Source organism: Micromonospora sp. NPDC049139 (genome assembly GCF_055586845.1).
On the sequence record NZ_JBVJHK010000010.1, the window covers coordinates 112,640 to 224,316 of the forward strand.

The window sequence follows — 111,677 nt, forward strand, 5'->3', positions numbered from 1 at the left end:
GCCGCTGCGCGAGGGGGCGTACGCCCTCGGCGTGCCGAAGTGGAAGACCATCCTGCGGGTCGTGCTGCCCACCGCGCTGCCGGGCATCGTCACCGGCGTCATGCTCGCCATCGCCCGCGCGGCCGGCGAGACCGCTCCGGTGCTGCTCGTCGCCGGCGGCGGCGCGGCGATCAACTTCAACCCGTTCGAGAACAACCAGTCGTCGCTGGCCCTCTTCGTCTACCAGCAGGCGGGCGACGCGTCCCGGTACGCGCCGGCGCGGGCGTGGACGGCGGCACTCACCCTGGTCGCCCTCGTGCTGATCCTGACCGTCGCGGCGAAGCTGCTGGCCCGCCGCAACCGGCTCGGCCGATGAACCCCGGAGGTACCACCACCATGGCCAAGCGCATCGAAGCCTCGAACGTGACCGCCTACTACGGCGCCTTCAAGGCGATCGAGAACATCAACCTGACGGTCGAGCCGAAGACGGTGACCGCCCTGATCGGCCCGTCCGGCTGCGGCAAGTCCACCTTCCTCCGATCGATCAACCGGATGCACGAGGTGCTTCCCGGCGCCCGGGTCGAGGGCAGCCTCACCATCGACGACCAGGACATCTACGACCGGGACGTCGACGTCACCGCCGTCCGCCGCATGATCGGCATGGTCTTCCAGCGGCCGAACCCGTTCCCCACCATGAGCATCTTCGAGAACGTGGTGGCCGGCCTGCGGCTCAACGGGGTCCGCAAGAAGTCGATCCTGGACGAGGCGGCCGAGAAGGCGCTCCGCTCGGCCAACCTCTGGGACGAGGTGAAGGACCGGCTCGGCAAGCCCGGCGCCGGCCTCTCCGGCGGTCAGCAGCAGCGGCTCTGCATCGCCCGGACCATCGCGGTCGAGCCGCAGGTGGTGCTGATGGACGAGCCCTGCTCGGCGCTCGACCCGATCTCCACGCTGGCCATCGAGGACCTGATGTTCCAGCTCAAGGACAAGTTCACCATCATCATCGTCACGCACAACATGCAGCAGGCCGCCCGCGTCTCGGACCGGACCGCCTTCTTCTCCATCGAGAAGACCGGCGACCCGGGCCGCCTGATCGAGTACGACAACACGCAGAAGATCTTCAGCAACCCCGGGGTGAAGAAGACCGAGGACTACATCACCGGCCGCTTCGGCTGAGCCGGCCCCGTCCCCGCCCACCGGCGTCCCGTCCCCGTCCCGGGCGGGGCGCCGTCGGCGCCTGCGCCCCCGGCTCCCGACCCCGTCGGCCGTCGGCCGACCCCCCGTCCCGTCGGTCCGGGACCCGGGCGCACGGCAGTGCCGGCACACGGCGGCGCGGGTGCGGCGGTCAGGCCAGCACGAAGCGGGGTTCGCCGTCGTCGGGCACGTCGAGGCGCGGGGTGACCGGGGTGGCGGCGTCCCGGGTCGCCGCCGCCGCGGCGACGCCGGCCAGGTCGCCGCCGGCCGCCACCTGGGCCAGGGTCACCAGGGTCGGCGGCAGCATGGTCAGCTCGCCCGCCTCCGCCCGGGCCAGGGCGTCCGCCGGGCGGATCCACAGGGTGTGGTCGGCCTCGCCGGAGACGTCCCGGGTCCGCTGCCCCTCGGGCAGGAGGGCCACGAAGAAGTACGTGTCGAAGCGGCGCGGCTCGAACTCCGGCGTGATCCACCGGCTCCACGGCAGCAGCAGGTCCGATCGGAGGGTGAGCCCGCGCCGGGCGAGCAGGCCCGCGAAGCCGCCCCGGCGCTGCTCCAGCGCCACCCGGTCGGCCTCCCAGTCGTCGCCGCTCACGTCGCCCACCACGGCCCCGGCGTCGGGGCCGGCGAGCAGGACTCCGGCCTCCTCGAACACCTCGCGGGCGGCGGCGCAGACCACCGCCTGGGCGGCCGCCGGGGTCAGCCCCAGCCGCTCGGCCCAGCCGGCCGGCGTCGGGCCGGCCCAGTCCAGGTGTGCCTGCGAGTCCGAGGGGTCGACTCCGCCGCCGGGGAAGGCGTACATCCCGCCGAAGGCCATCGCGGCGACCCGTCGGATCAGGTACACCTCGAAGTCGTCGCCGGCCGGGCGGAGCAGCAGCACGGTGGCCGCGACCCGGGGCGCCGCCGGGGTGGCGCCCTCGGCGCGGAACCGGCGGGCGTGCTCCACCAGCGCCGGGGGTGCGGGGAAGCCGTCGGCGTGGATCGTCATGCGCCGAGCCTAGTTCCTGTCTCACGGCCGGCCGGGCGGTGCTGCCGGGAGCCGTGTAAGGAAGGGCCCCTTGTTAACGCTATAGCGTTAACAAGGGGCCCTTCCTTACACGTCAGCTGAAGAGCGGGCGGGCCAGGAAGTACATCAGGGCGCCGATCGAGCCGGCGGCCGGGAAGGTGAGGATCCACGCGCCGACGATGTTGCCGGCCACGCCCCACCGCACGGCGGAGAGCCGCTTGGTGGCGCCGACACCCATGATCGCCGAGGTGATCGTGTGGGTGGTCGAGATCGGGGCACCGAGGACCAGCGCGTTGAAGTAGAGCACCGAGCTGGCCACGGTCTCGGCCGCGAAACCCTCCGGCGGCTTCAGGTCGATGATCTTCCGGCCGAGCGTCCGGATGATCCGCCACCCACCGGCGTACGTGCCGGCGGCCAGCACGGCCGCCGAGGTCCAGAACGCCCACTCCGGGATGAAGCTCGGGTCCTTCTGGTAGCCGCCCACGTAGAGGGCGAGCACCACGATGCCGATGGTCTTGGCGGCGTCCTGCATGCCGTGGCCGACCGACATCGCGGCGGCCGACGCGGTCTGCGCCCAGCGGAAGCCTCGGTTGAGCTTGCCGGGGTGACCCTTCCGGAAGATCCACTGCACGGCGATCATGACGATGTAACCGAGCAGGAAGCCGACCATCGGCGAGAGGACCATCGGGATGATCACGCTCTCCCCGATGCCGCTCCAGAGCACGGTGCCGGACGCGGCGACGGTCGAGCCGACCAGTCCGCCGATCAGCGCGTGCGACGAGGACGACGGCAGGCCGAAGTACCAGGTGATCAGGTTCCACACGATCGCGCCGATCACGCCGGCGAAGACGATGCCGAGGCTGGCCTGCCCGGTGGGTAGTTTCACCAGGCCGCTGCCGACGGTCTTGGCCACCTCGGCGCCGAAGTGGGCGCCGATGAAGTTGCCGACCGCCGCCATGGCCAGGGCCACCCGGGGTGTGAGCGCCCGGGTGGAGATGCTGGTCGCGATCGCGTTGGCGGCGTCGTGGAAGCCGTTGGTGTAGTCGAACGCCAACGCCACCGCGATCACCGCCAGCACGGCGATGAGTTCGGGGCTCACAGGATCAGGACTCCTTGACCGCGATGGTCTCGACGGTGTTCGCCACGTGCTCGAAGGAGTCGCAGGCGGCCTCCAGCTCGTCGGCGACCTCCTTCATCTTCAGCACGGTCAGTGCGTCGTACTCGCCGGAGAAGAGGCGGACCAGCAGCATCCGGTACGCCTGGTCGCCGTCGTTCTCGAGCCGGTTGCACTCGATCCAGTAGTCCTCGAGGTCCTTCATCGACTTCAGCCGCGGCATGGCCTCTGCGGTCAGCTTCGCCTGCGCGTCGAGGACGTTGATCAGCTCGTGCATCTCCCGGGGCAGCGACGGGATCTTGGTGAGCCCGTAGAGGTAGAGCAGGTTGCCGACCGCCTCGAGGTGGTCCATCACGTCGTCCAGCAGCGAGCCGAGCCGGTAGATGTCCTCCCGGTCGAACGGCGTGATGAAGGTGGAGTTGATCTTCTTGTAGAGCTCGTGGGTGATCTGGTCGCTGTCGTGCTCCACCTCGGTGAGCCGCTCGCTGACCGACTGCACCTCCACACCGGGCAGGGCCAGCTCGTTGAGCAGTTCGGTGCCCTTCACCAGGTTCTGCGCGGCCCTGGTGAAGAGCTCGTAGAAGGCGCCCTCGTTCGGGCGGAAGGAAAACTTCACAGCACGGACCTCGTCGTGTCGGTGGAAGGGTACGGCCGCCCGGAGGGATGCCCGACTGGGAATGCTAGGAAACGACGGAAGCGGGAATTCCGCGGCCTCCCCCTGGTCGGGCCACATTCATCGGTCGTTCACCTGCCGTTCACCTGAGACGTTTCCCTCAGATCCCAGTAGCCGCTCCCGTTCCCGCCGGACGTCGAAACCGGCAGGCGGATACCCCAGATCGAGGGGTGCCGAACGTCTCCCTGAGCAGGTGCGCGACCGCCCGGTCGCGGTACCACTCGCGGTCCGCCGGCACCGCGTACCAGCCCCGCCCCGTCGAGGCGGGACGGTGGGTGGGCCGGGGTGGCGGGAGAATGGGGCGACGGATCGGTGCTGGGAGGTTCGGGTGCGGGATCTGGCGACGGAGTTCGAGGCCGAGCGGGGGCGGCTGCTGGCGGTCGCGTACCGGATGCTCGGCAGCCGCAGCGAGGCCGAGGACGCCGTGCAGGAGACCTGGCTGCGGTACGCCGCCGCGCTCGCCGACCCGGCGGCCCGCGCCGAGATCCGGCACCTCGGCGCCTGGCTGACCACCGCCTGCGCCCGGATCTGCCTGGACGTGCTGCGCTCGGCGCGGGTGCGGCGGGAGACGTACCCCGGCCAGTGGCTGCCGGAGCCCGTGGTGACCCCGCTCGACCAGGGCCCGCGCACCGACGGCTTCGCGCCCGACCCGGCGGAGCGCGCGGTCCGCACCGACCAGGTCGGCACGGCGCTCATGGTGGTGCTGGAACGGCTCACGCCGGAGCAGCGGGTCGCCTTCGTGCTGCACGACGTCTTCGCCGTGCCCTTCCCCCGGATCGCCGAGGCGCTCGGCACGACCGACGCCGCCGCCCGCCAGCTCGCCTCCCGGGCCCGCCGGGCGGTGCAGGCGCCCGACGCGCCCCGAGACACCGCCGACCCGGCCGAGCAGCGCCGGGTCGTCGCCGCGTTCGTCGCCGCCGTCGAGTCGGGCGACCTGGACGCGCTGGTGCGGGTGCTCGCCCCGGGCGTGGTCCTCATCGGCGACAGCGGCGGCCACTTCCCGGCGGCCCGCCGCCCGGTGGTCGGCGTCGACGCGGTGGCCCGGTTCGTCCTGGGCCTCTTCGGCCGGGCCGGCCGCTACAGCGCCACGGTGCGCGCCCGCCCGGTGCTCGTCGACGGCGTGCTGGGGATGCAGATGGAGACGGTGCACTCCGACGGCCGGCCACTGCGGCTGGTCGCCGCCCTGGCGGTGGACGGCGGCCGGGTGACCGGGATCTTCCACCAGCTCAACCCGGAGAAGCTGCGCGACGTGCCGCCGCTGGGGGCCGAAGACGGCTGGCCGCCACGCTGGTGACCCCGGCGCCGGGTCGGCGACATCCCGGCACCGCGTCACGGGCACCCGGACGCCGCGTGGGTGCCCCGTGGGCCGCCGTGTCGGTGGCGGCGCTCGGGCGCGCCCGGCCACGGCGACCGCGCCGGCTCAGACCACCAGGGCGAGCCACTTCCGGTACGACGTGGCGAACGGCTCGGTGCCGTCGCCGAGCGCGCCGAGGAGCCACCGGGCCGCCGCCTCGGCCTCCGCCACCACGTCGTCCGGATAGCCGAAGCGGGCCCGGTGCTCGGCGAACTCGTCCTCGTCGCGCAGCTCGACCGCGCCGGTGGCCCGGCGGCGCACCACGTCCAGGTCCAGGTCGATCAGGTGGACGGTGTGGTCGTCCTCCCAGCGGGCCGGGCTGGCGATGTCGCAGTAGACCTCGCTGGTGCGCGGCGGCGGGTTGAACATGCCGGTCCACCAGCCCTGGTGGGGCACCAGGAGCACGAACGGGATCTGCTCGACCGACGGCCGGCCGTGGTAGACCGACTTCGTGCCCTCGGTAACGCCGAGCCAGACGCCGAGGTCGTCCTCGGCCAGCCGGCGGGCCGGGTAGTCGCGGTGGGCGCTGCCGTCGTACTTGCGGTAGATCACGCGGACCACGTCGCTCGGCATGAGTCGCACCCTAGCCGATACCGCCCATCGGTCGCCGCACGGAAGTTACCGGACTCGGCCCGTGGGATTCCGTACCGTGACGACGCCACGCCCGGATCGGCACGGCCGGTGTCGGCGGCGGCGGGTACCGTCGCACGGTGACTCCGCGCCTCGCCACCGGTTCCACCGCCCCCTCGCCCCGCACCGGAGGCCGCCGGCGGGGCTCCCGGCCGAGCGGGGCCGAGCTGCTCGCCGCCGCGGTCGGCGCGGTGCCCGGCGGCGCCGCGCGCCCAGGTCAGCAGCAGATGGCCACCGCCATCGAGGAGTGCGTGCGGGCGCGCGAGCACCTGCTCGTGCAGGCTGGCACGGGCACCGGCAAGTCGCTGGCCTACCTCACCCCGGCGCTGACCGTGGACGGCCCGGTGGTGGTCTCCACGGCCACCCTGGCGTTGCAGTCCCAACTGGTCGACCACGACCTGCCCCGGCTCGCCGACGCCGTGGAGCCGGTGCTCGGCCGCCGGCCCACCTTCGCCGTGCTCAAGGGGCGGCACCACTACCTCTGCCTGGCCCGGCTGGACAACTCCACCGAGGACGAGCCGGAGGACACGCTCTTCGACGCCCCGGCGGCGCGCCCCACCGGCGGCACGAAGTGGCTCGGCGAGGCGGGGCGGCTCGGCAAGCAGATCCAGCGGCTGCGCGACTGGGCGGAGAAGACCGACACCGGCGACCGGGACGAGCTGGACCCGGGCGTCGACGACCAGGCGTGGCGGTTGGTCTCCATGCCGGCCCGGGAGTGCGTCGGCGCGGCCCGCTGCCCGTTCGGCGCGGAGTGCTTCGCCGAGGCCTCCCGCGCCCGGGCCCGCGAGGCCGACATCGTCGTCACCAACCACAGCCTGCTGGCCGTGGACATGCTCGCCGGCCGGCACATCGTGCCGCCGCACAAGCTGCTCATCGTGGACGAGGCGCACGAGCTGGCCGACCGCGTCTCCTCGGCCGCCCAGGCCGAGCTGGTGCCGGAGCTGATCGACCGCTCCGCGAAGCGGGCCCGCCCACTGCTGCGCCCGGAGACCGCCGAGTCGCTCACCGCGGCCGGCGACGCCCTGGCGGTCGGGCTGGCGGAGGCGCCGGCCGGGCGGATCACCTCCGGCTTGCCGGCCGCGCTGCGCGAGGCGTGCACCCTGCTCGACGCGGCCACCCGGGCGGCGCTCGACGGCATCGGCGAGATCAAGGCCGACGACCCCGATCCGGTGCGCAAGCAACAGGCCAAGGCGGTGCTCGACGAGCTCTCCGCCACCGCCCAGCGACTGTTGGAGGAGGCCGACCACGACGTGGCCTGGGTGGAGAAGAACGACAACACCGGCCGCCGGGCGCTGGTGGTCGCGCCGCTGTCGGTCGCCGGCACCCTCGCCACCCACCTGTACGACGAGCGCACGGTGGTCGCCACCTCGGCGACCCTGACGCTCGGCGGCCGGTTCGACACGGTGGCCCGGGCGCTCGGGCTGGAGGCGCCCCCGGCCGACCCGCCGTCACCGGCCGCCGCGGCCCTCGCCGCCCGCTCCGCCGGCCGCACCGACCCGGCGGGGCGCGCCGGGGTCACATCGGCCGCCGGGGCCGGCCCGGTCGGGGCCACGGGTGGCGGCGAGGCGACCGGACGCGCCGGGTCGGCGGGGAGCGAGCCGCCTGGTCCTGCGACCGGCACGCCCGGGCTGCCGGCGACGTCGGGGCCCGGGTGGCGCTCGCTCGACGTCGGCTCGCCGTTCGACTACGCGCGGCAGGGCATCCTCTACGTCGCCGCGCACCTGCCCCGGCCCAGCGTCTCCGGGCTGCCCGACGCGGCCGGCGAGGAACTGCTCGCGCTGGTCACCGCGCTCGGCGGGCGTACGCTCGGCCTCTTCTCCTCGCGACGGGCCGCGCAGCAGGCGGCGGAGCTGCTGCGCGCGCGGACCGACCTGCCCGTCCTGCTCCAGGGCGAGGAGGCGCTGCCGCTGCTGGTACGCCGGTTCCGGGAGGAGAAGGCGAGCTGCCTGTTCGGGGTGATGTCGCTGTGGCAGGGCGTCGACGTGCCCGGCGACTCCTGCCAACTGGTGGTCATCGACCGGCTGCCCTTCCCCCGGCCGGACGAGCCGCTCGCGGCGGCCCGGGCCGCCGCGGTCGACGCCAACGGCGGATCCGGTTTCGCCGCGGTGAGCGTGCCGATCGCCGCGGTCCGGCTGGCGCAGGGGGTGGGGCGGCTGATCCGGTCGACCGGCGACAAGGGCGTGGTCGCGGTGCTCGACTCGCGGCTGGAGACCGCGCGGGGCTACGGAGCCTTCCTGCGCCGCTCGCTGCCGCCGTTCTGGTACACCACCCGGCCGGAGGTCGCCCGCGGCGCCCTCGAACGCCTCGCCAAGGTCTGACCCGCCCAGGCGGGTCAGGGGGCCTTGGAGGCGACGACGACGGCGTCGGGCGGGGTGTCCGGGACGGTGCGGGCGGCGAGCCGGCGGACGGCCGTGTTCAGCACGGCGATCAGCGGCACCGAGACGAGCGCGCCGGTGATCCCGGCGAGCACCACGCCGGCCGCGATCCCGATGATCACCGCGAGCGGGTGGATGGCCACCGCGCGCCCCATGATCAACGGCTGGAGCACGTGCCCCTCCACCTGCTGCACCCCGATCACCACGCCGAGAATGATCAACGCGGTCACCAGGCCGCTGTCGACCAGCGCGACCAGGACCGCGACGACGCCCGACAGGGTCGCCCCGACGATCGGGATGAACGCCCCGAGGAAGACCAGCGCGGCGAGCGGGAAGGCGAACGGGATGTCGAAGACGACCAGGAAGATGCCGATGCCGACCGCGTCGATGAAGGCGACCAGCACGGTCGCGCGTACGTAGGCGACCAGGGTCGACCAGGAGGCCCGGCCGGCGTCGTCGACCTTCCAGCGGGCGGCCACCGGCAGCAGCCGGACCAGGAAGCGCCAGATCCGGCTGCCGTCACGCAGGAAGAAGAAGGTGGCGAAGAGCACCAACAGCGTGCCGGTCAGCACCTCGGCCAGCGTCGTGGCCGTGGAGAGGGCGCCGCTGGTGAGCTTCTCGGTGTTGTCGTTGACCCACTTCTGGCCCTCTTCGATGTAGCGGTCGAGCTGACCGTCGGAGAGGTGCAGCGGGCCCGTCTTGAGCCAGTCCTGGATCTGCCGGACGCCCTCCGACGACTTCTTGCTCAGCTCCGGCACGCCCTGGATGAACTCGTTCACCACCAGGGTCAGCGTGCCGATCACCGTGGCCAGGCCGCCGACCAGCACCACCGCGGTCGCCAGCGAGCGGGGGAAGCGCGCCCGCAGCAACCAGCCGACGGCCGGCGCGAGCAGCGCCGAGAGCAGCAGCGCGACCGCCAGCGGGATCACCACGATCTTGATGGTGCCGACGATCTTCAGCAGCGCCCAGGCGACGATGCCGATCACGATCAACCGCCACGACCAGGCGGCGGCGATCCGCAGCCCGCGCGGCACGTCGGCGTCGTCCCGGCTGGAGGTGGAGGTGTGCATCGCCGCGGGCGGCTCCGCCCCGACCACGGTCGCCGACGGCGCCGCCACCGGCCCGGGGGACGCCGGCGAGGCCACCCCGGCCGGCTCGGGAGCCTCGACCGGGTCCGTACGACGGGGGCGCACCGATTTCCGGCCCGACTCGTACGCGCGACGGAGCCGTCCGCGTACCCGCTCGAAGCGGCTCAAGCGCACCTCCTGGCTTCAGAACCTGGCCGTGCCCGCCCCGGTGGGCGGACAGGATACGTCCGACCACGCCACCGTAGGGCAGTTCCGCCACCCGGTGCCCCCCGCCCCCGGCGCGTAACCGCTCACGGCCGCCCGACCGGGACACGGTAGCGTTTCCGGCGTGACCGCCGACAAGAATCTCGACTCCGGCCTGCCGATCCGCCTGCTGCACGACCGCGTGCTGGTGCGGATGGAGGGGAGCGAGGGTGAGCGCCGCTCCACCGCCGGCATCGTGATCCCGGCGACCGCCGCCGTGGGCAAGCGGCTCGCCTGGGCCACCGCTGTCGGGGTGGGGCCGAACGTCCGCGCCATCGTCTCGGGCGACCGGGTCCTGTTCGACCCGGACGACCGCTCCGAGGTCGAGCTGCACGGTCGCGGGTACGTGCTGCTGCGCGAGCGCGACGTGCATGCCGTGGCCGCCGAGCGCGTGGAGAACGACTCCACCGGCCTCTACCTCTGAGCCCTCCCCGCCCGCCCCGCCGCGCGTGGCTGCGGGTGCCGGTGTCGTTTGCGGCGCTCCCGGCCGGGAAGCCAGCCGCACCACCGGCCCTGGGGAGGGACGATGCCGGTATTCGTGAAGAAGCTGCTGCTCTGGGGAAGCGTCGCGTTCCTGATCTACTTCATGGCGTTCCGGCCGGAGGGCGCGGCGGAGATGTTCAAGGCGATCGGGGCGGGGCTGATGGCGATGGCGCAGGGCCTCGGCGACTTCCTCACCAGCCTGATGACCTGACGACCCGGACCACCACGGGGCGACCCGGGGCGCCGCCTCAGCGGTGACCGCCGGCCGGGGACCGGGGCAGTGGTGGCCGGGCGGCCAGGGACCGGAGTCAGTGGTGGCCGGGCGGCCAGGGACCCGCGGGTCGCGCGCCGGGCCAGCCGGGCGGGCCGTAGCCGGGGGCCCCGTAGCCGGCGGGGAAGGCCGGGGGCGGCGGGGCGAGCACCACCGGGATCGGCACCACCGGCTCGTCCGGCGCCTCGACCGGCCGCTGCGAGCCGTCCGGGAACCGCAGGTGGTAGCGGTGCCCGTCCCAGATCCCGGCCGGCGCCTGCGGATCCCTCCCCACGAAGAACGACCGGTACGCGGCGATCGCCTCCAGCAGCTCCCGTTCCTCCCGCGCCGTCCGTTCCCGGTCCGCCGGCCTGCGGTCCAGGCCGCGCAGCGCGCCGTCGCGCAGCAGCGCCAGCCGGGTCGCCGCGAACTGGTAGCCGCGCATGGCCCGCACGCCGGCGTCCCCGGCCACCCGCTTGGCCCACACCCGGGCCGCGTGCCGTCGCCCCAGGCTGCTCAGCGCCGCCACCTCCGGCGGGGTCAGCCAGCCGGCCCGGACGTAGTCCGGCAGGGTGCGTTCGGTGAGCCGCCCCTCCCAGGCCCGCAGCCACACGGCCAGCCCGACCATGCCGAAGAAGATCGGCACCATCACGCCGATGAAGCCGTACAGCATGATCAGCGCCTCGCCGGTGGCCTGGGTGAGCGTGGGCAGCAGGTTCCACAGGCCGTGCAGCATCATCGCCAGCAGCAGGCCGGCGATCGGGGCGAGCACCCGGACGCGCCGGTCGGCGGTGCGGGCGGCGATGCCCAGCCCGACCCCGGTCATCGAGGTGAACAGCGGGTGGGCGAAGCCGAAGAGCAGGATCCGGACGATGAAGATCGCGATGACCTGCTGCGTGCCGGTCGCCGGGCCGTACCGCTCGACGCCGGTGGCGTAGCCGTAGCCGCCCAGGTAGAGGATGTTCTCCACCATGGCGAACCCGATCGCGGAGAGCCCGCAGTAGACCAGGGCGTCGGTGATCCCGGAGATCTCCCGGCGGCGGAAGATCAGCAGCAGGATCGGCCCGAGCGCCTTGGTGAGCTCCTCGATGAACGGCGCGACCAGCACCGCCGTCAGCGCGGTCGGCAGCCCCCAGTCGTCGAAGAGCCCGGACGAGAACTCGTTGACGGTCAGCGAGGCGGCGGTCGAGACGAACGCGCCCCAGGCGAAGCAGAAGATCAGGTATTTCAGCGGTTCCGGTTCGTACCGGTCGAGCCAGAGGAAACAGCCCACCAGCACCGGAACCGGGAGGATCGCCGCGACCAGGCCGATCAGCAGCGCCTGCACGCCGAGGCTCTCGCCGAGCGTGAAGACCATGAACACCGCGCAGGCGGCGATCAGCAGGACGACCCCGGCCAGCACCAGGGCCCGCCGCCAGCCCAGCCGGCGCAGCGGCATCCGGGGAGCGGCCGCGCCCGACGGCGGGACGGCGGGCACGGTCGGCGACGGCGGCAGGGGTGCGCCGGGCGGGGTGTCGGCCATGCGGTCAGCGTAGTCACCCCCGGCCGGCTGGACCGGGCGCATCCGCGCGCTATGCTGCTGGCAGGTCACGAGCGCCAGCGTCAAGCCCCGGCTTGCTGGCCGGCAACCCTCGTCGAGGTTCGCGGTGGGGTGCCCCGGGTGATGACCGGGCCCGGCCCGATTCGCGTGCCGGGCAAGCGCGGACCCCGCCCGGTGTGCCCACCCGGGGTCCCCGGACCCGGAGGTCGGCCGATGACCGTCACCCTCGTACCCCCGCCCGCGCCGCACCCGACGCGGACCGCGCCGCCGGCTGCGACCGCCGGGCCGCTCGACGTGCTCGGCGTGCCGGGCCAGGTCAACCTGGACTACGCGGCCACCGCGCCGTGCGCGCGGGCCGCCGCCGACGCGGTGGCCGAGCTGCTCCCCTGGTACGCCAGCGTGCATCGCGGCGCGGGGGCGCTGTCCCGGCGCTGCACCCTCGCCTACGAGCGCGCCCGGCAGACCGTCGGCGACTTCTTCGGCGCCCGCGCCGGCGACCACGTGCTCTTCACCCGCAACACCACGGACGCGCTGAACCTACTGGCCCGGGTGCTGCCCGCCGGCACCACGGTGGTGACCTTCGGCGGGGAGCACCACGCGAACCTGCTGCCCTGGCCGCGCGGATCGGTCCGGCTGCCGGTGCCGCGGGAGCCGGCCGAGGCGGTCCGGGCGCTGGACGCCGCCCTCACCGAGCTGCGCAGGCCGGGCGCGGGGGGCGGCCCCGGCGCCGACCGCCACCCGCCCGTGCTCGTCGCGGTGACCGGGGCGAGCAACGTGACCGGCGAGCGCTGGCCGGTGGCGGAGCTGGCCCGGGTGGCCCGGCGGCACGGGGCCCGGATCGCCGTGGACGCCGCGCAGCTCGCCCCGCACGCGCCGGTGGACATCGCCGCCCTCGACGTCGACTACCTCGCGGTCTCCGGCCACAAGCTGTACGCGCCGTTCGGCGCGGGCGTGCTCGTCGGGCGGGCGGACTGGCTGGACGCCGCGCCGCCGTACCTGGCCGGCGGGGGCGCCACCGGTCACGTCGGCGCGGCCACCCACGACGTACGCTGGGCGACCGGACCGGCCCGGCACGAGGCGGGCACGCCGAACCTGCTCGGCGCGGTCGCCCTCGCGGCGGTCTGCGGCGCCCTGGCCGGGGCCGACCGGGCGGCGCTGCACGACGCCGAGCAGGCCCTGCTGGCCCGGCTGCGCCGCGGCCTGGCGGCCCTGCCGCACGTGGTGGAGCTGCGCACCTTCGGGCCGGACGCGCCGCGGGTGGGCATCGTGTCGTTCGTGGTGGCCGGCCGGGACTCGGCGGACGTGGCGGCGGAGCTGGCCGGCAACCACGACATCGGGGTGCGCGACGGCCTCTTCTGCGCCCACCCGCTGGCCCGGCGACTGCTCGCCGAGGCGGCGGCGCGCAGCGGCCGGCGGGACCTGCCGCCGACCGCCCTGCGCGCGAGCGTCGGCCTGGGCAGCACGGCGGAACACGTGGACCGGCTGCTCGCCGCGCTCGCCGCGGCGGCCTGAACGACCGCCGCCGCACGGCTGACCCGCGGGGCGGCGGGTCAGCCGACCGGCGGGGCGGTGGGCGGCTTCGGGGCGGCGGCCGGCTCGGCCTGGCCGCTCGGGGTGTCCTGGTCGCCGAAGGACTTCCGGACCAGGCGGTTCGCCTCCTCCTGGCTGATCCCGGAGGCCACCAGCAGGTCGCTGGCCGTGGTGCGCACCTGCGCGATCACCACGCTGCCGGAGAAGCCCACCCCCTCGGCGTACGCCCGGCCGGCCTCGCTCACCGCGCGCAGCGCCCGCTCCCGTGCCTTCTCCGGCTCCTCGCCGACGGCGAACTCGTGCTTGAGCAGGCGTACCGACTCGGCGAGGTGGGCCGCCGCATCCGGCATCGGCTCCGGCACGGGCTCCTCGTCCTCGATCAGGGTGACCGCGCGCCGGATCAGCGTGCCGGCGTTGCGCATCGCCCGGTCGATCGGGTCGGCGGCCTCGGCGTAGTGGGTGAGTTCGTCCCGCCGGTGCCACCGGGCCGGCGAGAGGACGGCGGTCTCCTTCGCCCCCTCGATCGCCTCGGTGAAGGTGGACAGCTCCTCCTGGTTGTTGCGCAGCCGGTCCAGGGCTTGTTGGGCCTTGTCCCGGTCCCGTTGGCGGAGGGCGTCGGCGGCGCCGTCGAGCTGGGCGGCGAGCAGGTCGAGCGCCGGCCGGGCGGCCCGGTTGATCACCCGGAGCGGATTGAGCGGCAGCAGGACCGAGGTGACCAGCAACGCGATCCCGCCGCCGACGAACGCGTCGACGAACCGGGGGATCTCCAGGTTCGCGGTCTTCGGGCTCAGCGTGACGATCAGCACGGCCGTGGCCGCCGCCTGGATGACGATGGAGACGCTGGCGCCGGCGAAGATGGTCAGCACGATCGACCCGGTCACCACGAGGCCGAGCTGCCACGCCCCGGCGCCGACCAGGTAGATGAGGAAGTCGCCGACGGCAACGCCGACCGCGACCCCCACGATCAGCTCGACCGTGCGGCGGAGCCGCTGACCGACCGAGGCGGCGAGGGTGCCGACCGCGGAGATCGGCGCGAACACCGGCTCCGGGTTGCCCAGCAGATTGTGCGCCGCCCACCAGGACAGGCCGGCGGCGAGGCCGGCCTGCACGGCCAGGCCCCACGCCATCCGCACCCGGTGCAGCCGGTCGTGCAGGGTCGCCCTGCCGCGGTGCCGCAGCTTCTCCATCGCGTCGGCGATGCGGGCCGCGTCGATGTCCGTTCCGCCGTCGCGTCGGATGGCGCGCCGCACCAGCGAGAGTCGACGGTCCCGGGCCACGGCCATGGCGGGGACTACCCGTACCGGGGCGGGTGAATCCTCCGTGTCGGCGGCGGTGCGGCAGACTCGGCCGCATGGCCGACCTTCTCGACCGGTGGCGGGCGGCGGCCCGGGGCGCCGGGGCGACCGACCCGGCGCAGCGGGACCGCGCCGGGGCGGAGCTGCTGGGGCGCTGGCGGGAACCGCACCGGCACCACCACACGGTCGCCCACCTGACCGTCGTCCTCGACGTGGTCGACGCGCACGCGTCGTCCGCCGCGCGGCCGGACCTGGTGCGCCTCGCGGCCTGGTGCCACGACGCGGTCTACAACCCGCGCGCCGAGGGCGACGCCAACGAGCGGGACAGCGCGGCGCTCGCCGACGCCCTGCTCACCCGGTCGGGGCTGCCGGCCGACGCCGTGGCCGAGGTCCGCCGGCTGGTCCTGCTCACCGCCGGGCACGCCGTCGACCCGGGCGACGCCGACGGCGCGCTGCTCTGCGACGCCGACCTCGCCGTCCTGGCCGCACCACCCGGGGCGTACGACCACTACGCCGCCGCGATCCGCCGGGAGTACGCGCACGTGCCCGACCCGGCCTTCCGGGCCGGCCGCGCCCGGGTGCTCGCCGGGCTGCTCGCCCTGCCGGCCCTGTTCCGGCTGCCGCCGCTGGCCACCCGCTGGGAAGCCCGGGCCCGCGCCAACCTCGCCCGCGAACTGGCCACCCTCCACTGACTCCCGGCCCCCACCCCCGGCCCCCACCCTCGGCCTCCGCGATCTTGCAGTTTCGGCCCGGGCGAAAGCCGTGAATCACCGCATAGACAGGGCCGGAACTGCAAGATCGGCGGAGGGGTGGGCGGCGGGGGTGCGGGGGCGGGTCAGGTGCTTCGGTCGGCGCAGGCCGGCCTGCCGGAGCAGGCGCACGAGCTCCCGGCTCGGCACCACCCGGGCACCCAGCCAGACCGCCGCGGCGAACCGCTCGGCGGGAATGTCGTAGTGGTCCCGGTCGAAACCCCGGCGGGGCACCCCCAGCGCCTCGGCGAAGGCGTGCACCTCCGCGTGGGAGACGTCGCTGATCAGGTGGGACCAGAGCCGCCCCCGCCACGGCCAGGCGGGCCGGTCCAGGTAGAGCATGCCGGCCAAACTACCCGGTGCGAGGGCCGGTTGTCGGTCGCGTGCGGCCGACCGTAGCCTCGGCGGCATGGCCGGACCCCCTCTCCTCGACGACCTCCGGGCGGCGCTCGGCGACGACGCCGTGCTGACCGACCCGGACCTGCTCCGGATGCACGAACGGGACGAGGCGGATCTCTGCGCCGCCGGCACGCCCCTGGTGGTCGTCCGTCCCCGCAACACCGCCCAGGTCTCCGCCGTGCTGCGGGCGGCCGCCCGGCACGGCGTGCCGGTGGTCCCGCAGGGGGCGCGGACCGGGCTGGCCGGCGCGGCCAACGCGGTCGACGGCGCGGTGGTGCTCAGTACGGTCGCGATGGACGCCATCCTGGAGATCGACCCGGTGAGCCGGATCGCCGTGGTGCAGCCCGGCGTGGTGAACGCGACGCTCGCCGCCGCGGTGGCGAAGCAGGGGCTGTGGTACCCGCCCGACCCCGGCTCGTGGGAGTCCTCCACCATCGGCGGCAACGTCGCCACCAACGCGGGCGGCATGTGCTGCGTCAAGTACGGCGTCACCACCGAGTACGTCCTCGGCCTGGAGGTGGTGCTCGCCTCCGGCGAAGTGCTGCGCACCGGCCGGCGCACGGCCAAGGGCGTCGCTGGGTACGACCTCACCCGGCTCTTCGTCGGCTCCGAGGGCACCCTGGGCGTGATCACCGAGGTGACCGTCGCGCTGCGTCCCGCCCCGGCGGAGTCGCTGACCATGGTGGCGGTCTTCCCGTCCACCGCCGCGGCCGGCGCGGCCGTCGCCGAGATCGCCGCCCGGGGCCTCTCCCCCAGCCTGCTGGAATTGCTGGACCAGACCCACCTGCGGGCGATCGAGGCGTACCGGCCGATGGGCCTGCGGACGGACGCGCAGGCGCTGCTGCTGGCCGCCGCCGACACCGGCGCCCGGGCGGCCGACGACCTGGCCGGGCTGGCCGCGGTCTGCGAGGCAGCCGGCGCCGACGAGGTGTACGCGGCCACCGACGCCGTGGAGGCGGCCGCCCTGTTGCAGGCCCGCCGGCTCGCGCACCCGGCCATGGAGAAGTTCGCCGCGGACGCCTACCCGGGTGGCAACGGCGGCCTGGTCATCGACGACGTGGCGGTGCCCCGGGGCGCGCTGGCGGCGCTGCTGGACGGGGTGGCCCGGATCGCGGCGGAGTGCGACGTGCCGATCGGCGTCGTCGGTCACGCCGGCGACGGCAACATGCACCCGAACATCGTGGTGGACCGGGCCGACCCGGCGAGCCTGGAGCGCGGCCGGCGCGCCTTCGACGAGATCATGCGACTCGGCCTGGAGCTGGGCGGCACCTGCACCGGCGAGCACGGCGTGGGCCTGCTCAAGCGGGACTGGCTGGCCCGCGAGATCGGCCCGGTGGGCGTCGCCGTGCACCAGGCGATCAAGGCCGCGCTCGACCCGACCGGCCTGCTCAACCCCGGCAAGGTCCTCTGACGGTGAAGATGTGGGAGCGGGTCACCCCGCCGGTCTGACTCACCCTCTGACAGGCCCCTGCCGGGGCCGACGCGCGGCGGTAGCCGCCAGGCGTGGCGGGGCGCCGCGCGGGGCGGCGGGACACCGCGGTCGGCCGTCGAAGGTTGGGGTGGGGGAACGGTCAGCGGGACGACGACGGTAGTTCGACGGGATCGTCGTCCGAGCCGCGGTCGGCCGCGAAGCCCCGGACGTCGGGCGCGCCGAGCCGGGCGGCGTCCGCCGTGGCGTCGTCGGGCATCAGCTGGGACTGGCGTTCCGCCTCCACCCTGGCCCGGTAGTGCTCCACCTCACGGGCCCGGGTGGCCTCGTCCCAACCGAGCACCGCGCCCATCAGCTCGGCGGCGTGCCCGGCCGACTCCAGGCCGCGGTGCGCGGTCTCGATGGAGATCCGGGTCCGCCGGGTGAGCACGTCCTCCAGGTGCAGCGCCCCCTCCGCCCGGGCCGCGTACGTCACCTCGGCCGCGAGGTATTCCGGGGCACCGGCCAGCGGGGAGGCGAGCAGCGGGTCGGCGTCGACCAGCGCGAGCAGCTCCAGGGTGAGGGTGCCGTAGCGCTCCAGCAGGTGCTCGACCACCCCGACCGGCATCCCGTGCCGGCGGGCCAGGTCCGCCCGACCCCGCCACATCGCCGGGTAGCCGTCCGCACCCAGCAGCGGCAGGTCGGCGGTACGCGAGGGGCGTACGGCGCCGAGCCGGTGGGCGGCCCGGTCGACCACGTCCGAGGCCATCACCCGGTACGTCGTGTACTTGCCGCCGGCGACCAGCAGCAGCCCGAGCATCGGCTCGAAGACGGCGTGCTCGCGGGACAGTTTCGAGGTGGAGTCGGCCTCGCCGGCCAGCAGCGGCCGCAGCCCGGCGTAGACGCCCTCGATGTCGGCCGTGGTGAGCGGCCGGTCCAGCACGGTGTTGACCTGCTCCAGCAGGTATTCGATGTCCCGGGCGGAGGCGGCCGGGTGGGACCGGTCGAGCCGCCAGTCGGTGTCGGTGGTGCCGATGATCCAGTGCCCGCCCCACGGGATGACGAAGAGCACGCTGGTCGCCGTACGCAGGATCAGCCCTGCCTCGCCGGTGATCGCCGAACGGGGCACCACCAGGTGCACGCCCTTGGAGGCCCGGACGCGGATGCCGGGGCGCAGCCCGACGTCGTTCAGCATCCGGGACATGTCGTCGCTCCACACGCCGGTGGCGGCGATGACGGTGCGGGCGCGCACCTCGAACTCGGCGTCCGGGGAGCCGGCCGGCGCCTCCAGGTCGCGGACCCGGACGCCGGTGACCTCGCGGGCCTGCCGGATCAGCCCGACCGCCCGGGCGCTGGGCACCACGGTCGCGCCGAGGCTGGCCGCGGTGCGGGCCAGGGTCACCACCAGCCGGGCGTCGTCGACCTGCCCGTCGTAGTAGCGGATCGCGCCGGCCAGCGCGTCGGCCCGCAGGCTGGGGAAGACCCGGCGGGCGCCCTCGCGGGTCAGGTGGCGGTGCAGCGGCATGCCCCGGCCGCCGCCGAAGATCCCGGCGAAGGCGTCGTACGCCGCCACTCCGGCGCCGTAGTAGGAGCGGCGGAACAGCCGGCCGGGCAGGTCGCGCGCGCCGCGCCCGCCGGGCAGCGGGACCAGGATGGGCACCGGCCGCACCAGGTGCGGGGCGAGCCGGGTGGCGAGCAGGCCGCGCTCGGTGAGCGCCTCGTGCACCAGGTGGAACTCCAGCTGCTCCAGGTAGCGCAGGCCGCCGTGGATCAGCTTGCTGGAGCGGCTGGAGGTGCCGGCGGCGTAGTCGCGCGCCTCCACCAGGGCCACCTTCAGCCCCCGCGAGGCCGCGTCCAGGGCGGCGCCCGCCCCGGTCACCCCACCGCCGATGACCAGCACGTCGAAGCGTTCGGCCCGCAGGCGGCGCAGGTCGGCGGCCCGGCGCTCCGGGGAGAGCTGGCTGGCCTCGGTTCGGGACACGTTGGGGTCGCGCACCCGTCCACGGTAACCGTCACGGCCACACCGGCGGCACACACCGTCCGCGCCGTACTGTCTGAGGAATGGAGATCGGCCCCCCGTTCCCCGCTGGTCAGCCCGCCCCGCTCCCGACGGCCGCGCCGGCCCGGTCGAGCCCGTGGCCCGTGGTGGCGGCGGTGGTCGCCGGTTGCTGGACGGTCGGGTTCGTGGTGGTCAGCCAGCTCGGCGGGTGGCTGGCCGACCAGATCGTGCTGGCCTCCGGGCTGCACCGCGTGGTGTGGCTCTGGCCGGCGACCGTGCTGTTCACCGTGCTGCTGGTCGGCGCGCCCGCGCTTTCGCTCGCCCTGCTGCCCCGCTCGCCGGCGGTCCGCGCCACCGGCCGGGCCTGGCTGGCCGCGGCGCTCGTGCTCGGCGCGCTGGGGCTGCTCCGGGCGCTCCCGCCGGTGCACCACGAGGCGTACCTCGCGGCGCTGGCCGCCACAGCCGCCCTGGCCGCCCTCGTCCTGCGGGCGCTCGCCCGCCGCGCCGCCGCGCCGCACCGGCCCTCCGCCCCGACCGCCACCCTGCTCGGGGTGGCCGGCGGGCTGGCGTTGCTGCTGCCGTGGGTCTGGCTGGGGGCGCTCGGCGGGCTGCTGGAGACGGTGCTCGCCGGGCTCGCCGCCGCCGCCCTGGGCGTGCTGGCCGGGGCGCTGCTGGACGACGCCTTCTGGTCCCGCTTCGCCGTCGGCGAGCCGCCCCGGCCGGCCCGGCTGGTGCTGGTCGGCGGGCTGGTCGCCGGGGTCGCGCTGCTCGTCCTCGCCGCCGGGGTCGGGCAGTCCGGGGCGCAACTGCCCCCGCTGCTGACCCTGCCGCCGGCCGGCTTCGCGCTGGCCGCCCTGCACGCGGCGGCCCGCCGCCCGGCCGCCGCCACCCCGGCCGCGCCGCCGGACACGGCGCCGGCCGACCCGTCGGGCACCGCCCCGGCCGACCCGCCGGGCACCGCCCCGGCCGCCCCGCCGGGCACCGCCCCGGCCGCCCCGCCGGGCACCGCCCCGGCCGACCCGCCGGGCACCGCCGGAAGTGAGCCGGGCGGGCGGGCCGGGGTCCGCGCCGCCACCCGCTGGCTGGTCGGGCTCGCCGTGTTCGGCCCGCTGGCCTGCACCGATCCCGAGGAGATCACCCTCGTCCTGGCCAACACCCGCGACGTGCCGTTCTGGGTGGCGGCCGCCGCCGGCGCCGGGCTCGCCGTCGCGGCCGTGCTCGCCGTGGCGTACGGCGTGCTGCTGGCCCGGCCCCGCAGCCGGCGGCCGAGCCGGCGGGTGGCCGGGGTGACCGCCGCGGCCCTGCTGGTCGCTGTCGGCGCGGTGGCCGTCGGCGCGGGTCAGCCCGGCCTGCACGGCGAGCGGCTGTTCGTGGTGCTGCGCGAGCAGGCCGACCTGGACGGGGTGCCGGCGACGGCCGGGCGGGCCGGCCGGGACGCGCGGGCCGGCGAGGTCTACCGGCGGCTGGTCGACACCGCCGAGCGGACCCAGGCCGACCTGCGCCGGGACCTGCGCCGGCTGCGGCTGGACCACACCCCCTACTACCTCGTCAACGCGGTCGAGGTGGACGGCGGGCCGGCGGTGCGGGCCTGGCTGTCCCGCCGGCCGGAGGTGGCCCGGGTGCTGGTCAGCCAGCGGGTGCGGCCGCTGCCCGCGCCGGCCGGCCGCAGTCGGGGCACCGCGCCCGCGCCGGCCGGCCCGGAGTGGAACGTCCGGATGATCGGCGCGGACCGCGTCTGGTCGCAGCTCGGGGTGGACGGCTCCGGGATCGTGGTGGGCAGCTCCGACTCCGGGGTGGACGGCGGGCACCCGGCGCTGGCCGCCGGCTTCCGGGGCGGCGACGACTCCTGGTACGACCCGTGGGACGGCACCCGCTCCCCGACGGACCAGGGCGGGCACGGCACGCACACCGTGGGCAGCGCGGTGGGCCGAGGGGGGATCGGGGTGGCCCCGGGCGCGCAGTGGGTGGGCTGCGTCAACCTGGACCGGAACCTGGGCAACCCGGGGTACTACCTGGGCTGCCTCCAGTTCATGCTGGCGCCCTTCCCGCCCGGCGGGAACCCGTTCACGGACGGGCGCCCGGCGCGCGCCCCGGAGATCCTCACCAACTCGTGGGGCTGCCCGCCGATCGAGGGCTGCGACCCGCGGGCGCTCCGGCCGGCCACCGCCGCCCTGGAGGCCGCCGGCATCCTGGTCGTTGCCGCCGCCGGCAACACCGGCCCGTACTGCGGCTCGATCGACGACCCGCCCGCGCCGTACGCGGACGTGCTGACCGTCGGCGCGGTGGACCAGCGGCGCCGGGTCACCGACTTCTCGTCCCGTGGACCGGTGGCGGGGGCGGCGAAGCCGGACCTGGTCGCCCCCGGCGACGAGGTGCTGTCGGCGATGCCCGGCGGCGGGTACGCCGCCCTGAGCGGCACCTCGATGGCGACCCCGCAGGTGGCCGGCGTCGTGGCGCTGATGTGGTCGGCCAACCCGGCGCTGGTGGGCGACCTGCCGCGCACCCGGCAGATCCTGCGGGACACGGCGACCCCGGCCGACGCGACGTACGCCTCCCGGACGGAGACCTGCGGCGGCGACGCGAACATCACCGGCGCCGGCCTGGTCGACGCGTACGCGGCGGTGCGGGCGGCCCGCGGGTGAGCGGCCCCTGCCCTCCCCCGCACCCCGTGCTCTAGGGTCGGCGACCATGGATGCGGAGATCGTCGAGCTGACCGCCGACCGGGCGCCCGCCGTGGTGGAGCTGTGCCGCCGGGCGCTGGACCTGCCCGAGGACGCCGCCGAGGCGCCGGCCCTCGTGGCCGCGCTCTGGGCCCGGGCGGCCGCCGACCGGCCGGTCGTCGCGCTGGGCGCGTACCGGGGGGCGGAGCTGGTCGGGGCGCTGGTCTGCTCCCTGTCGGGGCGGGACGCCGGGCTCGGGCACGTGGACCTCGTGGTGGTGCACCCCGACCACCGGCGCCGGGGCGTGGGGCGGGCGCTACTGTCGTCCGCCGAGCGGACCCTGGCCGGTCTCGGCGCGGCCGAGGTGCTGCTGGCGGGGAACCCGCCGTACTACGCCTGGCCCGGGATCGACGTGCGCTACACCCCGGCGGTCTGCGCCGCGCTGGCGCTCGGCTACCGGCAGGACCGGACGGCGTGGAACATGACCGCCGACCTGTCGTACGACGACTCCCCCGCGTTGCGCTCCACGGAGGCGGCGGAGGCACGGCTGGCCGGCCGGGGCGTCTCGGTCCGCCGCGCCGAGCCGGCCGACCTGCCGGCGCTGGCGGAGTTCGCCCGCGCCACGTTCGGCGGCGCCTGGGACGCGGAGCTGGCCGGCTCGGTGGGCCGGGAAGGGGCGGGCTGCCACCTGGCCGAGCGCGACGGCGAGGTGCTCGGCTTCGCGGCGTACGGGTCGTCCCGGCCGAGCTGGTTCGGGCCGATGGGCACCGCCCCGGCGGCGGAGGGCTCGGGGATCGGCGGGGTGCTGCTGCGCCGCTGTCTGCGCGACCAGCGGGCGGCGGGCGTGACGGCGGCGCAGATCGGCTGGGTGGGGCCGGTGCCGTTCTACTCGGGCAGCGCGGGCGCCCGGATCGAGCGGGTCTTCTTCCTGTACCGCAGGACGCTCGGAGAGTGACGGAGGAGGGCGAAGGGGATATAGACGCCGATAACCCCATTCGCCCCCATCTTTGATCGACGCCCCCTACCGTTTCGGTAGAGGAGGCAGCCATGACCACGGACGACGAACGCCCCGGCCCGTTGCCGTTCGACCGGCTCGACTACGGCGACGCCGAGCAGCAGGCGGAGATGAGCGGCGCCGACGAGCCGACCGACGAGCCGGTGGCGCTGGTCGACGAGCCGGTCCAGATCCCGCAGCCGTACGGCCGGGCGCAGAAGAGACGCAACCAACGACCACTGCCGACCTGACGGCGGAAGGGGCGGACCGCTGACGCGGCCCGCCCCTTCCGGCGTACGTGGAGCTGGACTCAGAAGTCCATGTCCCCGCCGCCCGGACCAGCCGGGGCGGCCGGGGCCTTCTCCGGCTTGTCCGCCACGACGGCCTCGGTGGTGAGGAAGAGCGCCGCGATCGACGAGGCGTTCTGCAGCGCCGAACGGGTCACCTTGGCCGGGTCGATGATGCCCGCGGCCAGCAGGTCGACGTACTCGCCGTTGGCGGCGTTGAGGCCGTGACCCGGCTCGATGTTGCGGACGTGCTCGACGACCACGCCGCCCTCGAGGCCGGCGTTGACGGCGATCTGCCGCAGCGGGGCGTCCAGCGCGATCTTGACGATCTGCGCGCCGGTCGCCTCGTCGCCGGTCAGGTCCAGCTTGTCGAAGGCGGTCTTGCCGGCCTGCACCAGCGCGACGCCACCACCCGGGACGATGCCCTCCTCGACGGCGGCCTTCGCGTTGCGGACGGCGTCCTCGATGCGGTGCTTGCGCTCCTTCAGCTCGACCTCGGTGGCCGCGCCGACCTTGATCACCGCGACGCCGCCGGCCAGCTTGGCCAGCCGCTCCTGCAGCTTCTCGCGGTCGTAGTCGGAGTCGCTCTTGTCGATCTCGGCCCGGATCTGGTTGACCCGGCCCTGGATCTGCTCGGCGTCGCCGGCACCGTCGACGATGGTGGTCTCGTCCTTGGTCACCACGACCTTGCGGGCGCGGCCCAGCATGTCGAGGCCGACGGCGTCCAGCTTGAGGCCGACCTCCTCGCTGATGACCTGGCCACCGGTGAGGATGGCGATGTCGGCCAGCATGGCCTTGCGGCGGTCACCGAAGCCCGGCGCCTTGACGGCGACCGACTTGAAGGTGCCCCGGACCTTGTTGACGACCAGGGTGGCCAGGGCCTCGCCCTCGATGTCCTCGGCGATGATCAGCAGCGGCTTGCCCGACTGCATGACCTTCTCGAGGATCGGGAGCAGGTCCTTGACCGACGAGATCTTGCTGTTGACGATCAGGAGGTAGGGGTCGTCGAAGACGGCCTCCATGCGCTCCGGGTCGGTCATGAAGTAGGCCGAGATGTAGCCCTTGTCGAAGCGCATACCCTCGGTGAGCTCCAGCTCCAGGCCGAAGGTGTTGCTCTCCTCGACGGTGATGACGCCTTCCTTGCCGACCTTGTCCATCGCCTCGGCGATGATCTCGCCGACGGTGCTGTCACCGGCGGAGATGGAGGCGGTGGAGGCGATCTGCTCCTTGGTCTCGACGTCCTTGGCGAGCTTGGACAGCTCCTCCGAGACGCTGGCCACGGCGGCCTCGATGCCCCGCTTCAGGGCCATCGGGTTGGCACCGGCTGCCACGTTGCGCAGACCCTCGCGGACGAGGGCCTGGGCCAGGACGGTCGCCGTCGTCGTGCCGTCACCGGCAACGTCGTCGGTCTTCTTGGCGACCTCCTTGACCAGCTCGGCGCCGATCTTCTCGTAGGGGTCCTCGAGCTCGATCTCCTTGGCGATGCTCACACCATCGTTGGTGATGGTGGGGGCACCCCACTTCTTCTCGAGCACGACGTTGCGGCCCTTGGGGCCGAGGGTCACCTTCACGGCGTCGGCGAGCTGGTTCATGCCCCGCTCGAGGCCCCGGCGCGCCTCTTCGTCGAACGCGATCATCTTGGCCATACGGCGTTGTCCTCCTGGACACTCACGGGCCACCCGGAGGTTGTGTCCCGGATGGGCCGCCTGGTGTACGCACCTTGGGGACGTCGCCACCTGGCGACGACGACGTCTCCTCGGCCGGGCCGGATAGCCCGCGACGACCGGCCATGTGCCGCACCGACGTGTGGACGCCCGTGCGGCCGTGGCCCTACCGCCCCGACCATTGGCACTCACGGTATGCGAGTGCCAATGACTTGTTTAGCACTCTCCCCTGCCGAGTGCAAGCACGACCGCCCCGCTCAGCCGAGTTCACCGGCTAGCCGCGCGCTGTCCACCGGCCCCTCGTGGGCGCGCTGCTCGGCGTACGTGACGACCAGGCCGACCAGTTGGGCGAGGTGGGTGGGCAGGCCCAGCACCCCGCCGAGCACCGCCACCGCGATCGCGCCCACCGCAGTGCCCGGCGACTCCAGCGGGGTGACGCCGAACGGCAGCGAGCCGATGCCCTCCACCAGGCCGGCCGCCCCGCCCCCGACGATCACCGCCGCCGCAACGAGCGCCACCCGGCCGAGCAGCAGGCCCAGCCGGTCGTGGAACATCCGGTACGAGCGGCCGATCGGGTGCTGCCGTTCGAAGAGGTAGACCGGGCCGGCCATGCTCAGCGCGAAGGCGAAGTAGATGCCGGGGATGACGCAGAAGCACACCCCGAGCCCGATGATCACGCTCATCAGCAGGGTCCAGCCCCAGAGGCCCGGCGCCCGGCGCAGGCCGTAGCCCAGCGCGGCGCCGACGGTCACCGGCTGGCCGGCCGCCTGCCGGGCGACCACCCAGGTGCCGGCGGCCCAGCCGAGGCTCTGCACCAGGCCGAAGACCAGTGCGCCGCCGATCAGCACGGCCATCATGGTGCCCAGGTCGGCCAGGAAGGTGTCGGGCAGCGCGGCCGGGTCGTCGGCCATCGACTCGTCCCACCGGGCCGACGGGTCGACCACCAGCGCGAGCACCGACAGCACCACGGCCGGCAGCACCTGGGTGAGCAGCAGGATCGGCAGCAGCGTCCGCCAGCCCCGGCGCACCGCGCCGACGCACCGGTCGAACCAGCCACTCACGCCGCCGCCGGGCGGCGTGACCAGCGGGTCGGCCGGGTCGAGGCCGTGGCCGGGCGGGTACCACCCGTGGACCGGCTGCCCCGGGTACGCGACCGGCGCGCCCGGATACACGACCGGCGCGCCCGGATACCACGGCTGCCCGCCGTACGGGCCGGAGCCGGCCGGGAACCCGCCGGTGGGCGGGAAGACCCACCCCTGCGGCTGCGGCGCGCTCGCATCGCCGGCCGTGGCGGGGTCGGGATCCCCCGACGGCGGCGTGCCCTGGGGTGGCTGGTCGGACATGAACCCTCCTCAGCGACGGCTGAACCGGCTCACGATCTTCCCTGCCTGGCGTCCGTACCGCAGCCCGGGGTGCCACGCCACGAACCGGGGCCACGAACCACGACCAGGGACCATGGCCCGTCCCGGCCGCGGTGCCGCCCAACGATGCCGCAGGTCACACCCCGAACCCGGACCCCACCGGTGCCACCGCCCGGCCCCTGTCGAGCTGCCCTCACAGATGGGGCACACCACGCCTCGCAGGCGGCCGAGCCGGATGCGAGGCGTGGTGCTACAGAGACGGGTGGTCCTACAGACGGGGCAGCTCGACAGCGCCACCATCCGCCCGCCGAACCCATGTGCCGAAAGCGGTCACCCGACCGGCTCACCCGTCGGAGCTGATCGACGAATGTCGTTGGCGCCGCCGCGCGGGGCGGTCGGCGGCGGAAGGGCCCGGCCCGTGGCGGACGGGGGTCAGGCGATGACGCGTACGCGCTCGGCCTGGGGCCCCTTCTGGCCCTGGGCGATCTCGAACTCCACCCGCTGGCCGTCGTCCAGCGCCTTGTAGCCGTCCATCTCGATCGCGGAGAAGTGGACGAAGACGTCCTGCCCGCCGTCGACGGCGATGAAGCCGTAGCCCTTTTCGGCGTTGAACCACTTAACGGTGCCCTGTGCCACGGTCCACTTCCTCACTCTGCACGGCGTCTCACAACCCCGGAGGCCGGCGGACCGGCACCGGAGGACCACCGAACCGGCGGTCGGGGAGGCCGCTGCATTCGGTGACCGAAATCGCACGCTACACGAGGCGTGACGGCGGCGCACGACCCCAAATCGGGCATATTCCGATCGAGGGGCATCGTCATCCGTCGCTGTGGTAGGCATTCGGCATGACGAGGACGCCGGACGGGCCGGAGCGGGGGTCGGCGGTCACCCGGCACGCGGAGATCCGGCGGGTCCGGCCCCGGGACGCCGCCCGGATGCGGGCGCTGCGGCTGGAGATGCTCGCCGACGCGCCGCTGGCCTTCCTGGAGACCCTCGCCACCGCGGCGGCCCGGCCGCACGCCGACTACGCGGCCCGGATCGCGCACGTGTCGGCCGGCACGGACACCGCGCAGTTCGTCGCGGACCCGGGCGGCCGGCTGGTCGGGCACGCCGGGGGCACGGTGACCCCGGAGGAGCCCGGGCTGACCGTCGTCTACGCCGTCTACGTCACCCCGTCCTGGCGCGGCACCGGCCTGCTCGGCGAGCTGGTCGAGGCGGTGGCCGCCTGGTCCCGGAAGTGCGGCCGGCCCGAGCTGATGCTGGAGGTGGTGGTCGGCAACGACCGGGCCTACCGCGCCTACCGGCGGCTGGGCTTCGTCGACACCGGCGTACGCGTGCCGCACCCCACCGTGCCGGCGCTCACCGAACTCCAGATGCGCCGCTCCGCCTGACACGGGAGGGTTTCCGGGGCAGCCCACCCCGGAAACCCGACCGCGACTCAGGCGTGCCGACGGGACTGCACGATGCGGAACCGGTTGGCCACGTAGGCGCCGTCGGTGAGCGCGGAGTTGGCCGCCGCGTTCGCGCCGCTGCCGTGGAAGTCGGAGAAGGCCGCCGACTGGTTCACGAAGACCCCGCCGGTCAGGTTGCAGGACAGGTGCACCCCGACCTCGATCGCCGCCGCCTCGGCCGCGTCGAGGACCGCCTCGTCGGTGGAGTAGACCGCCGCGGTGAGCGCGCCCTTCTCGCCGACCGTCGACCGCAGGATCTCCAGACTGTGCGCCGTCGAGTCGGTCGCGATGGCGAACGAGATCGGCCCGAACCACTCCTTCGAGTAGGTCGCCGTGTCGCCGGCCGCCAGCTTGACCAGCGTCGGGGTGCGGACCACCGCGCCGGGGAAGGCCGGGTGCTCGACCGTACGCGACTCCAGCACCGTCTCGCCGACCTTGGTGACCTCGTCGAGGCGCTCCAGCACCCCGTCGTTGACGATCGCGCCGGTGAACTCCACCCCGCGCGCCGGGTCGGCGGTGAGCTTGCCGATCGCGGCGGCGATCCCGCCGGCCACCTCGTCGAAGCTCTTGTGTCCCTGGTCGGTGGCGATTCCCTCGGCGGGGATGAGGATGTTCTGCGAGGTGGTGCACATCTGGCCGCTGTAGAGGGTCAGCGTGAAGCCGAGGTTGCGGCACATCCCGGCGAAGTCGTCGGTGGAGTCGACCACCACCGTGTTCAGGCCGGCCTTCTCGGTGTAGACCGCCGCCTGCCGGGCGTTGGCCTCCAGCCAGTCGCCGTACTCGGTGGAACCCGTGAAGTCGACGATCTTCACGGCCGGGTGCAGGGCCAGCGTGGAGGCGAGCTTCTCGCCGGGGGCCTCAGGGGCGAGCAGCACCAGGTTCGGGTCGAAGCCGGCCTCGGCGAGCACCTCCCGGGCGTACCTGACGGTGATGGCCAGCGGCAGCACCGCGCGCGGGTGCGGCTTGACCACCACCGGGTTGCCGGTGACCAGCGAGGCGAACAGCCCCGGGTACGAGTTCCAGGTCGGGAAGGTGTTGCAGCCGATCACCAGCGCCACGCCGCGGGGCACCACGTGGAAGGTCTTGGTCATCCGCAGCGGGTCGCCCTTGCCGGCGGCCTTCTCCCAGCCCGCCGTCCCCGGGTGCCGGGTCATCTCCGCGTACGCGTAGGCGACCGCCTCCAGCGCGCGGTCCAGCGCGTGCGCGCCGCCGGCCTGGAAGGCCATCACGAACGCCTGGCCGCTGGTGAACTGCACCGCGTTGGCCAGCTCGAAGATGTGCTTGTGCAGCCGGTCGAGGATCTCCAGGCAGACGCCCACCCGGGTCTGCGGGCCGGCGTCGCGCCAGCTCGGCAGGGCGGCGGAGGCGGCGGCGACCAGCTCGTCGGCCCCGGCGTGCGGGTAGCGGACGCCCAGCTCGACGCCGAACGGGCTGGTCTCGGTGGCGACCCGGTCGCCGGCGCCCGGCTGGTCGAGGGGGAAGTCGCCGCCGAGGTACGCCTCGAAGGCGGCCTTGCCGTCGGCGGCGGCGGTCTCGCCGTAGACCCGTGGGCTGGGCGACTCGGGGTAGGCGGACCAGTACCCGCGCTCCGTGATCGCGGTCAGCGCACGGGTCAGGGTGTCGGCGTGCCTGTCGTACAGGGGGTGCGGGGTCTCCGTCATGCCCGCCATCATGCAACAGGAAGCCCCAGGATCAGTAGGGCCGTGTCACAACTCAGATCGTGAGCTGCCAGTCGGTCCAGCCGTCGACCCGGCGGAAGCCGAGCTGCTCGTTGATCGCGATCATGTAGCTGTTCTCGGCCGCGTTGAAGGTGTCGATCGCGCGCACGGCCGGCTCGTGGGCGAGCAGGTGCCGCAGGTTCTCGATCTTGACGAGCAGACCGAGCCGGTGCCCCCGGTGAGCGGGGTCGACGATGGTGATCTGCTGGAACGCGTGCCAGTCGGCGGAGGCGCCCACGTCGAGCAGCGTCCAGGCGGCCACCCGGCCGGACGCCTCGTGGCGCACCGCCGTGTGGTAGCGCCGCCGCCCCCGCGCCTCCAGCGCCCGCTCGATGCCACGGACCCGTTCGACGTCGATCCGCTCGGGCTCCCACTCCACGTCGCCGAGGGGCGCGTCGGCCATCAGCCGGCCGTCGAGGTAGGCGATGTCGGCGACGTACTCGTCGGGGGTGCGCCCCTGCCAGCGGAGGACGCGGTAGCCGTCGGCCCGGGTGCGGGCGTCGGCCAGCGCGGCGTCCAGCCCGTCGTGGTCGAGCCGGGTGGTGTCGAGCCGGCTGCGGATCTCGGCCAGCGCCGGCCGGGCGCCGGTCGACGCGGCGAAGGCGGCGCCGGCCCCGGACCGGGGCGGGCCGCCGGGCAGCGCGGCGACCGCCATCCCCAGCACCCGCTTGCGGCCCCGCTCGCGCAGCAGCCGCACGGCGTGCTCGTGCAGCGCCCGGCCCACCCCGCGGCGCCGGTGGGCCGGGTGCACGATCAGGTCGGCGCTGGCGTTCTCGGTGTTGTCGAGCTGCGGCAGGTCCAGCGCGAGGTAGCCGGCCGGTACGCCGTCGAGCCGGGCCAGCGCCCAGATCGCAGCGCTGCCGGGCATCGGGTGCCGGATCGCGGCCTCGAAGCGCCGCCGGCAGAAGGGTGGGAAGTCCGGCAGGTCGGCGTCGTTGGCCGCCGCCCCGATCCGGTAGGCCGCGTCGATCGCGGTCTGGTCGGCGGCGTCGATCGGCGCGATCGTGATGCTCATGCCCCGAGGGTGGCCCGGGAACGACGATCGGGCCAGCGATTTAACCGCTGGCCCGATCGGACGTTGGTCGGGAGGGACACTCGCACAACGCCTCCGGCGTTGGGTCGCAAGAACTAAAAGTCTCCGGCGAGACGCCCTCCCGCACGAAGCATCTTGCGCCGCCCGGTTCCTGCCGTCAAGTCCTTGTCGGCGCGTTTTCCGCACTCACAGCGAAAAGCCAGTTACCCGGCGGATCGACCCGATCCCCCGTCCGGGTGGGTCGCCCCTCCCCCGTTCCTCCCGGCCCCCCGTCCCGGGACGACAACGGGCGGCCGGCGCCCCGTGGGTGCCGGCCGCCCGTTCGCCGCGTCAGCCCGCCTTGCTGAACTCGATCGAGATCGACTCGACCGCCTTCTTGCGAGTCATCGACCGCTCCAGGCCCATCGCCTCCAGCGCGTCGTTGACGCTGTCCACGTACGCCGTCAGGCTCGGCGTGGCGGCGTAGTAGGTGCCGGTCGTGGTCTGGGTGGACGCGCACGTCGTGTCGGTGATCCCACACGCCATCGTGTAGTGCGTGGCGCTGGTCCACTGGGTCGAGGCGCCCTGCACGAACAGCCGGGTGTTCACCCGGCACGCCGCGAACAGGTACGGGTTGCGGACCGTGGTGGTGAACGTCGCGGTGTCGGTGCCGGGCCAGTAGCTCACGGTCGACTCCGCCACACAGCCGCCGTCGAAGCTGCTCGACGACTTGCTGACGGTGTACTTGTCCAGCGTCCCGGCCGCCGCCGGCGTGGCGCCGAGGGCCACCACACCGAGGGAGGCGGCCAGCATGGTGAAGGCGGTCACGGCCGCCCGGGTGACGCGGGCCGGTGCTGCGTTCATGGGAACCCCTCTCGTGCCGGCCGGGTGGTCGCGGCCGACCGCAATTCGTCGCCAATGTGACAGGCGGCGGTGGACCCCGGGAGATTCCGGGTGCCGCCACCTGCAGATTCTTCGGCCGGGTCGGGAGGGCTGTCCAAGACGCGACACCGATGGGCCATAGGACGGACCTATGAGTACTGGTAGATCTTCTGATCGTCGATGCCCGCGGGGGTCGGGCGAGGGGGATCGTCATGGTGGAACTACGTCAACTCCGGTACTTCCTCGCCGTCGCCGAGGAGCGGTCCTTCACCCGCGCCGCCGCGCTGCTGCACGTCAGTCAGCCGACGCTGAGCCAGCAGATCCGCGCCCTGGAGCGGTCGGTGCGCGCGCCGCTGTTCCACCGGGAGCCGGCGGGCGTCCGACTCACCGAGGCCGGATCCGCGCTGCTCGAACCGGCCCAGCGGGCCGTGGTCGGGGTCGCCGACGGCGTACGGGCGGCCCGGGACACCGTCGGCACCGGCGACGGCACGCTACGCGTCGGCTTCAGCACCGGCGGGGCGGGCGACCTCATCGCGTCGATCCTGCCCGCCTGGCAGCGGGCCGCTCCCGAGGTACGGCTGGTCCTGCGCGAACTGACCGTGGGCGGGCTGTACACCGCCCTGCTGGAGGACCAGATCGACGTGGCGCTCACCCGGCTGCCGCTGGACCCCGAACGGCACGACTGGACGGTGCTGTTCGCCGAGCCCCGCGTCCTCGCGCTCAGCGCCCGGCATCCCCTGGCCGACGCCGGCGCGGCGGTGTCGCTGGCGGACGTGCTCACGCTGGCCATGCCCCGGATCGAGGACGTGCCGACGATCCGCGACTACTGGCTGCTCAACGACTACCGCGACGGCTGCCCGCCGCAGCAGCGCGGGGTGACGGTCACCTCGCCGGCGGAGATGGCGTACCTGATCCTCCAGGACCCGGCGGTGGTGGCCGTGGGCCCCCGCACGGCACGCGGGCTCTCGCCCCTCGCGGAGCTGCGCTTCGTGGAGCTGTCCGAGGTCGCCCCGGTGCCCTTCGTCGCGGCCGCCCGGCGGCACGACCGCCGTGCCGCCGTGCTCGCCTTCCGTCAGGTCGCCGCGACGGTCGCGCGCCACCTGCACGGCGCGACGACGCCGGCCGGTGGCAGACCGGACCGGGTGGCCGGCGTCGGGGCGAGTCGCGCGACCGGTGCCGGGGCGGGCCGGGCCGGCGGCTGAGCCGCGAGCGGTCACCGGCCTCGGACCTCAGCCGAGGAGGCCGGCGTCGCGGGCGGCGCGCAGCGAGGGCCTGATGCGGTGGGTGGGGCCGGCCTGGGCGGCGATCGCGTCGAGGGTCTTGAGCCCCTCGCCGGTGTTGAAGACGACGGTCTCCGCGGTCGGGTCGAGCCGGCCGGACTCGACCAGCTTGCGCAGCACCGCCACCGTCACCCCGCCGGCGGTCTCGGCGAACACGCCGGTGGTGCGGGCCAGCAGCCGGATGCCGGCGCGGATCTCGTCGTCGTCGACGTACTCCATCCAGCCCCCGGTGCGGCGCACCGCCTCCAACGCGTAGAGGCCGGCGGCCGGATCGCCGATGTTCAGCGACTTGGCGATGCCCGTCGGCTTGACCGGGGTGATCGTGTCGGTGTCGGCGTGCAGGGCGGCGGCGATCGGGTTGCAGCCGGCCGACTGTGCGCCGAAGACCTTCCAGCCGCCGGCCGGCGCCTCGACCAGGCCGATCTCGACCAGCTCGGCGAACGCCTTGTCGATCTTGGTGAGCAGCTCCCCGGAGGCCATCGGGATGACCACCTGGGCCGGGATCCGCCAGCCGAGCTGCTCGGCCACCTCGTAGCCGAGCGTCTTCGACCCCTCGGCGTAGTAGGGGCGGACGTTGACGTTGACGAACGCGGTGTCCTCGAACTCGTCCGTCTCCACCAGCTCGCCGCAGAGCCGGTTCACGTCGTCGTACGAGCCGTCGACGGCGACCAGCTCGCCGCCGTAGACGGCGGTCGTGACGACCTTGCCCTGCTCCAGGTCGCCGGGGATGAAGACCACCGACGGCGCCCCGGCGCGGGCGGCGTGCGCGGCGACCGAGTTGGCCAGGTTGCCGGTGGAGGCGCAGGCGTAGCGGCTGAAGCCGAGCGCCCGGGCGGCGGTCAGCGCGACCGAGACCACCCGGTCCTTGAACGAGTGGGTCGGGTTGCCGCTGTCGTCCTTGACCCAGAGCGGGGCGGTGATGCCCAGCTCGGCCGCGAGGTGCGGGGCGGCGACCAGCGGGGTGAAGCCCGGGTCGAGGGTGACCCTGGTCGCCGGGTCCTGGCCGGCGGGCAGCAGCGCGGCGTACCGCCAGATGTTCTGCGGACCGGCCTCGATCTGCTCCCGGGTGACCGTCGCCAGCGCGGCGGCGTCGTAGTCGACCTCCAGCGGGCCGAAACACTCGTAGCAGGCGTGCTGGGCGGCGAGCGGGTAGCGGGCCGAACAGGCTCGGCAGACCAGGGCGCGGGCGGGGCTGGCGGTGGTGTCGATGCCGGAGACGGCGAACGTCGACGTCATGTCGAGGGGTCCTCTCATCTTTCCCCGCATCGCACCCTGCGGCGGGGACGGAATTGGCACCTGCCCCGTCGGTCGCTCAGCGGTGAGCGCGCGGGGTGGTTGCCGGGGCGTCGTCGGGCCGTATCCCTCAGCCCCTCTGGATGAGGTATGCAGTTGTACCTGCGAGTTTAAGCACCGACGCCGCCCGGATCGATGGCAGATCCCAGGATGTGAGCGATCCTGCAGTCGCCGCCGAGCCGCAGGGGCGGCCTCTCCTCGACGGTACGGATTCAGGCTGCCGCGGAGCGGGAACCGGCGGCGGGGCGCCGGGCGCGCAGCAGGGTGTCGCGCCCACCTGCCCGGACCGAACACGGCGACCAGCAGCGGTCGTGTGCCCCTGGCGCGCTCCCGTTACCTTGCAGGCACATTGACGGAAAGGAACGCGCGAATGCGTCGCAAGCTCGTCCCGGTGGTGGCGCTCTCCATGGCCTGCCTGCTGGCGGTGACCACCGCCTGCTCCGCGGGCAACCGGAAGAAGCGGGACCGGTCCGCCGACCGGCCCGCCAGCGCGAAGCGGGACGACGTCGACGCCGCCTGGGCGACCCCGACCCCCCGCCGCACCGGCGACCAGCTCACCTGCCTCGAACTGCGCAACACCCGGATCGGCAGCAGCCGGGTCCGCTACCGCGGGTACGCCGCCCCGATCCGCCTCGCCGCCGGTCGCTGGTCCGACCGGGACGGCACGACCGTGGAGTTGCAGCGGCCGTGCGCCATCGGCGACCTCGACGGCGACGGCGCGGGCGACGCGATCGGCGTGATCATGCTCGACGGCGGCGGCACCGGCCGCTTCTTCACTCTCGCCGCCTGGCGCAACGTCAAGGGCGAGCCGGACTACCAGGCCCAGGTCGACCTCGGCGACCGTACGCCGGTGGAGAGCATCAGCGTGCGCGACGGCAGGGCGACGGTGGTCTACCTGACCCGGCCCGCGGACGGCCCGACGGCCGAGCTGAGCATCCGGCGTACCGCCGTCTACCAGCTCAGGGGAACGACGCTGGCCGAGCTGAGCCACACCGACGCCCGGGTTGCCGACGCGTCCGACGACGGGGAAACCGTCGGCTCCGGCACCGCGCCAGACTCCCCCGACTCCCCCGACCGCAAGCGCAGGCCCCGTTCCCGCTGACGTCCCGCCGGGGGGTCGTACCGGGCCCAGGACCGCGCCGGCCGATCCGCCGGCGCGGGCTCCGGTCGTGCCGGGCGGGGGCCAGCTCAGCCTGGAACCGGCCGGTGGGCTGGTGGCCTCGGTAGCCGTATGGACCCGGTGGACGGGCAACCCTGCTGACTCACCGCGCCGAGGCAGCCCCACCCCGAGGCCGGGGGACGCTCGAAGTACTGGACGGGCTGCGACGGGATGGCCTCGGTGGTGAACGTGGCGGCGCCGCTCGGGATGCGTTGCTCGTGGGCACCGGTCGTGTCGGTGTAGGAGGCGACGATGTGCCACTCGCAGGTGTGGGTGGACACCTCCGGCTGGATGCGGAACGCCATGTTCGACTGACCGTTGCCCAGCTCGACGACGTTGCGGCGGAAGTACAGCTGACCCTCCTGCGGCTCGCCCTCGTCCAGGACGTACGGGCCGTGCGGCTTGTCCGTCGGCCCACCGGTCAGGTCCCACAGCAGCCCCTGCCGGGACTCCGCGCCCGCCGGCGGAAGGGTGACGACGGTCTGCGCCGTGGGTACGCGGCACGAGTCCTTGACGGCGGTCATGTTGTTGATCGTGAGTCCGGCGGCGCGATCGCTGTTCAGGTTCAGGTCGAACGTCTGGGCGTGACCGCGGTTCTCGTTGCCGTCCTCGAGCGGCGCCACATAGGACGCGTGCTCGACCACCCGGCCGCCGAGCGGCTTCAGGAACTCCCACACCTCTGACGCGTCGCCGTTCAGGGCGGTGAGGATGGCCTGCTCGCCTTCGGTCAGCGGCCGGTCGAGCAGCACACTGAAGGCCTCGGGCAGGTCCCGGTCGTAGTCGAGGGGAGTGACGGTGGACACGAACGCGGCCTGCTCACGGTCCACCGCCTTCTCAGCCTGCCTGTCCGAGCGGGCCCGCTCGGTGGCCGTCGACCGGTCCAGGAGGAAGTTCGCCTGGTAGGCGAACAGCACGCCGACCACGACGATGACGGCGGCGGCGGTCGCGTACACCGCGCGCTGCTTCGGCGAAAGCCCGCGAAACCCAGGCAGTCGCTCATCCGCCAGCACGGCCCAGGCTTTCGGCCCGGGCGCCCGCCCGGACGGCTGCTCCGGTGGCGGTGCGGACGGCGGCGCGGGCGACGGCGCAGCCGCCGGCACGGACGGCGGCGCGGGCGACGGCGCAGCCGCCGGCACGGACGGCGGCGCAGGTGGCGACACGGACGGCGGCGCAGGTGGCGACACGGAGCGGGACGTGGACGGCTCAGCCGGTGGCACGGGCGACGGCTCGGCGGGCGGCTCAGGCTGCGGCACGGCGGGCGAGGTGGGCATACCCGATTCTCACTCACCGGCGCCATGCCCTTACGGACCGCTCGGCGCCGCCTGGGTCCGCACACCGATCACCTCGCCCAAGTTGGGACGGGTGATGTCGTAGACGATTCAGCTCGACAGGCACCGCGCGGGTGGCCCGGTCCGGCCGGTCCCTCAGGTGGGGCAGCTCGACAGCACCGCCGGACCCTCCGCCGGCCGGGTGTCCGAGGCTCGGCGACGCACCGGTGCGATGATCAGGCGATGGCGACCCCCGCGCACCGACCCGTACCGTGCTCGCGCGGTGGAGTTCCAGGACCGGCACGGGCGCTCGGGGTCGCGATGGCCGGCCTCGTCCTGCTCGGCGCCTGCTCCCCGGCGACCGAACCGCCGTCGGCCGATCCGGCACCGAGCAGGATGCCGAGAGCGGGCGCGCCAACGCCGAATTCCGGGGGCGCCCCCGCCGCCGAGTGCCCGGAATCCGGCGTTCGGATCAGTTCGCCGGGCTCCAACGCCGCGATGGGTCTGCGGGCCTCGGGCTGGAGCTGGTCAACTGCGGCACGGAGCCCTACCCGTTGAACGGCTACCCGGCGCTGCGTCTGCACGACGGCGACGGCAACCCGATACCGGTCCGGGTGGTCAACGGGGCCAAGGAGATCACGCCGGGCTTCGACGCCCCGTCCCGACCGCTGACCCTGCGGCCCGGCGAACGGGCCGGGGCCGCCGTGCTCTGGCGCAACCTGGTCACCGACCCGACGGTCGTCGCCACCAACGGCGAGCGCCTGGAGGTCGCGCCCGCCGCCGGCCGGCCCGCGCAGGTCGTCGACCTGGACGGACCGATCGATCTCGGCAACACGGGCCGGATCGGGGTCAGCGCCTGGAAGAAGATGGCGACCGACCCGACGCCGACCCGGCCGGTGTCGGGCACCTCGGCGCCGAGCAGCTCCATGCCGCTGCCGTGAGTGTCCGGTGCCTCAGCTGGTGACGTCCTTGCGGGTGAAGCGCCAGAAGGCGAGGCCCCAGAACAGCGTCGCGTAGCTGATCGCGGAGATCGCGCCGCGTACCACGTCGTCGGTCTGCACCGGCGTCGACAGCAGCCCCAGCCAGGCGTTGGCGTAGTGGGTCGGCAGGAACGCGCGCAGCGCGCCGAGCGCGGTGATCTGGTCGAGGATGCTGGAGAGGATCCAGAGCAGCACCGCGCCGCCGACCGCGCCGAGCGCGGCGTCCGTGACCACCGACAGCAGGAACGCCAGGCCGGCCACCACCAGGAGTACGACGGCCAGGTAGCCGAGCACGCCCAGCAGCCGCAGCAGTCCCTCCCCCGGTTCGAGCTGGGCGGCGACGGTGCTGCGCAGCGGCTCCCACCCGTAGCGCAGCGTGCCGATCAGCAGGGCCGTGCCGGCGAGCAGCGCCAGCGCCAGCGCCGAGTAGACGAGCGCGACCAGCAGCTTCACCGTCAGCAGCCGGGCCCGGGGCACCGGCACCGCTAGCAGGTAGCGCAGGCTGCCCCAGCTCGCCTCGCTGGCCACCGTGTCGCCGCAGAACAGCGCCACCACCACGACCAGCAGGAACGACGCCGAGACGAAGATGGTGAACAGGGTGAAATTCAGCCCGCCCGAGGTGGCGAACTCGACCAGGCTGCCGAACTCCCCGCGCCCGTTGTCGTCGTCGTCGCCCGTGTCGAACTGGAAGGCGATCAGGATGATCAGCGGCAGCAGCACCATGAACCCGAGCGCGAGCTGCGTACGCCGCCGGGATGCCTGCCGCCGGAATTCGGCGCCGAACGGCAGGGTGGCCGACGGCCGGTAACCCGCCGCCGCGCCCACCGTGGGTGACGTCCCCGCCATCATCGGTCCCCGCTTCCCCGAGAGTTCTCACCGACCAGGGCGAGGAACGCGTCCTCCAGGCGGCGCCGCGGCACCACCCGGTCCACCCCGATGCCGGCCCGGACCAGCTCGGCGACCACCTCGCTGCGGGCGGTCCCGTTGGTGTCCACCACGAGCTGGCCCTCGCCGTCGGGAAGCACCCGCACCCCGTGCAGGCCGTCCAGCACCGCGCGGGCGGCCGCTGGGTCGGTCACGTCGAAGAGCACGCTGGGCGACTCGCCCACGATCTCCTCGACCGGGCCCGAGGCGACGATGCGGCCCTTGTTCACCACCACCGCGTGCGTGCAGGTCTGCTCCACCTCGGCGAGCAGGTGGCTGGAGACCAGCACCGCGCGGCCGTCGGTGGCGTAGCGCTGGAGCACCCGGCGCATCTCCGCGATCTGCGGCGGGTCGAGCCCGTCGGTCGGCTCGTCGAGCACCAGCAGCTCGGGCAGGCCCAGCATGGCCTGCGCGATGGCGAGGCGCTGCTTCATGCCGTGGCTGTAGTTCTTGATCCTGCGGTGCACGGAGTCGCCCAGGCCGGCGATCTCCAGGGCCTCGTCGAAGTGCGCGTCCTCGGCCGGCCGCCCGGTGGCCCGCCAGTACGCCCTCAGGTTCTCCAGGCCGGACAGGTGCGGCAGGAATCCCGGCCCCTCGACCAGCGCGCCGATCCTGGACAGCACCGGCGAGCCGGGTACCAGCCGGTGCCCGAAGACGTAGATCTCGCCGGCCGTGGGCTGGGTCAGCCCCATCAGCACCCGCAGCGTGGTGGTCTTGCCGGCGCCGTTGGGGCCGAGCAGGCCGACGACCTGGCCGGGGTGCACCTCGAAGTCCACGTTGGAGACGGCGACGAAGCCGTCCGCGTACTCCTTGCGGAGCTGCCGCACGGCGAGCGGGACGCCCGCGTACGCCGGGTGGACGGAGCTGTCCTGGCGGCGGTGTCGGCGCCGCGCCACGGTCACGACCGCGACGAGCCCGACCGCGATCGCGGCGACCAGCCCGACCAGCACCCACCGCCACACCGTGGCGGCGGTGGGGATCGGCTCGCCGGCGACGGTCGGCAGGCCGACCGCGCCGCCGGCCGCGACGGTGTGGACGGTGGGCTCGACCGGGGTGGCGTACGCCTGGTCGGAGGTCGCCACCACGACGCGCAGCCGGTGTCCCGCCTCGACGCGACGGACGATCGCCGGCAGCGTGACGGTGACCGGCTGCGCCGCCTCGATCTCGCGCGGCAGGCCGGTGAGCCGGACCGGGGCGACCAGGCCGTTGGGCAGGGTGGCCGCGCCGTTGGGTTCGACGTCGTAGAGCTTGACGAAGAGCACCGCCTCGCCGGTCGGCGACGCCGCCCGGATGTCCACGGTCGGCGCGCCCACCACGTCCACCGCCTCGGTCAGCGGCTCCGACTCGAACCGGGCGTGCTGGCCGGGGATGTCCCCGGCGACGCCGCCGAGCAGGGACGACAACTCGCCGGCGAAGGGCACCGAGGAGATGGCGGCGGGGTTACCGGCCGGCGGGTTGGCGACCGGCTGGGCCGGGCCGGCCACCGGAACGTCGCGGCGGGCCGTGCCGGCGACGCCCGGGTAGTCGGCGGTGCGGTAGCCGGTGGCCACCAGGCCCCGGTCGAGGGCGTCGAAGCCGGCGATGCGGGACCAGGTGAAGTCGGCCCCCGGGGCCTCGCCCTCACCCTTGACGTAGTGGTCGAGCCACTGCACGGTCAGGAACTTCACCCGGTCCGAGTCGGTCCGCGGGCCCTCGCCGCCGTCGTGCCCGCCGGTGAACCAGGCCACCCGCACGGGCGTGCCGGCGGCGGCGATGCCGCGCGCATTGGCGTCCGCCTCGCCGAGCGGGAAGAGGGTGTCCGCCGCGCCCTGCACCAGCAGGGTCGGCGCCTTGATGCGGTCCAGCACGCCGGCCGGGCTGGACCGGCGCAGCAGGTCCACGGCGGCCTGGTCGGCCCGGCCGGTGGTGGCGATCCGCAGGTACGCGGCGCAGATGTCGGCGGCGAACCGGCCGCACGACGGGTCGGCGGCCCGGGCCGGCGCCCGCCCCGGACCGGTTCCCGGGCCGGCGCCCGGCCCCGGGCTGGGCGGGCCGGCGGAGGCGGGCGCCCCCTCGGGCTCGGTGGCGCCGGCCCCGGAGAGCCCCGCCGGCCCGGAGCCGACGTTGCCGCCGCCGCCAAAGAAGAGGCCGGCCCAGCCGGACTTGAAGACGCCCTCGGTGGGCTGCTTGCCGGTGCTCTCGGGCAGGAAGGAGCGGGACAGGTCGTGCCAGGTGATCATCGGGACGATCGCGTCGACGCGCTGGTCCTGTGCCGCGAGGAGGAGCGCCAGGCCGCCGCCGTACGAGCCGCCGACCACGCCGACCTTCGGGTCGCCCGTGGCGTCGGTGCGGATCTCGGGGCGGGCGGCGAGCCAGTCCAGCAGGCGCTGGGCGTCCCGGACCTCGTAGTCCGGGTGGTCCAGGTGGATCTGCCCGCCGCTGCGGCCGAAGCCGCGCGCCGTCCAGGTGAGCACGGCGTAGCCGCGCCCGGCGAACTCCTCGGCGTCGGCGCGGACGGACTCCTTGGTGCCGCCGAAGCCGTGCGCCAGCAGCACCGCCGGCACCCGCCTCGCCGCCGAGGCGCCCTCCGGCAGGTAGAACGTGGTGTCCAGGTCGACGGGCTGGTCGCCGGCCGGTCCGGAGCGGACGGTCAGCATCGCCGACTCGGCGCGGACGTCCGGCCCCTGCGGGACCACCGCCCAGGTCACGGCGGCGGCGAGCAGCACCACGGCCGCCGCCGCGGCGACCGCGCGCCGGCGGGTGGGCAGGGCACGCCGGATCCACGCGGCCGACGACGGCGATCTCATGCGGCACACGGTACGGCCCGAACCCTGAGCGTTGGCTGAGATCCTCCGTACGGCCGTCCGGTTGGTCCGATCGGCGGCCGGACCGGTGCGACCGCCGCAGGTCCCCGACCCTCCCGGAGAGACGGATTCGGATCACGTGAATTCCGATTTTCGGTGAGAAATCCCCTCCGATCCATCCATGCCACTCTCCCGAACGGCACCCAGCGTGGCCGGTGTCGGGACGAACGGTCACCTGGCACCTCATGACGGAAAGCTGACCGTTCGACGGCCGGACCACCCCTCGCTGTTCGGTTAGTTTCCGGTCCGATGCACGGGACTCCACGGTCGATGCCCGATCGGGCCACCCGGGGAGGAAGACCGGGGTCGGCCGGGGGGGTTCGACCCGTTCACGTGAAGGGGGCGGTCGTGATGAGAGGTGGACTGGACGAGACACTGGCCCGGTTGGCCCGGCGCGAGGAGGCGCTGCGCCGGCGGGCCGCCGACCAGGGCGGGGCGGCGGACGGGGAGGCCGCCGCACCGCCGGCAGTGCCGGACGGGGTGGCCCGGGCCCGCGCCCGGGTCCGCACGTCGCACTCGGAGCAGCTCGCCGACGGCCGGGGCGAGACCCGCAACGCCGGGCCCGGCTGGGGCGACGCCCGGCGGGCCGGCGAGCCCCGCGACCCGGTGGCGGAGGTCGCCGACGCGGTCCGCCGGGTGGTGGTGGGCCACCCCGGCATGGCCGTCACCATTCGGGTCGAGCACGACCGGAAGGCGTACCCGCTGCGGATCGCCTGGACCGGCACGGGCGTGACGGTCGGCGCTGAGACGCCCGCCGTACCGCCGCCGCCAGCGGGGCCGACGTCGGGCAGGACGCCGCCGGCCTGGACGCCCGGCCGGGAGGGGCCGAGCGCCGACCCGGCGGCGCGGCTGACCGAACTGCTCCGCGGCGACCCGTCCCTGCTCGACGACGGTTCCGGCGGGTAGGCAGCGCGTCGTGTGGGGAGCGCGGTGCAGGGCTGCCTGGCTCGAAGCACGACGGGTGCCGGATGACATCGGGAGCTAGGGTCGGGCGGTGGCGGAACCCGACCTGACCCTGACCGCGAGCCTGCGGCCGGCCGCGCTGGACGCCCGACGGGGCATCGTCCGGCTACATCCGGAGGTGCTCACCGCGCTGGCGCTGCGCCCGGGCGACCCGGTGCGCCTGGCCGGCCGGCGGGTGACCGCCGGGATCGTCGCGGCCGATCCGACCGCGAGCACCGCCCTGCTCCACGCCGACGACCTGATGCTGGGCAACCTCGGCGTCCGCGACGGCGGCCAGGTGACCGTGAGCCCCCTCCCGGTCACCGCGGCCCGCCGCGTGGTCATCGCCGGGCCGGCGCCGGTCGCCGCCGTGGTCTCCCCCGAGATGCTCCGGCTGGCCCTGCTCGGCAAGGTGGTGACGACCGGGGACGACGTGTCGCTGCTGCCGCAGGACGTCCTGCCCGACGCCTCGGTACGCAGCCTGATGGAGGCCGCCCGACGCAGCCTCTCCAACAGCGTCGGCTACGCCTGGACCAGCACCCTGCTCACGGTGGTCGCCGCCGAGCCCGGCACCGGCTCCCTGGTCACCATGGACACCGTCGTCGGCTGGGAACACGGCCCGGCGACCCACGGCTCCGCCGGCACGGCGGGCTCGCCGGTCGCCCGGGCCGCCGGCACGGCGGGCGGGTCCGGTCAGGCCGCCGGCCTGGCGGGCTCCGGCCGGGCCGCCGGCGCCGGCAGCGCGCCGGGGGGCGGGCCCCGCCCGGCGCACGTCGGCGCGGCCGACCTGGACACCGGCGGCCCGGCCGCCGGCACGCACCGGGCCCGGCGTGAACCGGCGACCGCGGACGTCACGAGCCGGGCCGGCGCGGGCGACGGCGCCACGAAGACGGACGAGGAGGCCGTGCCGTCGGTGGACGAGCTGCCCGGGCTGCGGTCCCAGGCCGAGGAGTTGACCGAGCTGCTCGACCTCGGCTTCCACCACCGCGAGGTGCTCGGCCGGCTGGGCACCACCGTCTCGCTGGGCGTACTAGTCGCCGGGCCGGCCGGCTCCGGCAAGGCGGCGCTGGTGCGCGCGGTGGCCGCCCGGGTCGGGGCCCGGGTCTGCCCGCTCTGGGCACCCGAGTTGGCCGCGCTGACCAACCAGGCCGCCGCCGACCGGCTGCGCGCGGCCGCGGCCGAGACGCAGACGGGCGGCCCCGCGGTGCTGCTGGTCACCGACGTGGAGGCGCTCGCCCCGGCCGACGGGCCGGGACCGCTGGCCACCGTGTTCCGCCAGGTGGTCGCCGAGACCGTCCGGTCCGGCGCGGCGGTGGTCTGCACCACCGGCCGGCCCGAGGCCGTCGACCCGGCGCTGCGCGCCCCGGACCTGCTCTCGCTGCGGATCGGCGTCCCGCTGCCGGACCCGGCGCTGCGCCGGGAACAGTTGACCGTGCTGACCCGGCAGGTCCCGCTCGCCGAGGACGTGCGGCTCGACGAGGTCGCCGGGCGTACCCCCGGCTTCGTCGCCGCCGACCTGGCCGCGCTGGTGCGCGAGGCCGGGGTGCGCGCCGCGCTGCGGCAGAAGTCGGCCGAGACGCCGACGGTCGCGATGACCGACTTCACCGCCGCCCTGGAGGTGGTCCGGCCGACCTCCATGGCGGCGTCCACCCTGGAGCTGGCCTCGGTGACCCTCGACGACGTGGGCGACCTGACGGAGGTCAAGGAGACGCTGACCGAGTCGGTGCTCTGGCCGCTGACCTACCCGGACACCTTCGCCCGGCTCGGCGTGCAGCCACCACGCGGGGTGCTCCTCTACGGCCCCCCGGGCTGCGGCAAGACCTACCTGGTCACCGCGCTGGCCGGGTCGGGCCGGGCGAACGTGCTCTCGGTCAAGGGCGCGGAGCTGCTGTCGAAGTGGGTGGGCGAGAGCGAGCGCGCCGTCCGCGAGCTGTTCCGCCGGGCCCGCGAGGCCGCGCCCACGCTGGTCTTCCTCGACGAGGTGGACGCGCTCGCGCCGGTGCGCGGCCAGGCCAGCGACGGCGGTACGACCGACCGCGTGGTCGCCGCGCTGCTCACCGAGCTGGACGGGGTGGAGGCGCTGCGCAACGTGGTGGTGGTCGGCGCGACGAACCGGCCCGACCTGGTGGACCCGGCACTGCTGCGCCCCGGGCGGCTGGAACGGCTGGTCTACGTGCCGCCGCCGGACGGGCCGGCGCGGGCGGAGATCCTGCGCGCCGCGTCGCGGAACGTGCCGCTGGCGCCGGAGGTGGACCTGGCGGCGCTGGGCGCGGAGCTGGACGGCTTCTCGGCGGCGGACTGCGCCGCACTGGTACGGGAGGCGGCGTTGGCCGCCATGCGGGAGTCGCTGACCGCCTCCACGGTCACCGCCGCGCACGTGGCGGCGGCCCGCTCCCGGGTCCGCCCATCCCTGGACCCGGCCCAGGTCGCGTGGCTCGCGGCGTACGCCGAGAAGCGCGCCAGCTGACCACGGGCGCGGTCTTCCCGGGCCGGCCGCCGGTCAGTCGGTGGGCAGCAGGGGGCCGAGCGGGCCCAGGTCGAGGTTGAGGTCCTCGGGGGCCAGGCCGAAGTACTCGCGCAGCCCCGTCATCTGCTCCTCCAGCGCCATCAGCGTCGTGCCGATCCGCTCGACCTGCTCCTCGGTGAGGTCGCCGAGGTCGACGCGGCGCAGCGCCTGCCGCTCCATGAGCTGCCGCAGCAGCTCGATCACGGTGAGCACGAGGCTGGCCAGCCCCCGCTCGACGGAGTCCCGGTCGACCGCGAGCCGGCGGTCCAGCGGGGTCACCCGGGGCGGCTGCCACCGGGTGTCCCCGAGCGCGGCGGCCAGTTCGGCGGCCTCGTCCCGGCGGGTCCCGGCACCTGAGGCGGTGATGCCGCCCGGGGCGTTCGGGCCGCCGTCCGGGGCGGTCATGCCGGTGCCCCTGGTGACGAGGCGGCCCCGGGCACGGCAGCGTCCCGCAGCTCCGGCGGGGCGAGCGCGCCGACGGAGGCGACCAGGGCGCGCAGGGAGATCCGGACCAGGTCGACGTCGGCGATGGCGATGGTGATGTCGCCGCTGATCACCACGCCGGTGGCGAGGACCCGGTCCAGCAGGTCCACCAGCGCCACCGGCCGGTAGGCCAGCGGGTCGTCGGCGCTGCTCGGCGCGAGCGAGGTGGTCACCACGCCGGCCCCCGGGCGGTCGGCGCGTCGGCGCGGCGGGCGGTCAGCACGCCGGCTCCCGCACGGTCAGCGGGGGCTCGGGCGGTCGCTCCTCGGCGAAGGAGTACGGCGGCCACGGCCCGGTCAGCTCCAACCGGATCTCCGGGTGCCGCCCGGCGAGCGTGTCGACCAGCCGGCTGAAGGCGGCGAGCGCCTCCTGCCCGACCAGGTACGCCCCGTTGAGCACCATGGCGGTGGGCGCGCCGGAGAGCCGGCGGTCCTGCGGTGGGTGCCGCCGGGCGGCCACCGCGTGCCCGGCGAGGGCCGCGTGCACGGCGGCGGCGGCGTCGGCGGCGATCCGCTGCCCCTCCTCCCGGGCGGTGAGCTGGGCCCGGCGCCGCCGCAGGTACGCCGCCCCGGCCCCGCCCGACCCCCCGGGCTCCGCCGCCCGGGGCGTCGCGCCGGGCACGACGTAGCCCTTGACGCCCCACTCGTCCCGGCCGGCGAGCCGGTCGAGCAGGGCGGTCAGCTCGGTCCGCCGGGCGGCGAGCTGGCCCGCCACCCGGGCGTCGTCGTGGTGCACGGTGGCCAGCCGGGCGGGCACCACCGCGCCCGCCCGGGACAGCGCGGCCACCACCGCGTGGTGCGCCCGGGCGGCGCGCTCCAGCCAGGCCAGGTCCTCCAGGTTGCGGCGCAGCGCCTCCTCGCCGTACTCGGTCAGCGGCGCGGTGCTGACCACGGCGACCAGCCCGGCGGCCGGCACCGCGCGTACCGGCGCGCCGTCCATCCCGGCGGTCGCGGCGAGCAGGGCCCGGTCCGCCTCCCGCGTCACGCCGTGCAGCCACACCCCGGCGTCCAGGTGCGCCGCCGGGCCGGCGGACGCGAGGTCAGCCGTCGATCTCATCCCACTCCTCCCTCCGGGCGGCCCGCCGGGCGACCCGGGGGCGGCGCTCCGCCTCCACCTGCTCCGGGTCCCGCGGGCCGGGCTCGACCGGCGGCCTCGCCCGCGAGCTGAGCCACGGGTCGTGTTCCCACCAGTCGATGCCGATCTGCCGTGCCGTGTCGACGGAGGCGATGACCAGCCGGAGCTTGAGCGTCAGCAGCTCGATGTCGAGCAGGCTGACCCGGATGTCGCCGGCGATCACGATGCCCCGGTCGAGCACCCGTTCCAGGATGTCGCCGAGGTTGGCCGGCTCGTGCCCGGCCGGCAGGACCTGGCCGGAGTTCTGCACCACCGGTGGCGGTTGCACGGTCATCAGCCCACCTCGCCCTTCCCGCGCTGGTAGCGCCGCACCCGCCGGTAGCCGAGCAGGCCGCCCTCCAGGTCCAGCTCCACCTCGTAGAGGCCGAGCAGGTCGGTGGAGGCGGGGATCCGGCGGTCCTCGATCACCTCCACCCCGACCAGCCAGCCGTCCCGCACCGACTTCAGCGAGGTGGTCCCCACCGGGTCCCGGCCGGTCAGCTCGACGATCTGCCGCATCCCCTCGCGGGCGGCCTCGGCGGCCGAGATCGGTTCGAGGTACTCCTCCTCGTCGTCGTACCGGTCGTCGTACCGGTCGTCCGGCTCGTTCCTACGCGCCCGGCCGCCGTCGCCGCGGATCCGGTCCGCCATGCCGCTCACCTCCCTCGCCGCCGTCGCGCGGCACCCGCCGCGCCCGTTCCGCGCCGGCCCCCCGGCGGGGGCGGGTGCCGCCGGTCAGCCGCTCCAGCACCTGCTGCTGCCCCCGGTCCCGCTCCGCGGCGGTGATCTCCCCGGCGGCCTCCGCCGCGTCCAGCGCCTCCAGCTCGCGCCGGACGTCGACCGGGTTGCGCTGCCGCGACTCCGCCTCCCGGGCGATCACCTTGACCACGGCGGTCACCCCCCGCACCGGCGCGTACGGCAGGGTCAGCAGCGTCCAGAGAATGTCCACCGGTCACTCCACCAACTGGTGGGCGCTGACGAAGTCGTACGGGGCGAGCGGGCCGAGCAGGCGCGTGTGGAGCAACTCCCGGCGCTGCTCGGCGTACTCCTCGACGGCCGCGACGAACTCGTCCTCCCGGTCCCGTTCGACCAGGAAGGCGGCGTTCGCCGCGTCCAACTCGTTGCTCGGCGGTCGCGGCGCGCTCGCCACGACGAGCGGGCCGAGAGCGTCGACGAGCTGCCGGTTCTCCGCCTCGCGGCGCAGCTCCACCGCCTGGCTGATGATCTCGCCGAGCCGGATCCGCTGCGGCCGGGTGGCCGCCTCCGGCTGCCCGCGCACCTGGTCGGCCAGCTCGGCCGCGGCCGGGTTCTCCGCCAGGATCTCCGCGATCAGCTCCGGCTCGTGGTAGCGGCCGTGCACGACGTACTGGATCCGCCCCTCGAACTCGTCGAGGGCCGCGGCGAACCGTTCGTGGTGCGCCTCCAGCAGGTCGGCCACCGCGTCGGGGCCGGTGACGACCGTGCCGAAACGCACCGGCAGCACCGGGGCCACGGCCGCCGTGCCGTCCACGAGTTCCTGGTACGCGGTCAGGTCCGCCGGCCGGCCGATCGGCTCGGTCAGGCTCACCTCGCTGACCAGCGCGGCCAGCTCACCGTGCCGGATCGCGGCCACTTCCCCGGGCGGGTCGCCGATCCCGGGGGCGTCCGGGGTCGGCTCCACGTCGGAGGGCACGATGCCGTAGATGAACAGTCCGGTCTCCTCGGCCATCTCAACGCTCCTCGTCCCGGCGCCGCCGGGGTCGGTCGAGGTCGCGATCCCGGTCGCGGTCACGGTCGCGGTCGCGGTCGTCGGAGCCGAGTTCGCCGACGGCGTCCCGGACCGCACCGCCGATCGCGCCGACGGTCTTGCCGATCCCGGACGCCGCCTTGCGGGCGCCGACCGCCCCGGAAGCACCCTCGACCAGGTCGGGCAGCCCCTTCTGACCCTTCGGCGTGATGTCGAACCGGTCGACCGCCTCGGCGAAGCGCAGGTACGTCTCCACGCTGGCGATGACGATCCGGGCGTTGATCTCCAGCAACTGGATGCCGACCACGGCGACCGACACCTGCGCGTCGATCACCACGCCCTTGTCCAGGACCGTCTCGACGACGTCGGCCAGGCTGGAACCCGCTCCGCCGCGCTCCAGCGCGCCGCCGACCTGATCGTCACTCGTTGCGATCGTCACTCCCGCTCCTCCCGTCGACGGCGGACCACGGGCCGGCGGGGCGCCTCCGGGGCGCGTCGCGGCCGGGCCTCCTCGCGGGGCAGCGGCTCCTCGCGCGGCTGCGGGCGCCGGGCCCGCTCCGGGGCGCGGCGACGCGGCGGCGCCTGTTCCTCCTCCGGCTCCTCCTCGTACTCGCCGTAGTCGCCCTCGTCGTACTCGTCCTCGTACTCCTCCTCGGCGGGACGGCGCCGCAGCGGCGGCCGACGGCGGCCACGCTCGACGGGCCGGCGCTCCGCGCGCGGCTCCTCCTCGACCTCCTCCTCCGGCTCCGGTTCGGGCTCGCCCCGGCCGCGCTCGCGCTCCGGTCGCCGCCGCCCGCGCTCCTCCCGCTCGGCCTGTTCCCGCTCGGCCTGCTCCTGCCGGTCGCGCTCCTCGCGCAGGGCGGTCTCGTGGTCCGTGACCACCTGCCCGTCCTCGATCTCGCCCCGCCAGCCCTGCACGGAGTCCGGGTCGAGGACGGTCTGCGTCATCACGTGCCGGACGAAGTGCTTCAGCTCCAGCCGGACGCGGCGGCCCTGCGCGCGCCACAGGTTGCCGGTGTGCTCGAAGAGCCCCTGCGGGTGGTACTCCAGCACGACCAGGATGCGGGTCAGGTCGGACGACAGCTCGTGGAAGCTGACCGTGCCGTCGACCGAGCCCTTCTCGCCCTTCGAACGCCAGTGGATCAGCTTGTCGGGGATCTGCCGGACGATGGTCGACTCCCAGGTGCGGTGCGACCAGAAGACCTGCGCCTTCCAGGTCAGCTTCTCGTCCGCCTCGGTGTCGACGTTCTCGACCTTCTTCATGAAGCTCGGGAAGTCGCCGAACTGGGTCCACTGGTTGTACGCGACCCGGACGGGCACACCGACCTCGATCGCCTCCACGATGTTGGTGACCTTGAGCTTCTTCCCGCCGCCCTTGCCGCCCTTGCCGCCCTTGCCGAGCGCCGACATCACCTTCTCCTTACCGCCGGCCAGTCCGGCATGGACCAACGCCTTCACCGGCGACCCGCCCTCGGCGAGCTTCTGCGCGCCCGTCGCGGCGGCGATCAGGCCGGGGCCACCGCCCTGCTTCGCGTAGTCGCTGAGGCGTCCGGTCGCGCCGGTGATCCGCTCCGTCACCACCTGCACGGCGCGTTCGCCGATGGCGCTCGCCAGGTTCCGCGCCTCGCCGGCGAGCTGGCCCCGGACCTTGTCGCCGAGGGCGCCGGGATTCGTCGTGCCCACCATGGTCACCGCCCCCGCTGGTCGGCGTCGGTGTCCCGGTCCGGCCGGTCGTCGTCCGACCCGTCGTCGGGCGCGCCGGCGCCGCCCCTGCGGCGCAGCGCGTCGGCCGAGCCGCGCAGCTTGCCGCTGATCGCGTCGATGCCGCTGCCGGCCGCGGCGGTCGCAGCCGCCTTGGAGGCGGCGGCGAGCGGCCCGCCGAGGCGACCGAGGTTGGCCAGCTGGGGGGACGACTGCAGCAGGTTGCCGCCCGCCTTCAGCAGCCCGCCCGGCTCCCGGCTGGCGCGGCCGGCCGCGACCGCGGCGGCCAGGGTGAGGGCGGTACGCAACCTGCGCCGGCGGCCGAGCAGATAGCCGAAGCCCACCGCGAGCCCGATTCGTGCTCCGCTGTTCATCAGTTCTCCTTCGCTCCCCGGAGCGGCAGACACCTGACGGCAGCGGTCGAAAATGGCCGCCGGGGATCAGCACGTGCCGGACCGCAATCAGGTGTCCCGTTCAATCGGACCCGGCGGGCAGTACCCGATGGCCTATCGGCGAAACATTTCCGCCTTTTCTCGGAACCATTTCCGGAGCCCACGGCACGGCCCTCGTCAACCGCGCAAATCGGGCAGTCGAACCGCTACGAGCAGCGAGAACCTCAGAAAGGAAAGATCTGACGAATGGTCGTCACAAAGCGGGCGGCGTCGAATCGAGGCATATCTCGGCATGCACCTTGCCGTCACCCTCGCGCAATTTTGCCCCGCACTTGGAGAGCACCGACAACGCCCCGTGATTGTCGACGGTGGTCTCCGCGACCACGAGCCGCATTCCGGCCGCCGCCGCCTCGTTCAGCAGCTCACGCAAAGCGGCCGGGCCGATGCCCTGGCCCCGGGCGGACCGGCCGAGCCACATCCCGGTCTCGACGGCGCCCGGCTCGTCGCGGCGGCTCATCCGGATCATGCCGACCACCTCGCCGCCGGCGAGGATCGCGTACATCTGGGTCCCGGTGGGACCGCTCAGGCCGGCGAAGCTCGCCCGGTGGAACTCGCGGAACGCCTCCCGGCGGGCGTGCGACCAGCCCGCCGGAGCCTCCACCGGCGGCATCACATCGCCGGGCTCCGCCTCGGCAGCCGCTACGGAGAGCAACGGCTCCAGGTTCCGCTCGTCCACCGGCTCCAACCGGACCGTTCCCGCCACGTGCCGCAGTCTGCCGGCCCCACCGGCCCAAGTCCACCCCATCGAACTCCGACTGGCGGTCCGGCGGAAGGTATCGGCCGGTCGGACCGCATCGTGTTCCACCTCACGCTCCGCTGTCGGCGGGCGCCCACCGGCGCCCCGGCCGCCCGTCCCGCGCGGTCACGGAGCGTCGGCGTCGAACTCGCAGAGCACCACCGAGGCGTCGTCGGCCGGCTTGTGCCGGCGCAACCGGTCCGGGTGGTCGCGCTCCGCCGCGCGTACCCGGTCCACCAGCGCGCCCGGGCCGTCGGCGCTCACCACGTCCAGCAGCCCCGCCCAGTCGAGGAGACCGAACTGCTCCACCACGGCCGACGCGCCGTCGCTGAGCAGCGCCGCCCGACGTACGGCGCCCGGCCCGCGCAGCGGCAGCGTCCCGGTCACCGCGTGGAACGCCGCGTCCGGGTCGGCGGCTGCCACCCAGTAGCCGTGGGTCCGGTTCATCCGCTCCCGCTGCACGGCGACCGCCTGCCGGAGCCGGGTGGCCCGGTCGGCCGGGCCGGCCGGCACCGCCGCCGCCGTGTCCCGCAACTCCGCCATCGCGGCGTCCAGCCGGTCGTCGGTGACCACGCTCACCCGGCCGCCGGCCTCCAGCACCAGCGGGCTGTCGCAGAGCACCAGGTAGTCGAGGTGGTCGCCGCCGTCGCGCAGCAGGCAGACCGTGCTCGACGGGGTGCCCGGATGGCCCAGGTCGCACTCGTCGCCGTGGTCGGACCGGACGGCCAGGATCGCCGCCGCCAGGTTGCTCGTCAACGTCGCCGTCGGCCGGATCGCCTCGGCCAGCCCGAGCCGGGCCGCGAGGTGCCGGACGTACCAGGACGGCCCGTGCACGCAGCCGGTGTCGAAGCCCTCCGGCACGGTGGCGCCGTCCAGCACGCCGACCAGCGGCCCGAACCGGAAGACCAGGTCCTCGTTGACCGGCCGGCCGGGGGGCGGCGCGGACGCGGAACTCACCCGCATCGTCCGCGCCGCCCCGACCACCCGGGTCGCCTCAGCGGCGACGGAGGTCGTCGGCGGCCGCATGCGCCTGCCCCTGCACCTGGTGGGCGGCCGACCGGCCCTGCTCCCGTACGGCCGACGCGCCCCCGAGGGCCGTGGAGCCCACCGACTGCGCCGCCCGCTGCGCCGGCCCGCGCATGTTGTCACGCAGGTTGTCGCGCATCTGGTGGCCGACCTGGCTCGCCTGCTGGCGCAACTGCCCGGAGTGCTCGGTCACCTTGCCCCTGGCCTGCCCGGCCAACTGCCGTTCGGGCCGGCTGGGCGGGATCAGCGACGAGACCAGCAGTCCGGCGCCGAAGGCGATCAGGCCGGCGGCGAGGGGATTGCCCTGCGCCTGCTGGCGGGACTGCTGCCCCAGCGAACGGGCGTCGTCCCGCACCGACATGGCCGCGTGCGACATCTGCTCGCGGGACTGCTCCCCGAACGCCCGCGCCGACTCGGTCGCGTGCGACATGCGCTGACCGGCGCCGTGCCCGTCCGACTGCACGCCCATCACCTTCTCCCTGGCCCGGGTGAGCGCGCCACGGGCCTGCCCGACGCGCTCACCGGCGACCCGCCGCGGGTTGACCTTGTCGGCCAGCGCGTCGACGTCGCTGCTCAGTTCGTTCCGGGTGTTCTCGATCTCCCACCGGATCCGGTCCGGATCGTTGGACATGATCTGCTCCCTCCCGGCTGGTTCACCGGCCTCGCACCGCGTTCGGCATCTCCCGTGCGGTCTGTCTCGTCCTGGGCAGCACCGAGCGGAGCTGCGCCATCTTCGTTCGCGCGTTGGCGAGCAGGCCACCGGCGACCGCGGCCCAGATGACGGCCACGATCAGCGCGGCCCAGCCCTGGTCCATCACGTTCGACAGTCCCCACCACAGCGCGTACGACACGAACAGCACCGTCAGGAAGCCGGCCAGTGCGGCACCGCCGAACATCCCAGCGGCCTTGCCCGCCCGGGTCGCCTCCTCGCGCAGCTCGGCCTTGGCCAGTTCGATCTCCTTGCGGACCAGCGTGGAGACGTCCCGGGTCACGTCGCCGAGCAGGTCGCCGACCGACGCCTGGGTCCGCTCCTTCTCCGGGGCGCTCACGGCGCCACCCCGCCCGGGATGTCCGGCCCCGGCCGGCCGGGCGGCGAGGCGTTGCGCACCCGGGCCATCCCGGTGTACGCCTCCTCGCGCGGGTAGGCCTCGCTACGCGGGTACGCCTCCTCGGCGGTGTACGGCGCCTCGACCGCCCGCTCGTACGGCTGCGGCCCGCCAGTCCCGGGCTCGGCGCCCGGCTGCGGCGTCGACGGCTGGCCGGCGCCCCGCGCCCCGTCACCGGAGGCGGTGAGGTTCCGGGTGAGCCGCCCGACGAGCACCCCGGCCACGGCCGCGCCGGCCAGGAACGTCCCCGGGTGCCGGCGCGCGTACGACCGCACCTCGTCGACCACCGCCCCGGGCTCGCGTTCGTCGAGCCAGCCGGCCGCCTGCTGGGCGGCGTCCGCCGCACGGCGGACCATTTGGGCGGCCGTCCCGGAGTCCTCGCTCCGCTCCGCCATCGAGCCGAGTTCGCGCCCGATACCGCGCAGCCCGTCGGCGGCCCGCCGCTGCTGCGCCTGGGCCTGGTCGCGCAACTGCGTACCGGCCTCACCGGTCAGGTTCCGCGCCTGCCGCCGGGCCTCGGAGACGACCTGTCCGCCCTGTTCCGCGGCGGCGTGCGCGACCTGCCCGCCGGCCTGGGCCGCGTGGTGCCCGACCCGGGATGCCTGCTGCCGGGCCTGCTGCCCGGTGCCGGTCGCACCGTCCGGTGGCCGGCTCGGGTTGATTCCCGTCATCGCCCGCTCCCTCCGTCGGCCCCGGGCCGCAGGGTCACGACCCGGAACGTGAACCAGCCGCGGGACGCGGCGGGTTCGTCTGCCGCCTACCCGCGCGGCTCGTCGACATTCCGTCCCGCCGGTCCGGGCAGGACGGGAAACCGGACCGGAACGACCGACCCGTACGGAACCGGCCACAGGGCGCGGATGGCAGTGCCGAACACCGCCCAGGAGGCCAGGCATGGCGCTGCGGCGCGGCTCCGGGGCGGCGGGACGGCGGTCAGCGGCGGCGGTTACGGGCCCGGGAGGAGCGCAGCCGGCGCAGCCGGCCGACCAGCACCGGCTCGGCGGCCAGCGCGGCCGGGTTGTCCAGCAGCGCGTTCAGCAACTGGTAGTAGCGGGTGGCGGAGAGGCCGAAGGTGTCCCGGATGGCCTGTTCCTTGGCGCCGGCGTGCCGCCACCACTGCTGCTCGAAGGCGAGGATGCCCCGCTCCCGCTCCGTGAGCCCGCCGGCCGGCCGGCCGTCCGCCGGGGCGTCGGTCTCGCCGGGCGGCGTCCCGGCCGCGCCCGCGCCCGGCTCGGCCGCCGTGCGGGGCTGCGGCACGGCCGGCACCCCGGGGTCGGAGCCCGACCGGGGCTGGGGGACGAGGGCGCCCGCGTCGTGCGCCTCGCCGGTCGCGTCCGCCCGGTCCGCCGTGGACGGCTCGGTGGCGGCCGGGGCGGCGTCGGCGGGCTGCATGGCGCTCCTCATGGGCAGGCCGGCGGCACAACACGACGCCGACCGGGGGGACCTCAGCCTAACCAGGGCCCACCCGGTTCGCATCGGACGACAGTGCCGCAACGTGACCGGGCCGGTTCGCCCCGTGTCCGCCGGCCAACGGCACACACGCCGTCGGCGGCGGCGGTGTGCCGATCGTCACCGGGACGATCGGTGGCCCGGTGGAGGGCGCGGCGGGTCGTCGGGCGCCCGCCTGTCACGTCCCGCCCGGGGCGGTGCGACCGGGGGCCGGGGAGAGCCGCCGGTCGCACCGCCGGGATCAGGAGATGTCCCGCCGGCGCATCGCCCAGAGCGCCGCGCCGAGGATCACCGTCAACCCGACCGCCAGCAACACCGAGGAGTGCTGCCAGGTGATGTCCAGGGTCTCCGGCTTGCACTCGCCGAAGTAGGTGGCCTGGCAGGCGTTCCAGTCCTCCAGCGTCACCTTCTTCTGCATCCACGCCGCCGCGTAGGTGGGCAGCAGCCACGCCTCGGCGAACTGCACCCCGGCCATCTGCAACAGGATGCCGAGGCCGAACTGCCCGACGACCATCAGGCCGATCGCCCCGCCCAGCGCCATCGCGGTGTGCCGTCCCAGCGAAGCGAGCGCGAAGCCGATCGTCGCGGTGATCAGGGCGAGCACCACCCCGCGCAGCCCGGTGAGGGCGAAGGACTGCCAGACACCGGAGGTCATCTTCTCCGTGCTGCCGCGGAAGGTGGCGACCAGCCAGAAGCTGCCGAACCAGACCGCCGTCGTCGGCACCGCCAGGGCGAGCAGCCCGGTGAGCAGCGCCGCCAGCTTGGTCAGCAGTACGGTCAGCCGCTTCGGCCGCCACAGCAGCAGGTTCATCATGCCGCCGGTGTTCCACTCCGCCCCGACGAAGGAGGCGCCGACCACGAACCCGACCAGCGCCAGGATCGCCGCGAGCGGCAGCAGCGTGAAGCCGAAGTTCTCCCGGAAGTCGAAGGTGGAGGGCAGGAACCACCGCGACTCGACCGCCTCCCGGGGCGGCGGCTGGATCAGCGCGCAGTCATCCGGGAAGCCGCTGGCCTGGCTGTTTCCGGCGGCCTTCGCCCGCTCGCACTCGGCGCGGTACTCCTCGTTGCGGACCACGTCCTGCTGCCACTGCTGCTCGGCGGCGCGCTCGGCCTTCGCCAGCGCGGCGGCGTCGATTTTCTCGTTGGTGAGGAAGACCCCGACCACCACGGCCGCGAGCACCAGCAGGCCCAGCAGGCTCATCCAGCGGGTGAAGCGCCGCTTGGCCAGCCGGCGCAGCTCCGTACGGTAGAGGCTCACGCGCCCCACCCTCCTCCGGCGGCACCGGGTTGCCCCGCCCCGCCTACCTTCGTGGACTGGTCGACCTGCCGGTGCTGGCCGGGTACCGGCGCGGTGGCGGTCAGTTCGAGGAAGACGCTCTCCAGGTCGACGGCGACCGGGGCGAGCTCGCTGACGTAGAGGCCCTGCTCGGCGAGGAGCCGGGTCACGGTGGCCGGCTTGTCGACGCCGGCGAGCATCAGGTGGTCGGGCTGGCCGTCCACCCGGATCCCGGCGCGGGTCAGCGCCTCGGCGGCGATCGGCAGGTCGGTGACCGCCTCCAGCCGCACCCGGACGGCGCCGGACGAGTGCCGGGCGAGCACCTCCTCGACCGGGCCGAAGGCCACCCGTCGGCCCAGCGAGATGATGGTGACCGAGTCGCAGATCAGCTGGATCTCGCCGAGGATGTGGCTGGACAGCACCACGGTCATCCCCGACTCGGCGAGGGTGCGCATCAGCGTGCGCATCTCCCGGATGCCGCCCGGGTCCAGCCCGTTGGCCGGCTCGTCGAGGATCAGCAGCTTCGGGTTCTTCAGCAGGGCCGAGGCGACGGCGAGCCGCTGCTTCATGCCCAGCGAGTACGTCTTGACCCGCTCGCCGGCGCGGTCGCGCAGCCCGACCAGCTCCAGCACCTCGTCGATCCGTCGCGGCGGCACGTCACCCGCGCCGGCCAGCAGGGACAGCGTGTCCCGCGCGGAGAAGTGCGGGAAGAACTGCGGGCTCTCCACGATCGCGCCGACCTGGCCCGCGACGGCGGGCAGCGCCTCGGGCACCTCGTGGCCGAGGATGGCCATCCGGCCGCCGTCGGGCCGGATCAGACCGAGCAGCGTACGCAGCGTGGTGGTCTTGCCCGACCCGTTGGGGCCGAGGAAGCCGTGCACCTGCCCCACCTCGACCCGCATGTCGAAGCCGTCGAGCGCGTTGCGGGTGCCGCGCCGACGACTCTTGTACGTCTTGCGGAGACCTTCGATCTCCAGGACAGCTGGCAAGCTGCACCTCCCCCGATGGGCGTATGACACGCGACACCATACGCGGTATGCAGCGGAGTGCAATACCCGGTATGCATCGCCACGCCGATCGGATGAAAGGAAGGGCCCCTTCCTATGCACCAGACGTTAGGAAGGTGCCCTTCCTTTCACGTCAGGCGCAGATGACGGTGACGCCAGCGGCGCGGAACGCCGCGACCACGTCCGGGTTGGCGCCGGAGTCGGTGACCAGCGTCTCCACCCGGTCCACCGGGCAGATCCGGGCGAAGGCGTGACCGCCCAGCTTGGACGAGTCCGCGATGATCACCACCCGCTTGGCCCGGGCCACCATCAGGTTGTTCATCGCCGCCTCACCCTCGTGGTGGGCGGCGGCGCCGAGCTGGGGGTCGATCGCGTCGACGCCGAGCAGGGCGACGTCGAGGGTGACCTCGCGCAGCAGCGCCCCGCCCAGCGGGCCGACCAACTCGAACGACTTGGGGCGGACCACGCCGCCGGCCACCACGACCTTCATCCGGGAGCGGACGAGCAGCTCGTTCGCGATGTTCAGCGCGTTGGTGACCACGGTGAGCTGGGCACCCTCGGCGCTGGTGTTCAGGTCGGGCCGCACGGCGAGGGCCCGCGCGACCTCCGTGCTGGTGGTGCCGCCGTTGAGGCCCACCACGGTGCCCGGGGAGACCAGCGCCGCCGCGGCCGCGCCGATCCGCTGCTTCTCGGCCGAGTGCTTGGCGGTCTTGTAGCGCAGCGGCAGGTCGTACGAGACGCCGTTGGCGACCGCGCCACCCCGGGTCCGGGTGATCATCTGCTGCTGGGCGAGCTGGTCGAAGTCACGCCGGATGGTGGCCTGGGAGACGTCCAGCCGCTCGGCGGCCTCCTCGACGCTGACCCGGCCGCTGTCGGTCAGCATTTCGAGCAGGGCGTTCCATCTGGCGTACCGGTCCACCCCAGGGCCTCCACTTACTGCGCGGTCGGTGATTGATTGCGTGCACAGTAGTGCGCGAAACTACGAGGGCGCAAAACCACGTCCTGCTCGATGACGGGGCTGGTTGCCACGGCCAGCCGAGTTCGCGCAGAATAACGCGCGAAAGACGGCTTTAACGAGCCGTATTGCGCACCGCTCCCCTGCGTAGGAGTTCTCATGTCGTACGTCGACGCGGAGATCGCGAGCCAGCCCGACTGCTGGCGGGAGGCGGCGCGGGTCGCCGCCACCGCGGCCGACCACCTCCCCCGCCAGGGCGAGCGGGTCGCCGTCGTGGGCTGCGGCACGTCGTGGTTCATGGCGATGGCGTACGCGGCCCGCCGCGAGCAGGCCGGCCAGGGCGAGACCGACGCCTTCCAGGCCTCCGAGTTCCCCGCCGGGCGGCGCTACGACCGGCTCGTCGCGATCACCCGTTCCGGCACCACCACCGAGGTCACCGAGCTGCTCGCCGCGCTGCGCGGGCGGGTGCCGACGACCGTCCTGGTCGGCGACCCCGCCTCCCCCGCCGCCTCGCTGGCCGACGCGGCGGTGCCGATGCCGTTCGCCGACGAGCGCTCGGTGGTGCAGACCCGCTTCGCGACCACCGCGCTGGCCCTGCTCCGCGCCCACCTCGGCGACAACATCACCGCGCTCTCCGCCGACGCGGAGGTGGCGGTGCGCGCCCCGCTGCCGATCGAGCCGGCCCGGATCGAGCAGGCCACCTTCCTCGGTCGGGGTTGGACGGTCGGGCTGGCCCAGGAGGCGGCGCTGAAGTGCCGCGAGGCGGCCACCTTCTGGGCCGAGGCGTACCCGGCCATGGACTACCGGCACGGCCCGATCTCGATCGCCGCTCCCGGCCGGTTGGTCTGGGCGTTCGGCGAGCTGCCCGACGGGCTGCCCGAGGACGTGGCGGCGACCGGCGCGGCGTTCGTGCACAGCCGCACCCACGGCTGCCGCACGGTGCTCGGTAGCTGGGCCGCCGGTCGTACGCCGGTCGACCCGATGGCCGACCTGATCCTGGCGCAACGCTTCGCCGTCGCGCTCGCCACCAGCCGGGGCCTCGACCCCGACGCGCCCCGGCACCTGAGCCGGTCCGTGGTTCTCGCATGAGCGCAGGCGACGTCGTCGTCGCGCTGGACGTCGGCGGCACCGGGATGAAGTGCGCCCTGGTCCGGCCGGACGGCGCCGTGCTGCACGCCGAGCGGCACCCCACCGACGCCGGGCGCGGCCCGGACGCCGTGGTCGACACCGTCCTGGCGGTCGCCGAGGGGCTGGCCGGCAAGGCCCGCGCCGACGGGCTCACCCCGGTCGCGCTCGGCGTCGCCGTGCCCGGCGTGATCGACGAGGCGCGCGGGGTCGCGGTCTGGTCCGCGAACGTGGGCTTCCGGGACGTACCGCTGCGGAACCTGGCACGGGCGCGGCTCGGGCTGCCGACGGCGCTCGGCCACGACGTGCGCGCCGGCGGCCTGGCCGAGGCGCGGCTCGGCGCCGGCCGCGACTCCGCGCACGTCCTCTTCGTCGCGATCGGCACCGGGATCGCCGCGGCGCACGTGGTCGACGGCACGGCCGTCACCGGCGCGCACGGCGCCGCCGGGGAGATCGGCCACATCCAGGTACGCGCCGGCGGGCCGGCCTGCGGCTGCGGCCGTCCCGGCTGCCTGGAGGCGGTGGCGTCGGCGGCCGCGATCGGCCGGCGCTACACGGCCCTGGCCGGTGTCCCGGCGACCGCCGCCGACGTGGCCGACCGGGCCGCGGCCGGCGAGCCGCTGGCGGCGGACGTCTGGCGGGAGGCCGTCGAGGCGCTCGCCGACGGCCTCGCCACCGGCCAGGCCCTCTTCGACGTGGAGACCGTCGTGCTCGGCGGCGGCCTGGCGCAGGCCGGCGCGCTGCTGCTCGAACCGCTGCGGGCCGCGCTGCACGAGCGGATGACGTTCCACCGGGAGCCGCGCCTGGTCGCGGCGGCCCTCGGCGACGAGGCCGGCTGCCTCGGCGCCGCCCTGCTCGCCCTCGACAGTCTGGAGAAGTGATGGCCACGCGGGTGAACGGCAAGGTGGTGACCCCGACCGGCGTGATCCGGCAGGGCTGCGTGGAGCTGGACGGGGGCCGGATCACGGCGGTGGCCGAGTACCCGTCCGTGCGCGACGGGCACTGGATCGTGCCCGGCTTCGTCGACATGCACACGCACGGCGGCGGCGGGCACACCTTCACGACCGGCGACGCCGAGCAGGCCCGGCAGGCCGCCGACTTCCACCTGCGGCACGGCACGACGACCCTGCTGGCCAGCCTGGTCAGCTCGCCGTTCGAGCTGATGCGCGCGGCCACCGCGGCCTTCGCGCCGCTGGTCGGCGAGGGGGTGCTGGCCGGCATCCACTTCGAGGGGCCGTACCTCTCCTCGGCCCGCTGCGGCGCGCAGAACCCCGAGTTCCTCCGCGACCCGTCCCCGGACGAGCTGGCAGAGCTGATCGAGCTGGGCGACGGCGCCGTCCGGATGGTCACCCTCGCCCCCGAGCGGGACGGCGCGTTGGAGGCGGTCAAGCTGCTCGTCGCGCACCGGGTGGTCGCCGCCGTCGGCCACACCGACGCCACGTACGACGAGACCCGCGCCGCCGTCGCGGCGGGCGCGAGCGTCGGCACCCACCTGTTCAACGGGATGCGGCCGGTGCACCACCGCGAGCCCGGCCCGGTGGTGGCCCTGCTCGACGCCCCGAACGTGGTCTGCGAGCTGGTCGCCGACGGCGTCCACCTGCACGACGGGATGCTGACCTTCGCCACCTCGACGGCGGGCCCGGAGCGGGCCGCCCTGATCACCGACGCCATGGCCGCCGCCGGCATGCCCGACGGCGACTACGAGCTGGGCGGCCAGGCCGTCACGGTGGCGGGCGGGGTGGCCCGGCTGGCCCGCGACGGCGCGATCGCCGGCAGCACCCTGACCATGGACGAGGCGCTGCGGCACGCGGTGGCGGCCGGCATCCCGATCGCGGACGCCGTGCGGATGGCGGCCACCACGCCGGCCCGCGCGATCGGACTCGGCGACCGGCTGGGCGCGCTCCAGGTCGGGCTCCGGGCCGACCTGGTGGTGCTCGACGACGACCTGAACGTGGTCCGGGTGATGCGCGGCGGCTCCTGGGTGGAGTGACCGCCCGGCGCCGGCACGGCTCGGTGCCCGGACGGCCGCGCCGGCGGGTCAGCCGGCGGTGGGGACCTCGACGCCGAGCACGGCCTGCTCGTCGGGGCGGTGCACGAGCACGTCGGAGAGGTACGAGTGCACGGCCGGAGCCATGCCGACGTCCCGGCCGGCCTGCTCCGAGAGCAGCCACTTGTGCTCGATGATCTGGGCGAAGAGTTCCTGCGGCTCCAGCTTGCGGCGCAGGTGCGCCGGGACCGCCCGGACCACCGGCTCGAAGACCTCGGTCAGCCAGCGGTGCGCGGCCTGCTGCTCGTCGGTGAGGTCGCTCTCGGCCCGGTAGGCGTCCAGGTCGTTGAGCAGCCGCCGGGCCTGGTTCTCCTCGGCGTCCAGCCCGGTCAGGCGGAGCAGCCGCCGGGTGTGGTACCCGGCGTCGACCACCTTCGGCCGGACCAGGTAGCGCCCGTTGTCGATGGTCGACATGGCCACCTCGGCGACGTCGAAGCCCAGCTCGTTGAGGCGGCGGATCCGCCCCTCGATGTCGTGCCGGGCCTCCCGCTCGACCTGCTGCTCGTAGGTGATCTCGTGCCACAGCCGCTCGTAGCGCTGCACGACCTCCTCGCAGACCACCTCGGGGTCGATCGACTCGTGCAGCAGCCCGGCGGCCTGGAGGTCGAGCGCCTCGCCGAAGATGTTGACCCGGGCGATCTCCAGGTCCTCGCCGCGCTGACCGTTGGAGAGCGAGCGGTGCAGCGCCCCGGTCTCCGCGTCCACCAGGTAGGCGGCGAACGCGCCGGCGTCCCGGCGGAACAGCGTGTTCGACAGCGAGCAGTCGCCCCAGAAGAAGCCCGTGAGGTGCATCCGCACGATCAGGGCCGCCAGCGCGTCGAGCAGCCGACCCATCGTCTCCGGGCGCAGCGTGTGCGAGAAGAGCGCCCGGTAGGGCAGCGAGAACTGCAGGTGCCGGGTGATCAGCACCGGGTCGAGCGGCTCGCCGTCGTCGGTCTGCCGGTCGGCGACGATCGCCACCGCCTCCACGGAGGGGAAGTCGATCCGCTCCAGGGCGCGCAGCAGGTCGTACTCGCGCTCCGCGACCCGCTCGCCGGTTTCCTTGACGGCGTAGACGTAGCCGCCGAGCCGGACGAACCGGACGATGTGCCGCGAGATGCCCTGGGGCAGCGCCACCAGGTGCTGCGCAGGCCACTGCTCCAGCGGGGTCGACCAGGGAAGGTCGAGCAGCGCCGGGTCGACGAGGGCCGAGGTGATCCGCACGGCCCCAAGTCTGACGGTCGTCCGGGCCGAGCGCCTCCCTTCGTGGCTCGGCACACAGCCGCCCCGGGCCGCGCCGGCCGGCCGCCGCGCCGGGCCGGTAGCGTGGTCCGGGTGCGGGAGACCACGACGGTACGGCCCAGAGCACGGCTGAGGCCGGTCCGGCCGGCCGGCTGGTGGTTCGACGCGCTCCTGCTCGCCGCCCTGTTCGGGCTGACCGTGGCGCTCACCGCCGAACGGTTCTTCGGGATCGACCGCGCCATCGCCGACTGGTCGGAGGCGCACCGGCCCACCGCCGCCCGCGTGACGGCGGTGTTCCTCAACTACCTCGGTCAGGGCACCCCGCTGACGTTGATCGCACTCGGTCTCGGGGTGCTGCTCGCGGTCCGGCTGAGATCGTTGCGACCGGTGCTGCCGCCGGTGCTCGCCTTCGTCCTCAGCTACCTCACGATCGGGCCGCTCAAGGTGTGGACCGCCCGGCCCGCCCCCAGCGCGAGCGTCAAGGAGCCGTTCCTTCCGCCCGAGCAGACCCTCCCGCTGTTCCAGGACGAACTGCCGCTGCGGTTCGCCCAGTCCTACCCCTCCGGCCACGTCGCGAACGCGATCCTCTGGTACGGCGTCATCGCGCTGCTGCTCGCCCCGCTGCTGCGCACCTACGGCCGGACGGTGCCGCCCCGGCTGGTCACCGTGGTCCGGGTGGTGCCGCCGGTCGTGGTGCTGTGCACCACCACCTACCTGGGCTGGCACTGGCTGACCGACTCGGTGGCCGGGCTGCTGCTCGGGCTCGTCCTCGACCGGGTGCTGCACCGGGTGCCCTGGGACGACCTGCCGTTGCCCGGGGCGCCGCGCGACTGGGACCGGCCGTTCATCTCGACCCCCTAGGGTGCCCGCTGTGGATCAACTGGCGCGCCGGCTGGGCGTACCCGACGCGGTGGTCATCGGGCTGGGGTCGATGCTCGGCGCGGGCGTCTTCGTGGTCTTCGCGCCCGCCGCCGCGGCGGCCGGCGGGGCGGGCCTGCTGGCGGCGCTGGTGCTGGCCGGCTTCGTCGCCTTCTGCAACGCGACCAGTTCGGCCCGGCTCGCGGCCCGCCACCCCGAGTCCGGCGGCACCTACGTGTACGGCCGGGAACGGCTCGGCCCGTTCGCGGGTTTCCTGGCCGGCTGGGGCTTCGTGGTCGGCAAGACGGCAAGCTGCGCGGCGATGGCGCTGACCATCGGGGCGTACCTCTGGCCGGGGCAGGCCCGGCTCGTCGCCGTCGGCGCGGTGCTGGCGGTGACCGTCGTGAACCTGCGCGGCATCGGCAAGACCGCGACCGCGACGAAGGTGCTGGTCGGCGTGGTGCTGGCGGTGTTGGCCCTGGTCGCGGTGGCCGGGGCGGTCGGCGGCGACGTCTCGCTGGCCCGGCTCGGTGACCTCGACACTTCCGGGCGGGGCGTGCTCACCGCCGCCGGGCTGCTCTTCTTCGCCTTCGCCGGGTACGCGCGGGTCGCCACCCTCGGCGAGGAGGTACGCGACCCGGAGCGGACCATCCCCCGGGCGGTGCCGCTGGCGCTGGGCGTGGTGCTGGCGATCTACCTGGTGCTGGCGGTGGTCGCCGTCGGCGTGCTCGGGGCCGATCGGCTGGCCGCGTCCGCCGCGCCCCTGGCCGACGTGGTGACGGCCGCCGGGCTGCCCGGCCTCGCCTGGCTGGTCCGGGCCGGGGCGACCGTGGCGGTGACCGGCGTGCTGCTCTCCCTGCTCGCCGGGGTCGGGCGCACCGTGCTGGCGATGGCCCGCCGCCGTGACCTGCCCGGGGCCCTCGCCGCCGTCCACCCGGTGCACCGGGTGCCGCACCGCGCCGAACTGGCCGTCGCCGCCGTGGTGGTGCTGGTCGTGGCGCTCGGCGACGTCCGGGACGCCATCGGCTTCTCCAGTTGCACCGTGCTGGTCTACTACGCGATCACCAACGCGGCCGCGCTGACCCTGGGCCGCGACCCGGGGCGGCGGCTCCCGGTGCGGGCGCTCGCCGTGCTGGGGCTGGCCGGCTGCCTGCTGCTCGCCGTCAACCTGCCGCTGTCCAGCGTCCTCGCCGGCTTCGCCGTGCTCGCCGTCGGCGCCGCCTGGTACGCCCTGCGCCCCCGCCGGGCCTGACCCGCCGGGCCCGGAAGGCCGAACCGTCGGACGGACCGGAACCCGGACCGACGGGACGGGCCGTCACTCCTCCGGCTGCCGGGGCGCCGGCGCGGCGGGATCCTCCGGCGGGGGCGGCGCCGCCTCGCGGAGCAGGGCGTTCAGGCCGGCCCGGCGGGCCACCACCGTCAGCCGGTCCCCCGCGACGATCACCAGGCGCGGGTCGGGCGCCCAGTCGAGGCGTTGACCGGCCCGGGCGTGCGCGAGCAGGCGTACGCTCTCGGCCCGCCCGACCACGGCGAGCGGCCGCCCGTCCAGCGACGATCCGGCGGCGACGGAGACCTCGGTGACCAGCAGCGCGTGCCGGCCGACGGGGATGGTGGCGATCACCGCGCGGTCCAGCAGCGCGGCGGCGAACGACGGCGCGGCCAGGTACGACACGCTGCGCGAGACGCCGATGCCGAACGCCTGCTGGACGCGCTCGGCGAAGTGGCCGTCGAAGAGGCGCAGCACCACCTGGAGTTCGGGGTTGACCGCCCGGCCGTTCAGCGCCGCCTGGAGGTTCGTCTCGTCGTCGGTGGAGACCACCACCAGCGCCTGGCAGGTGCCCACGGACGCCGCCTGGAGGGTCTCCTCCAGCGCGGCGTCGCCAACGATCAGCGGCACGCCGAGCCGGCGGGCGAGCGCCGCACCGCGCGGCACGGGCAGCTTGTCGATCGCCACCACCTCGACGCCGAAGTCGCAGAGCTGGGCCATCACCCGGGTGCCGACGTTGCCGAGCCCGACCACGACCACGTGCCCGGACCGCTCCGGCTGGATCCGGCCGGAGTGCAAGGCCAGCCGGGCGTTGACGATCCCGTCCACCACCACGGCGGTGATCAGCGGGATCAGCGCCAGCCCGGCGAGGTTGAGCACCACCTGCATGACCTGCTGGGCGACCGGCTTGTTCGGATCCGGGTCCTGGCCGCTCAGCGCCGTCACGAGCGTGAGGTAGAGCGAGTCGCCCCAGTTGGCGTTCGTGGCGCTGCCGTTGAGCCAGCCGAGCACCCCGATCACCGCCAGCAGCGTGATCACCGCGATGCCGATCTTGCGGGTGGCGAAGCTGCGTACCGCGCGGAGCAGCACCGCCACCGGGCGGCGCCGCCGCCGGGCCCGCACCAGCCGGCGCGCGGCCAGCTCGGTGCCGGGCGGTGCCCCGGTCGCCTCGGCGAGCACCACGTCCGCGGCGGACTCCTCGGCGGGCAGCACCCGGACCTGCTGCGGGTCGTGGGTGTCGGCCACCCCGCAGACCACGTCGCCCGGGCGTACGTCGTCGCGGCGGGCCACGTAGAGGGTGCGCCCGCCATGCCGGAAATGGGTCGGGGCGACCTCGCCGAGCGCGGCGGCCACGAAGGCGGGGGCGGCCATCGACGCGTCGGAGAGCACCGCGGAGTCGGGGAAGATCTGCCGCACCCCGTTGGCGAGCCCGGTGTTGAACATCCGCACCACCAGCCGCAGCCGGGGCTCGACCTCCTGGGCACAGAGCGCGGCGTGCATGTTGCCGACGTCGTCCTGGTGCAGCAGGGCCAGCCCGTCGGCGCCGGCCAGCCCGGCCCGCTGGAAGGTGACCTCGTCCAGCCGGTCGGCCCGGACCACCTCGACGCCCTGGAGGTCCCGCCCGTCCGGCTCGTCGGAGCGCGGTCGTTCCGGCACCACCAGGGTGATCCGGACGCGGCCCGTCGCCTGCAACTCGGTGGCGAGCAGCGCGCGCACCACCCAGTAGGCGAGGGCGTCCCGCCCGCAGACCACGTAGTGCGCCCGCGCGTCCCCGTTGACCCGGAGCCGACGCCCCGCCCGCCGCGCACGATCCAGCAGGGGCTCCGCCATGCGCCGCATCGTAGTCAGCCGGTCGCGCCCCGCGCAGCCCCGCGATCATGAATCCTGGTCGTCGGGCAGGTCCCGCCGCGTCGGGCCGATTCCGCGGCCCCTCGGCGGGTAGACCAGCGGCATGCAGACGTTCCTGCCGTACCCGGACTTCCTGGCCAGCGCCCGGACGCTGGACCAGAGGCGGCTGGGCAAGCAGCGGGTGGAGACCATCCAGGTGCTGCGCGGGCTGACCCGCTCCACGTACGGCTGGCGCAACCACCCGGCGGTGAAGATGTGGGCCGGGTACGAGGAGGCCCTCACCCGGTACGGGCTGGACGTGTGCGCGGTCTGGTGCGAGCCCGGCCGGGCTGACACCTGCGCGACCACGATGACCACCGACCTCGCCGCCGCCTGCGGGCTGACCCGCGTCCGCACCCAGGCGGAGCTGGCCGAGGCCGGCGAGCTGCCGCCCTGGCTGGGCCGCGACGACCTGCACCTGAGCCACCGCTCGTCGCTGCTGCGCAAGGACCCCGGGCACTACGGCCCGATCTTCGGCGACGACGTCCCGCCCGACCTGGAGTACGTCTGGCCGGCCTCCGACCGCGAACGCCGCTGCCAATGAAAGGAAGGGCACCTTGTTAACGCCTGCGGTAGAGGAAGGGGCCCTTCCTAACGCCCGAACGGGGCAGACTGGAGGGTCCCCCGGGGCGGGAAGGTGCACATGGCGCTGTCGCAGGTGGTCGGTCGGCTCCTCGGCGTACGCCAGCACGAGGTGGACCCGGGCGGCGGTGGCGCCCCCCGCGTGCCGCGCCCGGTCGAGGTGGTGGTGGTCGGTGGCGGGATCGCCGGCATGTCGGCGGCGGTGGTGCTGGCCGAGCGGGGCGTGGCGGTGACCGTGCTGGAGGCCGCGACGACCCTCGGCGGCCGGCTCGGGGCCTGGCGGGAGACGCTGGTCGACGGCACGCGCCAGACGAACGAGCACGGCTTCCACGCGTTCTTCCGGCAGTACTACAACTGGCGGTCGATCCTGCGCCGCGCCGACCCGGGGCTCGGCTTCCTCCGGCCGGTCCCCGGCTACCCGATCCTGAGCGCCCGCTGGCCGACCGAGGAGTTCGGCCGGTTGCCGCCCGCTCCGCCGGCGAACCTGCTGGCCCTGCTGCTGCGCAGCCCGAGCCTGCGCCTCGGCGACCTGCGCGGCATGGACCGGGACGCGGCGCTGCCGCTGCTCACCTACGACCCGGTGCGCACCTACGCCGAGTTCGACGACACCACCGCCGACGAGCTGCTCACCTCGCTGCGGCTGCCGGACCGGGCCCGCGCGATGCTCTTCGAGGTCTTCTCCCACTCGTTCTTCAACCACGAGGCGGAGATGTCGGCGGCGGAGATGATCGCGCAGTTCCACTTCTACCTGCTGGGCAACCCCGAGGGGCTGGCCTTCGACTGCCCCGACGAGGACTACGCGACGGCGATCTGGGGGCCGCTGGCCCGGCATGTGGAGAGGCACGGCGGCCGGGTGCGCACCGGGACCTGCGCCACCGCGTTGACCCGCGACGGCGCCGGGTGGCGGGTGGCCACCGCCGACGGCACGTCGTACGCCGCCCAGCACGTGGTGCTCGCCGTCGACCCGCCCGCCCTGGCCGCCCTGGTCGCCGCCTCGCCCGGCCTGGTCGACCACGCGCCCGCGCTGGTGGAGCGGATGCCCGCGTTCGGCCGGCCCGGTCCGCCGTACGCGGTGGCGCGCTACTGGTGCGACGGGGACGTGGCCGCCGGGCGGGCGGTGTTCAGCGGGGTGTCCCGGCAGCCGACCCTGGACTCGGTGACCCTCTACCACCGGCTGGAGGACGAGCCCCGCCGCTGGGCCGCCCGCACCGGCGGCTCGGTGCTGGAGCTGCACGCGTACGCCTGCGAGCCGGGCGTGCCCGCGACGGAACTGGCCGAGCGGATGCGGGCCGAGCTGACCGCGCTCTGGCCGGAGGCGGCCGGGCTGCGGGTCCGGGAGGTACGCGCCCGGGTGGCGGCGCAGGCGCCGGCGTTCACCCCGGGCAGCCACGCCCGGCGGCCGGGGGTGCGCACCGACGCCGACGGGCTCTACCTGGCCGGCGACGGCATCCGGACCGACTTCCCGAGCGCGCTGATGGAACGCGCGGCGGCGACGGGGATCGTCGCGGCCAACCACGTCCTGCGGGCCGAGGGCGGCGCGGCCGAGCCGGTCCGCTCGATCCGGCCCCGGGGCCTGCTCGCCCGGCAACGGTGACGACCACGGCGACGGGCACCGGGTGGCGGGTTGCGGGTGGGGGTTGCGGGTTGCGGTGGGGGTTGCGGGTTGCGGGTGGGGGTTGCGGGCGGCGGGCGGCGGGCGGCGGGCGGCGAAGGTGACGAAAACGGGCAAACAGGTCGCTGGGCTCGCCTAGGCTGATCGCCTGGGGTGAGGCGGGAGGTCAGCGGGATGTCGCCGCGCGGGGACGACGGCCCGCTCGTCGCCGACGTACCGCGGGACGACGCGTACCCGCTGATCCGGGACGAGCGGGCCTGCATCGTGACCGCCCTGCGGCTCGGGTGGTGGATGGCGGACGCGTACCACCACGCCCAGACCGCCGAGCTGCTCGACGCCGGAGACGGCCGGCCGGCGGGCGCGCCGGCGAAGCTGTCCAACCTGACCGAGATGTCGGGGCGGCGGCGCATGCAGATGTACCTGGACGGGGTGGAGGTGGCGCTCGGCCAGATCGCCGAGCTGACCCGGCGCGACGCCCCCGCGCCGTCCACGGCCGGGGCGAGGGAGCGGGTGACGGGCGGAGCCGGGGAGGACCTGCTGCTCGCCCTCGACGACCTGAACGTGGACGTGCTGCGCTGGACGATGGCCACCAACCACCGGGTCGGGCTGGCGTACCGGCTGGGACGCTCGCTGGCCGACACGGTGCGGCACGGCGACGCCGACCAGGTGGCGGGGCGCTTCGGCGGCCGGCAGATCCAGCTCAGCCGCTGGCTGGACGAGTTGGCCACCGTGCTGCCGCCGTACTCGGCCGCGGTGGTCCGCCGGTCACTGTCGGCGTGGGCGTCGGCGGTCACCCGGGCCGGCGTCGGCGACCCGACCGAGGCGGGGCTGCCGGACCTGGCCCGCGAGCTGCGCAACCAGGGCGACCTGTGGCGGGGCGTGCTCACCGGCGGCCTGCACCCGAGGGACCTGCTGGACGAGGAGGACTACGCGGTCGTCGCCCGGAACCTGATCATCCGGGACCGCCGGCTGGTGGTGCAGGCCGCCCGGGGGATCTTCTGGCCGGTGCTCGTACCGCTGCTCGCGGTGCTGTTCGCCGTGGTGGGGGTGAGCGCGCTCGCGGCGGCCGGCTCGCCGGCGACCCGGGCCGCCGTGGCCCTGCTCGGGCTGGGCGCGGGAATGGCCGCGATCTGGCGCACGGTCTCCGGGCCGGCGCTCGCGGTCGCCGGGGAGGTCAACCGGCCGCTGCTGGAGAGCGAGCTGACGGTACGGATGGCGCTGCGGATCGACCGGCCGCTGGCCGCCGCGCGGGCCGCCGGCCGGGCCCGCCGGCAGCGGCGCCCCGACGAGACGGTCGCTCGATCGAAATCCGTTGCCCGTCTCTCGCCCGCCGACCTACCGTGATCCCGCAAGGTCAACCACCGCCGCGGGAGCCGTCCATGTCGATGTCGCACGTCACCTGTGTGCCGTCGTGGCTGCCCGGCCCGGCGCGCCCGGCGTCGTCGGCGGGTGGCGGCGGTTGCCGAGCCGAAGGCCCCGAGGGTGGCCGGCCCGGCTGACGCGTGCGCGCACGCCGTCGAGCCGCCCGTCCGCACCCGGACCGGGCGGCTCTTTCGCTGTCCGGCCCGTCCAGATCGTCACCGCCACGAAGGGAGACACCGGTGGACGCCGTCCTCGTCGTCAACGCCGACCTCGGCCCGCTGCACCGGGTCACCGTCCAGCACGCGATCCGGATGCTCTGCCGCCGGGTCGCCGAGATCCACGAGGCCGAACCGGACCGGGTGATCGGGGTCTTCCCGGTCCCCCGGGTGGTCCGCCTCGTCCGCTACGTGGTGACCCGCTGGCGGTTCAGCGCCGGGCCGGCGTGGTCGCGGGCCGGGGTGCTGCGCCGGGACGGGCGGTGCTGCGCGTACTGCGGCGGGCCGGCCGGCACCATCGACCACATCCTGCCCCGCTCGCGCGGCGGCCGGAACACGTGGCGGAACACGACCGCCGCCTGCTACGACTGCAACCAGCGCAAGGGCGACCGGACGCCGGCCGAGGCGGGCATGCCGCTGCGGCGCGAGCCGGCGACCCCGAGCTGGGCGGCGCTGGCCGGGCGGTGACGGACCGGCCGGCGGGAACGGGGGGCCGCGTCGGGGGTACGACCCCCGGCGCGGCGCCCGCCGGCCCCTCCCCGGGGCGCGGCCCCGCCGCCCCGGCTACCGGGACTCCCTGGTCCGGGGCTCCTTGGCCCGGGACTCCCTGGTCCGGGACTTCTTGGTCCGGGACTCCTTGACGCGGGGCACCGGGCGGCCGTCGGCGCAGCGCACGGTAATCACACTGCGGCGGTCGGCGGCGACCAACTCGACCCGCACCTCCCGCGCCGGGCCCGGCGCGTACTCCTCGACGTGGTGGCCGGCGGCGGGCGCCACGTCGACCACCTCGGCCAGTTTCCCGTCGCAGCGGACCGTCACCACCCCGCCGCGCGAGTTCACGTCCACCCCGGACGGCCGGCCAGGCGTGGGAGACGGCTCGGCGCTACCGGTCGGCGCCGGGGCGGTCGGGCTGGCTCCGGTGGGGGCGACCGGCCCGGGGCTGGACCGGCCCGCGGTGGCCGACCCGGCCGGCGGGCCCGCGCCGGGGGCGGCCGGCCGCTTCGGCGCGTCGGCGGTGACCGGCAGGGCGACGCTGGTGGAGCCCCCCGTGCCGATGCCTGTGCGGGGCTCGTGGGGCAGGCCGGGCCGCCGGACGGCGGGGTCGTCGAGCGTCGCGGCCACCGCCACCACGCCGACCACCGCCGCGCCCACCGCCACCAGCACCCACGAACCCCGCCTCGACCGCCAGCCCCGGTGCCCCGGGCGGGCGTCGCCCCCGACGGCCGGCGCGGTCCCGACCGGCGCCGGCTCGGCACGGTCACGCCCGCCGCCGGGCCCCGCCGGCACGCCCCGGTGTCCCGCCGGCACCTCGCGGCGACCCGCCGGCAGGTCCGCGCGGCCCGCCGGCACGTCCGCATGGCCCGTCGGCACGTCGCGGCGGCCCGCCGGCACGTCCGCATGGCCCGTCGGCACCTCGCGGCGGCCCGCCGGCACGTCCGCGTGCCCCGCCTCCGAATGCGGCATCCGGGCGAGCGCCCCGGCGAGGACGCGCGCCGCCTCGGCGGCCGACGGCCGGTCGCCCGGGTCCTTGGCCAGGCACCGCCGGTACAGCCGGCCGACCTCGGGGGGCACGCCGTCGACCTCCGGCAGCGGGCCCGGCTCGGCGTACGCGTGGGCGCGCAGCATCTCGGTCTGCGTCTCGCTGTGCCACGGCAGCCGGCCGGCGAGCGCCTGGTGCACGAGCAGGCCGAGCGCGTAGACGTCGGAGGCGGGCAGTACCTCGCCGGCGGCGAGCCGCTCGGGGGCCAGGTAGGCCGGGGTGCCGAGCAGCCGTCCCTCGAAGTCGATCTCGGGCGTGCCGGCGACGGCGGCGATCCCGAAGTCGACCACCTTCGCTCCCGTCGGGGTCAGCACGACGTTCTCGGGCTTGACGTCGCGGTGCACCAGCCCCTCGGCGTGGGCGGCGCCGAGACCGGCGGCGACCTCCGCGCAGACCCGCAGGGCGTCCCGGGGCGGCAGCGGCCCGGTGGCGAGCCGCTGCGCGAGCGTACGGCCGGAGAGCAGTTCCATGACCACGAAGGGCGCGTACCGGTCGAAGAGGAGGGACTCCCCGTAGTCGTGGACGGCGGTGACGTTCGGGTGCGAGAGCCTGGCCGCCGCCTTCGCCTCGGCCTGGATCCGCCGTCGGGCCGACGGGTCCGCCGCCACGAGCACCTTCACCGCGACGTCGCGCTCCAGCACCTCGTCGTGCGCCCGGTAGACCTCGGACATGCCGCCCCTGCCGAGACGCCCGCCCAGCCGGTAGCGGCCTGCGAGCAACTGATCACGCTGCACAGCGGACAGCCTGCCCCACCGCACCGCCCGGCACCACCCATGCGCGGACCGTGTCCGGCACGCGGCCCGGTCGGGCCGGTCGGCGGCGGTCAGTGCCGGGCCGGCGGTGTCCAGCCGAAGCGGGGCGGGCGACGCTCGTGGACGGCCGCGACGCCCTCGCGGGCCTCGCCGCTGGCCCGCACCTGCCCGTGCCACCAGGCGACCCGGTCCTCGTCCGCCCGACCGTCGATGATCTCCTTGGCGGCCGCCACGGTGAGCTGCGACCGGGCGACCACGGCGGCGGTGACCTCGTCCACCCGGGCGGCGAGCCGGTCGACCGGCAGCACCTCGTCGACCAGCCCGATCCGCAGCGCGCGGTCGGCGTCGATCAGCTCGGCGGTGAAGAGCAGGTGCTTGGCCGCGGCCGGCCCGACCAGCCGGGCCAGCCGGCGGGTGGTTGGCGCCGGATACACCAGGCCCAGCCGCGCCGGCGGCACGCCGAACCGCGCGTCGGTGGCGGCGATCCGCAGGTCGCAGGCGACCGCGAGCTGGCAGCCGCCGCCCACGCAGGCGCCCTGGACGGCGGCGACGGTCGGCTTGGCGAAGGCGGCCAGCCGTTGCTCGGCGGCCACCACCGTGTCGAGGTCGCCGTCGTCGAGCAGGTCGTCCAGTTCGGCCAGGTCCGCGCCCGCGCAGAAGGTGCCCTCGGCGCCGGTGAGCACCAGGACCCGGACGGCCGGGTCGGCCTCCAGCTCGTCGAGCAGCCCCGGCAGCCGCCGCCACATCCCGGCCGTCATCGCGTTGCGCCGCGCCGGGTTGTGGATCACCACCGTCGCCACCGCCCCGGTCACCTCGACGAGGAGTTCCGCGTCCGCCACCGTCACCACCCCTTCGCCTGTGCCGCCGGCTCGCCGCGACGCCGGCCGCCCTGGTCGGCGGCCCCGGTGCGGCGACCATAACGGCGGGAGCCCGGCGACCATCCGCGCGGGGTGGCAGGTCAGTAGAGCAGGCGGGTCCCCACGTCGTCTCCGCACGTGCGATCGGTAGGCGTGCTGCCGCAGCGCGCCCACCGATCGTGCCGGGCCGTCGCCAGTCAGCCCCGGGGGAACATCTGGCCGATGCGGATCTTGTTGCCGAACGGGTCGCGGATGCCGAAGTCGATCCCGTACGGGCGTTCCATCGGCTCGTCGGTGATGTCGACTCCCTTGGCGACCAGATCCTCGTACGTCTTGTGGGCGTCGTCGGTGGTCATGAAGAGGAACCCGCCCAGCGCCCCCTTGGTGAGCAGCTCGCGGACCTGCTCGGCGGTGGCCGGGTCGAGGGCCGGCGGGCCGGGCTTCTCCAGCAGGATCTCGCGCTCCGGGTCGCCGGGCAGGTTCACCGTCAGCCAGCGCATGAAGCCGAGGTCCTGGTCGGTGTTGACCTCCATGCCGAGCTTGCCGACGTAGAAGTCGAGGGCCTCGTCCTGGTCGAGGACGTAGATCTGGGAGCGGGAAATCGCGTTCATCGTCATGCCGAAGACGCTACGGGGCGACCCTGACCTGCTGCTTATCCAAAACTGCTGGGCCGGGTCCAGGCCTTGGTGAAGCAGCTCGGCACGACCGCGGCGACCGGGGCCCTGCGCCTGCGGTACTCCGACGGCGGTTCCCCGACGATCTGGCGGAACGTGCGGCTGAACGTGCCCAGGCTGGAGAAGCCGACCGCGTAGCAGATGTCGGTGACGTCCCGGTCGGAGTGCAGGAGCAGGTACATCGCCCGCTCCACCCGCCGCCGCTGGAGGTAGCGGTGCGGGGTCTCGCCGAAGGTGGCCCGGAAGGTGCGGATGAAGTGCGCCTCGGAGACGTACGCGATGCGGGCCAGCGCCGGAATGTCCAGCGGCTGGTCGTACGCCCGGTCCATGGCGTCCCGGGCGCGCAGCATGGCCCGGTTCGACTCCTCCGCCGCCCTGCTCACCGGCCCAGCATAGGCGCTGGTCACCGGGTGACCCGACCCTGCCGGCCCGGCGGACGGCGCCCGCGGCGGGCACGGCATCGACGGACGTGGAGCAGATTCGGGGGGCGCCGGCGCGGCGGAACCACGGTACGGGGACAGCCCGCCGCCTGAGCGCCCGTACGACGGGACGGCGGGAGCGACGGTGTCGGCGTACGATCCGCTCTCCCATACCGGACGACGAGGGTGGCCATGACGACCAGGGACGGGCGCGACGAGCGCACCCGACGGACCACCCTCGCGGCGGCGACGGCCGTCATCGCACTGGCGCTCGTCGGCGGTCTCCTTCTCCGGCACCGGGCCACCGACGAGGCAGCACCCGGGCCCACGGCCGAGGCGGCAGCGTCGCCCGACGGGTCGTCCCGGGTGCCGTGGTCGGCGGCGGTGGTCGGCCGCGACGACACCACGGTCACCGTCCACGTCGGCCCCGGCGACGCACGGTGCAGGGACCTCGTGCAGCCGCGGGCGACGATCACCGCGCGGGACGACGCCCAGGTGGTCGTCGCGGTCGAGGCCCGAATCGTGCCCGCCGCCGACTGCACCACCAGCGGCGCCCGGGTCCCCCTCGTCGTGTCCCTGGCGGAGCCGCTCGGCGACCGGGTGCTCCGCGACGCGGCCGGCACGCTGCCGCCGCCGACCTACTTCGAGCGCCATGTGCCGGACCTGCCCGCCGACAAGCGGTGGAGCCCCTTCTCGACCGGATGCGACGAGGGCTGGTGCCAGGGCTACAACGGCCCGGGCGGTGCGACGCTGCTCGTGACCGCGCGCCGCACCGCCGACGTGGCACGCCCTGCGCCTGTGGCGACCGTCCGCGTCGGCCCGCACCGGGGTGTCGTCACCGGCGCCCCGGAACGCTCGTGGACGGTGTGGTGGGAGGCCGGGGACGCGACCTACAGCCTGCGGCTGGCCCCCGCCGAGGGTGCCTCCTTCACCCTCGCCCAGTTCGAGCGGGAACTCGCCAGGCTGAGGTGGAGCTGACGACCCTCGCCGCAGGGCGCCCGGCGACGCGGGGTGGGCGACCGGTCGGAGTCGCACCCTCCCCGGCGGGCACAGCTCACGCCCGCGCCGGGCGCGGGACGGCCGACGGAATTGGAGCCCCCGGCCGGGATCGAACCGGCGACATCTCGCTTACGAGCTCTGTGCACCACGTCCGCGTTCGTTCGGGAACGTTCGCATGCTCGAACTGACGTCTCTCGCTGGGCTTGCCTGCGCGTCGCCGTCCTGGCCGGTTGCTGTCGGCGTTGCTGTCGAGCCGCCGCGAACGCATTCGGCGACCTGCCTGAAGCGATCAAAAGTAGCGTCACCACATGGCCATGGAGAGCAGGGCGGGTGAGCAGCCGGGGACGTACAAGCAGTCCCAGCGGGCCGGCTTCGTGGAGCTGCTGTTCGACGTGGTTTTCGTGTTCGCGTTCACCCGACTCTCCGACCGACTGGTCTCTGACCTCAGCTTGCGAAGTGGCTACGCCACATTCGTACTGACGCTGGCGCTGTGGTGGGTGTGGTACCGGCTGGTATGGGCGACCAACAGGTACGACTCGACCCGGCCAGCAATCCAGATACTGGTCATCGGCACCACGCTCGGCAGCCTGCTGATGGCCATCGCAGTGCCCGGGGCCTACGGCGACAGTGGTTTCCTCTTCGCGGGGGTCTACGTCACGATCCAGATCATCCGTCCGCTCTGGATCATTCTGATCGGCACGAACAAAGAGATACGCCTGGTCAGCGTCCGGAACCTCTTCTGGGCCCTCATCTCAGCGGTGCCGTGGATCGCCGGCGTTTTCACACAGAGCGGAGCGCGACTGGCCTGGTGGAGCGTGGCCGTCGCCCTGGACTACATCGCGGGCGTCCTCGACTACCCCACGCCGCGACTCGGCCGGGCCGGGTTCCGAGCCCATCCGATCCAAGAAGACCATCTCACAGAGCGCTACCGGCAGCTCCTCATCATCGCGTTGGGCGAGGCGATTCTGATCTCCGGCATCCAGATAAGCCCGTACGGCCTCGAGCGGGACCGAGCCGTAGCGCTGCTGGTGTCGTTCGCCACCACGGTTCTGCTGTGGCAGATCTACTTCTACCGGGCCGGCGAGTTGCTGGCCGTCGCGATCGCATCGGCACCGTCTCCGGCATACGTCGGCAGACTCGCGTCATACGCGCACCTCATCATGATCACCGGCGTCGGCCTCACCGCCGTCGGCGACGAACTGATCATCTCGCACCCGCTCGGTCACACCGAGCCGCCCTGGGTCCTGGTTATCCTCGGCGGTCCTGCGGTGTTCCTGTTCGGGCGGGCCCTGCTCGACTACGTGACCTTCAGCCACGTCTCCTGGTCCCGACCGATCGGACTGCTAACGCTTGCCGTACTGGCACCCGTGACGCTCCTGCTCCCCCCGGTCCTGGTCGCCGTCGCGGCCACCGCCGTACTCACCGGAGTCGCCATCTCCAACGTGATCTCATGGCGGCTGTTCCCGCGGGTACCCAAGCCAGCAGCACCCGGCCACATGTTCTCCTACCGACCGTGAACTGACTGCGGCGCGAGAACGTGAGGAGCTGGGCGTCCCGCCGCACGTCGTCCAAGCGATCGCCCGGCACGCCGACGTGAAGATCACCCTCAAGGTCTACGCCATGCCAACCTCGACGCGATGCGTCAGGCGCTCGGGAAGCTCGACGGGCGGCTGTCGTGACCCCGGCTGCTGTCAGCGTTGCTGTCAACCGGCCGGCTCACGACAGTGCCCGGCGAGGTATGCCTGATGAAATTGGAGCCCCCGGCCGGGATCGAACCGGCGACATCTCGCTTACAAGGCGAGTGCTCTGGCCAGCTGAGCTACAGGGGCGCGTGGTGTCGACGTCAGCATAGCGACTGACGTCCGGATTTCCCGCTCGGCAGGCCCTGCGAGCACCGGAAACGTCCACGCGTCGGCCCGACACTCGAAAGAGCGGGGGCGATTGATGTCCGCCCGTGCCCGAGTGCCCGGAATGTGTATGCCATCCGTCCCATCCGATGCTCCGCGCCTTGGCATGCCGGGGAAAGCCGTTTACCGTGCAGTGACACGGATGACACCTCGATCATCGGCGCGTCGCCCGTGGGCCGGTGCACACACGTGCCGGCCGCTCCTTCCACTCGGATCGTCCGGCACGTTCCTGCCGGTGAAAGGAAGCACCTGACCATGGCTACGGTCACCTACGCCAAGGCGTCCCGGATCTACGCGGGCACCGAGCGTCCCGCCGTCAACCAGCTCGACCTGGAGATCGGCGACGGCGAGTTCCTCGTCCTGGTCGGCCCCTCCGGTTGCGGCAAGTCCACCAGCCTGCGCATGCTCGCCGGCCTGGAGGACGTCGACCAGGGCTCGATCTACATCGACGACCGGGACGTCACCCACCTGCCGCCGAAGGCCCGCGACATCGCGATGGTCTTCCAGAACTACGCCCTCTACCCGCACATGACGGTGTACGAGAACATGGCGTTCGCGCTGAAGCTGCGCAAGACCTCCAAGGCCGAGATCGACCGGCGGGTCAAGGAGGCGGCGGGGCTGCTCCAGCTCGAGGATTTCCTGGGCCGCAAGCCGAAGGCCCTCTCCGGCGGTCAGCGCCAGCGGGTGGCCATGGGCCGGGCGATCGTCCGCGAACCGCAGGTCTTCCTCATGGACGAGCCGCTGTCGAACCTCGACGCGAAGCTGCGTGTGCAGACCCGTACGCAGATCGCGTCGCTGGTGGCGAAGCTGGGTGTCACCACCGTCTACGTCACCCACGACCAGGTCGAGGCCATGACCATGGGCCACCGGGTGGCGGTCATGCTCGACGGCGTCCTCCAGCAGGTGGACACCCCGCGGGCGCTCTACGACACCCCGGCCAACGTCTTCGTCGCTGGCTTCATGGGCTCCCCCGCCATGAACATCAAGACCGTGCCGCTGAGCGAGCGGGGTGCCTCGTTCGCCGACCTGACCATCCCGCTCACCCGTGAGCAGGTCGAGGCGGCCCGCGTCGACGGCGGCGAGGGCAAGGTGACCGTCGGCTTCCGGCCGGAGGACTGCGACCTGGTCAGCCCGACCGAGGGCGGCATGCCGGTCGTCGTCGAGCTGGTCGAGGATCTCGGCTCGGACGCCAACGTCTACGGCCACGCCGCGCTGGAGGGCAACAACGAGCGCTTCGTGGTGCGTAGCGACCGGCGCACCATGCCGAAGATGGGCGACACCGTGTTCGTCAAGCCGCGCGAGGGCCGCAGCCACGTGTTCAACGCGGCCACCGGCAACCGCATCTGACGTACGGCGCTGAGCTGACGTAAGCGAGAACGGGCGGCCCGCCACCGGCGGGCCGCCCGTTCCGTGTCTGCGGGCTCAGCCCTCGGCGGCCCGGCGGCGGGCCACCTCGGCGAGGGTGACCGCGGCGGCGACGCTGGCGTTGAGCGACTCGACGTCGGACACCATCGGGATGCTCACCGTGAGGTCGCAGGTCTCGCCGACCAGCCGGGACAGCCCCCGACCCTCGGAGCCGACCACGACCACCAGTGGGCCGACCGCGGCCTCCAGGTCGTAGAGGTCGGTCTCGCCGTCGGCGTCCAGGCCGACCACCACGAAGCCGGCGTCCTGGCAGGCCTTCAGTGACCGGGTCAGGTTGGTGACCTGGGCGACGGGCACCCGCGCGGCCGCGCCGGCGCTGGTCCGCCAGGCGGTCGCGGTGATCCCGGCCGCCCGCCGCTCCGGTACGAAGACACCCTGCGCGCCGAAGGCGGCTGCGGACCGGATCACCGCGCCGAGGTTGCGCGGGTCGGTCACGCCGTCCAGCGCCACCAGCAGCGGGGCGGTCTGCTCCAGCGCCGCCGCGACGAGGTCCTCGAAGGGCTCGTACGCGAACGGCGGCACCTGGAGCCCGATGCCCTGGTGCAGCACCCCGCCGGTCATCCGGTCCAGCTCGGCGCGGCTGATCTCCAGGATGGCGATGCCCCGGTCGGCGGCCGTCCGGACGATCTCGTTGACCCGGTCGTCCATGTCGATGCCCTGCGCGGTGTAGAGCGCGGTCGCCGGCACCTGGGCGCGCAGCGACTCCAGCACCGGGTTCCGCCCGACCAGCAGCTCCGGGGCGTCCTTGGCCGGGTTGGACTTGCGGCCCGGGGCCACCCGGGGACCGCCACGGCCGGCGGGGCGAGCGCCCCGGCCGGCGGTGCCGCGCCCGCCGCCGGCCGGCGTGCCACGACCGCCACCCTTGCCCCAGGTGGTGTCCTTGGTGCCGGGCTGGCCGATCTTGGGGGCGCGCCCCTCCTCGGCCGCCGCCCGGCGCTCCTTGTCCTGCTTCCAGGCGGTGCGCTGGGGCAGCTTCTCGGTGCCCGAGTAGGCCTTGTGCCAGGGCCGCTCGTCGGCGGGCAGGGTCCTGCCCCGCCCGGCGAGGGCGTCCTTGTTCTTGCCGCCGGAGCCCTTCGGGGCTCCCGCCTTCGGCGTCAGTCGCCGGCCACGGCGCTGCGAGTTGCCGGCCATCAGTCCTGCTCTCCAATAGTCCAACGGGGGCCCTGGGGGGTGTCCTCGACCACCACGCCGGCCTGCTTGAGCTGGTCGCGTACCGCGTCGGCGGCGGCCCAGTCCTTGCGGCCACGGGCCTGCGCGCGCTGCTCCAGGGCCAGCGCGATCAGGGAGTCCACCACGCCGCGCAGGTCGGCCGCGCGGCCGCCACCGGTCCACGCCGGGTCGAGGGGGTCGACCCCGAGGATATCCAGCATGGCGCGGGCGGCGGCCAGCGCCGTGCGGACGGTCACATCGTCGCCGCCGGTCAGCGCGGTGTTGCCGTCGCGGACCACCTCGTGCAGGACGGCGAGCGCGGCGGAGGTGTTCAGGTCGTCGTCCATCGCCGCCGCGAAGGCACCCGGCAGCTCGCCGAGCTGGCCGGCGCCGACGCGCTCGGCGGCCCGCTGCACGAAGCCCTCGATCCGGCGGTACGCGACGGCCGCCTCGCGCAGCGCGTCCTCCGAGTAGTCGATGCGGGAGCGGTAGTGCGCGGCGGCGTAGTAGTAGCGCAGCTCCACCGGGCGCACCCCGAGCGAGTCGACGTACGCCAGGTCGAGGGCGTTGCCGAGCGACTTGCCCATCTTGGCGCCGGCGATGCTGAGCAGCCCGTGGTGCACCCAGTAGCGGGCGAACGGCAGCCCGGCCGCCTGCGACTGGGCGATCTCGTTCTCGTGGTGCGGGAAGGTGAGGTCCAGCCCGCCGCCGTGGATGTCGAACTCGGCGCCGAGGTAGCGCCAGCACATCGCCGAGCACTCGATGTGCCAGCCCGGCCGGCCGCGCCCCCACGGCGACGGCCAGTAGGCGTCCGCCGGCTCGTCGGGCTTGGCGCCCTTCCAGAGCGCGAAGTCGCGCGGGTCCCGCTTGCCCCGCTCGGGAGCGTCCCCTGCCGACTGCATGTCGGCGGGTGACTGGTTGGACAGCGACCCGTACGCCGGCCAGGAGCAGACGTCGAAGTAGACGTCGCCGGAGCCGTCGGTGGCCGGGTAGGCGTGCCCGTCGGCGATCAGCTTGGCGATCAGCTCGTGCATCTCCGGGATGTGCCCGGTGGCCCGCGGCTCGTAGGTCGGGGGCAGCACGTTGAGCGCCCGGTAGGACTCGGTGAGGATCAGCTCGTTGGCGTACGCGATCGACCAGAACGGCCGCCCCCGCTCCACCGCCTTGACCAGGATCTTGTCGTCGATGTCGGTCAGGTTGCGGATGAAGGTGACCTCGTAGCCGGCGGCGAGCAGCCAGCGGCGCAGCACGTCGTAGTTGACACCGGAGCGAAGGTGGCCGATGTGCGGCGGGGCCTGGAGGGTGAGACCACACAGGTAGACCCCCACCTTGCCGGCTTCCCGCGGGACGAAGTCCCGCACCGATCGGGTGGCGGTGTCATACAGGCGTAGCGTCACCGTACAAGGGTAGCCGTCCACGCTTCCCGGGTCGTCCGGAGCCGGGTCGTACGCTGCTGGGCGTGGACACGACGGCGCGGGGCGGGGAGACGGCGCAGACGCTGGACCGGGGGCTGCGGCTGCTGCACCTGGTCGCCGACGCGCCGGGCGGGCTGACCGTCACCGAGGCGGCGAACCGGCTGGGCATCGGCCGGGCGGCGGTCTACCGGCTGGTGGGCGCGCTGACCGCGCACGGGATGCTGCGCCGCGACGGCGAGGGCCGGCTGCGTCTCGGCGCCGGGGTGCTGCACCTGGCCCGGCGGGCCCAGCCGCTGCTGGCCGAGGGGGCGCTGCCCGCGCTGCGCCGCCTCGCGGAGCAGGCCGGCGCGACCGCCCACCTGACCGTGGTCGAGGGCGGGGAGGGGGTCGCGCTCGCCGTGGTGGAGCCGACCTGGACGGCGTTCCACGTCGCGTACCGGACGGGGGCACGGCACCCGCTGGAGCGTGGGGCGGCCGGGCGGGCCATCCTCGCCGGCCGGGCGGGCGCCGCCGGCCCGGTGAGCACCGCCGGGGAGCTCCAGTCAGGGGCGTACGGGGTGGCCGCCCCGGTGCTCGGGGTGCCGGGGCTGGAGGCGAGCGTCGGGGTGGTGGCGCTGGCGCCGCTGGACACCGAGGCGGTCGGCGCCCAGGTCCTCGCCGCCGCCACCGCCATCGCCACCGCCCTCTCCTGACCACCCGCCGACCGAACGCCACTACCACATCCGTCGGCCGTCGTGTCGGTTGTCCACAGGAGGCTCCCGGGCGGGCGGGCCGGCTCGTCCACAGGGACGCCGGGGCGGGCGGCATAGTCGGCACCCTGGTCCACATGCCACCCTCACCGCACCGGCCCAGCGCCCTGGCCTGGCAGGTCTTCCGTGGCTCCGACGCGGTCCGGCGAGGTCTCGTCACCGAGCACCAGCTGCGCAGTTCCGCCTGGATCCGCCTCCGCCACGACGTGTACGCCGACGCCCGGCTCGACCGTGACCACGCCCTGGCGTGTCGGGCGGCCGCCCTGCGGCTGCCGCCCGAGGCGGTGGTGGCCGGCCCCTCGGCGGCGTACCTGCACGGCGTCGCGCACGCCGCCACCTTCACCGACGACGTGCACGTCCTTCTGCCGAGGACGATCCGGGTCGGCCCCCAGCGTGGTCTGCGCGCACACTCCGTGGGACCGGCCACGACGCCACCGACCGCACCGGCGGCGGCCGGCCGGCCACCGGACCAGGTCCAGCCGTCCGCCGGTCCGGCCGACGGCACGACGCCGGCGCTGCCCATGACCGCCGGGCCACCGCCGAGGACGGCACCGGCCGCGGCGGCATGGGAGTCGGCGGTCTGGTTGGAGCCGCTGCGTGCGGTCGGCATCGTCGACGCCCTGCTCAGACAGGGCCTCACCAGCCGCGACGCGCTCGCCGAGACCGCCGACCGAAACGCCGACCGCCCCGGCGGCAGGCGGGCGCGCTGGGTGTTCGGCCTGGCTGACCCGGAAGCTGGGTCGCCGGCCGAGTCGCAGCTGCGGGTCCGGCTGGTGCTGGCCGGGCTGCCGCGCCCGGTCACCCGGCACCCCGTCCGCCTGGCCTCAGGAGTCGTCCTGCACCCCCAGCTGGCCTGGCCTCGGCACCGGGTCGCCCTCGAGTACGCCGGACGCCGGCACGCCGGCACCGACCACCCGCAGCTCGACCGCCACCGGTTCGACCAGCTCGTCGGAGCGGGCTGGCTCGTGCTGCACGCGACGGGCCGACGCCTGCACCAGGAGTTCCCGGCGTTGCTGGTCGAGGTCCGCGCCGCCCTGGCGGCCCGCGGCTGGCGGCACTGACCCACGTGCCCGGCGCCGGCAGGGTGGCCGGGCCGCACCACGGTGCTGTCGTGGCGGCCGAGGCGGCGGACCTCGTCGACCTGGGCGGCGTAGCCCTCGCTGGCGAGCAGGGCGCCGATGTCCGGGATGCCGAGCGGCGGACCGGGCCGGAACTGCGAGCCGGAGGTGAGCGCGAACGGCTTGACGCGGCCCCAGTTCGGGGTGACCGCGGGCTTGCCCTGCGTCGGCCGCCACGCGCCCGCGGTCTCGCTGTACGTGTAGGCGGTCGTGTCCGTGGAGCCGTCGTCAGCCCGGAAGTCGATCATCGCCTGGGCGGCGGCGGAACCCATCCGCTGGCCGTCCGTACGGGACGGCGACGCCGCGATGCCCTCCTGGGCGGTCGCCAGCTCGTCGTCGAAGTTCAGGGTCGGGTAGAGGGTGCGCAGCACGTCGTAGGCGGCGTAGTCGATCGCGGTGGCCAGGTCGGGCTTGACGCCGATCGTCCGCGGCACCTGGATCCGGTAGGGCGTGCCCAGGCACTGGAGGGTCCCCGACACGCAGAGCACCGAGTTCGCCGCGTCGTAGATCGCTCCGTGCACCATCGCGCCGCTGCGGGAGAGCGGGCCCGGCGCGGCGGTGGCCGGACCGGGGGTCATGCCGCTCGCCAGCCGGAACGTGTCGACGAGCACCTGGTTCCAGTAGAGGACGTGGTCGGCCGGCCCGGCGGCCTGCGCCGGACTGGCGGGGACGATGACGGCGGCGGTGCCGACGCTGGCGGTGGCGACGGCCACCGCCCCCCAGCGTCGGGCCTGCCTGAACCAGCCCATGGGACTCCCTGTCGAAGCCTCGAACGGTCACGGGCACTCCGTGATCCGCTCGAAGCCTGGGCCGGCCTGCTATCCGGCGACTACGCAGGCGCTACGGCTCCACTGGGCGCCGACCAGAGTCGCTCGACCCGACGGTCTCACGGAAGGGCGGGCTCGGCGGGGCGCGGCTCCGGGCGTTCCTCGGGCCGGGGCGCGCGCAGCTCGTCGACACGCACCAGCGCGACGCCGGCGACGATCAGGGCGCCGCCGAAGAGCTGGACGACGGTCGGCAGCTCGCCCAGCACCAGCCAGGCGATGAGGACGGCGAACATCACCTCGGTCAGCCCGACGAACGACGACAGGCGGGCCCCGAGGATGCGGGTCCCGGCGATCCCGGCGAGATACGCGACCACGGCGGCGACCAGCGACAGGCCGACGATCGGGAGCAGCCAGCTGGTGCGCTGCCCCGCGAAGGTGACCTCGCCGAAGGTGGCCCGCAACGGCAGCGCCCCGACCGCCCCGAGCAGCAACAGGACGGCCGCGCCGACGGCCATGCCGCCGCTGGCCATGGCCACCGAGGGCAGGCCCGCGTCGACCCGGCCCGCGAGCACGAAGTAGCCGGCGAGGCCGACGGCCGCCGCCAGCCCCCACAGCACACCCACCGGGTCGAGCCCGGTGGCGCCGGTCAGGTCGAGGACGAAGAACAGGCCGGCGATCGCCGCCACCGAGCCGGCCACGGTCAACCGGCGGGGGCGGTGCCCGTGGACCAGCCACATCCAGCCCACGACCAGGATGATGCCGAGGTACTCCAGCAGCAGCGCGACGCCGACCGGCAGGTAGCGGACCGCGTTGAAGAAGCAGACCTGCGCGGTGGCGACCCCGAGCAGCCCGAACACGCCGATCGCGGCGAGGTTGCGCCGCAGCACGTCCCACCTCCCGCGCAGGGACAGCGCCGCGGGGATCGCCACCACCAACGCGGCGATGCCGACCCGGGCCGCCACGGCGGCCTCGGCGGACCACCCCGCGTCGATCAGGGAGCGGGCGAACGTGCCCGACGTGGCGAACGTGACGGCGGAGAGCAGGGCGAGGCCGAGACCGAGCCCGGCGGCGGGTGGTTGGCGCATCGGTCCGCTCCTAGCTGTCATGAGTCAACTGCCGCTATGCTCATGACGCTAGGCCGGCACCCCGACAGGAGTCAAGTTGCCTTTCGCCCATGACACGGACTGCTCCCTGACCGCGGCCGCCGCACTCGTCAACACCGACCGCCCGGACGGCGAGGGGCTGCCCGACATCGCCGCCCTGGACGCCTTCTACGTCGCGCACGGCTACACCGGGCGGCACGAGCACACCGGGGCCGAACTGCGGTCGGTACGCGACCTGCGCCCCCGGCTGCGCCGCCTCTGGTACGCCGACACCGACGAGGTGGTCGCCATCCTCAACGGGCTGCTCCGCGAGAACCGCGCGTTGCCGCAGCTCATCACGCACGACGACGAGCCGTACCACTTCCACGCCGTGCCGCGCGACGCGCCGCTGGCGACCCGGATCGCCGTGGAGGCGGCGATGGCGATGGCCGACCTGGTGCGCTACGGCGAGCTGGGCCGGCTGCGGATCTGCGACCACCCCGACTGCGCGAACGTGCTGGTCGACCTGTCGAAGAACCGTTCCCGCCGGTTCTGCGACGCGGGCTGCGGCAACCGCGCCGCCGTCGCGGCCTACCGGGCCCGCAAGGGCCGCCCCCGCCCTGACGCGGCCCCGAGCGGCCCTGACGCGGCCCCGAGCGGCCCCGAGCGGCCCCGAGCGGCCCTGAAGCGGCCCTGAGCCGGCCCGTGCAGCGGTCGAGGGTCGAGGGTCGGGGGTTCGCCGGCGACGCGACACCCGGCGCGCCTCGGCGCACGCTGTCGAGCTGCCCCGTCTGGGCGACCGCGGGCGGGACGGAACCCCGGTCCTGTGGACGGGGCAGCTCGACAGCGCCCGGCCTACCGACGCGGCCCCCGCGACCGACCGGGGCTGAACCGACCGGCGACGGCGGGGCTCAGGGGTGGGTCATCCGGAGCAGGTCGAGCGCCTCGTCGAGCTGGGTCTCGCTCAGCTTGCCCGAGTCGACGTGCCCCCGGGAGATGACCACCTCCCGGATCGAGACCTGCTTGGCCAGCGCCTCCTTGGCGATCGAGGCGGCCTCGTCGTACCCGAGGTGGCGGTTGAGCGGGGTGACGATCGAGGGCGAGCCCGCCGCGTACGCCAGACAGACCTCGGCGTCCGCGACCAGGCCGACCACCAGGCGGTCGGCGAAGAGGCGGCTCGACGCGGCGAGCAGCCGGACCGACTCCAGCAGGTTGCGACCCATCACCGGGAGCATGACGTTCAGCTCGAAGTCGCCCTGCGAACCGGCGAAGCCGACGGCGGCGTCGTTGCCGATCACCTGGGCGCAGACCTGCCGCATCGCCTCGGCGACCACCGGGTTGACCTTGCCCGGCATGATCGACGAGCCGGGTTGGAGGTCGGGGATGCGCAGCTCGCGGAGGCCGGCTCGAGGACCCGAGCCCATCCAGCGGATGTCGTTGGCGATCTTGTAGAGGCCGACGGCAAGCGTGCGCAACTGCCCCGAGGTCTCCACCAGGGCGTCCCGGGCGCCCTGCGCCTCGAAGTGGTTACGCGCCTCGGTCAGCGGCAGCCCGGTCGCGCCGCGCAGCCGCTCGATGACCTTCGCGGCGAAGCCGAGCGGAGTGTTGATGCCGGTGCCCACCGCCGTCCCGCCGAGCGGCAGCTCGGCCAGCCGGGGCAGCGCCCCCTCCAGCCGCTCGATGCCGTAGCGCACCTGGGCGGCGTACCCGCCGAACTCCTGCCCCAGGGTCACCGGGGTGGCGTCCATCAGGTGGGTACGCCCGGCCTTGACGACGGTCTCGAACTCCGCCGCCTTGCCCTCCAGCGCCTCCGCGAGGTGGGCCAGCGCGGGCAGCAGGTCCCGCGCGACGGCCTCGGTGGCGGCCAGGTGGATCGACGACGGGAAGACGTCGTTGCTGGACTGCGAGGCGTTCACGTCGTCGTTCGGGTGCACGTCCCGGCCCAGTTCCCGGCTGGCCAGGGTGGCGATGACCTCGTTGGTGTTCATGTTCGACGACGTGCCGGAGCCGGTCTGGAACACGTCGATCGGGAACTGGTCGTCGTAGCCGCCGTCGGCCACGTGGGCCGCCGCGGCGGCGATCGCCGCGGCCACGTCCGCGTCGATCACGCCCAGCTCGCCGTTGACCTGGGCCGCCGCCCCCTTGATCTGGGCCAGCGCCCGGATCTGGGCCGGCTCGATGCCCCGGCCCGAGATCGGGAAGTTCTGCACCGCGCGCTGCGTCTGCGCCCGCCACAGCGCCTCGGCGGGCACCTCCACCTCGCCCATCGAGTCGCGTTCGATCCGGTAGCCCGTCGCCTCTGGAGTCGTCACGCGTACCATCCTGCCGCGCTGGTCGTCGGGCCGCAGGGAAAGCTGCCCGGCGCTGTGCGGGCCGGCAGCCCGACGCCGCGGCGACGCAACTCGATCCTCCTCGTACGACCCGAAATCTCGATGCCGTCCTTGCCCGACGAATCTAAGGTCATAACAACTTTCCGCACCTCACTCGGAGGTTTCATGTCGATTCGACACGGGGGCTCGGCGCGCCGGGCGGCAACGACGGCGGCTGCTCTCCTACTGGCCACGGGCGGACTGGTGGCCGTAACCGGGCAGCCAGCGGCGGCCGTGATCGACTACGTCACCCCAACCAGCGTCACGTGGACCGACGCCCAGCAGCCGGCCGGGTCCTTCTCCCCTTCGGACGACACGGTGCCCGTGGGCAGTTGGGTGGCCGACGGGGAGATGCACACCGCCCGGGCGTACTTCACCTTCGACCTGACGCCCTACCAGGGGCAGCGGGTCATCTCGGCCCGCGCGATCACCGGTGAGACGAGCGTCAACGACTGCGACAAGCCGCGCGAGATCGAGCTGTGGCGGACCGACCCGCCCGCCAGCGCCCCGACCTGGAACACCGCCCCAGCGGTACGGGAGAAGGTGGCGGACATCACCTATCCCAACCTGCCCTGCGGGAGCAGCTTCATCGGGGTGATGATCACGGAGGCGGTGCGCAAGGCGGTGGCGGACGGGCAGGACCAGCTCACGCTGATGGCCCGGATCGCCGGCGACCACGAGGGGAACAAGCACTACGGCCGCCGGATCAGGAGTGTCGGCATCTCCCTGGACCACAACACACCGCCGAACGTTCCCGACCAGCTCACCGTCGACGGCACGGCGTGCGACAACCCGCTGACGATCCGCAACACCGGGCCGGCGCTCCGGGCGCGCGTCTCCGACCCCGACGTCAACGAGACCGGGGGCCACGACCAGGTGGCCGCGACCTTCGCCTGGTGGCCGGTCGACCGGCCGGCGGAGCGGACGGAGGCGACCCTCGACGGTGTGGTCGCCCCGCACCAGTACGTGTACCAACTCCCGCGGGGCCAGCTCACCCACGGGAACACCTACGCCTTCTCGGTGCGGGCGTCCGACCGGCACGACAGCTCGGACTGGTCGCCGGAGTGCCGGTTCACCGTCGACACGGTGGCGCCGGCCGCCCCGACCGTCTCCTCCACCGACTACCCGGAGCACAGCGGCGGGCCAGGCACCGGTGGCCCCGGCATCCCTGGCAGCTTCACCTTCACCGCCGACGCAGACGACCTGAAGGGCTTCGTTTACGGCGAATTCGCGGCCGCGCACTTCGTCCCGGTGGACGCATCGGGCCAGTCGGCGACGGCGAGCTACGCGCCTGAAAGGGACGGACCGACCAGACTCGTCGTGCAGAGCGTCGACCGGGCCGGCAACTTCTCCGAGAGCACCATCTACGAGTTCGTGGTCCGTACCACCGCGCCGACGATCACCGACGAGGACCCGGAGGCGCCGGCTGGTACGCCGCGTCGGTTCACCTTCGCTCCGAACATGGAAAACGTGGTCGAGTACACGTACCGGCTCAACGAGGGCGAGGAGACCACGGTCCGTGCCGATGCCGACGGCACCGCGCAGGTCACCATCACGCCGGGGGTCTCCGACGTGTACTTCCTGTACGTCCGCAGCAGGACCGCGGACGGGCTTCCCTCGGGCGAGGCCTGGACGGCCTTCTGGGTGCCGGAAGCGGCATGACGCCGAGGGGCGCCGGGCCGTTGCCCGGCGCCCCTCGGCCGCGTACGTCGGGGTCAGCGGCGGCCGACGGTGAGCACCGGCTTGGTGACCTCGGCGAAGAAGTCGTTGCCCTTGTCGTCGACCACGATGAAGGCCGGGAAGTCCTCCACCTCGATCTTCCAGACCGCCTCCATGCCCAGCTCCGGGTATTCCAGGACCTCGACGTGCTTGATGCAGTCCTGGGCGAGCCGGGCGGCGGGGCCGCCGATCGAGCCGAGGTAGAAGCCGCCGTGCTGCTGGCAGGAGCGGGTGACCTGGGCGGACCGGTTGCCCTTGGCGAGCATCACCTGCGAACCGCCGGCGGCCTGGAACTTCTCCACGTACGCGTCCATCCGGCCGGCCGTGGTCGGGCCGAACGAGCCGGACGCGTAGCCCTCCGGGGTCTTGGCCGGGCCGGCGTAGTAGACCGCGTGGTCGCGCAGGTACTGCGGCATGGGCTCGCCGGCGTCCAGCCGCTCGGCGATCTTGGCGTGCGCGATGTCGCGGGCCACCACGAGCGGGCCGGTCAACGACAGCCGGGTCTTCACCGGGTACTTCGACAGCTCGGCGCGGATCTCGTCCATCGGCCGGTTCAGGTCGACCCGGACCACCTCGGCGGCGTCGAGCTGCGCGTCGGTGACGTCGGGCAGGTACCGCGCCGGGTCGGTTTCGAGGCGCTCCAGCCACACGCCCGACGGGGTGATCTTGGCGACCGCCTGCCGGTCCGCGGAGCAGGAGACGGCGATCGCCACCGGGCAGGAGGCGCCGTGCCGGGGCAGCCGGACCACCCGCACGTCGTGGCAGAAGTAGCGCCCGCCGAACTGCGCCCCGATGCCGAAGTTGCGGGTCAGCTCCAGCACCTCGGCCTCCAGCTCCAGGTCGCGGAAGCCGTGCGCGGTCATCGAGCCGGAGGTGGGCAGCGCGTCGAGGTACTTGGCGCTGGCGTACTTGGCGGTCTTCAGCGCGTACTCGGCGGAGGTGCCGCCGATGACGATGGCCAGGTGGTAGGGCGGGCAGGCCGAGGTGCCGATCAGCCGCAGCTTCTCCTCCAGGAACTGCATCATCCGCGTCGGGTTCAGCAGCGCCTTGGTCTCCTGGTAGAGGTACGACTTGTTGGCCGAGCCGCCGCCCTTGGCCATGAAGAGGAACTTGTACGCGTCGGGGTGGCCGTCCGGGTCCTCGGCGTAGATCTCCACCTGCGCCGGCAGGTTGCTGCCGGTGTTGCGCTCCTCCCACATGGTGAGCGGGGCGAGCTGCGAGTAGCGCAGGTTGAGCCGGGTGTACGCCTGGTAGACGCCGCGCGAGACGGCCTCGGCGTCGCTGCCGTCGGTAAGCACGTGCCGGCCGCGCTTGCCCATCACGATCGCGGTGCCGGTGTCCTGGCACATGGGCAGGACGCCGCCGGCCGCGATGTTGGCGTTGCGCAGCAGGTCGAGCGCGACGAACCGGTCGTTCGGCGAGGCCGCCGGGTCGTCGATGATCGACCGAAGCTGGGCCAGGTGGGCGGGGCGCAGGAAGTGCGCGATGTCGTGCATCGCCTCCGCGGTGAGGGCGGTGAGCGCCGTCGGCTCCACGGTGAGGAACCGGCGGCCTCCCGGGCCGTTGACGACGTCGACGCCCTCGTCGGTGACCAGGCGGTATTCCGTCTGGTCCGGACCGGTCGGCAGCAAGGGAGCGTACGAGAACGCGGCGGCACTGCTCATGAGCGGAAAGCCTAGGGCAGAAGGGTCGATCAGTTGCACCCGCCGGGTCGGTCCTGGGATGCCGCTCTCACCCGGGGCAGAGTTCCCGCTTCGGGCCGCAGCTGTCCGCCGGCCCGGGAACCCCCGCCGTGCCGCCCGGGACACCGCCGGGACCGGGTACGCCGCCGTCGCCCGGGCCCGCCGGGGCGCCGGCCGCGCCGCCGAAGCGGACGTACCCGATCTCCCGTCCCTCGCCGATGACCATGCCGTTCGGACCGACCGCGAGCGCGTTCGCCGCGGTCCGCAGGCTCGCCAGCTCCCTCCCGGTACGCGGGTCGAGCGCCACCAGCCGGGACGGCTTCTCGTCGGCGAGCACCGCCGCGTACGGAGTGAGCGCAGCGCCCGCCTTCGCACCGGCCGGACGGGTCCACCGGACCCGCCCGGTGCCCAACTCGTGGCTGACCACCGCCCGCTTGTCGGCCGGGCGGACCAGGGCGTGGCGGTCGTCGACGGCGAGCAGCCGCTCCCCGGCGGCGGCCACCAGCAGCAGCCGCCCGTCGTACCCGTCGAGGACCGCCTCGCGGGCGTCCGGGGCGACGCCGATCAGCACGTTCCGCGCCCCCTGCGGGTCCTCCCGCTGCACGCAGCCGGCGTTGTCGGCGGTGCGCAGGTTGAGCCCGGCCCGCTGCCAGGTCTCCCGGCCCGTCGCCGGGTCGCGGCCGGAGATGGCGAAGTAGCAGGTGCCGTCCTGGGATCGGGCGGTGATCCGCAGGAGCCGACCGCCGACCACCGACAGCCGCTCGTCCCGGCCGGGCTCGACGTTCTGGAGCACCCGCCCGGTGGCGGTGTCGAGCACGTGCACCCGGCCGTCGATGGGGAAACCGAGCAGCGGCGGCACCGCCTCCGGCCCCGCCACCTCCTCGTCGATCCGGACGGCGTCGAGCCGGCGGGTGCCGAGCAGCCCCGGGTTGTCGCCGAGCAGCCCGCTGCGCACCCCGGGCACGAAGGCCGTCCACACCGGGGCGGTGCCGCGCGGCTCCCAGGCGCTGATCGTGCAGTCGGTGGCGTCGACGCAGCGGGCGTCGAGCAGCAGGTTGCGGTACGTCCAAACGGCCACCGCGTCGCCGTCGCGCCGCCGCGTGGCGCCGGTGGTCGGGTCGAGCACCTCGTACCCCTTGACCAGGAGCTTGCCCACGACGACGACCGCGTCCCGGTCGCCGCCGGCGACCGCGGACCAGTCGGCCTTGCGCTCCCACAGCTGGTCGCCGGTGGCGAGGCTGCGCGCCTCCACCCGGGTGCGCTGCTCGACCACCACGGTGTTTCCCGCGATGGTCACGCTGCGCGGGGTGCCGCCGACCCGCTGCTGCCAGACCACGTCCGGCTCGGAGATCGGCTCGCTGCGGTCGACCCAGTCCCACACGCCGGGGAACGGGTTCCACACCCCGGTCGCGGCGAGCACGACGACCACGATCAGCGCGAGCAGCAGCCCGCCACGCCATCCGAGGCCGCCCGCCTTCGCCACACGCACACCGTAGCGACGACCGCCGCGCTCCCGCCGTCCCGCGCCGCCGTGTCGCCGCCCTTTCTCCGCGCGGGTGCGGTAAGGAAGGGCCCCCTGTTATCGCTTTCTGTATAGGAAGGGCCCCTTCCTTACCTCTCGGCGGCGGAGCGGACCAGGGGGAGGGTGCGGTAAGGGATCTGCTCGGCCAGCGCGATGATCGTCGAGGCGCGGCGGATGCCCTCGTACGAGACGATCTGGTCGATCACCCGCTGGAGGTCGGTGTTCGAGCGGGCCACGATCCGGCAGAGCAGGTCGCTGGAGCCGGTGATGGTGTGCGCCTCCAGCACCTCCGGGATCGCGGCCAGGTGCGCGGCCACCAGGTCGTGCCCATGCCGCTGGCTGATCTCCAGCGTGACGAAGCTGGTCACCCCGAACCCGATCGCCGCCGGGGAGATCTCCGGACCGAACCCGCCGACGACCCCCCGCTCGACCAGCTTGTCGAGCCGGGCCTGCACGGTGCCCCGGGCGACCCCGAGGCGCCGGGAGCACTCCAGGACCCCGATCCGCGGCTCCTCGGCGAGCAGTTCGATCAGCCGCGCGTCGAGGGCGTCGAGCTGTACAGACTGACCAGCGTTCATGACTGAACACCCTACTTAATGCGCAAGCTGACCAGCTTCCTGGCCGACAGTTGCCCAGTGCGCCGGGTCACCGCGATCCTCGCCACAGAAGCAGCAGAACCACCCGCACCGACCACGGCGGCGGCCACGAGGCCGACCGGTACTTGAGGGAGACCGCGATGACCCAGGCGATCGACCGACCCCACGGGACCGACGACGTCGACATCGACGTGCTCGTCGGCGCCGTCGACCACGACATCAGCCGCGACCCGTTCCCCGTCAAGGGCCTCGACCACGTGCACTTCCTGGTGGGCAACGCCAAGCAGGCGGCGCACTACTACTCCACCGCGTTCGGAATGACGTGCGTGGCGTACCGGGGGCCGGAGCAGGGCTACCGCGACCACGCCCAGTACGTGTTGACCAGCGGCTCGGCCCGGTTCGTGCTGACCGGCGCGGTCCGCCCGGACGCGCCCGGCGCCGAGCACGTGACCAAGCACAGCGACGGCGTCTCCGACATCGCGCTGGAGGTCCCGGACGTCGACGCCGCGTACGCGCACGCCACCGCGCAGGGCGCGACCGGCCTCGTCGAGCCGCACGACGTCAGCGACGAGCACGGCACCGTCCGGCTGGCCGCCATCGCCGCGTACGGCGACACCCGGCACACGCTGGTCGACCGGTCCCGCTACACCGGCCCGTTCCTGCCCGGCTTCGTGGCCCGCAAGCCGATCGTGGACCGGCAGCCGATGATCGACGCCGGCGTCCAGCCGAAGCGCTTCTTCCAGGCCGTCGACCACGTGGTCGGCAACGTCGAGCTCGGCCGGATGGACGAGTGGGTCGAGTTCTACAAGCGCGTCATGGGCTTCTCGAACATGGCCGAGTTCGTCGGCGACGACATCGCCACCGACTACTCGGCGCTGATGAGCAAGGTCGTCGCCAGCGGCACCCGCAAGGTGAAGTTCCCGCTCAACGAGCCGGCGATCGCCCGCAAGAAGTCGCAGATCGACGAGTACCTGGAGTTCTACCAGGGCCCGGGCGCCCAGCACATCGCCGTGGCCACCAACGACATCCTGGCCAGCGTCGACGCGATGCGCGCCGCCGGCGTCGAGTTCCTGGACACCCCGGACTCGTACTACGACGACCCGGAGCTGCGCGCCCGGATCGGCCAGGTGCGGGTGCCGATCGAGGAGCTGAAGGCCCGCAAGATCCTGGTGGACCGGGACGAGGACGGCTACCTGTTGCAGATCTTCACCAAGCCGGTGCAGGACCGCCCGACCGTCTTCTTCGAGCTGATCGAGCGGCACGGCTCGCTCGGCTTCGGCAAGGGCAACTTCAAGGCGCTCTTCGAGGCCATCGAGCGCGAGCAGGAGAAGCGCGGCAACCTGTAACACTGTCGAGCGTGACGCAGCCTCCGTCGTACCCGACGCCGCCGGCCGGTGGGCCCACGCCCGCCGCCGGCGGCTTCGCGCCGCCCTCCGGCCCGACCAGCCAGGGGTACGCGGTGCCGCCGCAGTACGCCCCACCCGGACACGTCCCGCCGCCGGGCTGGGTTCCGCCGCCCCCGGGCTGGGGCGGGCCGCCCCGCCCGACCCCGACGCTCGCGCCCGGCGGTCAGCCGCTCGCCAGCTTCGCCGACCGGCTGCTCGCCGCGCTGATCGACGTCGGGCTGAGCACGCTGGTGGCGATGGTCCTCTTCCTGCCGGCGTTCCTGCTGCTCTGGTGGAACATGATGACCGAGCTGACCCGGACCAACCCGGACGGCACCCTCGTCGAGCCGGACCCCGGGTCCTTCATGACCGACTTCATGCTGCCGATACTCCTGCTCGAACTGGGCCTGTTCGTGCTGATGCTCGGGCTCTACTGGCTCTACCACGTGGAGTACATGAAGCGCACGGGGCAGACCTTCGGCAAGCGGGTGATGAAGCTGCGGGTCGTGCCGCTCGACCCGGCCGCCACGCTGGACCGGCGGATGGCCGGCAAGCGGTACGCCGTGCAGCACGTCGCCGCGATGTTCCTCCCCGGCCTCAGCTACCTCGACGGGCTCTGGCAACTGTGGGACAAGCCCTGGCAGCAGTGCCTCCACGACAAGTTCGCCGGCACCGTCGTCGTTAAGGTGTCTGCGTGAGCGAGCGCAGCGAGGCCAGGCCGTGAGCGTCGAACCGGGCTGGTACGTCGACCCGGCCGATCCGGACACCCGACGCTGGTGGGACGGCGAGGGCTGGATCGGCGCGCCGATCCCCGTCGACGCCACCCCGCCCGAGGGACCACCGCCGCCCGAGCCGCCGCCCGCGCCCGCGCCCGCCCCGACGCCGCCCGCGGCACCGGTCTCCGCGCCGGGCGCGCCCGCGGGCCGGCAACCCCACCCCGGGCAGCCGTACCCGTGGCAGCCGCCGGGGGGCCACGGTCATCCGCAGGGGCCGCCGCCCGGCTGGGCGCCGGGGAACTGGCCGGGACGGCCGCCGGAGCCCCGCCCGCACGGGCTCCCGCTGGCCGGCTTCGGCGCCCGGCTGGTCGCCCGGCTGATCGACTTCGCCATCGTGTTCGCCCTGAACGCCGTGGTGAACGGCTGGTTCGTGTGGCGGCTGGTCGAGGAGGTCACCCCGTACTGGCGGGAGGTGTTCCGACGGGCGCTGGCCGGCGACACCTCCACCGAGGGGCTGCCGCAGCCCAGCGAACAGGCCGGCGGCCTCCAGGTCGTCATCCTGCTGATCGCCACCGCGCTCTGGCTCGCGTACGAGGTGCCGACGACGGCCGCCGGCGGGCAGACCTTCGGCAAGCGGGTGGTGGGCATCAAGGTGCTCCCGGTGGCCGCCGACGAGCCGCTCGGCTTCGGCCGGGCGCTGCGCCGGTGGAACACCCTCGGCCTGCCCACCCTGCTGTGGTACTGCTGCGGCCTCGGCCTGCTGCTCCAGGTCGTCGACGCGCTCTCCCCGCTCTTCGACCACCCACTGCGCCAGGCCCTGCACGACAAGCGGGCGCAGACCGTGGTGGTCCAACTCCCCCGCACCCGCCGGACCACCCCGGACCGCACCGACCCCTCGGGAGACACCCCATGACCGACACCGGACGCCACCAGCCGGCGCTGCGGCTGACCCGCGCCGACCTGGACGCGCTGCCCAACTACGTGCCCGGCCGCAGCCCGGCCGACCTGGCCCGCGAGCTCGGGCTCCCCGAGGCGATCAAGCTGGCCAGCAACGAGGTCCCGTACGGGCCGCTGCCCGGCGTGGTGGAGGCCGTCGCCGAAGCCGTCGCCGGGGTGCACCGCTACCCGGACATGGGCGTGGTCGCGCTGCGCGAGGCGCTGGCCGAGCGGTACGGCGTGGACGCCGACCGGATCGCCACCGGCTGCGGCTCGGTGGCGCTGGCCGAGCACCTCGTCCGGGCCACCTGCCTGCCCGGGGACGAGTTGCTCTACTCGTGGCGCTCCTTCGAGGCGTACCCGATCATCGCGGCGACCAGCGGCGCGACCAGCGTGCGGGTGCCCAACGACGCCGGGCACGGGCACGACCTGGCCGCGATGGCGGCGGCGGTAACCGACCGCACCCGGATGATCCTGGTCTGCAACCCGAACAACCCCACCGGCACCTCGGTACGCCGGGCCGAGCTGGACCGGTTCCTCGACGCGGTCGGCGAGGACGTGCTCGTGGTCATCGACGAGGCGTACCGGGAGTTCGTCACCGACCCCGATGTGCCGGACGGGCTCACCTACCTCGACCGGCCGAACGTGGTCGTGCTGCGGACGCTCTCCAAGGCCTGGGGCCTGGCCGGCCTGCGGATCGGCTTCCTGGTCGCCCAGCCGGCGGTGGCGGCGGCCGTGCGCAAGGTCGTCACGCCGTTCTCCACCAGCATGGCCGCGCAGGCGGGCGCGCTCGCCGCGCTCGGCCAGGCCGACGAGGTTCAGCGGCGGTGCGGCCTCGTCGTGGCGGAGCGCGACCGGGTGACCGAGGCGCTGCGCAAGCTCGTCTCGGACGTGCCGGACAGCCAGGCGAACTTCGTCTGGCTGCCGCTGGGCGACCGGGCGGTGGACTTCGGCAAGGCGTGCGAGGCCCGGGGCGTGATCGTCCGGCCGTTCCCCGGCGACGGGGTCCGGGTCACCATCGGCACCCCGGCCGAGAACGACGCCTTCCTCGCCGCCGCCGAGGCGGCGCTGTCCTGAGCCGGGTCGCCCCGATCCGGCCGGCTGCGGGACGCCCGTCGGCCGGCCGGGTCGGGCGCCCGGCGGTGACCGGGCCGGTCCGCCATCCCCCCGCGGACCGGCCCGGACGTCTCAGGCGGCCGGGCACTGGCGGCCGGAGACCAGGGACCGTCGGGCAGGCGGCGGTCCAGGACGACCCGGACGATGGCCGTCCGGCCGGACGGCGCGGCGTCGGCGGGCGAGGCGGTGACCAGGATCAGGATCGCGCCCAACAGGGCAGCCAGGAGACGCACAAGTGGGACTATAGGTAACTTATGTCCGTTTTGTCGAGTAGCGGAGCGGGTGGCGTCTTCACGTCGCGGCGAGGATCACCGGTTCCGAGGTGAGGTAGTAGCGCTGATCGTCCCCCGTCGGGTCGACCGGCTCGCGGAGCCGCTCCACGGCCACGAAGCCGTCCGCCGCGTACGCCGCGCCGGGCACCCAGCCGGTCCCGTCCGAGCCCGCGTTCAACGCGAACCAGGACCGCTGCGCCCCCGTCACCGGGTCCAGCGTCACCAGGTCGTTCGTCTCGGTCAGCAGGTGCACCCGGCCGGGCTGGACGGCGATCAGCCGCGCCGCCGGCAGGTCGGGACGGCGCCACAGCTCCGCGCCGGTACGGGCCGAACGGGCGACCGGCACCCCGTCGACCACCGCCACCGCCGTCCCGTCGACGAGTTCGGCGTCCGGCCGGTCCAGGGCGGGGACGGGGACCGGCTCCCCGTCGCCGACCAGCCACCCCCGGCCCGCGTCCTCCCCCGGCGCGGCGGTCCGCAGGGCGGTGCACCCGACCCGGCCGGTCCCGCAGCCCATCGGCGTCGCCACCAGCTCGTCGCCGGCCCCGGGCGGCCGCCAACGGACGCCGACCACGCCGGTCGCGACGTCGCGGAACTCCACCACGGCCGGACCCGCGCACGCGTCCACGGTGATCAGCTGCCCCGACGCCGTCGTGCCGACCGCCTCCCGGCAGCCGGGGTCCGCGTCGGCCCGCCAGAGCTCACGGCCGTCGGCCAGGTCGATGCCGCGGGCACCCACGCCCGTCGCCACCACCACCTGCCGGCCGTCGGCGGCCCGGGCGACGAAGACACCTCGGGGATCCCAGACCGTGGCCGCGCCGGTGCGCCGCACCGTCCGCTCCCCGACCGGCGCCGGCCCCGCCGCCTCCCAGGCCACCCGGCCGGTACGCGCGTCCAACGCCACGAGCCGCCCGTCCGACCAACGGCTGACCACCGTCGTCCCGCTCGCGACCACCCCGTCCAGTTCCGCCGGCCAACGCCGGTACGACCAGTACGGGCTGGTCCGGTGCCGGCCGCCGACCGGCCGGTCGGCGTAGATCTGGCGGTGGGCGGCGTAGACCCGCAGCCGGCCGTCCACGATCAGCGGGGCGACCGGGAGCCGGCCGACCACGCCGACGGCCGCGGCGGCGGCCGGCGGGTACGCGCCCCGGGCGGGCGTGCTGACCTCGGCGGGGGCGAGCACCCGGTGGACCGTCGCCGCGACGGCGGCGGTGGCGAGCAGCGCCGCGACCGCCACCACGATCCGTCGCCGGCCCTTCGGGAACCCCATGCGCACCTCCGCCCGGCACCCTACCCAGCGGGGCCGGTCAGGGCCCTGTCAGGTCGCCGCGCGCCCTCAGGCCGCCTCGGCGGTGCCGGTGGCCGCCGCCGCGGCCAGGTCGGCGAGGTCCTGCCGCAGGGCGCGCTCGACCGCCCGGGCGGCCAGCCCGCCGAGCAGCAGCGCGACCACCCGGCCGTACGGGGCGGTCGGCACCGCCTCCTGCTCGACGGTGACGGCGGTGCAGCCGCGGCGACGCCGCTCGACCGGGCGCAGCGTCCAGGTGATCCGGTAGTCCACCCCGGCGCCCCGCGAGCCGAGCACCAACCGCCGGGGCGGCTCGGCCTCGATGACGACGAACTCCTCGACCAGCGCCGTGCCGTCGGGCTGGGAACGGGTCTCCCGCCAGGCGGTGCCCGGGCCGAACGCGCCGGGGGTGAGCACCTCCACCGGGCCGGTGAAGCGCCGGGTGCGGGTGGTCAGGTCGGTCAGCAGCCGCCAGAGGTCGGCGTCGTGCGCCTCCACGAACTCCGTGACCGCCACCGTCGACATGCCACCTCCCGTGGCGTCGACGGTACGCCGGGTGAGCGCGGAACGGGGCCCCCGGGAGCGGAATTCCACCGTCGGAGGCCCCGAAACCGGGCCGGGGCCCGGTCAGCGGCCGAACTGGCCGGCCCGGATCGCGCCCACGAAGGCCGCCCACCCCGGCGGGCTGACCGCCAGCGTGGGGCCGGACTGGTCCTTGGAGTCGCGTACGCCCACCACACCGAGGACGTCGACCAGGTTGTCCGCCACCTCCACGCAGAGGCCCTGGTCGTTCGAGCGGCTGCTGGTACGCCAGACCGCGCCCGGGAGATCGTTCATCGTCGTCACCTTTCCTGTCGTCGGGACGCCCGCCGGCGGCCGGGACCGGGACCGGAGAGGGGGCGCCCGGCTCGGCCCGGCCCGGCATGGCGACGGAATCCGCGACGATCAACGGGGAAACGACGGACCCCGGTCGCACCATCTGTGCGACCGGGGTCCGTCGTGCGCGGAGGTGGGCGGGGACGGGCTGGCGCAGGTGGCCGCCGGCCGTTCGCGCGCCCGTCGGCGGGCAGGTCAGCGCGCGGCGGTGACCGTCCCGGTCACCTCGCCCAGGGCGATGGTGGTGCCGTCCGGGCCGGGCGCGGTGGCCGTGATGCTCACCGTGTCGCCGTCCTCCAGGAACGTGCGGGTCTCGCCCCCGGCGAACTTCACCGGCTCGGCCCCACCCCACGTCAGCTCCAGGAACGAGCCGACCTGCCCCCGCTCCGGCCCGGAGACGGTGCCCGAGGCGTAGAGGTCGCCGGTGCGCAGCGAGGCGCCGTTGACGGTCAGGTGGGCCAACTGTTGCGCCGGCGTCCAGTACATGGTGGCGAACGGCGGCTCGCTGACGCGCTCACCGTTCCACTCCACCGCAAGGCGCAGGTCCAGCCCGAGGTGCGGCACGTCGCGCAGGTAGTCGGCGACCGGCGGGTCCTGGTCGGGCGCGGGGACGAAGGCGTCGCCGAGCGCGTCCAGCGGGGTCACCCAGGCGGACACCGAGGTGGCGAAGGACTTGCCCAGGAACGGGCCGAGCGGCTGGTACTCCCAGGCCTGGATGTCCCGGGCCGACCAGTCGTTGACCAGCACCACGCCGAAGACGTGGTCGGCGAAGCCGTCGGCGGGGACCCGCGTGCCCAGCCGGCTGGGCACGCCGACCACGAAGCCGACCTCGGCCTCGATGTCGAGGCGTACGGACGGGCCGGTGACCGGGCCCTGCGCGGTGGCCCGCTGCCCGCTGGGCCGCACGACCGGGGTGCCGGAGACGACCACCGTGCCGGCCCGGCCGTGGTAGCCGATCGGCAGGTGCTTCCAGTTCGGCAGCAGGGGCGGCTGACCGGGGCGGAAGATCTGCCCCACGTTGCCCGCGTGGTGCTCGGAGGAGTAGAAGTCGACGTAGTCGGCCACCTCGAACGGCAGCACCATCCGCACCTCGTCCAGCGGCACCAGCAGCGGCTCCACCGCCGGCCGGTGGGCGGCGTCGGTGAGCAGCTCGGTCACCCGCTGCCGGACGGCCGTCCACTGTGGGCGACCGAGGGCCATGAAGTCGTTGAGGGCGGGCCGGCCCAGCGTGCCGGCCGCCAGCACCAGGCCGGCCGCCTCGGCGCCGGCCAGGTCGAGCACGAAGTCGGCGATCCGTACGCCGACGCGTGGCTCGCGCTCCCCCTGGCGGAACACCCCGTACGGCAGGTTGGCCACCCCGTACGGCGATCCGTCGGCACCCGTCACCCAGCTCATGCCGGCCCTCCGCTGCGCCGAACGGTCCGAGCCCCGGCCGCGTCGGTGGATGCCGCAGCATCGACACGGCCTCGGCCGGGGGTCGGACCGTGAGCAGTGCCGCCCTGAGGCGTCACCGGCCTGCAAAGATGATTCGCTCGCTGACGCTCGCTCATGCGTCGAAGCCCCCGTTCACCAGCCCCAGCCGGATCAGATCGGTCAGTGGTTCCAGGATGCTGCACGAGCCGAAGCCGACCCACAGCGGGCGCGCGACGGCCAGCGCGTCCTCGACGCGCTGCACCAGCGGGCGCGGGTCGGTCGCGGTGAGCAGCTCGGCGACCCGCTCCACCCCGGCGCCCTCGGCGGCGGCCAGCGTCGCGGCCAGCACGTTGGCGAAGCCGTGGTGGGTGAAGCCGGTCTCCGGGTCGAGGTGCCGGACCGCCTCGTGCAGCCCGGCGGTCAGCTTGAACGGCAGGCCCCGGTCCCGGCAGGCGCAGATCACCGCGGCCAGCTCGGCCGGGGTCGGGAAGAGCTCGGCGGCCAGCCCACCGGTGCGGAACTTCGCCGCGACCGGCAGCCCCTCGGCGCGGGCCGCGGCGAGCGCGTCCAGCGCCCCCATCAGCCCGAACGTCAACGGCACCTCGGCGTAGACGGCGGGACCGTCGGCCCGCCTCGCCCGCCGGGCCAGCCCGACCAGCTCGGTCAGGCCCGGCAGCGGGTCCTCGCCGCGCTTCGCGACCGCCGCCTCGACCTGCCGGACGCGGATGCGCGGGTCGACCCCGGCCCGCGCCTCGTCGAGCCGGGCGACCGGCACGTCGCCGATGACGCCGACCTCGATCTCCTTCCCCGGGTCGAGCAGCCCGGCCAGCTCGGGCAGCCGCGAGGCGGGGACCAGGAGCGGGCCGACCAGGTCGGCGTACCAGGAGGCGCGGTGCCGCCGGTGCGCGGCGACGGCGTCGGGCAGCGGCGCGCTGCCGGGCGGGAAGACGGCGGCGTCGTCGACGAGGCCGTCGAGAAGCGCGGGCACCTGCGTTGACACGAGACAAGAATGTACGGGACGCTACGAGGAACGGACAACAGCGTCCGATTATCGGACGCCGTTGGATCGGTGAACGGGACGAACCGGGAGGCGAGATGCCGTACTACCGCAGCGTCGGCGAGGTGCCACGCAAGCGCCACACCCAGTTCCGTCAGCCCGACGGCAGCCTCTACGCCGAGGAACTGATGGGCCAGGAGGGCTTCTCCTCCGACTCGTCCCTGCTCTACCACCGGCACGCGCCGACCGCGATCGTGGCGGCCGAGGAGTTCGCCCCGCCGGCGTTCACCCGGGCGCCCAACCTGCCGCTCAAGCCCCGCCACCTGCGCACCCACAAGCTCGACGGGGCCGGCGCAGACCCGGTGCTCGGCCGGCAGTACCTGCTCGCCAACGACGACGTGCGGATCGCGTACGTGCTGGCGGACCGCCCGTCGCCACTGTTCCGGGACGCGACCGGCGACCACTGCCTGTACGTCGAGTCGGGCACCCTACGGGTCGAGTCGACGTTCGGCGTGCTCGACGCGGTGGCCGGCGACTACGTGATCATCCCCACCTCGACCATCCACCGGCTGGTGCCCACCGGCGACGAGCCGGTCCGGCTGCTCGCCGTCGAGGCGGCCGGCCACATCGGCCCGCCCAAGCGCTACCTCTCCGTCCGGGGCCAGTTCCTGGAGCACTCGCCGTACTGCGAGCGGGACGTGCGCGGGCCGGACGCGCCGCTGCTGGTGGACGAGACCGACGTGGAGGTGCTGGTCCGGCACCGCCGCGGCTGGACCCGCCACGTCTACGCCCACCACCCGTTCGACGTGGTCGGCTGGGACGGCCACATGTACCCGTGGGCCTTCTCCATCCACGACTTCGAGCCGATCACCGGCCGGATCCACCAGCCGCCGCCCGTGCACCAGACGTTCCAGGGCCCGAACTTCGTGATCTGCTCGTTCGTGCCGCGCAAGGTGGACTACCACCCGGACGCCATCCCGGTGCCGTACAACCACCACAACGTCGACTCCGACGAGATGCTCTTCTACACCGGCGGCAACTACGAGGCCCGGCGCGGCTCCGGCATCGAGCAGGGCTCGATCTCGCTGCACCCCTCCGGCTTCACCCACGGCCCCCAGCCGGGCGCCGCCGAGCGCTCGATCGGCGCCGACTTCTTCGACGAGCTGGCCGTCATGGTCGACACCTTCCGCCCGCTCGACCTCTGCGACGCCGCCCGGTCCTGCGAGGACGACGGCTACGCCTGGACCTGGGCGCGTCGCCCCTAGACGGTCGTACGCGACAGGACGGCGAGCTCGGCGGCGGTGGCCGTGGCGATGGCGAGGACCAGCGGCCACGGGGTGCCGACCAGGGCGTAGAGCAGGATCAGCGCGGGCGCGGCGGCCGCCGCGTAGACGGCCAGGGCCAGCGTGCGGTCGGAGCGCAGCAGGCCGGGCAGGATGGTCCGGGTCAGGCCGGGCAGCCTGGCGGCGAAGCGCCAGACCACGAGGGCCCCGCCGAGCGCCGCGAACGCCGCCGCGAACCGGGACAGCCCGGCGCTGCCCGGCGCCATGCACGCGATCAGCACGGCGGTGACCATGGTCCAGCCCGCGCCGTAGACCACGAGCTGACGCAGGCCGGTCGAGATGGTGCGGCCGGAGTCGACCCGGCCGGGGCTCATCGCGGCGGCCTCGGCGAGGTGTTCCAGCGCCTCGCTCCAGCGCCGCTGCTCCAGCCGGAGCACCCCGATGTCGTGCCGGGCCTCCGCGAGCTGCGGGTCCAGCCGCAGCGCCTCGCGGTAGGCCCGCTCGGCCAGGTCGAACAGCTGCATGTTGGCCGCCACCAGCCCGAGCACCAGATGTGCCTGCGGGTTCTCGGGGGCCAGCTCCACCCCGCGCCAGGCCGCGTTCAGCGCCGGCTGCCCGTTGCGCGAGCCGGCCAGGATCGCCGCGGCGCTGCGCTGGGCGTACGCGTCGTCGGGACCCAGCGCCAGGATCCGGTCGGCGGTACGGGCCGACTCCGCGTACTCCTCCAGGTCGCCGAGGGCCAGTCCCCGGGCGACCAGCGCCGGGACGCTGTCCGGGGCGGCGGCGACCGCGGCGTCGGCGGCGGTCAGCGCCTCCTTGGGCCGGTCGGCCGCGAGGTGGACCCGGGACAGCATGGTCAGGGCCTCGGCGTTCGCCGGGTCCAGGGCGACCGCGTAGGAGACCTCGGCGGCGGCCTCGTCGTAGCGGCCCAGTTCGGCGAGGAGATGGGCGCGCTGGAGGTAGCCGTCGGCGGCGGACCGGTCGGAGGTGGCGTCGCTGGACATCGCGGCGAGCCTAGGCGGCCGGAGCGTCGTACACCAGGGCCACCGCGATGCCGGTGAGGCCCTCGCCGCGCCCGGGGAAGCCGAGGCCGTCGGTGGTGGCCGCGGAGACGGTGACCGGCGCGCCGACCGCCTCGGAGAGCACCCGCTGGGCCTCCTCGCGGCGCGGACCGATCTTGGGCCGGTTGCCGATCACCTGCACCGACACGTTGCCGATCGCGAAGCCGGCGGCCCGTACCCGGCGGGCGCTCTCGGCCAGCAGCGCGACGCCCGACGCGCCGGCCCACTCGGGCTGTCCCACCCCGAAGTTGGCGCCCAGGTCTCCGAGGCCGGCCGCGGAGAGCAGCGCGTTGCAGGCGGCGTGCGCGGCCACGTCCGCGTCCGAGTGCCCGGCCAGGCCGTCCTCGTCGGGCCAGAGCAGACCGGCCACCCAGCACGGCCGGCCCGCCTCGAAGGCGTGCACGTCGGTGCCGATGGCCACCCGGGGAACGATCATGCGACGAGGGTACGCGTCAGCCGCCGGCGGCCAGCAGGTGCTCGGCCAGCGCCAGGTCGAACGGGCGGGTGACCTTCAGCGCGTACTCCGAGCCGGGGACGCAGAGCACCGGGACGCCCTGCTTCTCGACCAGGCCGGCGTCGTCGGTGAGCGGGTCGCCGGCGGCGGCGTGCGCGGCGGCCAGCACCGCCCGGCGGAAGCCCTGCGGGGTCTGCACCGCCCGCAGGGCGGAACGGTCGACGGTGCCGAGGACGACCTCGCCGGCGCCGACCTCCTTGATCGTGTCGACCACGGGGAGCACCGGGATCACCGCGTCGTGCCCGGCGCGGACGGCCGCCGCGACGGACTCCACCAGGTCGGGCGGGGTCAGCGCCCGGGCGGCGTCGTGCACGAGGACGATCTCCGGGCCGGCCGGCACGGCGGCGAGGGCGGCGGCCACGGAGGCCTGCCGCTCGGCGCCGCCGGGCACCACGGTCACCGGGGCGACCGGGCCGAGCAGGTCGCGGACGGCCGTCACCTCGGCGGCCGGAGCGGCCACGACGATGGAGTGCACCGAGGGCGCGGCGGCGAGCCGGCGGACGGCGTGCACCAGCAGCGGTTCCCCCGCCAGCAAACGCAGGGCTTTGGGCCGGCCCGGCCCCAGGCGTACGCCGGCACCGGCCGCAGGCACGAGGACCGCGACGTCACCGCACGGATTGAGCTGCGCGGTCACGTCGCGGTCCTCGGTGGTTTCTTCGCTACGAATCGGGTACGACGATGCTGCGGGGACTAGGCCTCGGTGAGCACCTTGTCGAGCAGCGTCTCCGCCTCGTCCTTGGTGCTCTTCTCGGCCAGCGCGACCTCGCCGACGAGAATGTCGCGGGCCTTGGCGAGCATGCGCTTCTCGCCCGCGGAAAGGCCCCGCTCCCGCTCCCGGCGCCACAGGTCGCGGACGACCTCGGCGACCTTCAACGGGTTGCCCGAGGCCAGCTTCTCCAGATTCGCCTTGTAACGCCGCGACCAGTTGGTCGGCTCCTCGGTGTGCGGTGCACGGAGCACGTCGAAGACCTTGCCGAGGCCCTCTTCGCCGACCACCTCGCGCACACCCACGATCTCGGCGTTCTCGGCGGGCACCCGGACCGTCAGGTCACCCTGCGCGACCCTCAGGACGAGGTATTGCTTAGGCTCGCCCTTGATGACCCGAGTCTCGATTGCCTCGATGAGTGCGGCCCCGTGGTGGGGGTAAACAACGGTCTCGCCGACACTGAAAACCATAGGTTCGAAACCCCTTTCGCTGTGTCTAGGGTAACACGCTCAGGCACCGATGTCTCACCGCTGTCCTGACCGTTGGCGCAGCTCAGGGGCCCTGTGAGAGGTATTTCTTCGGCTTGACAGACCATCAAACCGATGATTCAAACACGCTCCGTAACCTGTGGATGACGGGCCGGTACGAGTGACGCGAACGTCGAGATCAAGGGCTATGCGCTCCTCCCATGGTATCCCGCCGCCCGCGTACGCGCCCAGGTGTAGCGGTACGAGAGCCCGTGCGGGACGCTGGAGGTCGAGCCGCTGTCCGCTCACCGAGACGTCCTGGGGGTCCGATGGGCAAGCCCGACGCAGACGGCCCCGAACTACCCGACCTGCCGCCGGAGTGGGGCCGGGTGGTCGTGCCGGACGACGCCTCCGCCCTGGCGGCCGAGGCCGAACAGGTCCGCCGCGAGCTGCGCGCGCGGGCCGGTCACGGCGGCCCCCGCCGGGTCGCCCGGTCCCCGCTCACCCGGCCCCTGCTGGTCCTGCTGGTGGCGGTGCTGGCCACGGTCGCCGGCCTGATGACGGTCACCTGGCCCCGCTCCGGCCGGACCGCCCCGGGGCCCACCCCCGCGCCGTACGCCCCGCCGGCCGGGATGACCGGACGGCCGCTGCCGGCGCTGGACCTGGTCGACGCGGGGCAGTCGCCGGTGCCGCTGCGCGGGCTGCTGCCCGCGATGATCATCCTGGTCGACGGGTGCACCTGCCCGGACGACGTGGCCACCGCCGCCGCCCTGGCGCCCGCCGGGGTCACGGTCGTCACCGTCGCCGGGGACCGGCCCGTACGCGTCTCGCCGCCGCCCGCCGGGGCGACCGTACGACCGCTGGCCGACCCGGCGGGCGGGCTGCGCGCGTTCCTGCACCTGCCGCCCCGCCCCGGCGTCGCCACCGCGCTGCTGGTCGACCGGGCCGGGATGCTGGTCACGGTGGTGCCCGAGGTGCGCTCCGCCGAGGACTACCGCGCCGACCTGGCCGGCCTCGCCGCCTGACCCGGCGCCCGACGTCTCCCCGGCGGCCCGGCGGCCCCGGGGCACCGGGGCACCGGCGGTCAGGGCAGGCCGACCAGCTGCGCGTCCACGCGGAGCGGTTCGGCGTCGGCGGTCGACAGCGAGACCCGGAACGGCCCGCCCGCGGCGGTCAGCTCGATCGACACCACCGACCCGTCGCACCCGACCATCGGGACGGGGACGGCGGCCCTGACCCGCTCGAGCACGACCAGCAGCTCACCCGGCCCCGTGCAGCGGTACTCGAGCAGGAAGCGGGTGGCGGCCTCACCGGCGGCCTGCTTGACCACCCGACCGTTCTCCCGGCCGAGCGTCGCCCGCTCCCGCCAGATCGTGTTCGGAAGGCGGCCGAGCCGAGGCGCCTCGGGATCGACCCGGACGCCGGCCCGCCCGCCGGAGTCGACCCGGAACGCGGCGCCGGTGAGCGGGTCGACCCGGAACGCGGCACCAGTACGCGGCTCGACCCGGAACGCGGCACCGGTGCGCGGATCGACCTGGACGGTGGCTCCGCCGTCGCGGTCGCCGGGCAGGGCCCAGACGGAGACGCCCCCCTCACCGTCGACGGTCACCATCGAGGAGACGATGGCGTCACCGTTGCCGGGCACGTACCGGCTCTGCGCGGACGGGGCCGGCGCGCCGGCCGCCGGGCCGGTGACCGGCGCGCTGGTCTGCCACCACCAGCCCCCGGCGACCAGAGCCGTCAGGGCCGACCCGGCCAGCACCGCCGCGCGCAGCCGGTCGCCGGCCGCCGCGGGTTCCCGGACCGCCCCGGCGCGCGGGCCATCCGCCTCTGTCCACGGCCGGTCTGCCGCCTCCGCGTCCATTACCAGAGGGTAACCTCGGCGCGCCCGCGGCGTCGCTGTCAGTCCTGCCGTTCGAGAAGCGCGGCGTAGAGGGTCAGGCCCGGCCCGAACGCCAGCATCACCACCCGCCGCGGCGGCGACGCGGCCCGGCGCAGCCGGTCGAGGATCAGCAGCACCGTCGGCGACGAGCAGTTGCCGTGCTCGGCCAGCGTCGCCCGGGACGCCGCCAGCCCCTCCGGCGGCAGGGCCAGCTCCCGCTCGACGACGTTGAGGATGCGCGGGCCGCCCGGGTGCACCGCCCAGCCGTCCACCCCGGACAGCGTCGCGCCGTGCCGGGCCAGCAGGTCGTCGACCAGGCCCCGGACGTGCCGGGAGAGCACCTGCGGCACCTTCGGCGACAGCCCCATCCGGAAGCCGGTGTCGGTGACGTCCCAGGTCATGTGGTCGGCGGTGGAGGTGTCCGTGACCGAGGTGACCTCGCGCAGGGCGTACCCCCGGCCCCCGGGGACGACCACGGTGGCGACCGCGGCGTCCGAGAAGAGCGCGTGGGAGACGATCTGCTGGGTGTCCACCCGGGCGCTGGACGGCTGGATGTGCAGGCTGGTCAGCTCCGCGCAGAGCAGCAACGCCGGCCGGCCGCGGGCGGTCACGAAGTCGCTCGCCGCGCCCAGCCCGGGCAGGGCCGCGTAGCAGCCCATGTGGCCGACGAACATGCGCTGCGTGTCCGGGGCCATGCCCAGGTCACGGGCGAGCAGGATGTCGAGCCCCGGGGTGGCGTACCCGGTGCACGAACAGACCACGAAGAGCCCGACGTCCCCCGCGGCCAGGCCGGCGGCCGTCAGCGCCCGGCCCACCGCCTCCTTGCCCAACGGCAGCGCCTCGACCTGGTAGCGGCGCATCCGCCGCTCCGTCGGCCAGTCGGAGACGTCCTCCAGCAGCGGGTTGACCGCAGCCTGGCGGCGGGTGACCCCCGAGTGGGCGAAGATCCGCTGCGCCAGCGCCCGCGTGCTGCCGGCGAAGTGCTTCGAGAAGAAGCCGTCCCACAACTCGTCCTGCGCCGCCGACGGAGGGTGTGCCGTCCCCAGCCCCGCGATCACCGGTACGGCCACGATGCCCACCTCTCGTCCGGCCCTGCGCAGCGGGCGGCCCGCCCCGCCGCCGTCCCCCGTGCCGGGGGCCGCTCCGTCCGCCGCCCCGACGGACCTCCCACGCTCACCAACGAGGGACCGATCCGTCGCGGTCCGGGTCGCCGCCCAACGCGGCGATGCCCAGCCAGTCGGCGCAGACGTCCGAGGTGGCCGGGTGCAGCGAGCCGCAGCGGGCATCCCGGTAGAGCCGCTCCAGCGGATGCCCCCGCCGGGTGGCGGAGGTGCCGGCCGCCTCCAGCACGGACGCCGCCACGTCGGCGGCGGTCGTGCCGGCGAGCAGCTTGGCCCGCCACACCCAGCGGTTGGTCTCCGCGTCCCCCGGCGCCTCGTCCACCCGCCGGGCGGCCTCGGCGACCACCAGGTGGGCGGCCGCCACGGCGGCGTCGGCCCGGCCGAGGCGGGACCGGACGGCCGGCAGGCCGGCGAGGTTGCGGGCGTTCAGGTGCTCGGCCGCCGCGTCGACCGCCGCCCGGGCCACCCCGACGTAGACGGCGGCGTAGCTGGCCACCAGCCAGTGCGGCATGAGCTGGGCGACCACCAGGGCCAGGCCCTCCACGCCGCCGAGCAGCCGGTCGGCCGGCACGGTCACGTCCAGGTGCAGGTCGTGCGAGGAGGTCGCCCGCATGCCGAGCGAGTCCCACGTGGGCTCGACGGTCAGCCCGTCCCCGGCCGGCACCAGGAACTGGGAGACCACCGACTGGTCGACGGCGCTGCGGGCGGCCACCAGGTAGCCGTCGGCGTGCCCCGCCCCGGAGCAGAACGTCTTGCTGCCCTTGAGGTGGTATCCGCCGTCGACTGGCTCGTAGACGGTGCTGAGCTGGGACAGCCGCGCGCCGGCGCCGCGCTCGCTCATCGCCACCGCGTACCAGGAGCCCTGGGCGGCGGCGGTGAGGAGCCGGTCCCGGGCGGCCAGCGCCCCGTCCGGCACGCCGAGCGCCTCGGCCAGTTCCTCGGTCACCGCGCCGAGGGCACCGGTGACCGAGGCGTGCATGTTGAACACCAGGGCCGTCGCCCCGTTGCCCCGGGCCAGCTCGGTGGCGACCGCCGCGTACTCCGCAAAGGTGGCGCCCGCTCCGCCCAGCTCGGTGGGGACCATCAGGCCGAACAGCCCGGCCTCGCGCAGATCCCGGAAGTCCTCGACCGGGAACGAGCCGTCGCGGTCGTGCTCGGCCGCCCGGGCGGCCAGCCTCGGTGCCAGGCGGCGAGCCGCCTCCAGCGCGTGCAGCGTCATACAGCCCCCTCCTCGGCCCTGTCCTACCCAGGGACCCGTTCCGCTATCCGCTCCGCCTGCCCCGCCCCTGGTAGAGCACGGCGGTCGACCAGGTCGGCACGATCCGGGGCGCCGCGCCGGCCACCGTCGGCCGCGGACGACCGACCACAGTGCCGCCCGGGTGGACGGCGGCGGGCGCGGCGGGCCGGTCGGCGGCGGTCGCGCCCGGACGGTCGGCGTCGGCACGGTGGGCACGACCGGCGGCCCGGACCCGGCGGGCCAGCCAGCCGAGCAGCCCGGGCACGCCCGGCCGGATCCCCCGCAGTCGTAGCCGGACGCCGTGCCGGGCGCACTCGGCGACGAGCGCCCGGGCGTCCACGAACAACCGTGGGTCGTGGATGCCCCTCGGCACGGTCGGCATCCGCTCGGCGATCCGGACGGCCAGCAGCCGGCTCAGCGCCGTGTCGTTCAGCGTGTCCAGCACGAGCAGGCCACCAGGGCGGAGCAGCCGGCACGCCTCGGCCACCGCCCGCCGCCAGTCCGGCACGTGCTCCAGGATCTCGCCCGCGGCGACCACGTCGGCGCAGCCGTCGGCCAGCGGGACGGCGGTGACGTCGCCGTTGACGGCGGTCACCCCGTGCGCGGCTGCCTGTGCCAGGGCCGACCGGGTGAGGTCGACGCCGACGTGCCGGTAGCCCTTGCCGGCCAGGTGCGGGGCGAGCAGCCCGGCGCCGCAGCCGAGGTCGACCAGGAGGGCGCCGGGACGGGACGCCGGCGGCACGAGTGCGGCACGCGCCTCGGCCAACCAGTGCAGCATCGCGAACGCGCCGTCCGGACGCCACCACTCGCCGGCCAGGTCGTCGTACTGGCGCGGATCGTTGCGCGGCAAGGTGCGGCCCGCGTCTCGCATGGACCGAGCGTGGCACGACTGCCCGGTAACGACCAGACTTTCCTCATGTCGTCAACGGTGCTAGGGCTGGTCAGGGCGAGCCACCCGGAGCCGGCCGCCGCGGTCACCACCGTGGCCGGGCTGCTCGCCTGGGGCGCCGGGCACCGGCCGGCCGGCGTCCTGGCCGTGGCGCTGACCGTGGCGGCCAGCCAGCTCGCCGTCGGCTGGGCCAACGACGCGCTCGACGCGGACCGGGACGCCACGGTGGGGCGTACCGACAAACCGGTCGCCACCGGCGCGGTGGGCCGGCGCACCACGGCCGTGGCCGCGGCGGTGGCCGCGCTCGCCACCCCGGCGCTGGCGCTGGCCACGGGCCCGGCCGCCGCGCTCTGCGTCACCGTCGCGCTGGTCTCCGCGCTGCTCTACGACTGGCCGCTGAAGTCGACCCCGGTGTCGGTGCTGCCCTACGCGGTGTCGTTCGGGTCGCTGCCCGCCTTCGTCGTGCTGGCGCTGCCCGGGGCGCCGGCCCCGCCGGTCTGGCTGGTCGCCGCCGCAGCCTGCCTGGGCGCCGGGGCGCACTTCGCCAACGTCCTGCCCGACCTGGCCGACGACGCCCGGACGGGGGTCCGCGGGCTGCCGCACCGGCTCGGCCCGACCGGCAGCCGCGCCGCCGCCGCCGGCCTGCTGCTCGCGGCGACCGCCACCCTGGTCCTCGGGCCACCAGGGCGGCCGTCGGGCGTCGGCGTGGCCGCGGTCGCCGCCGCCGTCGTGGTGCCGCCCCTGAGCTGGTACGGCGGGCGCGGCGCCGCCCGGGCCGGAGGTCGGCCCGTGGCCGCGTTCCGGGCCGTCATGTTGATCGCCCTCATCGACGTCGTCCTGCTGGTCACGAACGGGCGGCTGGTCTGAGGTCCGCCCCGGGGAGTGGCATTCCCGGGTCGGCGTGCGGGGGCGGATCAGGCCCAACTACCCTGGAGCGCGGTCTGCGCGGGCATGGCCACCGTGCCCGGCGTGAGCACCGGGTGGGATCGTGACGAGGAGGACCGACGTGACGCGCTCGATCAGGGGTTCCCGGCGGGCGGCCCTGCTGCT

At 74.7% G+C, this 111,677-nt stretch carries 105 protein-coding genes, 1 tRNA gene, 2 pseudogenes and 2 riboswitches (2 of these 110 running past the window's edge); of the genes and pseudogenes, 43 read left to right on the forward strand and 65 right to left on the reverse strand.

Annotated features, from left to right (window positions below; all coding sequences use genetic code 11):
- Both pstA and pstB read left to right on the forward strand, forming a co-directional pair.
- On the forward strand, window positions 1-355 hold the 3' portion of the coding sequence (gene pstA, locus ACZ6Q9_RS18765) for a phosphate ABC transporter permease PstA (protein WP_393457252.1). It extends 731 nt beyond the left edge of the window; only the last 355 of its 1,086 coding nucleotides appear in the window; the start codon falls outside the window, past its left edge; it ends in the stop codon at window positions 353-355.
- Between the two features lie 20 nt (window positions 356-375).
- Entirely contained in the window at window positions 376-1,152 is a 777-nt protein-coding gene (gene pstB, locus ACZ6Q9_RS18770; RefSeq protein ID WP_350684604.1) for a phosphate ABC transporter ATP-binding protein PstB, read from the forward strand.
- Between the two features lie 169 nt (window positions 1,153-1,321).
- Here pstB and ACZ6Q9_RS18775 read toward each other — a convergent pair whose 3' ends face one another.
- From ACZ6Q9_RS18775 to ACZ6Q9_RS18785, 3 genes are all read right to left on the reverse strand, one after another.
- Entirely contained in the window at window positions 1,322-2,155 is an 834-nt protein-coding gene (locus ACZ6Q9_RS18775; protein WP_393264675.1) for an NUDIX hydrolase, read from the reverse strand.
- Window positions 2,156-2,267: 112 nt separating this feature from the next.
- A complete protein-coding gene (locus ACZ6Q9_RS18780; RefSeq protein WP_393264673.1) occupies window positions 2,268-3,272 on the reverse strand; it encodes an inorganic phosphate transporter in 1,005 nt (334 codons plus the stop codon).
- Between the two features lie 4 nt (window positions 3,273-3,276).
- Window positions 3,277-3,903: a DUF47 domain-containing protein gene (locus ACZ6Q9_RS18785; RefSeq protein ID WP_350706910.1), complete on the reverse strand. Its 627-nt coding sequence runs from the start codon at window positions 3,901-3,903 to the stop codon at window positions 3,277-3,279.
- 385 nt (window positions 3,904-4,288) lie between these two features.
- Between ACZ6Q9_RS18785 and sigJ the strand changes: the two genes are divergently transcribed.
- Window positions 4,289-5,254 (forward strand): RNA polymerase sigma factor SigJ, encoded by a 966-nt coding sequence (sigJ, locus tag ACZ6Q9_RS18790; protein ID WP_393457246.1) that lies wholly within the window; start codon window positions 4,289-4,291, stop codon window positions 5,252-5,254.
- A gap of 126 nt (window positions 5,255-5,380) precedes the next feature.
- Here sigJ and ACZ6Q9_RS18795 read toward each other — a convergent pair whose 3' ends face one another.
- Window positions 5,381-5,887: a DUF402 domain-containing protein gene (locus ACZ6Q9_RS18795; RefSeq protein ID WP_350706906.1), complete on the reverse strand. Its 507-nt coding sequence runs from the start codon at window positions 5,885-5,887 to the stop codon at window positions 5,381-5,383.
- 248 nt (window positions 5,888-6,135) lie between these two features.
- Between ACZ6Q9_RS18795 and ACZ6Q9_RS18800 the strand changes: the two genes are divergently transcribed.
- On the forward strand, window positions 6,136-8,262 hold the full coding sequence (locus ACZ6Q9_RS18800; protein WP_396829182.1) for an ATP-dependent DNA helicase: 2,127 nt from the start codon (window positions 6,136-6,138) through the stop codon (window positions 8,260-8,262).
- 14 nt (window positions 8,263-8,276) lie between these two features.
- Here ACZ6Q9_RS18800 and ACZ6Q9_RS18805 read toward each other — a convergent pair whose 3' ends face one another.
- Complete coding sequence (locus tag ACZ6Q9_RS18805; RefSeq protein WP_393457243.1) at window positions 8,277-9,575, reverse strand: AI-2E family transporter; 1,299 nt, start codon at window positions 9,573-9,575, stop codon at window positions 8,277-8,279.
- A gap of 160 nt (window positions 9,576-9,735) precedes the next feature.
- Between ACZ6Q9_RS18805 and ACZ6Q9_RS18810 the strand changes: the two genes are divergently transcribed.
- Window positions 9,736-10,074 carry a GroES family chaperonin gene (locus ACZ6Q9_RS18810; protein ID WP_350686889.1) on the forward strand — a complete coding sequence of 113 codons (339 nt, stop codon included), beginning with the start codon at window positions 9,736-9,738 and terminating at the stop codon, window positions 10,072-10,074.
- Between the two features lie 102 nt (window positions 10,075-10,176).
- The gene (locus tag ACZ6Q9_RS18815) at window positions 10,177-10,344 is read left to right on the forward strand and encodes a hypothetical protein (RefSeq protein ID WP_350706900.1); all 168 of its coding nucleotides are present in this window, start codon (window positions 10,177-10,179) and stop codon (window positions 10,342-10,344) included.
- 97 nt (window positions 10,345-10,441) lie between these two features.
- On the opposite strand, the gene ACZ6Q9_RS18820 is transcribed toward ACZ6Q9_RS18815, so the two are convergent.
- Entirely contained in the window at window positions 10,442-11,905 is a 1,464-nt protein-coding gene (locus ACZ6Q9_RS18820; protein WP_396829115.1) for a PrsW family intramembrane metalloprotease, read from the reverse strand.
- A 63-nt stretch (window positions 11,906-11,968) separates the two neighbouring features.
- Window positions 11,969-12,090: riboswitch (SAM riboswitch) on the forward strand.
- A gap of 46 nt (window positions 12,091-12,136) precedes the next feature.
- Between ACZ6Q9_RS18820 and ACZ6Q9_RS18825 the strand changes: the two genes are divergently transcribed.
- Entirely contained in the window at window positions 12,137-13,435 is a 1,299-nt protein-coding gene (locus ACZ6Q9_RS18825) for an aminotransferase class V-fold PLP-dependent enzyme (protein ID WP_393457237.1), read from the forward strand.
- Between the two features lie 38 nt (window positions 13,436-13,473).
- Here the strand turns inward: ACZ6Q9_RS18825 and ACZ6Q9_RS18830 are convergent, their stop codons facing one another.
- Entirely contained in the window at window positions 13,474-14,730 is a 1,257-nt protein-coding gene (locus ACZ6Q9_RS18830; protein WP_393457468.1) for an FUSC family protein, read from the reverse strand.
- 74 nt (window positions 14,731-14,804) lie between these two features.
- Between ACZ6Q9_RS18830 and ACZ6Q9_RS18835 the strand changes: the two genes are divergently transcribed.
- Window positions 14,805-15,440, forward strand: coding sequence for an HD domain-containing protein (locus tag ACZ6Q9_RS18835; RefSeq protein WP_393457234.1), 636 nt, complete (start codon window positions 14,805-14,807; stop codon window positions 15,438-15,440).
- A gap of 75 nt (window positions 15,441-15,515) precedes the next feature.
- On the opposite strand, the gene ACZ6Q9_RS18840 is transcribed toward ACZ6Q9_RS18835, so the two are convergent.
- The gene (locus ACZ6Q9_RS18840; RefSeq protein WP_393457231.1) at window positions 15,516-15,839 is read right to left on the reverse strand and encodes a DUF4031 domain-containing protein; all 324 of its coding nucleotides are present in this window, start codon (window positions 15,837-15,839) and stop codon (window positions 15,516-15,518) included.
- Between the two features lie 67 nt (window positions 15,840-15,906).
- Between ACZ6Q9_RS18840 and ACZ6Q9_RS18845 the strand changes: the two genes are divergently transcribed.
- A complete protein-coding gene (locus ACZ6Q9_RS18845) occupies window positions 15,907-17,307 on the forward strand; it encodes an FAD-binding oxidoreductase (protein ID WP_393264658.1) in 1,401 nt (466 codons plus the stop codon).
- A gap of 160 nt (window positions 17,308-17,467) precedes the next feature.
- Here ACZ6Q9_RS18845 and ACZ6Q9_RS18850 read toward each other — a convergent pair whose 3' ends face one another.
- A complete protein-coding gene (locus ACZ6Q9_RS18850) occupies window positions 17,468-19,285 on the reverse strand; it encodes a glycerol-3-phosphate dehydrogenase/oxidase (protein WP_393457465.1) in 1,818 nt (605 codons plus the stop codon).
- Window positions 19,286-19,365: 80 nt separating this feature from the next.
- Here ACZ6Q9_RS18850 and ACZ6Q9_RS18855 point away from each other — a divergent pair, with 80 nt between their 5' ends.
- The 3 genes from ACZ6Q9_RS18855 (at window position 19,366) to ACZ6Q9_RS18865 (ending at window position 23,208) form a co-directional block, all read left to right on the forward strand.
- A complete protein-coding gene (locus ACZ6Q9_RS18855) occupies window positions 19,366-21,945 on the forward strand; it encodes a S8 family serine peptidase (RefSeq protein WP_396829116.1) in 2,580 nt (859 codons plus the stop codon).
- Window positions 21,946-21,991: 46 nt separating this feature from the next.
- Window positions 21,992-22,918: a GNAT family N-acetyltransferase gene (locus tag ACZ6Q9_RS18860; protein WP_393457222.1), complete on the forward strand. Its 927-nt coding sequence runs from the start codon at window positions 21,992-21,994 to the stop codon at window positions 22,916-22,918.
- Between the two features lie 92 nt (window positions 22,919-23,010).
- Window positions 23,011-23,208: a hypothetical protein gene (locus ACZ6Q9_RS18865; RefSeq protein ID WP_393264651.1), complete on the forward strand. Its 198-nt coding sequence runs from the start codon at window positions 23,011-23,013 to the stop codon at window positions 23,206-23,208.
- Between the two features lie 59 nt (window positions 23,209-23,267).
- On the opposite strand, the gene groL is transcribed toward ACZ6Q9_RS18865, so the two are convergent.
- The 3 genes from groL to ACZ6Q9_RS18880 all read right to left on the reverse strand — a co-directional run bounded on the left by groL (window position 23,268) and on the right by ACZ6Q9_RS18880 (window position 26,905).
- On the reverse strand, window positions 23,268-24,890 hold the full coding sequence (gene groL, locus ACZ6Q9_RS18870) for a chaperonin GroEL (protein ID WP_350706882.1): 1,623 nt from the start codon (window positions 24,888-24,890) through the stop codon (window positions 23,268-23,270).
- A 275-nt stretch (window positions 24,891-25,165) separates the two neighbouring features.
- The gene (locus ACZ6Q9_RS18875; protein ID WP_393457219.1) at window positions 25,166-26,251 is read right to left on the reverse strand and encodes a hypothetical protein; all 1,086 of its coding nucleotides are present in this window, start codon (window positions 26,249-26,251) and stop codon (window positions 25,166-25,168) included.
- A 450-nt stretch (window positions 26,252-26,701) separates the two neighbouring features.
- Window positions 26,702-26,905, reverse strand: a complete 204-nt coding sequence (locus ACZ6Q9_RS18880; protein ID WP_013288855.1) for a cold-shock protein — start codon at window positions 26,903-26,905, stop codon at window positions 26,702-26,704.
- A 209-nt stretch (window positions 26,906-27,114) separates the two neighbouring features.
- On the opposite strand from ACZ6Q9_RS18880, the gene ACZ6Q9_RS18885 reads away from it, so the two are divergent.
- The gene (locus tag ACZ6Q9_RS18885) at window positions 27,115-27,660 is read left to right on the forward strand and encodes a GNAT family N-acetyltransferase (RefSeq protein WP_393264646.1); all 546 of its coding nucleotides are present in this window, start codon (window positions 27,115-27,117) and stop codon (window positions 27,658-27,660) included.
- A 47-nt stretch (window positions 27,661-27,707) separates the two neighbouring features.
- On the opposite strand, the gene paaN is transcribed toward ACZ6Q9_RS18885, so the two are convergent.
- The 3 genes from paaN to ACZ6Q9_RS18900 form a co-directional block, all read right to left on the reverse strand.
- On the reverse strand, window positions 27,708-29,381 hold the full coding sequence (gene paaN, locus ACZ6Q9_RS18890; protein ID WP_393264644.1) for a phenylacetic acid degradation protein PaaN: 1,674 nt from the start codon (window positions 29,379-29,381) through the stop codon (window positions 27,708-27,710).
- A gap of 52 nt (window positions 29,382-29,433) precedes the next feature.
- Window positions 29,434-30,453, reverse strand: a complete 1,020-nt coding sequence (locus ACZ6Q9_RS18895; protein ID WP_393264642.1) for a GNAT family N-acetyltransferase — start codon at window positions 30,451-30,453, stop codon at window positions 29,434-29,436.
- Window positions 30,454-30,801: 348 nt separating this feature from the next.
- A complete protein-coding gene (locus tag ACZ6Q9_RS18900) occupies window positions 30,802-31,314 on the reverse strand; it encodes a hypothetical protein (RefSeq protein WP_393264640.1) in 513 nt (170 codons plus the stop codon).
- 230 nt (window positions 31,315-31,544) lie between these two features.
- On the opposite strand from ACZ6Q9_RS18900, the gene ACZ6Q9_RS18905 reads away from it, so the two are divergent.
- Window positions 31,545-32,534, forward strand: a complete 990-nt coding sequence (locus ACZ6Q9_RS18905; protein WP_396829117.1) for a LysR family transcriptional regulator — start codon at window positions 31,545-31,547, stop codon at window positions 32,532-32,534.
- 27 nt (window positions 32,535-32,561) lie between these two features.
- Here the strand turns inward: ACZ6Q9_RS18905 and thrC are convergent, their stop codons facing one another.
- Window positions 32,562-33,848, reverse strand: coding sequence for a threonine synthase (gene thrC / locus ACZ6Q9_RS18910; protein ID WP_363700823.1), 1,287 nt, complete (start codon window positions 33,846-33,848; stop codon window positions 32,562-32,564).
- An 11-nt stretch (window positions 33,849-33,859) separates the two neighbouring features.
- A riboswitch (SAM riboswitch) is annotated at window positions 33,860-33,995 on the reverse strand.
- 280 nt (window positions 33,996-34,275) lie between these two features.
- On the opposite strand from thrC, the gene ACZ6Q9_RS18915 reads away from it, so the two are divergent.
- On the forward strand, window positions 34,276-35,007 hold the full coding sequence (locus tag ACZ6Q9_RS18915) for a hypothetical protein (RefSeq protein ID WP_393264633.1): 732 nt from the start codon (window positions 34,276-34,278) through the stop codon (window positions 35,005-35,007).
- Window positions 35,008-35,093: 86 nt separating this feature from the next.
- Here ACZ6Q9_RS18915 and ACZ6Q9_RS18920 read toward each other — a convergent pair whose 3' ends face one another.
- Window positions 35,094-36,017, reverse strand: a complete 924-nt coding sequence (locus ACZ6Q9_RS18920) for a hypothetical protein (RefSeq protein ID WP_396829118.1) — start codon at window positions 36,015-36,017, stop codon at window positions 35,094-35,096.
- An 869-nt stretch (window positions 36,018-36,886) separates the two neighbouring features.
- On the opposite strand from ACZ6Q9_RS18920, the gene ACZ6Q9_RS18925 reads away from it, so the two are divergent.
- Window positions 36,887-37,273, forward strand: a complete 387-nt coding sequence (locus ACZ6Q9_RS18925; RefSeq protein WP_396829119.1) for a DUF4232 domain-containing protein — start codon at window positions 36,887-36,889, stop codon at window positions 37,271-37,273.
- A gap of 12 nt (window positions 37,274-37,285) precedes the next feature.
- Here the strand turns inward: ACZ6Q9_RS18925 and ACZ6Q9_RS18930 are convergent, their stop codons facing one another.
- Both ACZ6Q9_RS18930 and ACZ6Q9_RS18935 read right to left on the reverse strand, forming a co-directional pair.
- Complete coding sequence (locus tag ACZ6Q9_RS18930; RefSeq protein ID WP_393457204.1) at window positions 37,286-38,161, reverse strand: ABC transporter permease; 876 nt, start codon at window positions 38,159-38,161, stop codon at window positions 37,286-37,288.
- On the reverse strand, window positions 38,158-41,022 hold the full coding sequence (locus tag ACZ6Q9_RS18935) for an alpha/beta fold hydrolase (RefSeq protein ID WP_393457201.1): 2,865 nt from the start codon (window positions 41,020-41,022) through the stop codon (window positions 38,158-38,160). The genes ACZ6Q9_RS18930 and ACZ6Q9_RS18935 overlap by 4 nt, the downstream gene beginning before the upstream one ends.
- Before the next feature lie 408 nt (window positions 41,023-41,430).
- On the opposite strand from ACZ6Q9_RS18935, the gene ACZ6Q9_RS18940 reads away from it, so the two are divergent.
- From ACZ6Q9_RS18940 to ACZ6Q9_RS18950, 3 genes and pseudogenes are all read left to right on the forward strand, one after another.
- Entirely contained in the window at window positions 41,431-41,985 is a 555-nt protein-coding gene (locus ACZ6Q9_RS18940) for a hypothetical protein (RefSeq protein ID WP_393457462.1), read from the forward strand.
- An 88-nt stretch (window positions 41,986-42,073) separates the two neighbouring features.
- A pseudogene (locus ACZ6Q9_RS18945) lies at window positions 42,074-42,661 on the forward strand (AAA family ATPase); the annotation flags it as partial.
- Window positions 42,662-42,772: 111 nt separating this feature from the next.
- Window positions 42,773-44,488, forward strand: a pseudogene (locus ACZ6Q9_RS18950) (AAA family ATPase); the annotation flags it as partial.
- 33 nt (window positions 44,489-44,521) lie between these two features.
- Here the strand turns inward: ACZ6Q9_RS18950 and ACZ6Q9_RS18955 are convergent.
- From ACZ6Q9_RS18955 to ACZ6Q9_RS19045, 19 genes are all read right to left on the reverse strand, one after another.
- Window positions 44,522-44,932 (reverse strand): gas vesicle protein K, encoded by a 411-nt coding sequence (locus ACZ6Q9_RS18955; protein WP_393264621.1) that lies wholly within the window; start codon window positions 44,930-44,932, stop codon window positions 44,522-44,524.
- A complete protein-coding gene (locus ACZ6Q9_RS18960) occupies window positions 44,929-45,183 on the reverse strand; it encodes a gas vesicle protein (RefSeq protein WP_393457198.1) in 255 nt (84 codons plus the stop codon). The genes ACZ6Q9_RS18955 and ACZ6Q9_RS18960 overlap by 4 nt, the downstream gene beginning before the upstream one ends.
- Before the next feature lie 43 nt (window positions 45,184-45,226).
- Complete coding sequence (locus ACZ6Q9_RS18965; protein ID WP_393457195.1) at window positions 45,227-46,066, reverse strand: GvpL/GvpF family gas vesicle protein; 840 nt, start codon at window positions 46,064-46,066, stop codon at window positions 45,227-45,229.
- Complete coding sequence (gvpJ, locus tag ACZ6Q9_RS18970; RefSeq protein ID WP_357462087.1) at window positions 46,050-46,418, reverse strand: gas vesicle protein GvpJ; 369 nt, start codon at window positions 46,416-46,418, stop codon at window positions 46,050-46,052. Before gvpJ (ACZ6Q9_RS18970) ends, ACZ6Q9_RS18965 begins: the two co-directional genes overlap by 17 nt.
- Complete coding sequence (locus ACZ6Q9_RS18975; protein ID WP_393264614.1) at window positions 46,418-46,774, reverse strand: gas vesicle protein GvpO; 357 nt, start codon at window positions 46,772-46,774, stop codon at window positions 46,418-46,420. The genes gvpJ (ACZ6Q9_RS18970) and ACZ6Q9_RS18975 overlap by 1 nt, the downstream gene beginning before the upstream one ends.
- A complete protein-coding gene (locus ACZ6Q9_RS18980) occupies window positions 46,734-47,072 on the reverse strand; it encodes a gas vesicle protein GvpG (RefSeq protein WP_393264612.1) in 339 nt (112 codons plus the stop codon). The genes ACZ6Q9_RS18975 and ACZ6Q9_RS18980 overlap by 41 nt, the downstream gene beginning before the upstream one ends.
- 3 nt (window positions 47,073-47,075) lie before the next feature.
- Window positions 47,076-47,831, reverse strand: coding sequence for a GvpL/GvpF family gas vesicle protein (locus ACZ6Q9_RS18985; RefSeq protein WP_393264610.1), 756 nt, complete (start codon window positions 47,829-47,831; stop codon window positions 47,076-47,078).
- Window position 47,832: 1 nt separating this feature from the next.
- Window positions 47,833-48,288 (reverse strand): gas vesicle protein GvpJ, encoded by a 456-nt coding sequence (gvpJ, locus tag ACZ6Q9_RS18990; protein ID WP_466021414.1) that lies wholly within the window; start codon window positions 48,286-48,288, stop codon window positions 47,833-47,835.
- Window positions 48,285-49,535 carry an SRPBCC family protein gene (locus ACZ6Q9_RS18995; RefSeq protein WP_393264609.1) on the reverse strand — a complete coding sequence of 417 codons (1,251 nt, stop codon included), beginning with the start codon at window positions 49,533-49,535 and terminating at the stop codon, window positions 48,285-48,287. Before ACZ6Q9_RS18995 ends, gvpJ (ACZ6Q9_RS18990) begins: the two co-directional genes overlap by 4 nt.
- Before the next feature lie 2 nt (window positions 49,536-49,537).
- On the reverse strand, window positions 49,538-49,924 hold the full coding sequence (locus ACZ6Q9_RS19000) for a hypothetical protein (protein WP_393264607.1): 387 nt from the start codon (window positions 49,922-49,924) through the stop codon (window positions 49,538-49,540).
- A 271-nt stretch (window positions 49,925-50,195) separates the two neighbouring features.
- Complete coding sequence (locus tag ACZ6Q9_RS19005; RefSeq protein ID WP_393264605.1) at window positions 50,196-50,705, reverse strand: GNAT family N-acetyltransferase; 510 nt, start codon at window positions 50,703-50,705, stop codon at window positions 50,196-50,198.
- A gap of 159 nt (window positions 50,706-50,864) precedes the next feature.
- On the reverse strand, window positions 50,865-51,764 hold the full coding sequence (locus tag ACZ6Q9_RS19010) for a hypothetical protein (protein ID WP_393264602.1): 900 nt from the start codon (window positions 51,762-51,764) through the stop codon (window positions 50,865-50,867).
- On the reverse strand, window positions 51,733-52,395 hold the full coding sequence (locus tag ACZ6Q9_RS19015) for a DUF3618 domain-containing protein (RefSeq protein WP_393264599.1): 663 nt from the start codon (window positions 52,393-52,395) through the stop codon (window positions 51,733-51,735). The genes ACZ6Q9_RS19010 and ACZ6Q9_RS19015 overlap by 32 nt, the downstream gene beginning before the upstream one ends.
- Window positions 52,396-52,417: 22 nt before the next feature.
- Complete coding sequence (locus tag ACZ6Q9_RS19020; protein ID WP_363700859.1) at window positions 52,418-52,813, reverse strand: phage holin family protein; 396 nt, start codon at window positions 52,811-52,813, stop codon at window positions 52,418-52,420.
- Window positions 52,810-53,541, reverse strand: coding sequence for a hypothetical protein (locus tag ACZ6Q9_RS19025; RefSeq protein ID WP_393457185.1), 732 nt, complete (start codon window positions 53,539-53,541; stop codon window positions 52,810-52,812). The genes ACZ6Q9_RS19020 and ACZ6Q9_RS19025 overlap by 4 nt, the downstream gene beginning before the upstream one ends.
- A gap of 259 nt (window positions 53,542-53,800) precedes the next feature.
- On the reverse strand, window positions 53,801-54,259 hold the full coding sequence (locus ACZ6Q9_RS19030) for a DUF3263 domain-containing protein (protein ID WP_393457182.1): 459 nt from the start codon (window positions 54,257-54,259) through the stop codon (window positions 53,801-53,803).
- 298 nt (window positions 54,260-54,557) lie between these two features.
- Window positions 54,558-55,574: an ABC transporter permease subunit gene (locus tag ACZ6Q9_RS19035; RefSeq protein ID WP_393457179.1), complete on the reverse strand. Its 1,017-nt coding sequence runs from the start codon at window positions 55,572-55,574 to the stop codon at window positions 54,558-54,560.
- Window positions 55,571-56,581, reverse strand: coding sequence for an ABC transporter ATP-binding protein (locus tag ACZ6Q9_RS19040; RefSeq protein ID WP_393457176.1), 1,011 nt, complete (start codon window positions 56,579-56,581; stop codon window positions 55,571-55,573). Before ACZ6Q9_RS19040 ends, ACZ6Q9_RS19035 begins: the two co-directional genes overlap by 4 nt.
- A 151-nt stretch (window positions 56,582-56,732) precedes the next feature.
- The gene (locus tag ACZ6Q9_RS19045) at window positions 56,733-57,518 is read right to left on the reverse strand and encodes a DeoR/GlpR family DNA-binding transcription regulator (RefSeq protein ID WP_357696204.1); all 786 of its coding nucleotides are present in this window, start codon (window positions 57,516-57,518) and stop codon (window positions 56,733-56,735) included.
- 195 nt (window positions 57,519-57,713) lie between these two features.
- Between ACZ6Q9_RS19045 and ACZ6Q9_RS19050 the strand changes: the two genes are divergently transcribed.
- Genes ACZ6Q9_RS19050 through nagA form a run of 3 tightly spaced genes read left to right on the forward strand, consistent with a single transcriptional unit; the run spans window position 57,714 to window position 60,669 of the window.
- Window positions 57,714-58,643 carry an SIS domain-containing protein gene (locus ACZ6Q9_RS19050; protein WP_393264587.1) on the forward strand — a complete coding sequence of 310 codons (930 nt, stop codon included), beginning with the start codon at window positions 57,714-57,716 and terminating at the stop codon, window positions 58,641-58,643.
- Entirely contained in the window at window positions 58,640-59,560 is a 921-nt protein-coding gene (locus ACZ6Q9_RS19055; protein WP_396829120.1) for an ROK family protein, read from the forward strand. The genes ACZ6Q9_RS19050 and ACZ6Q9_RS19055 overlap by 4 nt, the downstream gene beginning before the upstream one ends.
- Window positions 59,560-60,669 carry an N-acetylglucosamine-6-phosphate deacetylase gene (gene nagA / locus ACZ6Q9_RS19060; RefSeq protein ID WP_393264582.1) on the forward strand — a complete coding sequence of 370 codons (1,110 nt, stop codon included), beginning with the start codon at window positions 59,560-59,562 and terminating at the stop codon, window positions 60,667-60,669. The genes ACZ6Q9_RS19055 and nagA overlap by 1 nt, the downstream gene beginning before the upstream one ends.
- Window positions 60,670-60,717: 48 nt before the next feature.
- Here the strand turns inward: nagA and ACZ6Q9_RS19065 are convergent, their stop codons facing one another.
- Window positions 60,718-61,929 carry a DUF4032 domain-containing protein gene (locus tag ACZ6Q9_RS19065; protein WP_393264579.1) on the reverse strand — a complete coding sequence of 404 codons (1,212 nt, stop codon included), beginning with the start codon at window positions 61,927-61,929 and terminating at the stop codon, window positions 60,718-60,720.
- 42 nt (window positions 61,930-61,971) lie between these two features.
- On the opposite strand from ACZ6Q9_RS19065, the gene ACZ6Q9_RS19070 reads away from it, so the two are divergent.
- Window positions 61,972-62,808 (forward strand): phosphatase PAP2 family protein, encoded by an 837-nt coding sequence (locus ACZ6Q9_RS19070; protein ID WP_393264577.1) that lies wholly within the window; start codon window positions 61,972-61,974, stop codon window positions 62,806-62,808.
- Window positions 62,809-62,818: 10 nt separating this feature from the next.
- On the forward strand, window positions 62,819-64,057 hold the full coding sequence (locus ACZ6Q9_RS19075; RefSeq protein WP_396829121.1) for an APC family permease: 1,239 nt from the start codon (window positions 62,819-62,821) through the stop codon (window positions 64,055-64,057).
- A gap of 63 nt (window positions 64,058-64,120) precedes the next feature.
- Here ACZ6Q9_RS19075 and ACZ6Q9_RS19080 read toward each other — a convergent pair whose 3' ends face one another.
- Entirely contained in the window at window positions 64,121-65,902 is a 1,782-nt protein-coding gene (locus ACZ6Q9_RS19080; RefSeq protein ID WP_393264572.1) for a potassium channel family protein, read from the reverse strand.
- A 121-nt stretch (window positions 65,903-66,023) separates the two neighbouring features.
- On the opposite strand from ACZ6Q9_RS19080, the gene ACZ6Q9_RS19085 reads away from it, so the two are divergent.
- From ACZ6Q9_RS19085 to ACZ6Q9_RS19100, 4 genes are all read left to right on the forward strand, one after another.
- Window positions 66,024-66,503 (forward strand): MSMEG_6728 family protein, encoded by a 480-nt coding sequence (locus ACZ6Q9_RS19085; RefSeq protein WP_396829122.1) that lies wholly within the window; start codon window positions 66,024-66,026, stop codon window positions 66,501-66,503.
- 99 nt (window positions 66,504-66,602) lie between these two features.
- Window positions 66,603-68,135, forward strand: a complete 1,533-nt coding sequence (locus tag ACZ6Q9_RS19090; protein ID WP_396829123.1) for an FAD-dependent oxidoreductase — start codon at window positions 66,603-66,605, stop codon at window positions 68,133-68,135.
- A 192-nt stretch (window positions 68,136-68,327) separates the two neighbouring features.
- Window positions 68,328-69,497 (forward strand): hypothetical protein, encoded by a 1,170-nt coding sequence (locus ACZ6Q9_RS19095; protein ID WP_393264563.1) that lies wholly within the window; start codon window positions 68,328-68,330, stop codon window positions 69,495-69,497.
- Window positions 69,498-69,754: 257 nt separating this feature from the next.
- Window positions 69,755-70,198, forward strand: a complete 444-nt coding sequence (locus tag ACZ6Q9_RS19100; RefSeq protein WP_396829124.1) for an HNH endonuclease — start codon at window positions 69,755-69,757, stop codon at window positions 70,196-70,198.
- A gap of 96 nt (window positions 70,199-70,294) precedes the next feature.
- On the opposite strand, the gene ACZ6Q9_RS19105 is transcribed toward ACZ6Q9_RS19100, so the two are convergent.
- The 4 genes from ACZ6Q9_RS19105 to ACZ6Q9_RS19120 all read right to left on the reverse strand — a co-directional run bounded on the left by ACZ6Q9_RS19105 (window position 70,295) and on the right by ACZ6Q9_RS19120 (window position 73,936).
- Window positions 70,295-72,004 (reverse strand): serine/threonine-protein kinase, encoded by a 1,710-nt coding sequence (locus ACZ6Q9_RS19105; RefSeq protein ID WP_396829125.1) that lies wholly within the window; start codon window positions 72,002-72,004, stop codon window positions 70,295-70,297.
- 89 nt (window positions 72,005-72,093) lie between these two features.
- Entirely contained in the window at window positions 72,094-72,867 is a 774-nt protein-coding gene (locus ACZ6Q9_RS19110) for an enoyl-CoA hydratase/isomerase family protein (RefSeq protein WP_393264556.1), read from the reverse strand.
- 209 nt (window positions 72,868-73,076) lie between these two features.
- A complete protein-coding gene (locus ACZ6Q9_RS19115; RefSeq protein ID WP_357696176.1) occupies window positions 73,077-73,496 on the reverse strand; it encodes a VOC family protein in 420 nt (139 codons plus the stop codon).
- Window positions 73,497-73,531: 35 nt separating this feature from the next.
- Window positions 73,532-73,936, reverse strand: a complete 405-nt coding sequence (locus ACZ6Q9_RS19120) for an AraC family transcriptional regulator (protein WP_350706794.1) — start codon at window positions 73,934-73,936, stop codon at window positions 73,532-73,534.
- 228 nt (window positions 73,937-74,164) lie between these two features.
- Here ACZ6Q9_RS19120 and ACZ6Q9_RS19125 point away from each other — a divergent pair, with 228 nt between their 5' ends.
- Both ACZ6Q9_RS19125 and ACZ6Q9_RS19130 read left to right on the forward strand, forming a co-directional pair.
- Window positions 74,165-74,950 (forward strand): hypothetical protein, encoded by a 786-nt coding sequence (locus ACZ6Q9_RS19125; RefSeq protein WP_393457149.1) that lies wholly within the window; start codon window positions 74,165-74,167, stop codon window positions 74,948-74,950.
- 329 nt (window positions 74,951-75,279) lie between these two features.
- Window positions 75,280-76,488, forward strand: coding sequence for a low temperature requirement protein A (locus ACZ6Q9_RS19130; RefSeq protein ID WP_393264551.1), 1,209 nt, complete (start codon window positions 75,280-75,282; stop codon window positions 76,486-76,488).
- A 235-nt stretch (window positions 76,489-76,723) separates the two neighbouring features.
- Here the strand turns inward: ACZ6Q9_RS19130 and ACZ6Q9_RS19135 are convergent.
- A tRNA-Thr gene (locus ACZ6Q9_RS19135) sits at window positions 76,724-76,800 on the reverse strand.
- 333 nt (window positions 76,801-77,133) lie between these two features.
- Between ACZ6Q9_RS19135 and ACZ6Q9_RS19140 the strand changes: the two genes are divergently transcribed.
- Window positions 77,134-78,225, forward strand: coding sequence for an ABC transporter ATP-binding protein (locus ACZ6Q9_RS19140; RefSeq protein ID WP_393264549.1), 1,092 nt, complete (start codon window positions 77,134-77,136; stop codon window positions 78,223-78,225).
- A gap of 75 nt (window positions 78,226-78,300) precedes the next feature.
- On the opposite strand, the gene rlmB is transcribed toward ACZ6Q9_RS19140, so the two are convergent.
- On the reverse strand, window positions 78,301-79,434 hold the full coding sequence (gene rlmB, locus ACZ6Q9_RS19145) for a 23S rRNA (guanosine(2251)-2'-O)-methyltransferase RlmB (protein WP_393264546.1): 1,134 nt from the start codon (window positions 79,432-79,434) through the stop codon (window positions 78,301-78,303).
- Entirely contained in the window at window positions 79,434-80,849 is a 1,416-nt protein-coding gene (gene cysS, locus ACZ6Q9_RS19150) for a cysteine--tRNA ligase (protein ID WP_393457146.1), read from the reverse strand. Before cysS ends, rlmB begins: the two co-directional genes overlap by 1 nt.
- 62 nt (window positions 80,850-80,911) lie before the next feature.
- Between cysS and ACZ6Q9_RS19155 the strand changes: the two genes are divergently transcribed.
- Together ACZ6Q9_RS19155 and ACZ6Q9_RS19160 are read left to right on the forward strand one after the other, a co-directional pair.
- Entirely contained in the window at window positions 80,912-81,559 is a 648-nt protein-coding gene (locus ACZ6Q9_RS19155; RefSeq protein ID WP_393457143.1) for an IclR family transcriptional regulator, read from the forward strand.
- Between the two features lie 134 nt (window positions 81,560-81,693).
- Window positions 81,694-82,677 (forward strand): hypothetical protein, encoded by a 984-nt coding sequence (locus tag ACZ6Q9_RS19160; protein WP_396829126.1) that lies wholly within the window; start codon window positions 81,694-81,696, stop codon window positions 82,675-82,677.
- A 943-nt stretch (window positions 82,678-83,620) separates the two neighbouring features.
- Here the strand turns inward: ACZ6Q9_RS19160 and ACZ6Q9_RS19165 are convergent.
- A complete protein-coding gene (locus ACZ6Q9_RS19165) occupies window positions 83,621-84,586 on the reverse strand; it encodes an EamA family transporter (protein WP_396829127.1) in 966 nt (321 codons plus the stop codon).
- A gap of 76 nt (window positions 84,587-84,662) precedes the next feature.
- On the opposite strand from ACZ6Q9_RS19165, the gene ACZ6Q9_RS19170 reads away from it, so the two are divergent.
- Window positions 84,663-85,280 (forward strand): CGNR zinc finger domain-containing protein, encoded by a 618-nt coding sequence (locus ACZ6Q9_RS19170; protein WP_396829128.1) that lies wholly within the window; start codon window positions 84,663-84,665, stop codon window positions 85,278-85,280.
- A gap of 214 nt (window positions 85,281-85,494) precedes the next feature.
- Here the strand turns inward: ACZ6Q9_RS19170 and ACZ6Q9_RS19175 are convergent, their stop codons facing one another.
- On the reverse strand, window positions 85,495-86,904 hold the full coding sequence (locus ACZ6Q9_RS19175; protein WP_363700898.1) for a class II fumarate hydratase: 1,410 nt from the start codon (window positions 86,902-86,904) through the stop codon (window positions 85,495-85,497).
- Window positions 86,905-87,078: 174 nt separating this feature from the next.
- On the opposite strand from ACZ6Q9_RS19175, the gene ACZ6Q9_RS19180 reads away from it, so the two are divergent.
- The gene (locus tag ACZ6Q9_RS19180) at window positions 87,079-88,614 is read left to right on the forward strand and encodes a hypothetical protein (RefSeq protein ID WP_393457131.1); all 1,536 of its coding nucleotides are present in this window, start codon (window positions 87,079-87,081) and stop codon (window positions 88,612-88,614) included.
- A gap of 53 nt (window positions 88,615-88,667) precedes the next feature.
- On the opposite strand, the gene ACZ6Q9_RS19185 is transcribed toward ACZ6Q9_RS19180, so the two are convergent.
- From ACZ6Q9_RS19185 to ACZ6Q9_RS19195, 3 genes are all read right to left on the reverse strand, one after another.
- Window positions 88,668-90,335 carry a fumarate hydratase gene (locus ACZ6Q9_RS19185; RefSeq protein WP_393457128.1) on the reverse strand — a complete coding sequence of 556 codons (1,668 nt, stop codon included), beginning with the start codon at window positions 90,333-90,335 and terminating at the stop codon, window positions 88,668-88,670.
- Between the two features lie 67 nt (window positions 90,336-90,402).
- Entirely contained in the window at window positions 90,403-91,836 is a 1,434-nt protein-coding gene (locus tag ACZ6Q9_RS19190) for an outer membrane protein assembly factor BamB family protein (RefSeq protein WP_396829129.1), read from the reverse strand.
- Window positions 91,837-91,964: 128 nt separating this feature from the next.
- Window positions 91,965-92,453: an Lrp/AsnC family transcriptional regulator gene (locus tag ACZ6Q9_RS19195; RefSeq protein WP_396829130.1), complete on the reverse strand. Its 489-nt coding sequence runs from the start codon at window positions 92,451-92,453 to the stop codon at window positions 91,965-91,967.
- A gap of 158 nt (window positions 92,454-92,611) precedes the next feature.
- Between ACZ6Q9_RS19195 and hppD the strand changes: the two genes are divergently transcribed.
- From hppD to hisC, 4 genes are read left to right on the forward strand one after another with little or no spacing between them, the layout of a single operon-like run.
- Window positions 92,612-93,817 (forward strand): 4-hydroxyphenylpyruvate dioxygenase, encoded by a 1,206-nt coding sequence (gene hppD / locus ACZ6Q9_RS19200; RefSeq protein ID WP_393264515.1) that lies wholly within the window; start codon window positions 92,612-92,614, stop codon window positions 93,815-93,817.
- 11 nt (window positions 93,818-93,828) lie between these two features.
- A complete protein-coding gene (locus tag ACZ6Q9_RS19205) occupies window positions 93,829-94,554 on the forward strand; it encodes an RDD family protein (protein ID WP_393264514.1) in 726 nt (241 codons plus the stop codon).
- Between the two features lie 22 nt (window positions 94,555-94,576).
- Complete coding sequence (locus tag ACZ6Q9_RS19210; RefSeq protein WP_396829131.1) at window positions 94,577-95,485, forward strand: RDD family protein; 909 nt, start codon at window positions 94,577-94,579, stop codon at window positions 95,483-95,485.
- Window positions 95,482-96,585: a histidinol-phosphate transaminase gene (gene hisC, locus ACZ6Q9_RS19215; RefSeq protein ID WP_396829132.1), complete on the forward strand. Its 1,104-nt coding sequence runs from the start codon at window positions 95,482-95,484 to the stop codon at window positions 96,583-96,585. Before ACZ6Q9_RS19210 ends, hisC begins: the two co-directional genes overlap by 4 nt.
- 330 nt (window positions 96,586-96,915) lie before the next feature.
- Here hisC and ACZ6Q9_RS19220 read toward each other — a convergent pair whose 3' ends face one another.
- The 5 genes from ACZ6Q9_RS19220 to ACZ6Q9_RS19240 form a co-directional block, all read right to left on the reverse strand.
- Window positions 96,916-98,166, reverse strand: coding sequence for an outer membrane protein assembly factor BamB family protein (locus ACZ6Q9_RS19220; RefSeq protein ID WP_396829133.1), 1,251 nt, complete (start codon window positions 98,164-98,166; stop codon window positions 96,916-96,918).
- A 66-nt stretch (window positions 98,167-98,232) separates the two neighbouring features.
- Window positions 98,233-98,706, reverse strand: coding sequence for an SRPBCC family protein (locus ACZ6Q9_RS19225; protein WP_350706752.1), 474 nt, complete (start codon window positions 98,704-98,706; stop codon window positions 98,233-98,235).
- A 102-nt stretch (window positions 98,707-98,808) separates the two neighbouring features.
- Window positions 98,809-99,018, reverse strand: coding sequence for a DUF397 domain-containing protein (locus tag ACZ6Q9_RS19230; protein WP_396829134.1), 210 nt, complete (start codon window positions 99,016-99,018; stop codon window positions 98,809-98,811).
- 234 nt (window positions 99,019-99,252) lie between these two features.
- Window positions 99,253-100,452, reverse strand: a complete 1,200-nt coding sequence (gene fahA / locus ACZ6Q9_RS19235) for a fumarylacetoacetase (protein ID WP_396829135.1) — start codon at window positions 100,450-100,452, stop codon at window positions 99,253-99,255.
- A gap of 151 nt (window positions 100,453-100,603) precedes the next feature.
- A complete protein-coding gene (locus ACZ6Q9_RS19240) occupies window positions 100,604-101,470 on the reverse strand; it encodes a hypothetical protein (RefSeq protein ID WP_396829136.1) in 867 nt (288 codons plus the stop codon).
- Between the two features lie 95 nt (window positions 101,471-101,565).
- On the opposite strand from ACZ6Q9_RS19240, the gene ACZ6Q9_RS19245 reads away from it, so the two are divergent.
- The gene (locus ACZ6Q9_RS19245) at window positions 101,566-102,732 is read left to right on the forward strand and encodes a homogentisate 1,2-dioxygenase (protein ID WP_396829137.1); all 1,167 of its coding nucleotides are present in this window, start codon (window positions 101,566-101,568) and stop codon (window positions 102,730-102,732) included.
- Here the strand turns inward: ACZ6Q9_RS19245 and ACZ6Q9_RS19250 are convergent.
- The 4 genes from ACZ6Q9_RS19250 to ACZ6Q9_RS19265 are packed head-to-tail and all read right to left on the reverse strand — an operon-like array spanning window position 102,729 to window position 105,501.
- Window positions 102,729-103,754, reverse strand: a complete 1,026-nt coding sequence (locus ACZ6Q9_RS19250; protein ID WP_393264499.1) for a tetratricopeptide repeat protein — start codon at window positions 103,752-103,754, stop codon at window positions 102,729-102,731. The genes ACZ6Q9_RS19245 and ACZ6Q9_RS19250 overlap by 4 nt on opposite strands.
- A gap of 10 nt (window positions 103,755-103,764) precedes the next feature.
- Window positions 103,765-104,247, reverse strand: coding sequence for a 2-C-methyl-D-erythritol 2,4-cyclodiphosphate synthase (gene ispF / locus ACZ6Q9_RS19255; RefSeq protein WP_393264496.1), 483 nt, complete (start codon window positions 104,245-104,247; stop codon window positions 103,765-103,767).
- A gap of 16 nt (window positions 104,248-104,263) precedes the next feature.
- Entirely contained in the window at window positions 104,264-104,959 is a 696-nt protein-coding gene (ispD, locus tag ACZ6Q9_RS19260) for a 2-C-methyl-D-erythritol 4-phosphate cytidylyltransferase (protein ID WP_396829138.1), read from the reverse strand.
- 56 nt (window positions 104,960-105,015) lie between these two features.
- The gene (locus ACZ6Q9_RS19265; protein WP_007073334.1) at window positions 105,016-105,501 is read right to left on the reverse strand and encodes a CarD family transcriptional regulator; all 486 of its coding nucleotides are present in this window, start codon (window positions 105,499-105,501) and stop codon (window positions 105,016-105,018) included.
- Between the two features lie 326 nt (window positions 105,502-105,827).
- Here ACZ6Q9_RS19265 and ACZ6Q9_RS19270 point away from each other — a divergent pair, with 326 nt between their 5' ends.
- Window positions 105,828-106,523, forward strand: a complete 696-nt coding sequence (locus ACZ6Q9_RS19270; RefSeq protein ID WP_396829139.1) for a hypothetical protein — start codon at window positions 105,828-105,830, stop codon at window positions 106,521-106,523.
- A 59-nt stretch (window positions 106,524-106,582) separates the two neighbouring features.
- On the opposite strand, the gene ACZ6Q9_RS19275 is transcribed toward ACZ6Q9_RS19270, so the two are convergent.
- The 4 genes from ACZ6Q9_RS19275 to ACZ6Q9_RS19290 all read right to left on the reverse strand — a co-directional run bounded on the left by ACZ6Q9_RS19275 (window position 106,583) and on the right by ACZ6Q9_RS19290 (window position 110,609).
- On the reverse strand, window positions 106,583-107,362 hold the full coding sequence (locus tag ACZ6Q9_RS19275) for a hypothetical protein (RefSeq protein WP_396829140.1): 780 nt from the start codon (window positions 107,360-107,362) through the stop codon (window positions 106,583-106,585).
- Window positions 107,363-107,400: 38 nt separating this feature from the next.
- Window positions 107,401-108,450 (reverse strand): type III polyketide synthase, encoded by a 1,050-nt coding sequence (locus tag ACZ6Q9_RS19280; RefSeq protein ID WP_393264488.1) that lies wholly within the window; start codon window positions 108,448-108,450, stop codon window positions 107,401-107,403.
- Window positions 108,451-108,553: 103 nt separating this feature from the next.
- Entirely contained in the window at window positions 108,554-109,720 is a 1,167-nt protein-coding gene (locus tag ACZ6Q9_RS19285) for an acyl-CoA dehydrogenase family protein (RefSeq protein ID WP_396829141.1), read from the reverse strand.
- A gap of 43 nt (window positions 109,721-109,763) precedes the next feature.
- On the reverse strand, window positions 109,764-110,609 hold the full coding sequence (locus tag ACZ6Q9_RS19290) for a methyltransferase domain-containing protein (RefSeq protein ID WP_396829142.1): 846 nt from the start codon (window positions 110,607-110,609) through the stop codon (window positions 109,764-109,766).
- A gap of 45 nt (window positions 110,610-110,654) precedes the next feature.
- Here ACZ6Q9_RS19290 and ACZ6Q9_RS19295 point away from each other — a divergent pair, with 45 nt between their 5' ends.
- Window positions 110,655-111,494 carry a UbiA family prenyltransferase gene (locus ACZ6Q9_RS19295; RefSeq protein ID WP_393457084.1) on the forward strand — a complete coding sequence of 280 codons (840 nt, stop codon included), beginning with the start codon at window positions 110,655-110,657 and terminating at the stop codon, window positions 111,492-111,494.
- Between the two features lie 139 nt (window positions 111,495-111,633).
- Window positions 111,634-111,677: the 5' portion of a hypothetical protein gene (locus ACZ6Q9_RS19300; RefSeq protein ID WP_393264479.1), read on the forward strand. The gene runs 700 nt beyond the window's last position; only the first 44 of its 744 coding nucleotides appear in the window; its start codon is at window positions 111,634-111,636; its stop codon lies beyond the right edge, outside the window.

Coding starts and splice junctions, on each gene's coding strand:
- pstB (WP_350684604.1), top strand. CDS start 376: ATGGCCAAGCGCATCGAAGCCTCGAACGTGACCGCCTACTACGGCGCC.
- ACZ6Q9_RS18775 (WP_393264675.1), bottom strand. CDS start 2,155: ATGACGATCCACGCCGACGGCTTCCCCGCACCCCCGGCGCTGGTGGAG.
- ACZ6Q9_RS18795 (WP_350706906.1), bottom strand. CDS start 5,887: ATGCCGAGCGACGTGGTCCGCGTGATCTACCGCAAGTACGACGGCAGC.
- ACZ6Q9_RS18815 (WP_350706900.1), top strand. CDS start 10,177: ATGCCGGTATTCGTGAAGAAGCTGCTGCTCTGGGGAAGCGTCGCGTTC.
- ACZ6Q9_RS18820 (WP_396829115.1), bottom strand. CDS start 11,905: ATGGCCGACACCCCGCCCGGCGCACCCCTGCCGCCGTCGCCGACCGTG.
- ACZ6Q9_RS18825 (WP_393457237.1), top strand. CDS start 12,137: ATGACCGTCACCCTCGTACCCCCGCCCGCGCCGCACCCGACGCGGACC.
- ACZ6Q9_RS18835 (WP_393457234.1), top strand. CDS start 14,805: ATGGCCGACCTTCTCGACCGGTGGCGGGCGGCGGCCCGGGGCGCCGGG.
- ACZ6Q9_RS18840 (WP_393457231.1), bottom strand. CDS start 15,839: ATGCTCTACCTGGACCGGCCCGCCTGGCCGTGGCGGGGGCGGCTCTGG.
- ACZ6Q9_RS18845 (WP_393264658.1), top strand. CDS start 15,907: ATGGCCGGACCCCCTCTCCTCGACGACCTCCGGGCGGCGCTCGGCGAC.
- ACZ6Q9_RS18855 (WP_396829116.1), top strand. CDS start 19,366: ATGGAGATCGGCCCCCCGTTCCCCGCTGGTCAGCCCGCCCCGCTCCCG.
- ACZ6Q9_RS18860 (WP_393457222.1), top strand. CDS start 21,992: ATGGATGCGGAGATCGTCGAGCTGACCGCCGACCGGGCGCCCGCCGTG.
- ACZ6Q9_RS18865 (WP_393264651.1), top strand. CDS start 23,011: ATGACCACGGACGACGAACGCCCCGGCCCGTTGCCGTTCGACCGGCTC.
- groL (WP_350706882.1), bottom strand. CDS start 24,890: ATGGCCAAGATGATCGCGTTCGACGAAGAGGCGCGCCGGGGCCTCGAG.
- ACZ6Q9_RS18875 (WP_393457219.1), bottom strand. CDS start 26,251: ATGTCCGACCAGCCACCCCAGGGCACGCCGCCGTCGGGGGATCCCGAC.
- ACZ6Q9_RS18885 (WP_393264646.1), top strand. CDS start 27,115: ATGACGAGGACGCCGGACGGGCCGGAGCGGGGGTCGGCGGTCACCCGG.
- paaN (WP_393264644.1), bottom strand. CDS start 29,381: ATGACGGAGACCCCGCACCCCCTGTACGACAGGCACGCCGACACCCTG.
- ACZ6Q9_RS18895 (WP_393264642.1), bottom strand. CDS start 30,453: ATGAGCATCACGATCGCGCCGATCGACGCCGCCGACCAGACCGCGATC.
- ACZ6Q9_RS18900 (WP_393264640.1), bottom strand. CDS start 31,314: ATGAACGCAGCACCGGCCCGCGTCACCCGGGCGGCCGTGACCGCCTTC.
- ACZ6Q9_RS18905 (WP_396829117.1), top strand. CDS start 31,545: ATGGTGGAACTACGTCAACTCCGGTACTTCCTCGCCGTCGCCGAGGAG.
- thrC (WP_363700823.1), bottom strand. CDS start 33,848: ATGACGTCGACGTTCGCCGTCTCCGGCATCGACACCACCGCCAGCCCC.
- ACZ6Q9_RS18915 (WP_393264633.1), top strand. CDS start 34,276: ATGCGTCGCAAGCTCGTCCCGGTGGTGGCGCTCTCCATGGCCTGCCTG.
- ACZ6Q9_RS18930 (WP_393457204.1), bottom strand. CDS start 38,161: ATGATGGCGGGGACGTCACCCACGGTGGGCGCGGCGGCGGGTTACCGG.
- ACZ6Q9_RS18935 (WP_393457201.1), bottom strand. CDS start 41,022: ATGAGATCGCCGTCGTCGGCCGCGTGGATCCGGCGTGCCCTGCCCACC.
- ACZ6Q9_RS18940 (WP_393457462.1), top strand. CDS start 41,431: ATGAGAGGTGGACTGGACGAGACACTGGCCCGGTTGGCCCGGCGCGAG.
- ACZ6Q9_RS18955 (WP_393264621.1), bottom strand. CDS start 44,932: ATGACCGCCCCGGACGGCGGCCCGAACGCCCCGGGCGGCATCACCGCC.
- ACZ6Q9_RS18965 (WP_393457195.1), bottom strand. CDS start 46,066: ATGAGATCGACGGCTGACCTCGCGTCCGCCGGCCCGGCGGCGCACCTG.
- gvpJ (WP_357462087.1), bottom strand. CDS start 46,418: ATGACCGTGCAACCGCCACCGGTGGTGCAGAACTCCGGCCAGGTCCTG.
- ACZ6Q9_RS18975 (WP_393264614.1), bottom strand. CDS start 46,774: ATGGCGGACCGGATCCGCGGCGACGGCGGCCGGGCGCGTAGGAACGAG.
- ACZ6Q9_RS18985 (WP_393264610.1), bottom strand. CDS start 47,831: ATGGCCGAGGAGACCGGACTGTTCATCTACGGCATCGTGCCCTCCGAC.
- ACZ6Q9_RS18995 (WP_393264609.1), bottom strand. CDS start 49,535: ATGGTGGGCACGACGAATCCCGGCGCCCTCGGCGACAAGGTCCGGGGC.
- ACZ6Q9_RS19000 (WP_393264607.1), bottom strand. CDS start 49,924: ATGAACAGCGGAGCACGAATCGGGCTCGCGGTGGGCTTCGGCTATCTG.
- ACZ6Q9_RS19010 (WP_393264602.1), bottom strand. CDS start 51,764: ATGCGGCCGCCGACGACCTCCGTCGCCGCTGAGGCGACCCGGGTGGTC.
- ACZ6Q9_RS19015 (WP_393264599.1), bottom strand. CDS start 52,395: ATGTCCAACGATCCGGACCGGATCCGGTGGGAGATCGAGAACACCCGG.
- ACZ6Q9_RS19025 (WP_393457185.1), bottom strand. CDS start 53,541: ATGACGGGAATCAACCCGAGCCGGCCACCGGACGGTGCGACCGGCACC.
- ACZ6Q9_RS19030 (WP_393457182.1), bottom strand. CDS start 54,259: ATGCAGCCCGCCGACGCCGCCCCGGCCGCCACCGAGCCGTCCACGGCG.
- ACZ6Q9_RS19050 (WP_393264587.1), top strand. CDS start 57,714: ATGTCGTACGTCGACGCGGAGATCGCGAGCCAGCCCGACTGCTGGCGG.
- ACZ6Q9_RS19055 (WP_396829120.1), top strand. CDS start 58,640: ATGAGCGCAGGCGACGTCGTCGTCGCGCTGGACGTCGGCGGCACCGGG.
- nagA (WP_393264582.1), top strand. CDS start 59,560: ATGGCCACGCGGGTGAACGGCAAGGTGGTGACCCCGACCGGCGTGATC.
- ACZ6Q9_RS19080 (WP_393264572.1), bottom strand. CDS start 65,902: ATGGCGGAGCCCCTGCTGGATCGTGCGCGGCGGGCGGGGCGTCGGCTC.
- ACZ6Q9_RS19085 (WP_396829122.1), top strand. CDS start 66,024: ATGCAGACGTTCCTGCCGTACCCGGACTTCCTGGCCAGCGCCCGGACG.
- ACZ6Q9_RS19090 (WP_396829123.1), top strand. CDS start 66,603: ATGGCGCTGTCGCAGGTGGTCGGTCGGCTCCTCGGCGTACGCCAGCAC.
- ACZ6Q9_RS19095 (WP_393264563.1), top strand. CDS start 68,328: ATGTCGCCGCGCGGGGACGACGGCCCGCTCGTCGCCGACGTACCGCGG.
- ACZ6Q9_RS19115 (WP_357696176.1), bottom strand. CDS start 73,496: ATGACGATGAACGCGATTTCCCGCTCCCAGATCTACGTCCTCGACCAG.
- ACZ6Q9_RS19125 (WP_393457149.1), top strand. CDS start 74,165: ATGACGACCAGGGACGGGCGCGACGAGCGCACCCGACGGACCACCCTC.
- ACZ6Q9_RS19130 (WP_393264551.1), top strand. CDS start 75,280: ATGGCCATGGAGAGCAGGGCGGGTGAGCAGCCGGGGACGTACAAGCAG.
- ACZ6Q9_RS19140 (WP_393264549.1), top strand. CDS start 77,134: ATGGCTACGGTCACCTACGCCAAGGCGTCCCGGATCTACGCGGGCACC.
- rlmB (WP_393264546.1), bottom strand. CDS start 79,434: ATGGCCGGCAACTCGCAGCGCCGTGGCCGGCGACTGACGCCGAAGGCG.
- ACZ6Q9_RS19160 (WP_396829126.1), top strand. CDS start 81,694: ATGCCACCCTCACCGCACCGGCCCAGCGCCCTGGCCTGGCAGGTCTTC.
- ACZ6Q9_RS19165 (WP_396829127.1), bottom strand. CDS start 84,586: ATGCGCCAACCACCCGCCGCCGGGCTCGGTCTCGGCCTCGCCCTGCTC.
- ACZ6Q9_RS19175 (WP_363700898.1), bottom strand. CDS start 86,904: ATGGTACGCGTGACGACTCCAGAGGCGACGGGCTACCGGATCGAACGC.
- ACZ6Q9_RS19180 (WP_393457131.1), top strand. CDS start 87,079: ATGTCGATTCGACACGGGGGCTCGGCGCGCCGGGCGGCAACGACGGCG.
- ACZ6Q9_RS19185 (WP_393457128.1), bottom strand. CDS start 90,335: ATGAGCAGTGCCGCCGCGTTCTCGTACGCTCCCTTGCTGCCGACCGGT.
- ACZ6Q9_RS19195 (WP_396829130.1), bottom strand. CDS start 92,453: ATGAACGCTGGTCAGTCTGTACAGCTCGACGCCCTCGACGCGCGGCTG.
- hppD (WP_393264515.1), top strand. CDS start 92,612: ATGACCCAGGCGATCGACCGACCCCACGGGACCGACGACGTCGACATC.
- hisC (WP_396829132.1), top strand. CDS start 95,482: ATGACCGACACCGGACGCCACCAGCCGGCGCTGCGGCTGACCCGCGCC.
- ACZ6Q9_RS19220 (WP_396829133.1), bottom strand. CDS start 98,166: ATGGGGTTCCCGAAGGGCCGGCGACGGATCGTGGTGGCGGTCGCGGCG.
- ACZ6Q9_RS19225 (WP_350706752.1), bottom strand. CDS start 98,706: ATGTCGACGGTGGCGGTCACGGAGTTCGTGGAGGCGCACGACGCCGAC.
- ACZ6Q9_RS19230 (WP_396829134.1), bottom strand. CDS start 99,018: ATGAACGATCTCCCGGGCGCGGTCTGGCGTACCAGCAGCCGCTCGAAC.
- fahA (WP_396829135.1), bottom strand. CDS start 100,452: ATGAGCTGGGTGACGGGTGCCGACGGATCGCCGTACGGGGTGGCCAAC.
- ACZ6Q9_RS19245 (WP_396829137.1), top strand. CDS start 101,566: ATGCCGTACTACCGCAGCGTCGGCGAGGTGCCACGCAAGCGCCACACC.
- ACZ6Q9_RS19250 (WP_393264499.1), bottom strand. CDS start 103,754: ATGTCCAGCGACGCCACCTCCGACCGGTCCGCCGCCGACGGCTACCTC.
- ispF (WP_393264496.1), bottom strand. CDS start 104,247: ATGATCGTTCCCCGGGTGGCCATCGGCACCGACGTGCACGCCTTCGAG.
- ACZ6Q9_RS19265 (WP_007073334.1), bottom strand. CDS start 105,501: ATGGTTTTCAGTGTCGGCGAGACCGTTGTTTACCCCCACCACGGGGCC.
- ACZ6Q9_RS19270 (WP_396829139.1), top strand. CDS start 105,828: ATGGGCAAGCCCGACGCAGACGGCCCCGAACTACCCGACCTGCCGCCG.
- ACZ6Q9_RS19275 (WP_396829140.1), bottom strand. CDS start 107,362: ATGGACGCGGAGGCGGCAGACCGGCCGTGGACAGAGGCGGATGGCCCG.
- ACZ6Q9_RS19285 (WP_396829141.1), bottom strand. CDS start 109,720: ATGACGCTGCACGCGCTGGAGGCGGCTCGCCGCCTGGCACCGAGGCTG.
- ACZ6Q9_RS19290 (WP_396829142.1), bottom strand. CDS start 110,609: ATGCGAGACGCGGGCCGCACCTTGCCGCGCAACGATCCGCGCCAGTAC.
- ACZ6Q9_RS19295 (WP_393457084.1), top strand. CDS start 110,655: ATGTCGTCAACGGTGCTAGGGCTGGTCAGGGCGAGCCACCCGGAGCCG.